This is a genomic window from Streptomyces phaeoluteigriseus, assembly GCF_001896135.2.
Taxonomy (GTDB): Bacteria; Actinomycetota; Actinomycetes; order Streptomycetales; family Streptomycetaceae; genus Streptomyces; species Streptomyces phaeoluteigriseus.
In genome coordinates this window covers 382,446-491,859 of sequence record NZ_MPOH02000011.1, presented here as the reverse complement: position 1 = coordinate 491,859, position 109,414 = coordinate 382,446, and the positions used below count along the sequence as shown (strand labels likewise).

The 109,414-nt window shown below is 71.5% G+C and carries 86 protein-coding genes, 4 tRNA genes and 11 pseudogenes; 43 read left to right on the top strand and 58 right to left on the bottom strand.

Going from position 1 to position 109,414, the window contains the following annotated elements; translation table 11 throughout:
- Window positions 1-249 precede the first annotated feature (249 nt).
- A pseudogene (locus BM536_RS13325) lies at window positions 250-551 on the bottom strand (hypothetical protein).
- A 148-nt stretch (window positions 552-699) separates the two neighbouring features.
- Here BM536_RS13325 and BM536_RS13320 point away from each other — a divergent pair.
- The 3 genes from BM536_RS13320 to BM536_RS13310 all read left to right on the top strand — a co-directional run bounded on the left by BM536_RS13320 (window position 700) and on the right by BM536_RS13310 (window position 2,578).
- On the top strand, window positions 700-1,137 hold the full coding sequence (locus BM536_RS13320; protein WP_073496725.1) for an Hsp20/alpha crystallin family protein: 438 nt from the start codon (window positions 700-702) through the stop codon (window positions 1,135-1,137).
- 69 nt (window positions 1,138-1,206) lie between these two features.
- Complete coding sequence (locus BM536_RS13315; RefSeq protein ID WP_425444629.1) at window positions 1,207-1,785, top strand: DUF2267 domain-containing protein; 579 nt, start codon at window positions 1,207-1,209, stop codon at window positions 1,783-1,785.
- A 124-nt stretch (window positions 1,786-1,909) separates the two neighbouring features.
- Window positions 1,910-2,578, top strand: a complete 669-nt coding sequence (locus BM536_RS13310) for a hypothetical protein (RefSeq protein WP_079275132.1) — start codon at window positions 1,910-1,912, stop codon at window positions 2,576-2,578.
- Here BM536_RS13310 and BM536_RS13305 read toward each other — a convergent pair.
- The 4 genes from BM536_RS13305 to BM536_RS13290 all read right to left on the bottom strand — a co-directional run bounded on the left by BM536_RS13305 (window position 2,563) and on the right by BM536_RS13290 (window position 5,370).
- Window positions 2,563-3,174 (bottom strand): DUF5753 domain-containing protein, encoded by a 612-nt coding sequence (locus BM536_RS13305; RefSeq protein WP_073496717.1) that lies wholly within the window; start codon window positions 3,172-3,174, stop codon window positions 2,563-2,565. The two genes, BM536_RS13310 and BM536_RS13305, sit on opposite strands and share 16 nt — an antisense overlap.
- A gap of 203 nt (window positions 3,175-3,377) precedes the next feature.
- Window positions 3,378-4,166, bottom strand: a complete 789-nt coding sequence (locus BM536_RS13300; RefSeq protein WP_425444640.1) for a protein kinase domain-containing protein — start codon at window positions 4,164-4,166, stop codon at window positions 3,378-3,380.
- A gap of 119 nt (window positions 4,167-4,285) precedes the next feature.
- Entirely contained in the window at window positions 4,286-4,729 is a 444-nt protein-coding gene (locus BM536_RS13295; protein WP_073496713.1) for a glycine-rich domain-containing protein, read from the bottom strand.
- Between the two features lie 146 nt (window positions 4,730-4,875).
- Window positions 4,876-5,370: a hypothetical protein gene (locus BM536_RS13290; protein ID WP_143650911.1), complete on the bottom strand. Its 495-nt coding sequence runs from the start codon at window positions 5,368-5,370 to the stop codon at window positions 4,876-4,878.
- 198 nt (window positions 5,371-5,568) lie between these two features.
- Here BM536_RS13290 and BM536_RS13285 point away from each other — a divergent pair, with 198 nt between their 5' ends.
- Complete coding sequence (locus BM536_RS13285) at window positions 5,569-6,843, top strand: NsdA family TPR-like regulatory protein (protein WP_073496721.1); 1,275 nt, start codon at window positions 5,569-5,571, stop codon at window positions 6,841-6,843.
- Here the strand turns inward: BM536_RS13285 and BM536_RS13280 are convergent.
- Genes BM536_RS13280 through BM536_RS13270 form a run of 3 tightly spaced genes read right to left on the bottom strand, consistent with a single transcriptional unit; the run spans window position 6,824 to window position 10,925 of the window.
- A complete protein-coding gene (locus tag BM536_RS13280) occupies window positions 6,824-7,486 on the bottom strand; it encodes an HAD family hydrolase (RefSeq protein WP_073496710.1) in 663 nt (220 codons plus the stop codon). The genes BM536_RS13285 and BM536_RS13280 overlap by 20 nt on opposite strands.
- Window positions 7,483-7,746, bottom strand: a complete 264-nt coding sequence (locus BM536_RS13275; protein WP_245873545.1) for a DUF397 domain-containing protein — start codon at window positions 7,744-7,746, stop codon at window positions 7,483-7,485. The genes BM536_RS13280 and BM536_RS13275 overlap by 4 nt, the downstream gene beginning before the upstream one ends.
- Window positions 7,747-7,769: 23 nt before the next feature.
- Entirely contained in the window at window positions 7,770-10,925 is a 3,156-nt protein-coding gene (locus BM536_RS13270; protein WP_073496706.1) for a DEAD/DEAH box helicase, read from the bottom strand.
- A gap of 160 nt (window positions 10,926-11,085) precedes the next feature.
- Between BM536_RS13270 and BM536_RS13265 the strand changes: the two genes are divergently transcribed.
- Complete coding sequence (locus BM536_RS13265; protein WP_079275131.1) at window positions 11,086-12,132, top strand: YDG/SRA domain-containing protein; 1,047 nt, start codon at window positions 11,086-11,088, stop codon at window positions 12,130-12,132.
- Between the two features lie 104 nt (window positions 12,133-12,236).
- Here the strand turns inward: BM536_RS13265 and BM536_RS13260 are convergent, their stop codons facing one another.
- Together BM536_RS13260 and BM536_RS13255 are read right to left on the bottom strand one after the other, a co-directional pair.
- Complete coding sequence (locus BM536_RS13260) at window positions 12,237-13,253, bottom strand: hypothetical protein (RefSeq protein WP_094102961.1); 1,017 nt, start codon at window positions 13,251-13,253, stop codon at window positions 12,237-12,239.
- Window positions 13,254-13,362: 109 nt separating this feature from the next.
- Window positions 13,363-14,836, bottom strand: a pseudogene (locus BM536_RS13255) (glycoside hydrolase).
- Between the two features lie 331 nt (window positions 14,837-15,167).
- Between BM536_RS13255 and BM536_RS13250 the strand changes: the two are divergent.
- From BM536_RS13250 to BM536_RS13235, 4 genes and pseudogenes are all read left to right on the top strand, one after another.
- Window positions 15,168-15,962, top strand: a complete 795-nt coding sequence (locus BM536_RS13250; protein ID WP_073496701.1) for a class E sortase — start codon at window positions 15,168-15,170, stop codon at window positions 15,960-15,962.
- A 174-nt stretch (window positions 15,963-16,136) separates the two neighbouring features.
- A pseudogene (locus tag BM536_RS42780) lies at window positions 16,137-16,450 on the top strand (DUF6412 domain-containing protein).
- 99 nt (window positions 16,451-16,549) lie between these two features.
- Entirely contained in the window at window positions 16,550-17,263 is a 714-nt protein-coding gene (locus BM536_RS13240) for a YidC/Oxa1 family membrane protein insertase (RefSeq protein ID WP_073496698.1), read from the top strand.
- A gap of 138 nt (window positions 17,264-17,401) precedes the next feature.
- Window positions 17,402-18,259, top strand: a complete 858-nt coding sequence (locus BM536_RS13235; protein WP_073496719.1) for a fumarylacetoacetate hydrolase family protein — start codon at window positions 17,402-17,404, stop codon at window positions 18,257-18,259.
- Window positions 18,260-18,316: 57 nt separating this feature from the next.
- Here BM536_RS13235 and BM536_RS13230 read toward each other — a convergent pair whose 3' ends face one another.
- Together BM536_RS13230 and BM536_RS13225 are read right to left on the bottom strand one after the other, a co-directional pair.
- Window positions 18,317-18,829, bottom strand: a complete 513-nt coding sequence (locus tag BM536_RS13230; RefSeq protein ID WP_073496696.1) for a heme-degrading domain-containing protein — start codon at window positions 18,827-18,829, stop codon at window positions 18,317-18,319.
- The gene (locus BM536_RS13225) at window positions 18,826-19,893 is read right to left on the bottom strand and encodes a Gfo/Idh/MocA family protein (RefSeq protein WP_094102960.1); all 1,068 of its coding nucleotides are present in this window, start codon (window positions 19,891-19,893) and stop codon (window positions 18,826-18,828) included. The genes BM536_RS13230 and BM536_RS13225 overlap by 4 nt, the downstream gene beginning before the upstream one ends.
- Window positions 19,894-19,941: 48 nt before the next feature.
- Here BM536_RS13225 and BM536_RS13220 point away from each other — a divergent pair, with 48 nt between their 5' ends.
- From BM536_RS13220 to BM536_RS13195, 5 genes are all read left to right on the top strand, one after another.
- Window positions 19,942-21,162, top strand: coding sequence for an ROK family transcriptional regulator (locus BM536_RS13220; protein ID WP_094102959.1), 1,221 nt, complete (start codon window positions 19,942-19,944; stop codon window positions 21,160-21,162).
- A gap of 556 nt (window positions 21,163-21,718) precedes the next feature.
- The gene (locus BM536_RS13215) at window positions 21,719-22,567 is read left to right on the top strand and encodes a hypothetical protein (protein WP_425444628.1); all 849 of its coding nucleotides are present in this window, start codon (window positions 21,719-21,721) and stop codon (window positions 22,565-22,567) included.
- A 214-nt stretch (window positions 22,568-22,781) separates the two neighbouring features.
- Entirely contained in the window at window positions 22,782-23,561 is a 780-nt protein-coding gene (locus BM536_RS13205; RefSeq protein ID WP_073493181.1) for an HAD-IIA family hydrolase, read from the top strand.
- A 103-nt stretch (window positions 23,562-23,664) separates the two neighbouring features.
- The gene (locus tag BM536_RS13200; protein ID WP_094102958.1) at window positions 23,665-24,201 is read left to right on the top strand and encodes a hypothetical protein; all 537 of its coding nucleotides are present in this window, start codon (window positions 23,665-23,667) and stop codon (window positions 24,199-24,201) included.
- 2 nt (window positions 24,202-24,203) lie between these two features.
- Window positions 24,204-24,854, top strand: a complete 651-nt coding sequence (locus tag BM536_RS13195) for a class F sortase (RefSeq protein WP_094102957.1) — start codon at window positions 24,204-24,206, stop codon at window positions 24,852-24,854.
- 68 nt (window positions 24,855-24,922) lie between these two features.
- Here BM536_RS13195 and BM536_RS13190 read toward each other — a convergent pair.
- Window positions 24,923-24,996, bottom strand: a tRNA-Lys gene (locus BM536_RS13190).
- 213 nt (window positions 24,997-25,209) lie between these two features.
- Between BM536_RS13190 and BM536_RS13185 the strand changes: the two genes are divergently transcribed.
- From BM536_RS13185 to BM536_RS13175, 3 genes are all read left to right on the top strand, one after another.
- A complete protein-coding gene (locus BM536_RS13185; RefSeq protein ID WP_073493179.1) occupies window positions 25,210-26,586 on the top strand; it encodes a peptidoglycan-binding protein in 1,377 nt (458 codons plus the stop codon).
- 98 nt (window positions 26,587-26,684) lie between these two features.
- Complete coding sequence (locus BM536_RS13180) at window positions 26,685-27,794, top strand: SPFH domain-containing protein (RefSeq protein WP_094102956.1); 1,110 nt, start codon at window positions 26,685-26,687, stop codon at window positions 27,792-27,794.
- A 193-nt stretch (window positions 27,795-27,987) separates the two neighbouring features.
- Window positions 27,988-28,593 (top strand): lytic polysaccharide monooxygenase auxiliary activity family 9 protein, encoded by a 606-nt coding sequence (locus BM536_RS13175; protein WP_073493177.1) that lies wholly within the window; start codon window positions 27,988-27,990, stop codon window positions 28,591-28,593.
- 66 nt (window positions 28,594-28,659) lie between these two features.
- Here the strand turns inward: BM536_RS13175 and BM536_RS13170 are convergent.
- From BM536_RS13170 to BM536_RS13135, 8 genes are all read right to left on the bottom strand, one after another.
- Window positions 28,660-28,736: transfer RNA gene (locus tag BM536_RS13170), tRNA-Lys, on the bottom strand.
- Window positions 28,737-28,828: 92 nt separating this feature from the next.
- Window positions 28,829-29,587: an IclR family transcriptional regulator gene (locus tag BM536_RS13165; protein ID WP_073493175.1), complete on the bottom strand. Its 759-nt coding sequence runs from the start codon at window positions 29,585-29,587 to the stop codon at window positions 28,829-28,831.
- Window positions 29,588-29,841: 254 nt separating this feature from the next.
- A complete protein-coding gene (gene ehuA / locus BM536_RS13160; RefSeq protein ID WP_425444627.1) occupies window positions 29,842-30,666 on the bottom strand; it encodes an ectoine/hydroxyectoine ABC transporter ATP-binding protein EhuA in 825 nt (274 codons plus the stop codon).
- Window positions 30,656-31,303, bottom strand: coding sequence for an ectoine/hydroxyectoine ABC transporter permease subunit EhuD (gene ehuD, locus BM536_RS13155; RefSeq protein WP_073493172.1), 648 nt, complete (start codon window positions 31,301-31,303; stop codon window positions 30,656-30,658). The genes ehuA and ehuD overlap by 11 nt, the downstream gene beginning before the upstream one ends.
- A complete protein-coding gene (gene ehuC, locus BM536_RS13150) occupies window positions 31,300-32,040 on the bottom strand; it encodes an ectoine/hydroxyectoine ABC transporter permease subunit EhuC (protein ID WP_073493187.1) in 741 nt (246 codons plus the stop codon). The genes ehuD and ehuC overlap by 4 nt, the downstream gene beginning before the upstream one ends.
- On the bottom strand, window positions 32,040-32,966 hold the full coding sequence (gene ehuB, locus BM536_RS13145; protein ID WP_073493170.1) for an ectoine/hydroxyectoine ABC transporter substrate-binding protein EhuB: 927 nt from the start codon (window positions 32,964-32,966) through the stop codon (window positions 32,040-32,042). The genes ehuC and ehuB overlap by 1 nt, the downstream gene beginning before the upstream one ends.
- A 131-nt stretch (window positions 32,967-33,097) precedes the next feature.
- Window positions 33,098-34,489, bottom strand: coding sequence for an amidase (locus BM536_RS13140; RefSeq protein WP_073493168.1), 1,392 nt, complete (start codon window positions 34,487-34,489; stop codon window positions 33,098-33,100).
- A gap of 18 nt (window positions 34,490-34,507) precedes the next feature.
- Entirely contained in the window at window positions 34,508-35,458 is a 951-nt protein-coding gene (locus BM536_RS13135) for a D-2-hydroxyacid dehydrogenase (protein WP_073493166.1), read from the bottom strand.
- Between the two features lie 144 nt (window positions 35,459-35,602).
- On the opposite strand from BM536_RS13135, the pseudogene BM536_RS42775 reads away from it, so the two are divergent.
- From BM536_RS42775 to BM536_RS13120, 3 genes and pseudogenes are all read left to right on the top strand, one after another.
- Window positions 35,603-36,319 (top strand): annotated as a pseudogene (locus tag BM536_RS42775) (aspartate racemase/maleate isomerase family protein).
- Window positions 36,316-37,047 carry a maleate cis-trans isomerase family protein gene (locus BM536_RS13125; protein WP_094102955.1) on the top strand — a complete coding sequence of 244 codons (732 nt, stop codon included), beginning with the start codon at window positions 36,316-36,318 and terminating at the stop codon, window positions 37,045-37,047. The pseudogene BM536_RS42775 and the gene BM536_RS13125 overlap by 4 nt, the downstream one beginning before the upstream one ends.
- A gap of 163 nt (window positions 37,048-37,210) precedes the next feature.
- Window positions 37,211-38,305, top strand: a complete 1,095-nt coding sequence (locus BM536_RS13120) for an LLM class flavin-dependent oxidoreductase (RefSeq protein WP_073493185.1) — start codon at window positions 37,211-37,213, stop codon at window positions 38,303-38,305.
- Here BM536_RS13120 and BM536_RS13115 read toward each other — a convergent pair.
- Window positions 38,284-40,131, bottom strand: a complete 1,848-nt coding sequence (locus BM536_RS13115; protein WP_073493164.1) for a putative bifunctional diguanylate cyclase/phosphodiesterase — start codon at window positions 40,129-40,131, stop codon at window positions 38,284-38,286. The genes BM536_RS13120 and BM536_RS13115 overlap by 22 nt on opposite strands.
- 362 nt (window positions 40,132-40,493) lie before the next feature.
- Between BM536_RS13115 and BM536_RS13110 the strand changes: the two genes are divergently transcribed.
- Complete coding sequence (locus BM536_RS13110; RefSeq protein WP_245873482.1) at window positions 40,494-41,705, top strand: M6 family metalloprotease domain-containing protein; 1,212 nt, start codon at window positions 40,494-40,496, stop codon at window positions 41,703-41,705.
- 50 nt (window positions 41,706-41,755) lie between these two features.
- Here BM536_RS13110 and BM536_RS13105 read toward each other — a convergent pair.
- The 7 genes and pseudogenes from BM536_RS13105 to BM536_RS13075 form a co-directional block, all read right to left on the bottom strand.
- Window positions 41,756-41,829 (bottom strand) — tRNA-Lys (locus BM536_RS13105).
- Window positions 41,820-42,430 (bottom strand): annotated as a pseudogene (locus tag BM536_RS13100) (bifunctional DNA primase/polymerase). The gene BM536_RS13105 and the pseudogene BM536_RS13100 overlap by 10 nt, the downstream one beginning before the upstream one ends.
- A 144-nt stretch (window positions 42,431-42,574) precedes the next feature.
- Complete coding sequence (locus tag BM536_RS13095; RefSeq protein ID WP_073493156.1) at window positions 42,575-42,943, bottom strand: hypothetical protein; 369 nt, start codon at window positions 42,941-42,943, stop codon at window positions 42,575-42,577.
- A 395-nt stretch (window positions 42,944-43,338) separates the two neighbouring features.
- Entirely contained in the window at window positions 43,339-44,673 is a 1,335-nt protein-coding gene (locus tag BM536_RS13090) for an AAA domain-containing protein (protein ID WP_094103118.1), read from the bottom strand.
- 2 nt (window positions 44,674-44,675) lie between these two features.
- Window positions 44,676-46,301, bottom strand: a complete 1,626-nt coding sequence (locus BM536_RS13085) for a hypothetical protein (RefSeq protein WP_073493183.1) — start codon at window positions 46,299-46,301, stop codon at window positions 44,676-44,678.
- A pseudogene (locus tag BM536_RS13080) lies at window positions 46,292-47,412 on the bottom strand (hypothetical protein). Before BM536_RS13080 ends, BM536_RS13085 begins: the two are co-directional and overlap by 10 nt.
- Window positions 47,363-48,313 carry a phosphatase PAP2 family protein gene (locus tag BM536_RS13075; RefSeq protein WP_073493151.1) on the bottom strand — a complete coding sequence of 317 codons (951 nt, stop codon included), beginning with the start codon at window positions 48,311-48,313 and terminating at the stop codon, window positions 47,363-47,365. Before BM536_RS13075 ends, BM536_RS13080 begins: the two are co-directional and overlap by 50 nt.
- Before the next feature lie 188 nt (window positions 48,314-48,501).
- Here BM536_RS13075 and BM536_RS13070 point away from each other — a divergent pair.
- A pseudogene (locus BM536_RS13070) lies at window positions 48,502-49,097 on the top strand (histidine phosphatase family protein).
- A 65-nt stretch (window positions 49,098-49,162) separates the two neighbouring features.
- Here the strand turns inward: BM536_RS13070 and BM536_RS13065 are convergent.
- On the bottom strand, window positions 49,163-50,623 hold the full coding sequence (locus BM536_RS13065) for an NsdA family TPR-like regulatory protein (RefSeq protein WP_094102954.1): 1,461 nt from the start codon (window positions 50,621-50,623) through the stop codon (window positions 49,163-49,165).
- 266 nt (window positions 50,624-50,889) lie between these two features.
- On the opposite strand from BM536_RS13065, the gene BM536_RS13060 reads away from it, so the two are divergent.
- Window positions 50,890-51,276: a hypothetical protein gene (locus BM536_RS13060; protein WP_073493146.1), complete on the top strand. Its 387-nt coding sequence runs from the start codon at window positions 50,890-50,892 to the stop codon at window positions 51,274-51,276.
- A gap of 211 nt (window positions 51,277-51,487) precedes the next feature.
- On the top strand, window positions 51,488-52,357 hold the full coding sequence (locus BM536_RS13055; RefSeq protein WP_094102953.1) for a spermidine synthase: 870 nt from the start codon (window positions 51,488-51,490) through the stop codon (window positions 52,355-52,357).
- Window positions 52,358-52,549: 192 nt separating this feature from the next.
- Here BM536_RS13055 and BM536_RS13050 read toward each other — a convergent pair.
- Window positions 52,550-53,106 (bottom strand): annotated as a pseudogene (locus BM536_RS13050) (hypothetical protein).
- Window positions 53,107-53,228: 122 nt separating this feature from the next.
- Between BM536_RS13050 and BM536_RS13045 the strand changes: the two are divergent.
- The 3 genes from BM536_RS13045 (at window position 53,229) to BM536_RS13035 (ending at window position 56,904) form a co-directional block, all read left to right on the top strand.
- A complete protein-coding gene (locus BM536_RS13045) occupies window positions 53,229-53,945 on the top strand; it encodes a response regulator transcription factor (protein WP_094102952.1) in 717 nt (238 codons plus the stop codon).
- On the top strand, window positions 53,942-55,342 hold the full coding sequence (locus BM536_RS13040) for a sensor histidine kinase (protein WP_094102951.1): 1,401 nt from the start codon (window positions 53,942-53,944) through the stop codon (window positions 55,340-55,342). The genes BM536_RS13045 and BM536_RS13040 overlap by 4 nt, the downstream gene beginning before the upstream one ends.
- Before the next feature lie 110 nt (window positions 55,343-55,452).
- Window positions 55,453-56,904, top strand: a complete 1,452-nt coding sequence (locus BM536_RS13035; RefSeq protein ID WP_094102950.1) for a glycoside hydrolase family 18 protein — start codon at window positions 55,453-55,455, stop codon at window positions 56,902-56,904.
- 107 nt (window positions 56,905-57,011) lie between these two features.
- Here BM536_RS13035 and BM536_RS13030 read toward each other — a convergent pair whose 3' ends face one another.
- The 4 genes from BM536_RS13030 to BM536_RS13015 form a co-directional block, all read right to left on the bottom strand.
- Window positions 57,012-58,448, bottom strand: a complete 1,437-nt coding sequence (locus BM536_RS13030) for a GH1 family beta-glucosidase (RefSeq protein ID WP_073493134.1) — start codon at window positions 58,446-58,448, stop codon at window positions 57,012-57,014.
- A gap of 728 nt (window positions 58,449-59,176) precedes the next feature.
- The gene (locus BM536_RS13025) at window positions 59,177-60,079 is read right to left on the bottom strand and encodes a carbohydrate ABC transporter permease (protein WP_073493131.1); all 903 of its coding nucleotides are present in this window, start codon (window positions 60,077-60,079) and stop codon (window positions 59,177-59,179) included.
- 28 nt (window positions 60,080-60,107) lie between these two features.
- Window positions 60,108-61,112: a carbohydrate ABC transporter permease gene (locus tag BM536_RS13020; RefSeq protein ID WP_094102949.1), complete on the bottom strand. Its 1,005-nt coding sequence runs from the start codon at window positions 61,110-61,112 to the stop codon at window positions 60,108-60,110.
- 5 nt (window positions 61,113-61,117) lie between these two features.
- A complete protein-coding gene (locus tag BM536_RS13015; protein ID WP_073493129.1) occupies window positions 61,118-62,446 on the bottom strand; it encodes an ABC transporter substrate-binding protein in 1,329 nt (442 codons plus the stop codon).
- Between the two features lie 336 nt (window positions 62,447-62,782).
- Between BM536_RS13015 and BM536_RS13010 the strand changes: the two genes are divergently transcribed.
- Window positions 62,783-63,838 carry a LacI family DNA-binding transcriptional regulator gene (locus BM536_RS13010; RefSeq protein WP_073493127.1) on the top strand — a complete coding sequence of 352 codons (1,056 nt, stop codon included), beginning with the start codon at window positions 62,783-62,785 and terminating at the stop codon, window positions 63,836-63,838.
- Between the two features lie 235 nt (window positions 63,839-64,073).
- On the opposite strand, the gene BM536_RS13005 is transcribed toward BM536_RS13010, so the two are convergent.
- The 5 genes and pseudogenes from BM536_RS13005 to BM536_RS12985 form a co-directional block, all read right to left on the bottom strand.
- Window positions 64,074-64,583, bottom strand: a complete 510-nt coding sequence (locus BM536_RS13005) for a GNAT family N-acetyltransferase (protein ID WP_073491971.1) — start codon at window positions 64,581-64,583, stop codon at window positions 64,074-64,076.
- A gap of 71 nt (window positions 64,584-64,654) precedes the next feature.
- Window positions 64,655-64,727 (bottom strand) — tRNA-His (locus BM536_RS13000).
- Window positions 64,728-64,809: 82 nt separating this feature from the next.
- Window positions 64,810-65,412: an oligoribonuclease gene (gene orn, locus BM536_RS12995; protein ID WP_073491970.1), complete on the bottom strand. Its 603-nt coding sequence runs from the start codon at window positions 65,410-65,412 to the stop codon at window positions 64,810-64,812.
- Window positions 65,413-65,520: 108 nt separating this feature from the next.
- Window positions 65,521-66,764, bottom strand: a pseudogene (locus BM536_RS12990) (helix-turn-helix domain-containing protein).
- Between the two features lie 377 nt (window positions 66,765-67,141).
- Window positions 67,142-67,471 (bottom strand): hypothetical protein, encoded by a 330-nt coding sequence (locus tag BM536_RS12985; protein ID WP_073491969.1) that lies wholly within the window; start codon window positions 67,469-67,471, stop codon window positions 67,142-67,144.
- A 305-nt stretch (window positions 67,472-67,776) separates the two neighbouring features.
- On the opposite strand from BM536_RS12985, the gene BM536_RS12980 reads away from it, so the two are divergent.
- Together BM536_RS12980 and BM536_RS12975 are read left to right on the top strand one after the other, a co-directional pair.
- Complete coding sequence (locus BM536_RS12980) at window positions 67,777-68,304, top strand: universal stress protein (RefSeq protein ID WP_073491968.1); 528 nt, start codon at window positions 67,777-67,779, stop codon at window positions 68,302-68,304.
- A 151-nt stretch (window positions 68,305-68,455) separates the two neighbouring features.
- Window positions 68,456-69,019: a GPR1/FUN34/YaaH family transporter gene (locus BM536_RS12975; RefSeq protein WP_073491967.1), complete on the top strand. Its 564-nt coding sequence runs from the start codon at window positions 68,456-68,458 to the stop codon at window positions 69,017-69,019.
- 100 nt (window positions 69,020-69,119) lie between these two features.
- Here BM536_RS12975 and glmS read toward each other — a convergent pair whose 3' ends face one another.
- Both glmS and BM536_RS12965 read right to left on the bottom strand, forming a co-directional pair.
- Window positions 69,120-70,937, bottom strand: coding sequence for a glutamine--fructose-6-phosphate transaminase (isomerizing) (glmS, locus tag BM536_RS12970; protein WP_073491966.1), 1,818 nt, complete (start codon window positions 70,935-70,937; stop codon window positions 69,120-69,122).
- A gap of 47 nt (window positions 70,938-70,984) precedes the next feature.
- A complete protein-coding gene (locus BM536_RS12965; protein WP_073491965.1) occupies window positions 70,985-71,242 on the bottom strand; it encodes a hypothetical protein in 258 nt (85 codons plus the stop codon).
- Between the two features lie 410 nt (window positions 71,243-71,652).
- Between BM536_RS12965 and BM536_RS12960 the strand changes: the two are divergent.
- Window positions 71,653-71,838, top strand: a pseudogene (locus BM536_RS12960) (zinc ribbon domain-containing protein); the annotation flags it as partial.
- A 14-nt stretch (window positions 71,839-71,852) separates the two neighbouring features.
- On the opposite strand, the gene BM536_RS12955 reads toward BM536_RS12960, so the two are convergent.
- The 11 genes from BM536_RS12955 to BM536_RS12905 all read right to left on the bottom strand — a co-directional run bounded on the left by BM536_RS12955 (window position 71,853) and on the right by BM536_RS12905 (window position 86,444).
- Window positions 71,853-72,764, bottom strand: a complete 912-nt coding sequence (locus BM536_RS12955; protein ID WP_073491964.1) for a DUF4429 domain-containing protein — start codon at window positions 72,762-72,764, stop codon at window positions 71,853-71,855.
- Window positions 72,765-72,859: 95 nt separating this feature from the next.
- A complete protein-coding gene (locus BM536_RS12950) occupies window positions 72,860-74,629 on the bottom strand; it encodes an IucA/IucC family protein (RefSeq protein ID WP_073491963.1) in 1,770 nt (589 codons plus the stop codon).
- Window positions 74,626-75,228: a GNAT family N-acetyltransferase gene (locus tag BM536_RS12945; protein WP_079274926.1), complete on the bottom strand. Its 603-nt coding sequence runs from the start codon at window positions 75,226-75,228 to the stop codon at window positions 74,626-74,628. Before BM536_RS12945 ends, BM536_RS12950 begins: the two co-directional genes overlap by 4 nt.
- The gene (locus BM536_RS12940) at window positions 75,225-76,508 is read right to left on the bottom strand and encodes a lysine N(6)-hydroxylase/L-ornithine N(5)-oxygenase family protein (protein WP_073491962.1); all 1,284 of its coding nucleotides are present in this window, start codon (window positions 76,506-76,508) and stop codon (window positions 75,225-75,227) included. Before BM536_RS12940 ends, BM536_RS12945 begins: the two co-directional genes overlap by 4 nt.
- Window positions 76,492-77,934 carry a lysine decarboxylase DesA gene (gene desA, locus BM536_RS12935; RefSeq protein ID WP_073491961.1) on the bottom strand — a complete coding sequence of 481 codons (1,443 nt, stop codon included), beginning with the start codon at window positions 77,932-77,934 and terminating at the stop codon, window positions 76,492-76,494. Before desA ends, BM536_RS12940 begins: the two co-directional genes overlap by 17 nt.
- A 175-nt stretch (window positions 77,935-78,109) precedes the next feature.
- A complete protein-coding gene (locus BM536_RS12930) occupies window positions 78,110-78,919 on the bottom strand; it encodes a siderophore-interacting protein (protein WP_094102948.1) in 810 nt (269 codons plus the stop codon).
- Window positions 78,920-79,014: 95 nt separating this feature from the next.
- Window positions 79,015-80,064, bottom strand: coding sequence for an ABC transporter substrate-binding protein (locus tag BM536_RS12925; RefSeq protein WP_073491960.1), 1,050 nt, complete (start codon window positions 80,062-80,064; stop codon window positions 79,015-79,017).
- A 698-nt stretch (window positions 80,065-80,762) separates the two neighbouring features.
- Entirely contained in the window at window positions 80,763-81,923 is a 1,161-nt protein-coding gene (locus BM536_RS12920; protein ID WP_073491959.1) for an acyl-CoA dehydrogenase family protein, read from the bottom strand.
- A 5-nt stretch (window positions 81,924-81,928) separates the two neighbouring features.
- On the bottom strand, window positions 81,929-82,867 hold the full coding sequence (locus BM536_RS12915) for a hydroxymethylglutaryl-CoA lyase (RefSeq protein WP_073491958.1): 939 nt from the start codon (window positions 82,865-82,867) through the stop codon (window positions 81,929-81,931).
- Window positions 82,864-84,813, bottom strand: a complete 1,950-nt coding sequence (locus tag BM536_RS12910; protein ID WP_073491983.1) for an acetyl/propionyl/methylcrotonyl-CoA carboxylase subunit alpha — start codon at window positions 84,811-84,813, stop codon at window positions 82,864-82,866. Before BM536_RS12910 ends, BM536_RS12915 begins: the two co-directional genes overlap by 4 nt.
- Window positions 84,814-84,827: 14 nt before the next feature.
- Window positions 84,828-86,444 (bottom strand): carboxyl transferase domain-containing protein, encoded by a 1,617-nt coding sequence (locus tag BM536_RS12905; RefSeq protein WP_094102947.1) that lies wholly within the window; start codon window positions 86,442-86,444, stop codon window positions 84,828-84,830.
- Between the two features lie 99 nt (window positions 86,445-86,543).
- Between BM536_RS12905 and BM536_RS12900 the strand changes: the two genes are divergently transcribed.
- On the top strand, window positions 86,544-87,146 hold the full coding sequence (locus BM536_RS12900) for an SACE_7040 family transcriptional regulator (RefSeq protein ID WP_073491957.1): 603 nt from the start codon (window positions 86,544-86,546) through the stop codon (window positions 87,144-87,146).
- A 4-nt stretch (window positions 87,147-87,150) separates the two neighbouring features.
- On the opposite strand, the gene BM536_RS12895 is transcribed toward BM536_RS12900, so the two are convergent.
- Entirely contained in the window at window positions 87,151-87,789 is a 639-nt protein-coding gene (locus tag BM536_RS12895; protein ID WP_073491956.1) for a TetR/AcrR family transcriptional regulator, read from the bottom strand.
- A gap of 386 nt (window positions 87,790-88,175) precedes the next feature.
- Between BM536_RS12895 and BM536_RS12890 the strand changes: the two genes are divergently transcribed.
- The 3 genes and pseudogenes from BM536_RS12890 to BM536_RS12880 all read left to right on the top strand — a co-directional run bounded on the left by BM536_RS12890 (window position 88,176) and on the right by BM536_RS12880 (window position 91,251).
- A complete protein-coding gene (locus BM536_RS12890) occupies window positions 88,176-89,333 on the top strand; it encodes an acyl-CoA dehydrogenase family protein (RefSeq protein ID WP_073498514.1) in 1,158 nt (385 codons plus the stop codon).
- 35 nt (window positions 89,334-89,368) lie between these two features.
- Window positions 89,369-90,241 (top strand): acyl-CoA thioesterase II, encoded by an 873-nt coding sequence (gene tesB, locus BM536_RS12885; RefSeq protein ID WP_073498516.1) that lies wholly within the window; start codon window positions 89,369-89,371, stop codon window positions 90,239-90,241.
- A 4-nt stretch (window positions 90,242-90,245) separates the two neighbouring features.
- A pseudogene (locus tag BM536_RS12880) lies at window positions 90,246-91,251 on the top strand (cation diffusion facilitator family transporter).
- On the opposite strand, the gene BM536_RS12875 reads toward BM536_RS12880, so the two are convergent.
- Window positions 91,190-91,978: a phosphatase gene (locus BM536_RS12875; protein ID WP_073498520.1), complete on the bottom strand. Its 789-nt coding sequence runs from the start codon at window positions 91,976-91,978 to the stop codon at window positions 91,190-91,192. The pseudogene BM536_RS12880 and the gene BM536_RS12875 sit on opposite strands and share 62 nt — an antisense overlap.
- Window positions 91,979-92,081: 103 nt before the next feature.
- Window positions 92,082-93,635 carry a helix-turn-helix domain-containing protein gene (locus tag BM536_RS12870; protein WP_094102946.1) on the bottom strand — a complete coding sequence of 518 codons (1,554 nt, stop codon included), beginning with the start codon at window positions 93,633-93,635 and terminating at the stop codon, window positions 92,082-92,084.
- A gap of 168 nt (window positions 93,636-93,803) precedes the next feature.
- Here BM536_RS12870 and BM536_RS12865 point away from each other — a divergent pair, with 168 nt between their 5' ends.
- The 3 genes from BM536_RS12865 to BM536_RS12855 all read left to right on the top strand — a co-directional run bounded on the left by BM536_RS12865 (window position 93,804) and on the right by BM536_RS12855 (window position 97,976).
- Window positions 93,804-95,264 carry a sodium:solute symporter family protein gene (locus BM536_RS12865; RefSeq protein WP_073498522.1) on the top strand — a complete coding sequence of 487 codons (1,461 nt, stop codon included), beginning with the start codon at window positions 93,804-93,806 and terminating at the stop codon, window positions 95,262-95,264.
- 61 nt (window positions 95,265-95,325) lie between these two features.
- Window positions 95,326-96,294 carry an agmatinase gene (gene speB / locus BM536_RS12860; protein WP_073498523.1) on the top strand — a complete coding sequence of 323 codons (969 nt, stop codon included), beginning with the start codon at window positions 95,326-95,328 and terminating at the stop codon, window positions 96,292-96,294.
- On the top strand, window positions 96,291-97,976 hold the full coding sequence (locus tag BM536_RS12855; RefSeq protein WP_094102945.1) for a thiamine pyrophosphate-binding protein: 1,686 nt from the start codon (window positions 96,291-96,293) through the stop codon (window positions 97,974-97,976). Before speB ends, BM536_RS12855 begins: the two co-directional genes overlap by 4 nt.
- Window positions 97,977-98,041: 65 nt before the next feature.
- Here the strand turns inward: BM536_RS12855 and BM536_RS12850 are convergent, their stop codons facing one another.
- On the bottom strand, window positions 98,042-98,845 hold the full coding sequence (locus BM536_RS12850) for an endonuclease I family protein (protein ID WP_073498525.1): 804 nt from the start codon (window positions 98,843-98,845) through the stop codon (window positions 98,042-98,044).
- A 253-nt stretch (window positions 98,846-99,098) separates the two neighbouring features.
- The gene (locus BM536_RS12845; RefSeq protein ID WP_245873480.1) at window positions 99,099-101,372 is read right to left on the bottom strand and encodes an ArnT family glycosyltransferase; all 2,274 of its coding nucleotides are present in this window, start codon (window positions 101,370-101,372) and stop codon (window positions 99,099-99,101) included.
- A 131-nt stretch (window positions 101,373-101,503) separates the two neighbouring features.
- Between BM536_RS12845 and BM536_RS12840 the strand changes: the two genes are divergently transcribed.
- From BM536_RS12840 to BM536_RS12820, 5 genes are all read left to right on the top strand, one after another.
- Window positions 101,504-102,367 carry a serine hydrolase gene (locus BM536_RS12840; RefSeq protein ID WP_073497367.1) on the top strand — a complete coding sequence of 288 codons (864 nt, stop codon included), beginning with the start codon at window positions 101,504-101,506 and terminating at the stop codon, window positions 102,365-102,367.
- Window positions 102,368-102,459: 92 nt separating this feature from the next.
- Complete coding sequence (locus BM536_RS12835) at window positions 102,460-103,521, top strand: esterase-like activity of phytase family protein (RefSeq protein ID WP_094103116.1); 1,062 nt, start codon at window positions 102,460-102,462, stop codon at window positions 103,519-103,521.
- 99 nt (window positions 103,522-103,620) lie between these two features.
- Window positions 103,621-107,340 (top strand): ABC transporter ATP-binding protein, encoded by a 3,720-nt coding sequence (locus BM536_RS12830; protein WP_094102943.1) that lies wholly within the window; start codon window positions 103,621-103,623, stop codon window positions 107,338-107,340.
- Window positions 107,341-107,440: 100 nt separating this feature from the next.
- Window positions 107,441-107,830, top strand: coding sequence for a hypothetical protein (locus tag BM536_RS12825; RefSeq protein ID WP_170109907.1), 390 nt, complete (start codon window positions 107,441-107,443; stop codon window positions 107,828-107,830).
- Window positions 107,831-107,964: 134 nt separating this feature from the next.
- Window positions 107,965-109,389, top strand: coding sequence for a S28 family serine protease (locus tag BM536_RS12820; RefSeq protein ID WP_094102941.1), 1,425 nt, complete (start codon window positions 107,965-107,967; stop codon window positions 109,387-109,389).
- Window positions 109,390-109,414: the final 25 nt, after the last annotated feature.

The window sequence follows — 109,414 nt, the reverse complement described above, 5'->3', positions numbered from 1 at the left end:
CTTGTCCTGGGCAGAGGTGTCGGGCTGAGGGACCGTGACCTCGGCGGGTGGTCGGCTGAAGAGGCTGCCTTGACCTGGGCAGCGGTGCCGGGCTGCAGGGGTTTTGCCTGGGCGGGTGTCGGGGCTGGCGGGGGTCGTTTGCCTGGGTGGGGGTGCCGGCTGAGGGGCCCGGGTGAGGCCGCCGCGTACGCCGAGGAGGCCGACCTCCGCGCGGACCGGCGTGAGGCCTCGACCCGGGCAGCCGTCGGCTCAGGCCCGGCGGTCCGCCACGGCCCAGGAGGCCAGCGCGACGGCGCCCGCCACCCCAAGCACCGACGGCCAGGCGCCCACCTTCTTGGCCAGCGGGTGGGACCCGGCGAACGCGGCGACGTACGCGACCGTCAGCGCGCCCGCGGCCTTCCCGCCCGCCCGCTCCCGCCACTGCTGCGCGGCCGCGGCCCCGCCACGGCGAGCACGGCCCCGCCGAGCGGCCGCTTCTTCGTCCACCGGGCCACGCCGTACCCGCCGACGAGGCCGCCCGCGGCGATCACCGAACTGGGAACCTTCGCCATGCCTGCCTCCTCGAAGTGGCTTCGAGGCTAACTCCCGGGCCGGGTGCGACGGCGTACCTGAGTCGATGCTTGTCAAGTTTCCTCCTTCGAGCTATATAAGAAGGCGTAGGGCATCGCACCTGAGGTCTGAGGAGAGGAGTGGACTGTGATGCTCATGCGTACCGACCCGTTCCGCGAATTCGACCGGCTCGCGCAGCAGGTCTTCGGCGCCGGAACCGGAACCGGCAACCGTCCCGCCGCCATGCCGATGGACGCCTACCGGTCCGGGGACGACTTCCTCGTCCACTTCGACCTTCCGGGCATCGACCCCGAGACGATCGAGCTGGACGTCGAACGCAACGTCCTCAACGTCCGCGCCGAGCGCCGTACCCCCGCCCCCGAGGGCGCGGAGCTGATCGTCGCCGAGCGCCCGACGGGCGCCTTCACCCGCCAGCTCTTCCTCGGCGACACCCTGGACGTGGACCGGATCGACGCCTCGTACGAGGCCGGCGTTCTCACCCTGCGCATCCCCGTGGCCGAGCGCGCCAAGCCGCGCCGCATCCAGATCTCGGGCGGTGACGGAGACCGCAGGCAGATCAGCGGCTGACGCCCCGCGTCCCCGCCACACCACCCCGCACGACCGCACCCGACCGGACTCAGAGGAGGAGCCCCGACGATGACGACGACCGCTCGGACGCAGACGCCGAGGACGGTGATCCCGGCCCCGCAGCGGCCTGTACGCGCGACAGTCGCGACAGTGATGAAGGACGACGACGGCCGGAGAGGCGGGCACCGGGACCGGGGCCCAAACGGGGACCTGGGCCGGGACCGGCCCCAAAACGGGGACCCGGACCGCGACTGGGGTGAACTGATCGCGTCCGTACGGGAGTCGGGTCAGTACCCGACCACCGCCGAGGCCGAACGCGTCACCCGCACCGTCCTCTCCGCGCTGGGCGGCCATGTGACGGGCGACGAGCGCGTGGCCCTGGCCCGTGCGCTCCCGAGGGAGGCGGCGAGGGTGATCGCGTCCCGGATCCCGGCGACCCGCCCGCAGTCGGCGCAGGAGTTCGTCGACACGGTGGCGACCCGGATCGAGGGCGCCACCCCCGCCACGGCCCGCTGGGACGTCAGCTCGGTCCTCGGCGTCCTGCCGAACCTGATCGGCGACGACCTGACCGACCGGGTCCTGGCCCAACTCCCCCCGGGCTACGCCCTGCTCTTCGGCCGAGCGGAACTGGCGGCCCGCGCGTCCTGACCCGCCCGCTTTCGGTCTCCCGCGCGCCGCCGCCGCGACGCACGGCAAATCCGCTGGCGGTGGCAGCGGGGCGGGGGAGACGCTGGAGGCATCCGCCGAGCGACCAGGACAGGCAGGCCCAGGGATGCGCACCCACCGCCCGACCGGCACCGCCCTCACGACCGTCCCGGACGCGGGCCACGACCTCCACCCGGACAACCCGACCGCCCTCGACGAGGCGACACGCACCCCCATACGCCGCCCCGAGCCTGACCCCGAGCCTGACCCCGAGCCAGGGCCCGAGCCAGGGCCCGAGCCCCACTCCGGTCCCGATCCGGAACCCGCCGAACACGCGAGGTACGCCGAGTACCTCCGCGCCCTCGCCGACGTCCCGCCCGCCGAGGAGCCGGCCCTGATCCGCCGCATCCTCACCGACCCGGACCCCCAGATGGCCGGCGCGGCGGTGATCCGCCACATGGACCGCCGGGGCGAGGCCCTGCACGCTTCCCCGTCGGCCACCTGGCACGAATGGGCGGACGGCGTGAGGGAGGCCCTGGGCCCGACCCCGCGCCCCTTCCTCCTCACCCGCCTGCACGAGTGGACGTACATCCACACCCTCACCACGTCCGACCACTGGGACCCGGCGCACCTGTCCACCGCCTCGGACTGGCTCCAGCGGAGACTCACGCAGACCCCGGGGATCCCGGCCGCCGCACTGGCGCACTTGGCCGAGCACGGCCGTACGAGGCGGGTGCGTGGGGCGGCGGGGAGGGGGCGGCTGACCGGGACCTTAAGCAGTCACCTGCTCCAGTGATCCAGGGCTTTCGAGATCAGTTCCCTGGCCGCGTCCCCGTAGCAGGCCCCGGCACTGATCGCATCGAACGCTTTGTCGTGCAGGGCGACTTCGGACGGCTCGGTGATGTCCACACCCCGGGAGACGAGTTCGTAGTCGACACGGCGTCCCTCGTCCGTCTCGAAGATGCTGAACGCCGGTTGCGGGATCACGCCCACCTCCGCGGTGCCGGAAAGGATCCCGAGGTTGAGCGAAGGAAGGCCGAAGTCACGAAGGAGCCGCTCCATCTGCTCACGCATGACCGACGCCCCGCCGATGTTCGTGTACAACCCCTGTTCGCCAAGGACGACGTCGTACCGGTGCTCACCGTCGTAGAGCACCTGCTGCCGCTCCATTCGCTTGGCCACTCCGGCCGGCACGTCATCGGGAACACCGAGAAACTCGACGACCTTCCGAAGTACTGCGGTGGCGTACGCCTCCGTCTGCAGCGTGCCCCAGACCATGGTGGGCACGAACGCCTTGCCGTACCGGGTCTCCTGGTACCAGCGGATCACCTCGTCCTGGATGTCTTCCGTACCGGTGGCCAGCCGCTGCTGCCAGGGGGTCATGTGGGTCATGTTTCTCTCCCTCTCGTACGCCAGGCGGGGGCGAGGCTGGGTGACTCGTCGACCAGCGTCAGGCTCTCGGCGTGCCGGTGAACTGGAGCGTCACGTCGTACTCCGCTTGGGCTTGTGAGAAGTAGATGCACGTGGCGCAAACCTTGACGCGCTCAAGGACCGGCGCACGTTGCGCAGATTCAGCCCAGCGGGCTTCGGCGGCATCAGCTCAGTGCTTTGCCCACCTCGTAGATCGTCGGTCGGTCCTCGGGAGCATGGCTGAGCATCGCCTCGATCAGTTGGCCCAGCTCACCGGGCACCTTCACGGGGCGGCGTCGGCCGTTCGCCACGGCTTCTCGCTGTACGAGGCGCGGGGCGTCGTCCGGATACTCGACCGCTCGCCAGCCGGTGGCGGAGATGAGCAGGGTGGCGCCGAGGGCGTAGACGTCAGCTGCCTGCGTCGGCTCGGCTTCGCCGGTGTCGAGCACACTGCGGGCGATCTCCGGTGCCTCGTAGTGGACGAGGCAGCCGCGGAACGGGAAGTCGTACCCCTCGGGCACGTGTCCGCCCCGTGCGAGGGCGAGATCGATAAGGTGCGTCCGCTCCGGCCCGACGATGAAGTGGGCAGGCTGCACGTCACCGTGTGCCCAGCCTTTGGCGTGGAGTTCGGCGAGGGCCTGGACGCATCCCAGCGCGACGCCGGTGGCCGGGGTGATCGACGAGCACGGTCTGCGGCAGGGTTCCCACAGCGCGTACAGGTCGGGCCCTTCGCGCCACGGCTGGAAGTTCCAGCTGCCGTGCTCCCACTCGCCGTAGGCGATTTCGTCGCGGCCGAGGCGATGAAGAACGGCGCCCTCGCGCGCAGGCGCGAGCGCAGTCCAGGGTTGGGCAGGCCAGTCGGCCGTAGGCGCGATCGGATAGCCGAGTTTCACGGCGTACCGGCCCAGATTGCTGCCCACCTCCCAGACCGTAGAGCCCCGCCGGTCGACGACCAGGCGTTGCGCTGTCGGCATGAGTGCGTCGAGCACGACGATCGGCAGGTCAGAGATCGAGGCGGACAAAGTCGTAGCTCCTTCCTGGCGAGCGCGGCCGGCCGAGGAGCGGAGGCCGGCCGCGTCCCTGTAGCTGTGAGCTACGCCTGACCGTAAGGGCGTCCGCAGTCCGAGTCGCACTGTGCGAGGTTCGTGCCGTTCACTGTCCACAGGTCGTCGAAGACCACGAACCCGGCTGCCTTCATGGCACGCGCCGAGGCGACGACCTTCTCCGGGTCACGGCTCCCTCCGCCCGGCTTCGGGTTGTGGTGCAGGTAGCGGCCCGCGTGCTGCTCGCACAGGGCCGCGTATTCCTTCGTGTGCAGGATGAGCGCGTGGAGGCCGAGGTCTACGTCGTCCGACGGGACCATGGGGACCGTGGCGGTAGCCGCTGAGACCGCGAACGCGACCGCCTGGTCCGCGATGAGTTCGGCACGCTCGGGGGGCTGTCCGTTGTGGGTGACCACGAAGTGGACGAGGCTCTCGAACAGTTCCTCACCCGCAAGCGCGCGTCCGGTCCGCTGATCGTTCGTCGTTGCCGTCATGTGCAGTCTCCTGGTGTGAAGTGGTACAGGACTCTTACTCGGGACCCCGATCGCCGAACAGGCCTGGAATGCGATCGGGAGTGGACGCGGAGGCCGCCCCGAACGGGGACGGAGCCGGGGAATCGGCGCCCGCTCGGAGCGGCCGGTCAGCAGACCTGTGCCGGTTCCACGAACCGCGACCGCCCCCTACGGATCAGGGCGACGATGGTTCGCGGCGCGCACAAGTCGCCCTCATACCGGGGTGGCACCACCCAGTACGTGCCAGGGGGCTGCTGATGGTCGAGGCGCGGCACCCCCAGATAGCTGCCGTGTCCGAGGCAGGGGGCTAAATCGCCGTACGCCCAGACCAGGCCGGCATGTCCCTGGACCAGGGCGTAGTACGTCCCGCCCGAGGCCCGACGGTCGTAGATGATCGAACCGCCGAGTAGTTCACCGAGCCCGACAGCCACCTCGTCGGCATTGTCGGACCCGACCGCTGAGTGGACGAGGTCGGCCGCGAGGCGAACGGCGGCGAAGTGCACACCGAGCGGCAACAACGCCACGCCTTGTGCGGCCCAGTCCATACGCGCCCGGTCCGGCGCAGGATGCGCCCGAGCGAGCCACCCGACGATGGCCCTGTCCAAAGCTGCTTGCGTGTCCATGGTGTGCTCCCTGTTGTGGAACTGCGGCCGGGCAGGGCATACAGATTCCAAGAGCGCTGCGTGACAATCGAGGACTTCCAGAGGTCCTAGGTAGGGCTTGCAGAGGGCCTACCTGACTCCCTGGGGATGACGCGGTGTCTCATATGGGACTTGCTGTGGGATGGTTGCACCGAGTTCGCGTCATCGGGAGGTGCCTCCATGCCTCGATCCGCAGGCAACATTCGTCTCAAAGCCGCTCGCGTGGCTGCCGGTTTCAACTCACAACAGGACTTGGCCGACGCCCTGACCGAGAGTGCGAAGCGCCTGGGCATTCGTGGGCTGTCGGTGGGAGTGCGTCAAGTCCGCCGCTGGGAGTCGGACAGTCCGCCATGGCCGCAACCGGACTGCCAGCGAGTCCTGACACACCTGCTGGGGCAGAACATGGAGTCGCTCGGCTTCACAGCCCCCTGGGGCGCGATAGGGCCGCAGCCCGGCCAAGCTCGACGCCCGTTCGTTGCGAACAGCGCCGCGGCGTCCGGGATGGCGGCAACACACGGGCGCGCTGCGGCGGTGCCCCAACCGCACACGGCTGGAACGGATTTCGAGGCGGTGACGCGATCTCACCGCAGGCTCTACTGGTCTGTTGCCCCCAGCACGCTGCACCCGGCGGTCGTCGCGCACACCGCGCTGGGTTGCGCATTGCTTCCTGAGACCGTGGACTCCACGCGGCGAACCGTCGCGGCGGCTCTCGCCGAGAGCTATCTCCTCGCAGGACGCATCGAATTCTTCGACCTCCGTGAACCGAGTACGGCCAACGAGACCCTCCTGATGGCGCTGCAAGCCGCGGCAGAGGCCGATGACCCACTGCTCGGCTCGGCGATCATCGCGCACATGGCGTTCGTCCCGGGATGGGCGGGCGACCGCGACGGATCCTCGGAGCGCATGACGGCGGCGCGTACGTACGCGCGGCGCGCTCCCGCGTCAGCCGAGTTCCTAGCCTGGCTCGACGCGGTGGAAGCCGAGTGCGAGACCCGCTGTGGCAACTCCCGCACCGCCCTCCACCTGATCGGTCACGCCGAAGACACGCTGAAGGCGGGCAACGCGAACCCGTCGCCCGCGTGGATGGACTGGTTCTCTCCTGCCCGTCTGGCGGCCTTCAAGGGAAACACGCAGCTCATCGCGGGCCATCTCCCACAGGCTCGAGAAACTCTGCTGGTAGCTCTAGATGCCATGACACCGACGGAGGACAAGCAGCGCACGGTCATCTTCGGCGACCTGGCCGCTGTCGAGGCGGCAGCCGGAGAGCCGCAGCGGGCGTGCTCGTACGCAGTCCAGGCTCTGGACCAACTCGCCCTCACCTGGTACGCCACCGGTATGGACCGCATACGTGAGGTTCGCCGGATGCTCGCGCCTCACCAGCACGAGCGCTGTGTCCGTGACCTCGATGACCGCCTGTATGACTGGCGGACGACCGTCAGCGCCCTGAACCGTTGAAGTCTCGGATTCTTTGCGGCAGTTCGAGGAGGCTGTCGACGCGGAACGTCGGCAGCTCCTCGGCCTCGGAACTGTTCCACTGGATGGTGGCCCAGGGGCCGCGCCGCACGAGCGCGGTGTGCATTCCCGCCTGCACGGCGGGGCGGATGTCGTTGTCGCACCGGTCACCGACGTAGAGGATTGAGTCGACGTCGAACGGCGCAGTGTCGGCGACCCGCTTGAAGAACTCGGGATCAGGCTTGCTGGCCCCCCAGTCGTCCGACGTACCGATCAGATCGACGTCACGGGAGAACAGCTCCCGCAGAATCCGTCCGGCCCGCACGGTCTGGTTGCCGGCGATCCCGAGCCACAGCCCGTCACCCCGAAGCCGAGCAAGAGCCGGCCGTACGTCCTCGTACAGATCCGTTTCCCCGAACAACTCGGGCTGCCCGGCAGCAGCCCGCTTCTCGCGCTCCTCGTACAGATCGAACCCGGGCCGAAACTTCTGAAAGGTCTCCCGATAGTCACGTCCCTGCGCGATGACGGCCCCGAACATCGCATGGAAGGTATGCCGCGGCACGCCCAGCCAGTCCGCCCATGTCCCGTACTCACGGGTCTCGTCGACCAGGCACTCACCGACATCAAAGACGACTGCACGAATCATGATGCGCAGGGTACTGAGGCGAGGCCTGGTGAGTCTCGGGCGGCCTCATGTGTGGGAACTGCGGAGTCTCGGGTGGGGCCCGATACGACGTGCTGGAACCGGTCCCGCTCACCCTCAGCCCACGGCCCCTGCCGCACAGCATGTACGAATGACCGCCAAGCAGTGCTCCCGACGGTAACGATGTGATCCCCCGCCCTCTTTGAGTCCCGCACCAGGGCTCCGCCGTAGGTCCCAGCACGCTCGACGCACTCGCCCCCCATCCCGACGTCCATTGGCCTGGAGGTCAGCTCGCCGCTACCGCCTTGGCGTAGCTCAGTACGTCTGCCGGGATCGGATGCGTGAGTCGCCAGGTGATGGCCATCGGCTTGCTGCCCTCGTGCTTCTCGTAGTCAGCAGGGCCTAGCAGCATCCATGGCTGAGCGCCGCCAATGTCGGTGGTTTTGTAGCGGCGGACGAACAGCAGCACCTTGCTGCCCTGGGCGACGTGTTGTTGGTACCGCAACCCCGTCGGAGACTTTTCCGAGGTCTGGTTCTGAGACTCCCAGTGGAAGTGGGTCTCGCTCAGCGCGAAGTCACGGTAACGCGTTTGAGGAGAGAAGTCCTTCTCGTCCTTCTCCAGGGTAATGAGGAGCGCGTCGGTCTTGATGGACTCGCACCACTTTACGCCCTCACGGAAGTCGGCCGGCATGAAAGCCTCGATGTCGGCCTGTCCGAGTGCGGGCAGGATCTCTTCGCGGCTGTATGAGGCATGCACTGTCAACGGAATGCCACGCTCACCCGACACCTCGAGGAGTGGGATGGGGACGTGCTCGGTGTGGGCGAGGTTGTGCTCCAGCACCTGGCGCAGCTCGCTGCGAACGGCACGGTGTTTCCGAAGAGAGGCAAACCCCGCGTCGTAGCTTGCATAGCCCTTTCTGGTCACACCGCCCACCGGCCAGAGCTGGAAGAACAGCATGCGCGCGTATGCCTGCAGCTGCTCGTCAAGGTCACTGTAGGCAGGGGCATCGTCTTCCAACATGCGCGTGTACGCCTCCACGCGTAGCGGATCGTCGACGTGGAGAAAGGCAGGCACTCGCTTGAGGAGTGCAATCTCGCCTTCGGGTGCCTCGCGGTCCATCAGGCCGGCGCGGCGCAGTAGTCCCGTCCAGGAATTCCCGCTGCCCCGGTACACCTCCTTGATGTCTCGGCCGCTTTCGTCCAGGTAGCGGCTGAGACGCGCCTCACCGTAGTCAGCGACTTCGCGCGCCAACGTAGCCACGTTGACGCTGAGCTGCTCCTTGATGTTGGTGATGATCCGCTGCTTCACCTTCTCCTCTAGCAGGATCGCGCAGCCGGAGGGGAGTTGCGGGAAGTCATGCTCAAGGTGGTCCAGAAGCCGCTTGCGGGTCAGGTTGGTGAGAGCGCGGAACTGGTTCTCGAAACGGAACTCCCTGCGGTGCTGGCCAATGAAGTCCAACACGGTCAGTACCGCCTTGTTCTCGGAGCGACGAAGCCCCCGGCCAAGTTGCTGGAGGAACACGGTCGCGCTTGAGGTGGGGCGGAGTAGGAGCAAGGTGTCGACATCGGGGACGTCGACCCCTTCGTTGAAGAGGTCGACTGAGAAGATCACCTGCAAGGTCCCTGCCTGTAGGTCCGCCAGCGCCTGCCGTCTCTGATCAGTCGGTGTCTCCCCTGACACGGCGACGGCTTTGAAGCCAGCTGAGCGGAAAGACTCCGCCATGAAGTGTGCGTGAGCGACCGAGACACAAAATCCCAATGCCCGCATATGGTTGGGGTCTGACACCTTCTCCTGAACAGCCTGCACGACGAGGCCCGCGCGAACCTTGTTGGCTGCGAGGACGTTGCTCAGTGCGCTCGCATCATATGCCCCGCGCTTCCACTCCACAGCGCTCAAGTCAGTGTTGTCGCTTATGCCGAAGTAGTGGAAGGGGCAGAGAAGTTCGTTGTCCAGTGCCTCCCACAGCCGCATTTCGGCGGCAATGCGTCCGTCAAAAAACTCGCCCTGAATGTTCTTCCCGTCCATGCGTTCGGGCGTGGCAGTCAGGCCGAGCAACTCCAACGGCTGGAAGTGATCGATGATCTTCCGATACGTCGGTGAGGTACCGTGGTGGAACTCGTCGATCACGATGACGTCGAAGTGGTCTGGATCAAGGCGATCTAGTGCCCGCGCATTGAGTGACTGAACACTGGCGAAGACGTGTGTCCAGCGCTCCGGAATTTCGCCACTGAAGAGGGACTCGCCGAAGTTCGCGTCAAGCAGGATTTCTTGGTAGGTACGCAGAGACTGCTGCAAGATCTCCTTACGGTGAGCGACGAAGAGAAGGCTCAGATCACGGCCATGCCTCTGACGGAGGCGCTTGTAGTCGAGAGCCGCCATGACGGTCTTGCCTGTGCCCGTTGCGGCTACCAGGAGGTTGCGGTGCCGATCGTGTACCTCACGCTCGACGTCAAGGCGCTCGAGCATGTCGCGCTGATACGGATACGGCCGTACCTCGAAGCCCGACAAGGTGATGGGTCGGTCCGCTGAGGGTGCGCCGCCCGCTACAGCCAGCGCCTCCTGGAGACGGCTGCCGTCAGTGTCGGGGTCGTACATCTCGAAGGTGGGGTCACTCCAGTACGACTCGAACGTTGCCTCGAACTTCCGCAGGACATCGGGCGTAGCTACAGAGGACAGGCGCACATTCCATTCCAGCCCGTCGAGGAGTGCCGCTTTCGATAGGTTCGAACTGCCGACGTATGCCGTGTCGTAGCCGCTCCTTCTACGGAACAGCCATGCCTTGGCGTGTAGCCGAGTCGACCGCGTCTCGTAGTTGACCTTGACCTCAGCGTTGAAGTCTCGCACCAAGCGGTCCAGGGCTCGTCGCTCGGTGGCGCCGATGTATGTAGTGGTCAGGACCCGTATCGGTACGTTCCGTGCGTTGGCTGCTTGCAAGGAACGCTCTATGACCCGCAGTCCGTGCCATTTGACGAAGGCGCACAAGAGGTCCACCTGGTCAGCGGTCGCCAACTCCGCCCGTAGTTCGAAACCGAGACTGGGGTCTTCGGGGGCGTTAGTGAGGAGCGCAGTGTCCGAGAGTGGGATGCCGGGCCGTACGGCAAACACTCCTGGTGCTTCCTGCTGCGTCATAGCCAAGAGCTGTCGAGGACCTTCGGCGACAAGGTCCACCCATTCCTGTGCGCCCTCAAGTGTGCTGATGGACTCCAGGATGTGGTTCGCGGCGTGCACGCGATCACCCGCAGGTAGGTTCCGCAACACCTGCTGCACGGTGCGAGAGACGTGCCGAGCGAGCACATGGGGGACCGACTCGGGCCCGACGGGGTCGCTCACCGGGTGCCAACCAAGCTGGGCGAGCTCGTTGAGCTTCTGCTCGAAGCGCAGAGTGATCAGTTGCTCGTACAGGCCCGAGACGGGGTGGGACAGGTCCTCCAGCTCAGACATGCGAGCTCCCTTGATCGCTCGGGCAACTGGCTCATGTCTAACAGAGGGCTGTGACATCGAGGACCGAAGTGGTCCCGTATGGCGAGTCTTCGCAGCCCCAACCCGGCTGTAACTGAAAGGGGTTTGACAACATTGATCAGGCTTGCTCAAGTATGGGCGAATGGAAATCGAACGGGTTGGCGGGCATGTGCGAGGCGTCCCTGTGGGTGCCGTCTTCGCCAGTCGCAAGGTGGTCCAGCAGGCGAAGCTGCACAGAGACAACCAGCGGGGCATCTCTTGGGCCTCGGGTGAGGATGGTCTGCGAGTGGGGGACGCAATCGTCCTCCACGGGGGCTACGAGGACGACGAGGATGAGTGGGACACGATCCGCTACACGGGAGCCTCGCCCGGTGTCGACAAAGATCCGAAGACGAAAAAGCTTCTCCGTAGCCAGTCTTGGTCATACCGGGACAATGCGGCCCTGTTGCGGAGTTATGAGCGGGGTTATCGCATTCGCGTGATCCGCGGGTACGAGGGGGATGAGCGGTACTCCCCAAGCAAGGGTGATGGCTACCGGTACGACGGTCTGTACAAGATCACAGCCGTGCGTGACGCGATCTCGAAATCTCCGGCCCCGGACGGTTCGGAGATTCGCATCTGCCAGTTCGATTTGGAGCGGTTGCCAGACCATCTCCAGGTGCAGACCGACCTTGAGCAACAGGTTCTCCAAGCATTGGAAGACCTGGGGGAGCAGAGGTCCACACCTCAGGGGCAGGAGCAGGACGGTGACCCTTCGGCGGACGAGGGTAGCGAGGAGAAATTTCCGCTCACGCGGAGCATGCGGGTCCGGCGTCTAGTCCGAGATACGGCTGCGGTGAAGCGCATTAAGAAGCTCTACGAGGGGGAGTGTCAGATGTGCGGCCTCCGGCTGGAAGGGCCGGACGGTAAGCCTTACAGCGAAGGTGCGCACATACGGCCCCTGGGTAAGCCTCATCGCGGACCCGACGTTGAGCCGAACATCCTCTGCCTCTGCCCCAACTGTCATGTACGGCTAGATATCGGCGCAGTCCTCATCGAAACGGACTGGTCGATAGTTGTGCGAGCGGCTCTGTTTGGCACAGCCCTTCGGACGAACCTTAAGGTGGAAAAGGGGCATAAGGTCCACCCGGAATACCTGCGCTACCACCGGGACTACTGGCGCAATCGTGAATTGGGTTCACCGCAGTAACGCATCGGCGGCCTGGGAGTAATGCAGGGCTGGAGCCGGCGATCTGGGGCACTTCCCAGACGACGGCTCCGGTCACCGGCTTCCCTCAATCGAAAGCTGGGGTGTCAGGCATCCACCCCGTGACACCCCCCATAAGCCACCCCGGCCCCACACCAACAAGCACCCCCCCGCTCCGGCGGCCAAGCCGCCGCCCTCCCCCTCGCCGCCAGCGTCGTCGCGTACTGGGGGAGCAGGTCGGGGTCGCCCGGAGAGGTGCCCTCCGAGGCGGCGAAGGCCTCGTAGGACGGGACCGTTCCCGTCACGATGCCCAGGTTGCCCGTGCCGGAGGCGGACAGTTCGCGCAGGGATGCCTCTATCACCGCGAGGTGGGTCTCGTGGGAGGGGTACTCGTCCGCGAGGGTGGGGTAGGCCGACACCAGCTCCGCCAGTTCGCCCGCCGGCCAGTGCAGGACGGCGACCGGGAAGGGGCGGGAGAGGGCCTCGCGGAAGGTGCCCAGCTCGGCGCGGAGGCGGGAGATCTCGGCCTCCAGTTCCGCCGGGTTCTCCGAGCCGAGGGACCACACCCGCTTCGGGTCGTGGAGTTCGTCGAGGGAGACCGGGGACGTGTTCACGGCGTCGGCGAGGGCGTCCCAGTCGTCGTGTGGCGCGCCCAGCATGCGGCGGACGCGGTGGCGGCCGAAGAGGACGGGGTGTGTGGCGTACGGCGGTTCCGGTACGTCCGTCAGCAGCAGCCGGGCCGCCTCCGTGAACGTCGCCTCCGCCGCTTCCAGCTCGTCGTGGGACTCCAGGGACTCCGCGACGATCACCCAGGGGGCCGGGTCGCGCGGGGCGGCCGCGCGGATGCCGTCGATGATCGCGCGGGCCTCGGCCTCGTGGCCGTACTCCCACAGGTTCGAGGCCTTCAGGGCGCGGACCAGGTGCGGGGCGTCCAGGACGGCCGGGGACGACAGCAGGCGGTCGTAGAGGGTCGTCGCGGCGGGGCGGTCGCCGGACAGTTCCAGGTGGGCCGCGGCCTGGAGCAGCAGGGCCTCGGCGTCCTCGGGATACAGGCCGGCGGTCCGCTCCAGGCGTGCCGCTTCGGCGGTGTGGTCGACGTTCTCGGCAGGCGTGTCGGGGCGCATGGGTGACACCGTACTGCCGACCGGTGACGAAGAGGAGATAGCCGCAGGCCAGGGGAGGGGGAGAGGCGAGGAGCCCGGCCTGCGGCCCGGGGGCGCGAAGCGGGCGCCCCTAGATCGTCACCCCGTCGATCTGCAGCGTCTGCACCGCGCCCGCCGCGAACGGCACGCTCACCGTCTTGCCGGAGAGGTACGTGTCCGAGCGGGCCGTGTAGAGGTCGCCGCCCGACGTCACCGTGTTCCAGCGCGGGACCAGGCCGCCGGAGCCGCCGGTCACGGTGGAGAAGCGGGAGAGGTCGAAGGTCAGGGTCTGGGCCGTCGTCGCCGTGTTCGCGGCGACCACGACCAGGCGGCGCGCCGCCTGGTCGTAGGGCGGCGACGGCATAGCTGACGCCGGTGTCGAGGATCGTCATGCCGGGGCGGATGTGGCGGCTGAACTGGGCCATCACGTAGTACTTCGTGGTGACCGCGCCGGGCTGGAGGGTGGCCGCGTCGTACGCGATCATCGCCCAGTTCGTCGACGGGTCCATGACCTGCCAGTACACCCAGGCCGTCGGGTGCAGCCAGCGGAAGTCGTAGAGCAGGTTCTTCGCCATGGAGAGGCCGGTGCCGTCGTTGTCGCCGGTCTCGGAGTTCCACAAGGGCTTGCCGGACGTTGTCACCACGTCCGTGTACAGCAGGTCCCGGCGGCCGCCCGAACCCTGGTAGCCGTGCACGTTGACCCGGTCCACCAGGGCCTTCGTGGACGCGCCGAAGGAGTTCCACGTCGTGCGCGACAGGTCGTAACTCGTCTCGTCCGAGGCGGAGATACGGGTGCCGGTCAGGCCGCGCTTGTCCAACTCGCTGCGCATGTACGGCAGTACGGCCGCCTGGACCGTGGAGTCCATGTGGCAGCCCTCCTGGGTGCCGGTCGCCGTCCACCAGGACGAGGACGGCTCGTTGAAGGGGTCGACCGTGGCGAAGTTCACGCCCCAGTTGTTCTTGGCGCGGAGGGCGACGGCGGCCAGGTGGGAGGCGTGCTGGCGGTAGTTCCACGTCTGGAGGTTGTTGCCGCCGCCCGCCGCGCCCGAGGGGTTGTGGTTCTGGCACATCCACCACATGGGGGAGTTGGCGAACAGCTCGGTCGTGGCGCCCCGCGCCGTCGCCTTCGTCAGCATCGCCCGCTGCTTGGCGTCCGCCGACCAGTTCCACGCGGAGGAGGCCGGGTCCTCGTTGTTCCAGTCCTGCCAGAAGCCCTCGATCTGCTTGAACGCGGGGATGTTGGGGGAGACCGCCATCGACTGGCCGCCCACGCTGTTCCAGCTGCACGCGCCCAGGTTGTAGCGGGCGATGTTCATGCCGAGACCGGGAAGCGTCCGGCCGCCGTACGCGACCGACTTGGTCGTGAAGAAGATGTCGGCGAAGTCGTCGCGGGCGCCGAAGACGTTCGCCCACCAGGCGAGGGAGGTGCCCCAGCCTTCCCAACTGCCGTATTTGGTCGCCGGATTGACGCCGATCGTCGCGTCGGCGTGGGCCGTGCCCGCGGCCAGGCCCGTGCCGAGGAGGGCGCCGCCCGTGGCCGCCAGCAGGGTTCTGCGTCGGATCATGACTTCTCCGCTTCACTCGACTGAGGACGCCGTCGGCCGTCCCGACCGGCGGTGTCCGTGACCGAGTGCGGGCCGGCCGTCCCGGCCGGGGTCCGCCACTCGTAGCTCGTGCGGGAACGTGAATTCTTGAGCGCGTCACGAAGCATCGAGGGCGGCGCGTGGTCTTGTCGAGAGTTCTGACACCCCTTTCTCCAACCTGTGGAGGAAGGTTCGAGGGGACGAACAGAAGGAGCCCTGGGCAGTCGGTCGGCGCGGTCGGCTCGGGCACGGGTCTGGAGACCTCGCGGCCGCGCGCTTATGGTGCGGGCGGCCCCGGCGAAGGAGGTGCCCCGTGCGGCGACCCGTCGTGCACCACGGCGTACGGCGGCGGCGCGAGAGGCGTCGCCTGCGGCAGCGGCGCACACTGTGGACCGGAGCCGAACTGCTCGTCACGGCGGGGCTGTTGGGGCTGCTCCTCGTCGTCCATCAGCTGTGGTGGACCAACCGCGAGGCCCGCGAGGGCGCCGAGCGCGAAGTGGAGGCCCTGGAGCGGCAGTGGGGCGCCGATGCCGGCGGCGACTGGGGGGCCATGCCGGACACCGACCCTCCCGGGCAGGTCACCAGGTGGCCGGAGACGCCGTCGACCCCCGTCACCTCCGGCCCGCGACCCCCCGTGGCCCGGCCCGCGCCCTCCCAGGCGTACGCCGTCCTCGAAATCCCCCGCCTCGGCGTCCGCGCCCCCGTCGCCGAGGGCACCAGCAAGCGGAAGGTTCTCGACAACGGTTACGTCGGTCACTACGCCCACACCCAACAGCCCGGCCAGGAAGGCAACTTCGCCCTCGCCGGGCACCGCAACACCCACGGCGAGCCGTTCCGCCACCTCGACCGGCTCCAGCGCCGGGACACGATCGTCGTCGAGACGGCGGACGCGACCTACACGTACGCCGTCGACGTCGTCCTCGCCCAGACCTCACCCGGCGACACCGGCGTGATCCGGCCGGTCCCCCGCTCCCTCACCGTCCCCGGCCGCGGCTACGACGACCCCGGCCACTACCTCACCCTCACCACCTGCACCCCCGCGTACACCTCCCGCTACCGCCTGGTGGTGTGGGGGAAGCTGGTGGAGGTGCGTGGCCGGGCGGCGTAGAGAGGGCCCCTCGCCCACGCCCCCCGGCCCGTTCGGGTATAACCGAACAAGGACAGCGACAACCGCACGCGGCCGCGACGCCAGAACCGGCACGCGACGCCAGAACCGGCATGCGACACCATGAACCGGCACGCAACACCGTGAACAGGGGAGGAGGAGGCGGTGATCCGCACCATGCTCCGCACCCCCCTGCTCCGCCGATGGCCCGGCGTCGCCCTGCTCCTCGCCGTCCTCGGGCTCGCCCTGCTCGACGCGGGCAGCCTCTCCGCGACCGTCGCCCTCGCCGCGACCGCCGCCGCCGGTGCCGCCCTCGCCGTCTGCTCGCTCGCCGCCGCGCGCAGCGCCCCCGCCGTCCCCCGCACCCGGTGCGTACGGCCATCCGCGACCGTGACCGCCGTACGGCCTTCCTGCCGCAGCGCGATCCCGACGCCTCAGGACGGCCGCGGCCCAGGGCACCGGGACACGCCCTCCCGACGGCCGTCGCGTAGGGCACGCCAGCAACAGACCCCAACTCCGTGCTCCGCGCGGGCCGTCATGCCGCCGTACCCATGTCCCGGCACGACGAGACCCCCGGAGGCTCCGCACCCATGTCCGTCTTCTCACTCTTCGTCCACCTCGTCGAGCGGTTCGCCGACCTGCTCGAACCCCTCTTCCACGCCTCCGCGGCCGCCGCCGCGATCATCGGGTTCACCGCGCTCGTACGGCTGCTCGTCCACCCCCTGTCGCGGGCCGCCGCACGCGGCCAGAAGGCGCGGGCCGCGCTCCAGCCGCGGATCGCCGAACTGCGCGGCAAGCACGCCCGCGACCCGGAGAAGCTCCAGCGGGCCGTGCTGGAACTGCACGCCGAGGAGAAGGTCTCCCCGCTGTCCGGCTGCCTGCCCAGCCTGCTCCAGGCGCCCGCCTTCCTCCTCCTCTACTACGTCTTCTCGCACTCCACGATCGGCGGCGAGACCAACGGCCTGCTCACCCACCAGCTCCTCGACGCGCCCCTCGGCGACCGCTGGACCGACGCCCTCGCCGCGGGCGGGATGTTCGGCGGGGCCGGGCTCGTCTACCTCGCGCTGTTCGCCGTCGTCGCGGCCGTCGCCACCTTCGGCTACCGCCTCTCCCGGCGCACGATGGCCGCGAACGCGGCGACGGTGGGGGAGGGGACGCCCGGCCTGGGCGCGGTCACCAAGGTGATGCCGTTCCTGTCCTTCTTCACCCTCGTCACCGTCGCCGTCGTACCGCTGGCCGCCGCCCTGTACGTCGTCACCAGCACGGCCTGGAGCGTGGTCGAGCGCGCGGCGCTCTACAGGTGACGCGGCCGTGCGAGGCCTGGTGACGGTCCAGTACGTGAACCGGGTCTTGCGGAGTGGACGCCCAGATCGGAGGATCGACCGGTCCTCCGACGGCTGCACCCGTCGGCGGGCGCGCCGCGATCGAGGGAGATTGTGATCATGAAGCTGCTGCGAGTCGGTACGGCGGGTGCGGAGCGTCCCGCGCTGCTCGACGCCCAGGGGACCCTGCGGGACCTCTCGGGCCTCGTCGACGACATCGACGGCGCGCTGCTCGCCGACGACGAGGCGCTCGGCCGGATCCGTACCGCCGGTGCGTCCGGCGAGCTGCCCGTGCTGGACGCGACCGGGCTGCGCGTCGGACCGCCGGTCGGCCGGATCGGCAAGGTCGTGTGCATCGGGCTGAACTACCACGACCACGCCCGCGAGACGGGGTCCGCGGCGCCCGCCGAGCCCGTCGTCTTCTTCAAGGCGGCGGACACGGTCGTCGGGCCGTACGACACCGTGCTCGTGCCGCGCGGGTCCACGAAGACCGACTGGGAGGTGGAGCTGGCGGTCGTCGTCGGCCGTACCGCCCGCTACCTGGAGTCGGCGGAGGAGGGGCTCGCGCATGTCGCCGGGTACGCCGTCGCGCACGACGTCTCCGAGCGGGAGTTCCAGATGGACCGGGGCGGCACGTGGGACAAGGGCAAGAACTGCGAGACGTTCAACCCGCTCGGCCCCTGGCTCGTGACGGCCGACGAGGTGCCCGACCCGCAGGCGCTGGGGCTGCGGCTCTGGGTCAACGGCGAGCCGAAGCAGGACGGGACGACCGCCGACCAGATCTTCCCCGTGGGCGAGGTCGTCCGCTACGTCAGCCAGTTCATGGTCCTCCACCCCGGTGACGTCATCAACACGGGGACACCGGCGGGCGTCGCCTTCGGGCAGCCCGAGCCGAAGCCGTACCTGCGGGCGGGGGACGTCGTCGAGCTGGAGATCGATGGGCTGGGACGGCAGCGGCAGGAGCTGAAGCCCGCGTGATCGCGCCGCTGGGGAGGCGCCCCGGTGGGGCACCTCCCCAGCGCCCTCGGCGGAGTCTCAGCGCAGGCCCTGGTACTTCTCCAGGAACTGTTCCAGGGCCTCCACCACGAACCTGTGGTCCTCCAGCTGGGGCAGGCCCGAGACCGTCACGGCGCCGATCACACCGACGCCCTCGACGTTGATCGGGAAGGAGCCGCCGTGGGCCGCGTACTCGTCCGGGTCCAGGCGCGAGGACTCCTCGAACGTCGTGCCCTTGGCGCGTTGGCGGGAGCCCACCAGGTAGGACGAGGCGCCGTAGCGCTCCACGACCCGACGCTTGCGGGCGATCCAGGCGTCGTTGTCGGGGGCCGAGCCCGGCAGGGCCGCGTGGAAGAGCTGCTGGCCGGCCCGGTGGATGTCGATCGCCACCGGAGCCTGCCGCTCCCGGGCCAGCTCCACCAGCAGCGAGCCGAGCGCCCAGGCGTCGTCGAACGTGAACTGGCGGAACACCAGGCGCCGTTCCTGGGCCTGCAGCTCCTCCAGGGGCGGGGTGATCTCCGGGGTGATCCTGGGGGTGAACTCGTGCGTCACAGCGACACCGCCATTCCGTCTCGTGCCGAACGGCGGGCCGCCTCCAGGACATCGAGCGCGGCGGCCGCCTCCGCGGCGGTCACCGGGTTGGGGCCGCCGTCGGTCAGTGCCTTCGCCACCGCAGCGTAATAGGCCGGGTAGTCGCCGGGCAGGGTCCGTACGGGCCGTCCGCCGCCGGTCAGCGGCGACTCGCCGGAGCCGACGTGCCCCCACAGCTCCTCGGGCTCCGTGCCCCAGCCGGGGCCGGGCCGCTCGCCGTCCCGCAGCGCCGCCTCCTGCGGGTCCAGGCCGTACTTCACGTAGCCGGCCTGCGAGCCCAGCACCCGGAAGCGCGGGCCGAGCTGGGCGGTCGTCGCGGAGGCGTAGAGGTGGGAGCGGACGCCGTTCGCGTGGGTGAGCGCCAGGAACGTGTCGTCGTCGGTCTCCGCGCCGGCGCGGCGGACGACCGTCTCGGCGTAGACCTGCGTGACCGGGCCGAAGAGCACCAGCGCCTGGTCGACGACATGGCTGCCGAGGTCGTACAGCAGACCTCCGATCTCCGCCGGATCGCCGGACTCCCGCCAGCCGCCCTTCGGCTGCGGCCGCCACCGCTCGAACCGGGACTCGAAGCGCCATACGTCGCCCAGCGCGCCCTCGGCCAGGAGGTCGCGCAGAGTCAGGAAGTCGTTGTCCCAGCGGCGGTTCTGGAAGACGGAGAGGAACAGTCCGCGCTGCTCGGCCAGGCCGGCCAGCTCCCGTGCCTCGGCGGCCGTACCGGCCACCGGCTTGTCGACGACGACCGCGAGGCCCGCTTCGAGGGCGGTCCTGGCGAGCGGCACGTGCGTCTTGTTCGGGGAGGCGATGACGATCAGGTCCAGGTCCCCGGAGCGGGCGAACAGCTCCTCGGGGGTGCCGGCGACGCGTACGTCCGGGAACCCGGCGCGGGCCTGCTCCTGCCGCTCGGGGTTCGAGGTGACGACCGTGTCGAGGACGAGGCCCTCGGTGGCGGCGATCAGCGGGGCGTGGAAGACGGAGCCCGCGAGGCCGTAGCCGATCAGGCCCACGCGGAGGGGAGTACCAGTCATGCGACCTACTTTCGCAACGCTGTTGCCAAAGTGCAAGCGCGGGGGAGAATGGGGCCCGTGAACAGGACGAACGGCGGCAGGGACGGCGGCGCGGACGGCGGCGCGGTGAGCGGTACGGGCGGCGGCGTGAGGGGCGGTACGGGTGGCGGCGTGAAGGGCGCGGCGGGCGGCGCCGTCGGCGCGAATCTCCTCGCCGTGCGCAGTCACAACGCCGCGCTCGTGCTCGACCTCCTGCGCACGGCCGGACCGGACGGCATCAGCCGGCTCGAACTCGCCGAGCGCACCGGCCTCACCCCGCAGGCCGTCAGCAAGATCACCGCCCGGCTGCGCGAGGAGGGCCTCGCGGCGGAGGCGGGCCGCCGCGCCTCCACGGGCGGCAAACCGCGCACGGTGCTGCGGCTGGTGCCCGGAGCCGCCCACGCCGTCGGCGTCCACCTCGACCGCGACGCGCTGCGGATCGTCCTGACCGACCTCGACGGGAGCGTGGTGGAGGAGCGGCGGGGGCCCCTCGACCTGGGGGCCGGGGCGGAGGCGGTACTGGGGGCGGTGGACGGCGGGGTCGGCGAGGTGGTGGGACGGGCGCGGGCCGGGCGTCCCGTCGCCTCGCGGCTGTTGGGGGTCGGGGTCGCCCTGCCCGGCCCGCTCGACCACACCCACGGCGTGCTGCACCGCGTCACCGGCTTCCCCGAGTGGGACGGCTTCCCCCTGCGGGACGCCCTCGCGCGGCGGCTCGGCTTGCCGGTCGTCGTCGACAAGGACACCAACGCCGCCGCCCTCGGCCTCGCCGTCGGCGGCGAACGCGGCTCCTTCGCCTACCTGCACCTCGGTACGGGACTCGGCGCCGGCCTGGTCATCGGCGGGAGGGTGCACCGCGGGGCCCGCACCGGCGCGGGGGAGTTCGGCCATCAGGTCGTCCAACTGGACGGACCGCCCTGCCCCTGCGGCAACCGCGGCTGCGTCGAGGCGCTGTGCCTCGCGGCCATCGACCGGGGTGACGTGGCCGAGGCGGCACGGGTCCTGGGCACGGCCGCCGCGAACCTCGCCGGCCTGCTCGACATCGACCAGATCCTCCTCGGCGGGCGCACGATCACGGCCACGCCGGACCCCTTCGTCCGAGGAGTCGCCGCGGTCCTCGCCGCCCGAGCCGCCCGGGAGGGCTCCCCGGAACCCGCCGTACCGGTACGACTCGCCCCCGGGGGGACCGCGAGCGTGGCGGAGGGCGCGGCCCACCTGCTGCTGGGACCGGTGTTCGGGCGGACGGACGTATGAGGGAAGCCCGGGCCAGGGCGAGCCGACACCGGGGCGGGCCCGCGCAAGGGTAAGCCCGCGCCAAGGCAAGGCCCGGGCCAGGGCGGGCACGCACCGGGGCGGGCCCGCGCAAGGGTAAGCCCGCGCCAAGGCAAGGCCCGCACCAGGCCAGGCCCGCACCGGGGCGAGCCGGCGCCACGGGCACTCACCAGGGCAGGCCCGCGCCAAGGCCGGCCCGCGCCAAGGTAAGGCCCGCACCAGGGCGGGCCCGCGTCACGGGCACTCACCAGGGCGAGCCGCACCGGGGCGAGCCCGCACCAGGGCAAGGCCCGCGCCAGGGCAAGCCCGCACCAGGCCAGGCCCGCGCCAGGGCCAGGCCCGCGCCAGGGCAAGCCCGCACCAGGGCCAGGCCCGCACCGACGGCAGGCCCGCGCCACTGGCATTCACCAGAGCGAGCCCGCACCAGTGGCGAGCCCGCACCAGAGCCCGCTCCCCCTCCGCCGAACGAATGGATTCGCACGGCCGTGCGGTGCGGCAGCCTCCGCTCGGTCGTCCCCTCCGGCAGGCTCACGTGTTCATGCGACTGTGCACACCCGTATCCCTCTGCCTCGCCGCGGCCGCCGTTCTGCTGCCCGTGCCCGCCTTCGCGGAAGCCGGGCCGAGTTGTGCCGGGGCGGACGCCGGGGACTTCCCTCTCACCACCCGTCTGTACGGCGGGCCCGACTCCTACCGTGCCGGGGGCGGCTACGGCACCTGGTTCCTCGACCTCACCAACTCCACCCGCGGCACCTGCGCGGGCGTGCACCCGGTCGTCGTCCTCGTCGACTCCGCGCACGCCCTGAAGCCGTCCCAGTCCCAGCTGGAGTTCTACGCCGACGGCCGCCCGCACGCCGTCCGCCTGGAGACGACCGACGAGGAGGAACTCGTCGGAGCACTCGCGGACACCCCCGGGGAGTCGGCGGAACCCGCCGAGCCCGCGGAACGTGCGACCCCCTTCCCCGGCTTCACGGTCCCCGCGGGCCGGACCGTCACCGTCAAGCTGCGCCTCTCGATCACCTCGGACGCCGTGCCCAACCAGGTCACCGCCAACGCGGCGGTCGTCCAGCGGCAGGGCGACGACGGCGAATGGATCGGACAGTCGAACGACTACCGCTTCTCCATCGAGACAGCGGACGGCGACGGCGACGGCGACGAGGGCGAGGGCGAGGGCGACGAAGTCGAAGTCGAAGCCGGAGGCGAAGTCGAAGGCGAAGGCGCGGGCGCGGGCGAATCCGAGCCCACCCCCCGTTCGACTCCGCCTCCCTCCCCTCCCCGTCCCCATCGCCCGACAGCTCCCCCTCCCTCGCCGACGAGGCCCAGGAGCTGGCCCTCACCGGTCTCTCCTCACCGGTCGGCGTCCTCGCGGTCACGGCCGCTCTCCTGGTGACGGGCGCCGCCCTCGTGCTGTCCCGCAGGCGCCGCTGAGACGTACGGAGCGTGGCTGCGACCGCCCCGCGAGGAAGCGCCCGGCCCACCGCCGTATCGGCTGCTGACCGACGGGTTCCGGATCACGCGGTGCTGATTAGGCTGGGGACGTCGGTACGCCGTGGTTCCGGCGCCCCCGCCCCTGCCCGTACGACGCACGCCAGGAGACGCACCACATGGCAGACCGCAAGCCCATCGAGTCGTGGCTCACCGACATGGACGGGGTGCTCATCCACGAGGGCGTCCCGATCCCCGGCGCAGACTCCTTCCTGAAGAAGCTGCGCGAGTCGGGCCGGCCGTTCCTCGTGCTGACGAACAACTCGATCTACACCCCGCGTGACCTGCACGCCCGGCTGCGCCGCATGGGCCTGGACGTACCGATCGAGAACATCTGGACCTCGGCCCTGGCCACCGCCCAGTTCCTGGACGACCAGCGGCCCGACGGTTCGGCGTACGTCATCGGCGAGGCCGGTCTGACCACGGCACTGCACGACATCGGCTACGTCCTCACCGACCACGAGCCGGACTACGTCGTCCTGGGCGAGACCCGCACCTACTCCTTCGAGGCCATGACGAAGGCGGTCCGGCTGATCAACAACGGCGCCCGGTTCATCGCCACGAACCCCGACGAGACCGGGCCCTCCACCGAGGGTGCGCTGCCCGCCACCGGCGCCGTCGCGGCACTGATCACCAAGGCGACCGGCAAGCAGCCCTACTTCGCGGGCAAGCCCAACCCGCTGATGATGCGCACCGGGCTGAACACGATCGGCGCCCACTCCGAGACGAGCGCGATGATCGGCGACCGCATGGACACCGACGTGCTGGCCGGCATCGAAGCCGGGATGCAGACGTTCCTGGTGCTCACCGGCCTGACCCGGCCCTCGGACGTGGATGCCTTCCCCTACCGCCCGTCGAAGGTGGTCGACTCGATCGCGGATCTCGTCGACCGGATCTGAAACCTGCCGACGGGCGAACGTGCCCCGGACGGAGCAGCGGTGCCCCGCTGGAGATGCGGGGCACCGGTGTCCGGGGGAGCCTCCAGGTACTGGAGGTTTCACGATGGGTTCACTGAAAGTCGCACTGTGTGCGGGTGTCGCGGCCGTCGCCGCGACGCTCACCCCGGCGGCGTACGCCGCGGAACCGGCGGGCGGAGTCTCGGTGACCCCGTCGACCCCGGCCCCCGGGGACGAGGTCGCGCTCCAGGTCACCGGCTGCGCGGGCAGGACGGCCACCGCGGCGTCGAGGGCGTTCGTCTCCGACGCGCACCTGGTCGGCTCGGGCGGCTCCCTGTCCGGTGAGACCCGGGTCCGCACCTCGGTCGACCCCGGCTCCTACGACGTGACGATCACCTGCGCCGACTTCCGGGTCGACGGTGTGATCAAGGTCGTCGCGGCCTCGGCCCGGCCGGCCACGCTCGCCTCCCCGGTCGCGCCGGTGCGGGCGGGCGGCGGAGGCGCGGCGCCGCCGGTCACCGCCGACGGGTCCGGCGTGGGGGGCCCCGGCGTCGCCCACGCGGTCACCGGTCTGCTCCTGGCGGGCACCGCCGCCGTCGCCGTGGCGCTGCGAAGGACTCGGCGGCGCAGTGGGACGGACTGACCATGTCCGAACGCGAACGTTCCTCCGGATGCCTGCTCACCGGCCTGACCTGGGCGCTGCTGCTCCTCGGCCTGTGGCTGTGGGGGAGCGAGGTGACCGGCGTACGGCCCGGCACCGCCACGGGTGACGTGGCGGCGGTCGGCCGGCCCGCCGACGCAGGGCTGCCGCCCGCCGCCCGACCGCTGGGGGCCGCGCTGCCGCAGCGCGTGGACATCCCGCAGCTGGGCGTGCAGGCCCCGGTCGTGGCCCGCGGTCTGGACGCGCAGGGCGCGATCTCGGCGCCGCCCTACGACCAGGCGGGCGTCGTCGGCTGGTACGGGGCCGGGGTGCGGCCCGGCGCCGCCGGTACCGCGCTGATGGTCGGCCATGTCGACACCGAGACCCGCCCCGCCGTCTTCTACGCACTGAGCACGCTCGAGGTGGGCGGGACGATCCACGTGGTCCGCGACGACGGCCGGGTCGCCCGGTTCACCGTCGAAGAGGTCGAGCTGGTCCAGCGCGACCGCTTCGACGCCCGCCAGGCCTACGGCCCCCGCGAGCCGGGCCGCGCCGAGCTGCGGCTGATCACCTGCGGCGGCACCTTCGACCGGGCGAGCCGCAGCTACACGGCCAACGTGATCGTGTCGGCGTATCTGACCGGTGCCACCCGGTGACGGTGCCCCGGGGAAACCGTCCGGAACAGCAGAAAGCCCCTCGCTCGCGCGAGGGGCTTTCTCGTCTGTGCGCCGCCAGGGACTCGAACCCCGGACCCGCTGATTAAGAGTCAGCTGCTCTAACCAACTGAGCTAGCGGCGCCTGCTTGACGACGTTAACTCTACATGACCACCGGAGGTGGTTCTGCCCCCCCGGATCGGCCCCGGACGGCCGTCCGGACCTGCCCCGCACCCCCCGGGAGTGGGGCACGTACATCATTCGGACCGTCAGCAGGCGCGTCCGCAAGAGAGTTGGGAAAGACTGGCGAACGTGCACAGTCGCGGACATTTCCATCTGCAGTGTGAGGGGAATCGCATGGTGGCTCCGGCATTCGAGGAATTCGAACCCGGGAGCGACTGCGAATGCCCCGGATGCGTCGACCGGAGGCGAGCCGCGCAGGCTTCCCCGGTCGCCGCGATCGTCGGCCACCCGGCCGCCCAGCGCACCGTCGTCATCGCCGCCGCGGCTTCCGCGGTCCTCGGAGCCGGTCACGCGGCCCCCGCCCTCGCCTCCCCCCAGCAGGCCCCCGACCGGCCGGGCGTCCCCGCGGGCGACGGGCCCGAGACCCCGCAGGGCGCCAAGGCACCCCTGCACGGGCCCGGCGGCAAGCCCGCCGACTCCGCCACTCCGCCGGCGACCACCCGAACGGAGATCATCGACCGCGCCAAGAAATGGGTCGCGGCCAAGGTGCCGTACAGCATGACCTCGTTCTGGTCGGACGGCTACCGGCAGGACTGCTCCGGCTATGTCTCCATGGCCTGGAAGCTGCCCGGGAACGAGTGGACGGGCAGCCTCCACCAGTACGCGACCCGGATCACCAAGGAGCAGCTCCAGCCGGGCGACATGCTGCTCTTCCACAATCCGGCCGACCCGACGAACGGCTCCCACGTCGTCCTGTTCGGCGGCTGGACGGACCACACGCACGGCTATTACGTCGCCTACGAGCAGACCCGACCGAACACCCGCCGGCTCGCCACCCCCTACGCCTACTGGACCAATGCGGCCAAGTACGTGCCCTACCGCTACAAGGGGCTGGTCGCCGAGCCGGCGGACCCGGGCGTTCCGGCGGTTCCCTCGGTACCGGGCAAGGACGGTGGCGGGGACAGCGCCAACCCGGGCCCCAGTGCCCAGGCGCCTCCCTATCCGGGGCGGGCGGCCTTCGGGCCGGGCGCGGACAACAAGCACGTCACCCTGCTCGGCCGGCTCCTCGTCGAGCGCGGCGCGAAGGGGTTCTACACCTCGGGACCCGGCCCGCGCTGGTCGGACGCCGACCGGCGGGCCACCCAGGCGTTCCAGCGGGCCCAGGGCTGGCGCGGGGCGTACGCCGACGGGCTGCCCGGCCCGCTGACCTGGTCTCTCCTGATCACCGGCAAGGGCCGGAACATCGCGGCGGGAGCGTCCGGTGGCTCCGGTGGCTCGGGATCGGAGGGTGCCCCCGCCCAGGCGCCGGGCGTCCCCGTATATCCCGGCCGGGGCATGTTCCGGCCCGGCGCCGACAACGCGCACGTCACCCGGCTGGGGAGGCAGCTGGTGCGGAAGGGGTTCGGCAAGTACTACACGAAGGGGCCCGGACCGCGCTGGGGCGAGGCGGACCGGCGGGGCGTGGAGGCTTTCCAGCGGACCCAGGGCTGGCGCGGCGGGGCGGCCGACGGCTACCCGGGGCCGGAGACCTGGCGGCGGCTGTTCTCGTAGGCCACCCGCCCGCGACGCCCCTGCCGTCCGGATCCCGATGACCAGGGTCGTCCCCATCCACTGTCATGGCGTATCTGGCGCGGAGGCTGGAGGCACGCATGAGCACGACCACTTCTCAGACGCCCGAGTCGGAGGGGCCAGCACGGCCCGCCCGGCTCATCCAGAACGAGGCGACCACCGAGATCCCCGTCCATCTGCTGTTCCGTGACGAACCCGAGCCGAGGCCGGTGCCGCTCGGGCCCACCGTCGTGGGCAGCCGGGCGGGCACCGGGGAGCAGCCGAGGTTCCGTCGGCCGACTCCGGCGAAGGCCCTGCCGGTCGCGCAGGTCGACCCCGCGCTCGTCGAGCGGCCCGCCCGGGTGCTGCCCGGCGCGGTCGGGGTGGCCGCCGGGGTGTGCGGGTCGGCGGGCTGCGCGGCCACCTCCTGGTGGGCGGGCGTCCTGCCGCCGCTGGTGGTGGAGGCGCTCGCGCTGCCCGCGTCCGCCGGTGCCGGGCTCGGTCCGGTGCAGTGGGCGGCGTACGCGGGGGCGGGCGCCCTCGGCCTGTTCGGCTTCGGCGGGCTGGCGCGCGGCGGGACCGGACGGGCCTGGGTGCTCGGCCTGTTCGGTCGCTACCGGGGGACGGTCCGGCGCACCGGCCTGCTCTGGGTGAACCCGCTGCTGCTGCGCCGCCGGGTCGACGTACGGCTGCGGCACTGGCGCAGCGAGGCGATGCCCGCGGCCGACGGCAACGGGGTCGCGCTGCGGGTGGTGGCGCTCGTGGTGTGGCGGGTGCGGGACACCGCGCGGGCCACGCTGGGCGTCGAGGACCACGAGACGTATCTGCGTGAGTGCGTCGAGGCGGCGCTCGCCAGGGTCCCGGTGGAGACGCCGGGTGCCGGGCGGGGTGCGGTCGAGGCGGCCGGGGAGGCGCTGACCCGGCGGGTGGCGCGGGACGCCGGCGCGATCGGCCTGGAGGTGTTCTCGGTGCAGCCGCTGCGTGTCGAGTACGCCCCGGAGGTGGCCGCGGCGATGCACCGGCGGCGGATCGCCGCGCTGGACGCCCAGCAGCGGGCGTCGGTGCTGACCTCGGTGGTGGACTCGGTGGAGGACACGGTGACCCGGCTGACCATGCGCGGGCTGGTGGAGCTGGACGACTACGAGCGCAAGGCGCTGGTGAAGGACCTGACGGTGGCGTTCTGCTCGGGACGGGGGGAGCAGCCGCCCTGACGACCCGTCGAACACGTCCCAGAACCTGTTCCGGATCCTGTCGCAGAACCTGTCCCCGAACCGATCCCCCATCCTGCTCTCCATCCTGTTCCCCGATTGGTATGGACATGTTCAACGATCAGCAATAATCTCGAACTTGGTCTAGACCTGCACGGCTCACAGAACTTCCCCCACGTTCTCCAGGAGCGGCAGCATGCGCAAAAAGACCAAGTGGTACGCCGCCGCCCTCGGCCTCACCACGGCGGGAGCCTTCGTGCTCACCGCCGGAGGCGCGAGCGGCCACGGCTACACCGACCTCCCCATCAGCAGGCAGAAGCTCTGCCAGAACGGCACCGTCGCCAACTGCGGCAACATCCAGTGGGAGCCGCAGAGCGTCGAGGGCCCCAAGGGCTTCCCGGCCGCCGGACCGGCCGACGGGCGGATCTGCTCGGCGGGCAACGCCCCGTTCGCCCAGCTCGACAGCCCGAAGACCCCCTCGGGCGCGGCCTGGCCGGCCACCCGGGTGTCCGGCGGCCAGTCGTACTCGTTCCGCTGGCAGTTCACCGCCATGCACGCCACGTCCGACTTCAAGTACTACGTCACCAAGCCGGGCTGGAACCAGAACCACAACCTGGCCCGCTCCGACCTCAACCTCACGCCGTTCCTGACGGTGCCCTACGGCGGTCAGCGCCCGCCGCAGACCCTCTCCCACAGCGGCACCCTGCCGTCCGGGCTGAGCGGGCGCCACGTGATCGTCGCGGTCTGGACGGTCGCCGACACGGCCAACGCGTTCTACGCCTGCTCCGACGTCACCTTCTGAGTGCGCGAGGACATGACGAAGGCGACCCCTGTTCGCGTCTTCCGCGAACAGGGGCCGCCTTCGTGCTGGTGCGCCGCCAGGGACTCGAACCCCGGACCCGCTGATTAAGAGTCAGCTGCTCTAACCAACTGAGCTAGCGGCGCATGACTCTCGCCCTCCGCCTTCGGCGGCTGACGACGAAGAAAATACTACCTGGTCCGCAGGGGTGCTCCGGACCAGGTGGTGGGGCCGCTTCCTATATGGCCAGCGAGAGCAGGACCCGGGTCGCGTTCCTGTTCAGGGTGTCGGCGGCCTGGCGCAGCCGGTGGGCGTGTTCGACGGGCAGGGACAGGGCCAGGCAGCCCGCCGTGGAGCCGGCCGTGATCGGGACGGCCGCGCAGACCGTGCCGACGGCGTACTCCTGGAGGTCGAGCACCGGGGCTGTCGGCGGCTGGGACTCCAGGCGGGAGAGCAGCAGCTTGTCGCTGGTGATGGTGCGCGAGGTGAGGCGGGCCATCTTGTGCCGGGAGAGGTGGTCGCGCCGGCCGTTGTGGTCGAGCTGGCCGAGGAGGCTCTTGCCGACCGCGGTGGCGTGGGCGCAGGAGCGGAAGTCGACCCACTCGTTGACGGCGGGCGTGGTGGGGCCGTCGGCGTACTGGGTGACGGTGATCTCGCCGTCGACGTAGCGGCTGATGTAGACGGCGGCGCCGACGGTGTCGCGGAGCCGGTCCAGGGTCTGCTGGAGCTGGTCCCGGAGGGCCTCCTCGTGATGGTGCGCGGACGCCAGACGGGTCAGGGCGTCGCCGGTGACGTACGCCCCGTCGGCGATCTGCTCGACGTAACCCTCGCGGCGCAGCATCCGCAGGAGCGTGGTCAGTCGCTCCGAGCCGAGGCCGGTCTCGCGGGTGATGTCGGCGTCGGTGACGCCTGTGGTGTGCCGGGCCACCGTCTCCAGGACGCGCAGGGCGTCCTGGGCCGGGTGGTGCGGAGTTTTCGGCTCGTTCTTCAGCGCCACGGTTTCCCCCCGGTCGCTTGTTCCTGGCCGTGATCCGGACGGTGAATCCCGTCCACGATAACCGGCCAGTAGCCACCGGGGAGAGGGTGTTGACCAGATTGCGGGCCCCTCATCAGGGCAATTGTTCCACCGTCATATGCCTGATGGCATGCGGCCCCGGTACGGCCCGGACGCGGAGGCGCGGGACGGACGCGGGACGGGGACGGGGAGGCGGACGGGACCCGGGGCGCCCACTCGGCGTGGCGCCCCGGGGCTCACAGCACCGCGCTCAGGAACTCGCGTGTCCGTGCCTGCTCCGGCTCGCTGAAGATCTTCTCCGGGGGGCCCGACTCGATGACGCGGCCCGAGTCGAACATCAGCACCTGGTCCGAGATGTCCCGGGCGAAGTTCATCTCGTGCGTCACACAGAGCATCGTGATGTCCGTGGTGCGGGCGATGTCCCGCAGCACGTCCAGGACGCCGGCCACCAGCTCCGGGTCCAGCGCGGAGGTCACCTCGTCCAGGAGCAGGACCTGCGGGCGCATCGCCAGCGCGCGGGCGATCGCCACCCGCTGCTGCTGGCCGCCGGACAGTTGGGTCGGGTACTTGTCGAGGTGCTCGGTCAGGCCCACCAGTTCGAGGAGGTCGCGGGCCCGCTGTTCGGCCTCGTCCCTGGACAGGCCGAGGACGGTGACCGGGGCCTCGGTGATGTTGCGCAGCACCTTCATGTTCGGGAAGAGGTTGAACTGCTGGAACACCATCCCGATGTTCTTGCGGACCTCGCGGACGTGCTTCTCGCCGGCCCGGACCAGCTTGCCGTCGCGCTCCTCGTGGGTCAGATATTCGCCGCCCACCCTGATCGTCCCCTCGTCGGGCTCGGCCAGAGTCATCAGCAGTCGCAGGATCGTCGTCTTGCCGGAACCCGAGGGGCCGATCAGCGTGACGTGCTTGCCGGAGTCGACGGAGAAGTCGAGCCGGTCGAGGACGGTGTTGTCGCCGAACCGCTTGGTGACCTTGTCGAAGCGGATCAGTTCGCTGCCGTCCACCGGCGGATTGACCGGGGTGGGGCTGTGCTCTGCGGGATGGGTGTCAGCGGACAAGACGTCGCTCCAGGGCTCGGATCAGGAGGGAGGCGGGGTAGGCGATGACGATGAAGGCCACCCCCACGACGGTGAGCGCCTCCGTGGTGAAGGTTTCGTTGCTGAAGGACTGGGCCTCGCCGAGCATGTCGAAGGCGCCGATGGTCGCGATCATCGGGGAGTCCTTGAGCATGGCGACGACGTAGTTGCCCAGCGGCGGGACGACCCGGCGGATCGCCTGGGGCAGGATCACCGCCCGCCAGGTGCGGCCCCTGGGCAGGCTCAGTGCCGTCGCCGCCTCCCACTGGCCGGCCGGGACGCCGTCGATGCCCGCTCGGTAGACCTCGGCGGTGTAGGTGGAGTAGTGCAGCCCGAGGCCGACGATGCCGGTGGCGAGCGGCGACATCGACGGACCGAAGTTCGGCACCACGTAGAAGAGGAAGAAGAGCTGCACCAGCAGCGGTGTGTTGCGGATGAACTCCGTGACGGCGACGACCGGCCAGCGCACCCAGACCCGCGTGGAGCGCTGTGCCAGCGCCCACACCAGGCCCAGCGCGAAGGCGATCAGCGTGCCGGCGGCCAGGGCCTGGAGGGTGACGAGCACGCCGTCCCAGAACCGTGGCATGAAGTCGTCCACGACGTTCCAGTCCCAGCTCATCCGACACCTCCCGCGGACTGCGAACCGGCCTGGAGGCTCCCGCCGCGGGGACCGGGCCTCCTGGTGTTCCCGGGGGTCTTCGCCGGCCGCTGTCCGATCCCCGCCTTCGCCCTGCGCTCCAGCAGCCGCATACCGCGGGTGATGAGGAAGGCGAGTACGAAGTAGAGGACCAGCAGCAGGGTGTAGACCGGGGTGGTCTCGTTGGTGCCCAGCCGGAGCAGATTGCCGGCGAACGTCATGTCGGCCACCGTGATGACCGAGACCAGGGCGGTGCCCTTCAGCAGTTCGATCAGCAGGTTGTTGAACGGTGGCACCATGTCGGGCCAGGCCTGGGGCAGCTCGATCAGGCGCAGCCGCTGCCAACGGGTGAAGTTGAGGGCGATGCCCGCTTCCTTCTGCGCCGGGGTGACGGCGGCCAGGGAACCGCGGACGATCTCGGAGCCGTAGGCGCCGTAGGTCAGGCCGAGTGCGCTGACGCCGGCCCACATGGGCACCGTCTGCCAGCCGAAGAGGGGCAGCGCGAAGAACATCCAGAACATCAGCACCAGCGCCGACATGCCCCGGAAGACCTCGAAGTAGAGGCCGGCGAGGAAGCGGACGATCCAGTACCGCGAGCCGCGGGCGAGACCGATCCCGAACGAGATGGCGGCGCCGAGGGCCGCGGCGTACACCGTCACCTGGACGGTGACCCAGACACCCGGCAGGAACCAGGTGGTGAGGAACTCCGAAGTCATCATCAGCCGCACAGCTCCTTCGCCGTGAGGTCCGTCATGTCGTCCATGCCGAAACCGAAGGGGCCGACGATCTCCAGCAGTTCCCGGTAGTCGTTCTGCTTGAGCTTCAGCACTTCCTCGTTGAGGGCGTCACGGAGGTTCTTCTCGGACAGCCGGAAGGCGAATCCGCCCGCGCCGTAGGCCGGCTTGCCGTCCACCACCGGCTGGAACGGCTCGGTCGCCGACACGCGTCCGGAGGCCTCCACCGCGGACTTGACCGTGATGCGGGTGCCCGCGAAGGCGTCCACCCGGCCCTGGGCCACCGCGTCGATGCCGGCCACCTGGTCCGGCAGGACCAGGACGTCGTCGATGCCCGCGGCCCTGGCGTAGTCGATCTGGGCGTAGGCCTTGCCGGAGGCGAGCCTGAGCCCCTTCCGCCTGACGTCCTCGTAGGTCCTGATGCCGTGCGGATTGCCCTTCCTGACGACGAAGGAGTCCAGCATCAGGTAGTCCGGGTCGGCGAACAGCACCTGTTCGCACCGGAGCGGATTGATGTACATCCCGGCGGACACCACATCGAACTGCCGGGCCTTCAGCCCGGGTATCAGGGCACCGAAATCCACCGGCACCGGCCTGACCTCGTCGATGCCGAGCCTCTTGAAGACCACCTCAGCGATGGCGGGGGCCTGTCCGGTGGCCCGTCCGTCGTCTCCGACATATCCGAAGGGGGGCTCACTGGCGATGCCGATCTTCACGGACCCCTGATCCCGCAAGGTCTCCAGGAGACTGCCTCCCAGTACCTTCCCGTCATCCGGGACGCGGCTGCAGCCGGCTGCCCCGAGGGCTCCCGCCATGCCCAGCGACACCGCTCCGGCGAGCAGTGAGCGGCGGCTGAGTCCCGCATGGGGTCTGTCGTGGGTTCCGGATCGATGTGCTTGTGGTCGAGCCATGGGCGCGCGGCTACCCGACTTCAAGCCAGTCATGCGGATCGCTTCCGGCCCCGCCGTCGACGCCCCCCTGATCGCGGATGGGCCCGCGGCCTGCAACGACCTGTGGCGGACCGGAGGGGCGGGGGAGACGCTCAGCCTCCGCCGGACGTGACCCCCGCCTCGTACAGCGCGTGCGCCGCCCGCAGCACCAGGTCGTCGCGGTGCCGCGCGGCCACGATCTGGAGGCCCACCGGCAGCCCGTCGCCGTCCGTGCCCACCGGTACCGTCGCGGCCGGCTGCTGGGTGAGGTTGAACGGGTAGGTGAACGGCGTCCAGCCCGTCCAGCGCCGGTGCCCCGACCCCTTCGGCACCTCCGCGCCCGCCTCGAACGCCGTGATCGGCAGGGTCGGGGTGAGCAGCAGGTCGTAGGACTCGTGGAAGCGGCCCATACGTCGGCCCAGATCCATCCGGACGTCCACGGCCGCCAGGTAGTCCAGGGCGCTGAACCGGGCCCCCCGCGCGCTGATCTCGCGCAGCCCCGGATCCAGCGACTCCCGCTGGTACGGCCCGAGACGCCGGGTCACCCGGGCCGCGCCCGCGAACCACAGGGTGTGGAAGGCGTCCACCGGGTCACTGAAGTCCGGGTCGGCCTCCTCGACGTACGCGCCGAGTCCCGCCAGCAGCTCCACGGCCCGCCGGACCGCCGCCGCGACCGCCGGACGTACGGCGACCTGACCGCCCAGCGACGGCGAGTACGCCACCCGCAGCCCGCGCACACCCCCGCCCAGCGCCTCCGTGAACGACCCGTCGGCCGGGCCCAGCCCCGACCAGTCGCGGGAGTCGGGGACCCCGATCACGTCCAGCAGCAGCGCCGCGTCCGCCGCGTCCCGCGTCATCGGACCGACGTGCGCGAGCGTCCCGAAGGCACTGGCCGGATACAGCGGCACCCGGCCGTACGTCGGTTTCAGCGCGAAGATCCCGCAGAACGCGGCCGGGATGCGCACACTGCCCCCGCCGTCCGTGCCCAGGGACAGCGGGCCCGCGCCGAGCGCCACGGCGACCGCGCTGCCCCCGCTGGAGCCGCCCGCGGTACGGGACGCGTCGTGCGGGTTGCGGGTGACCCCGGTGAGCGGCGAGTCGGTGACGGCCTTCCAGCCGTACTCGGGTGTCGTCGTCTTCCCGAGGAACACCGCGCCCGCCTCCCGCAGCCGGGCCACCGCGGGCGCGTCCTCCTCCCACCGCCCGCCCGGATCGACCGACCGGGAGCCGCGCAGGGTGGGATGGCCCTTCAGCAGCAGGATGTCCTTCACAGTGACCGGTACGCCGTCCAGGGCGCCCCGCGGCTCCCCGCGCCGCCACCGCTCCTGCGCGTCACGCGCCTGCGCGAGAGCCTCCTCGGCCAGGATCCGCACGAACGCGTTCACCTCCGGCTGGATCCGCTCGGCCCGCTCCAGCGCCGCCCGGGTCGCCTCCACGGGGCCGAACTCGCCCTTGCGGTAGCCGTCGAGGAGCCGGCCCGCGGTCACGGTGGTCAGGTCCGTCATGCGGTCCTCCAGAGGACGTCAGTGTCCGGGCACGTAGCCGCGCTGCTTGTCGACCACGTTCCGCAGCGGCAGGCCCGCCGCCCACCGCTCGAACAACTCCACGAACTGCGCGCCGAGTTCGTCCCGCCAGCCGACCGTGTCCCCGCTCATGTGCGGGGACAGCAGCAGCCCCGGCACCCGCCACAACGGGCTGTCGGCGGCGAGGGGTTCGGTGGTGAGGACGTCCAGGGCGGCCCCCGCGATCCACCGCCTCTCCAGCGCCTGCACGAGCGCGTCCTCGACGACGAGGTGCCCCCGGCCGACGTTCACGAAGCACGCCGAGGGCTGCATCACGCCGAACCGGCGCAGGTCGAACATGCCGTGCGTCTGCTCGGTGAGCGGGGCCGCGGCGATCACCCAGTCGGCGCGGGCGAGCAGCCGGTCCAGGTCGCCGGGGCCGTGGATGCCGGTGCGCGGGACCCGGCCGACCACCGCCGTGGTGACGCCGAGCGCCTTCAGCGTGTGCGCGATCTCCCGGCCGATCGGCCCCGAACCGACGACGACCGCACGCGTCCCGGCCACCCGCCGGCTCTCCCGGTGCCGCCACTCCCGCTCCCGCTGGAGCTGCCAGGTGCGCGGCAGGTCCTTCGCCATCGCCAGCACCAGGGCGGCGACGTACTCGGCGATCGGCGCGTCGAAGATCCCGCGGGCGTTCGTCACCACGGTGTCCGACGCGACCAGCTCCGGACACATCAGATGGTCCACGCCCGCGCTCGCCGTGTGCACCCAGCCGGGCCGCGGACCCCCGCCGGGCCAGGCGGACCGCACCGCGTGCGAGGTGAAGTCCCACACCAGCAGGACGTCCGCCGAGGGCAGCCGGCCGGCCAGTCCCGCCTCGTCGGTGTGCACCACCCGGGCCCGCCCGGTGAGCCGGCCGAGGCGGGGCGGCGGCTCGGCGTCGAGGACGAGGAGCGTGGGAAGCGCGGTCATCCGGTGCCCCCTCCCCCCGGCCGGTCGTGACCAAGGGTCTGACGTGCGCGGATTGACCACGTTCGCACCCGAACCCACCGTCGTCAACACGGCCGTCGGCACGGCCGGTTGCGCCATCCCGTCTCCCGGTGAGGCGGTGCCTCCGTGGACGTCACCCTTCTCGGTGGCCCCGGTGGCTCCGGTGGCCCCGGTGGCCGGCGCGGCCTCGGTGCGGTCGCGCCGTTCGGCTTCGCCCTGGACCGCGAGCCGTGGCGCCGGGTCCCCGACGACGTGTCCCGCGTGTCCCGCCACCTCACCCGCACGCCGTACGTGCCCGTCGAGGTGAGCCTGACCCTCGCCCGCCGGGTCAGCGGTCAGGGGACGCCGGGCGACGCCCTCCGCCCCCTGATCGCCGTCGCCCCCCCGAGGTCGTCGCCCACGCCCGCACCTCCGGCAGCTTCGTCGTGGGACCGCCGGGGAGCGCGCCCTGTGCGAGGCCGTGACCCGGGCAGGCGCGATGTCCTCCGTGACCTCCTCCGGGGCGCTCCTGGAGGTCCTGGCGGAGCTGGGCGCCCACCGCGTGGCCCTGGTCACCTCTGGAAGGTGCCTGCCGGGACGTCGCCGACATGGCCCGGCAGGCGGTGAGCACCGCGGCGGCCGAGGCCCTCTCCCTTTCCTGCACCGACCTCCCGACGTACGACGTCACCCCCAACTGGAGGCGGAACCGCGCATACCGGTCATCTCGACCAACCAGGTGACGATGTGGGCGGCGCTGCGCCGATTGGGTACCCGAGCCGTGGGGCCCCACCCGGCCCTGCTGGGCGAGGGGGCGCGGAACCGCCTCCCGCACCGCCGGAAGAACAGCAGGAAGGCTGGACATGACCGCACTCGGATTCCTCTACCCGGGCCACTCCGCCGAGGACGACTACCCCCGCATCGAGCAGCTCCTGGGCAGTGACATCCGGGTGGACCTGGTGCACACGGACATCGGCGAGGACGCGCACCGCGTCGACGCCCTGCGGCAGATGGGCGCGCCCGAACGCCTCGCGGCGGGCGTCGAGCAACTGCGGCTGGCCGGCGCGGAGGCGCTCGTGTGGGCCTGCGCCGGCGGCGGCTTCGTGCACGGCTGGCAGGGCGCCCAGGAACAGGTGCGCGCGCTGGCCCACGCCGCCGGGATGCCCGCGTCCTCCACGTCCTTCGGCTTCGTCCACGCGGCGAAGGAGATCGGCGCGGCCAGGGTCGCGGTCGGCGCGACCTACCCCGACGACGTCGCCGGACTCTTCGCCGCGTTCCTGCGGGCGGGCGGCGTCGAGGTGACGGCGCTGCGCGGCTCCGGCGTCGTCACGGCCGCCGAGGTCGGCACCTGGGGCGAGGCGGAGGTGTTCGCCCTGGCCCGCGAGGCCGACACCCCGGACGCGGACGCGGTCCTCCTCCCGGACACCGCCCTGCACACCGCCGCCTACCTCCCCGCCCTGGAGAAGGACCTCGGCAAGCCGGTCCTCACCGCCAGCCAGGTCACCGTCTGGGAGGCCCTCCGGCTCACGGACCGGCGGGTCAACGCGCCGGGCCTGGGCGCGCTGTTCACCCGGGAGCCGATCGTGCAGGTGTGAGCGGCCGGGTTCCGGGCCCGGCGGCCCGGTGACCGGCCGGGAATAACCGGGGACACCCTCCTGTTAGCGCCCGAAGGACAGCGGTACGCCCAGACGCAGGAGGAACCCCGTGGCGGCAGACGAGACGGCGGCAGGCGAGAACAGGACAGGCGAAGCGGCGGCCGTGGACGGGTCGGCCGACGGGATCCACGGCACGGTGCACGGCGCCGCCCCTGTCCCGCTCTCCGTACTGGACCTGGTCACCGTCGGTTCCGGGCACACCGCCACCGACGCCCTGCGCACCAGCGTCGACCTCGCCCGGCTCGCCGAGGCCCGCGGCTTCCACCGCTACTGGGTCGCCGAGCACCACTCCATGCCGGGCGTCGCCTCCTCCTCGCCCGCGGTGATCCTCGCCCACCTCGCCGCCCACACCGACCGCATCCGGCTGGGCTCGGGCGGCGTCATGCTGCCCAACCACGCCCCCCTGGTCATCGCCGAGCAGTTCGGCACCCTGGAGGCCCTCGCACCCGGGCGCGTCGACCTCGGCCTCGGCCGTGCCCCCGGCACCGACGGCGCCACCGCGGCGGCCCTGCGCCGCACCGACAGGCTCAACGAGGGCGCCGACGACTTCCCCGAGCAGCTCGCCGAACTGACCCGGTTCCTCGACGACGACTTCCCCGACGGTCACCCCTACCGCCGTATCCACGCGGTCCCGGGCCCGATCCAGGCCACCTCCCCGGGCGGCGTGCAGTCCCGGCACCGGCCGCCGGTCTGGCTGCTCGGCTCCTCCGGGTTCAGCGCCCGGCTGGCCGGCCTGCTGGGCCTGCCGTTCGCCTTCGCGCACCACTTCTCCGCGCAGAACACCGTCCCGGCCCTCGACCTCTACCGGGAGACCTTCCGGCCGTCGGCGGTGCTCGACGAGCCGTACGCCCTCATCGGTGTCTCGATGCTCGCCGCCGACGACGAGCGTGAGGCACGCCGCCAGATCCTGGCCACCGGCCTGAACATGGTCAGGCTGCGCGGCGGCCGGCCCGGCCTCTTCCCCTCCCCCCAGGAGGCGGAGGCCCATGAGTTCACGCCGCTGGAGCGGGAGTTCGTCGACTCCTGGACCGCGAACATCATTCACGGCACGGCCGACGAGGTCCGCTCCGGCCTCGACGACCTGCACAAGCGCACCGGCGCCGACGAGCTGATGCTCACCAGCCACGCCCACCGCGGCGACCTGCGCCTGCGCTCCTACGAACTCGTCGCGGACGCCTACGGGTTGCCGACCGCGTAAGACGCGCCGGCCATCAGCTCGGAGATACGATCCGGCGGCACCGGGCGGGAGTAGAGCCACCCCTGTCCGGTGTCGCAGCCGATCCGGCGCAACCGGGTGGCCTGCGCCGACGTCTCCACGCACTCCGCGGTCACGGTCAGCCCCAGCCGGTGCGCGAGGTCGATCATCGCCTCGACGACGACCTCGTCGGCCGGATTCGGCGTCGCCCCCGTGCCCTCGTACTGGAAGCCGCGCACGAACGACCCGTCCAGCTTCAGCACCGACACCGGGAGCCGGCTCAGATACGCCAGGTTGGAGTAGCCGGTGCCGAAGTCGTCGATGGCGATGTTCACGCCCATGTCGCTGAGCGCCTGGAGTGCCTGCAACGGCCGTCCTGCCGAGCCCATCACCGCGGACTCGGTCAGCTCCAACTGGAGCAGCGAGGGGTCGAGTTGGGTCTCGGTGAGGATCTCCGCCACATCGGTCACCAGGTCGGAGTCCCATACCTGACGGACCGCCACGTTGACGCTCACGAAGAGCGGTTGGTCGTCCGGATGAGCCAACTGCCATTCCCGCGCCTGCCGACAGGCGGTGGCCAGCACCCAGCGGCCCAGCGGCACGATCGAGCCGTCCTCCTCGGCCAGCGCGACGAACCGATTCGGCGGCAGCAGACCGAACCGGGGGTGGTCCCAGCGCACCAGCGCCTCCACCCCCCGCAGCCGCCCGTCCGACATCCCCACCAGCGGCTGGTAGTCGAGCCGGAACTCGCCCCGCTCGATGGCCGGCCGGAGCGTGGACGCCAGCGCCTGGCGGGTCATCAGATGTGCGTTGCGCTCCGGGTCGAACAGTGTCCAGCGGTCCTTGCCGTCCACCTTCGCCCAGTACAGCGTGGTGTCGGCGGCCTGCATCAGCCCGGTGGCCGTGGTGCCGGCCGCGTGCCGCTCGACGACGCCGATCGACGCGGAGACGTTCAACCGCTGCCCCGACAGGTCGAACGGCGCCTGGAGCACCTTGAGTACGGACTCGGCGAGATCCGCGAGCTGTTCGGTGCCCGTGGAGTCCTCCACCAGCAGCGCGAACTCGTCCCCGCCGAGCCGCGCCACCAGCGGCACGCTCGGCCGGGTCCGCCCGGCCTCCTCCGCGCACGCGGTCAGCCGCTCGGCGACGGCGGCCAGCAGCCGGTCGCCGACCCGGTGGCCGAGTGTGTCGTTGACGGCCTTGAACCCGTCGAGATCCAGATAGCACAGCCCGATCCGGCCGGTCCCGCTCTGCTCGTACGACTCAGCCTCCAGGGCACCCGTCACCCGTTCGAAGAACAGGGTCCGGTTGGGCAGCCGGGTCACCGGATCGTGCATCTGGAGGTGCCGCAGCCGGGCCTGCAACTCCCGGTGACCGCTGACGTCGGTGACCGACAGCAGCACGCCGCCCGGACCGCCGTCCAGCGGAGCCACCGTGACCTGCGCCCACAGGGAGCGCCCGTCGGGCCGTTTCAGCCGCCGTGTGCAGCGCAGTTTCGCCTGGCGGCCGCGGAGCACCTCCCGGTAGGCGTGCCAGGTGCGCGCGTCGGAGGCGAGGTCCAGCAGGTCGGCGGCGGACCGCCCGACCAGCCCCGCGGTCCCGCCGCCGAGCAGCCCGCCGAGCGCCTCGTTGGCATCGGTGACCAGGCCCTCCCGGTCCACGACCGCCATGGCCAGGGGTGCCGCCGCGAAGACGGAACGGTAGGCCGGTGGCCCTCCGTCGGTGTCCTCGGCGGCAGTCCTACGAGTAGGTGCCTTGGTGTCACTCACTGTGACGGCCGACCGGTCGAGGTCTGCCGCGGGCGTCGGCCCTTCGGACGTTCCGCTCACCGCTCGCTCCCGCAGTGCACTCGATCGCTGTCCGCGCAGGAAAGTCTGCCGATCATAGAGGCTGCCCCCGGACGTGCGCAGCCACTGCCCAGTGTCCCGGAACAACGAGGGTTTCTGACAGATCGTTTCTGCCCCCAGGTGGACCGGTTCTGCGAGCAGGTGACCGCTTGTGACGTTCCGTGAGTATTCCGGGGGTGTCGGCAATGATGCCCCGTTTCCGCGTCCTCACTCGTCCGGGCCAGACAAACAGGGCGTAGTACGACAAATTCCCACAGGCTGGGTGGCGGTGTCCCGTGAACCGCTCCCGGAGGTCTCCTGTGCCGCGACAGCTCCCGCGCCCCCGACTGCGCAGCACCGCGGCCATGTTCACCACCCTCACGGCACTCGCCGCGACCTGCCTCATCAGCGCCCCCGCGGCGGAACCCTTCTCGGCCACCCCCTGCGCCCTGAAACGCACGGACGCCCACCACTCCGAGGGCCTGGACACCTGGAACACCGCCTACCCGCGCCCCGCCCGCGCCCTCGACGCGGTGATGATCTTCCTGTCGTTCCCGGACTGGGTGCCGATGGTCCCCCCGGCCGAACTCGCCGCCGACCACTTCCCGGCCACCACCCGGTATTTCCAGCAGGCCTCGTACGGCAGGTTCACCCTGCGCGCGCACCCCCTGAAACGCTGGATCCGGATGCCGAAGCCGTCCACCGACTACGCCATACGGCGGGACTGGAACGCCGAGCACCGCGGCACCTACCTGCGCGACGCCCTCGCCGCGGCCGACGGTCAGGTCGACTTCTCCCGCTACGACGTCGTCTACCTCGTCGCCGACCCGGACGCCCCCGGCGTGGACTCCGACGCCACCAAGGTCGTCAACATGGACACCCCGCTGCGCGCCGACGGCACCGACATCCGGCGGATCGTCACCGTCTTCGAACAGCATCCGCCGGACCGGCTCGTCCTCGCCCACGAGACCGGGCACGTGTTCGACCTGCCCGATCTCTACCACCGCCCCACGGACGGCAAGGGCGACTGGGACACCCACGTCGGCGACTGGGACCTGATGGGCAGCCAATTCGGCCTCGCCCCCGACCTGTTCGCCTGGCACAAGTGGAAGCTGGGCTGGCTGGAACCGCGCCAGGTGGTGTGCGTGCCCCGCGGGACACCCACACGGCTGACGCTGGAGCCGCTGGGCGCGGGACCGGACGTCCCGGTGAGCCTGGCCTCCGGGTCACCGGCTTTCGGACTCGGCAACGGCACCAAGCTCGCGGTCGTCCGCACCGGCGCCGCCAGTGCCCTCGCCTTCGAGGCCCGCGGCCGGATCGGCAACGACCGCTCGTCCTGCCGCTCCGGCGTGCTCGTCTACCGCGTCCGCAGCGGCGCGGAGTCCGGCCGCGGCCCGGTCGAGGTGGTCGACGCCCACCCCGCCACCGACGCCTGCTGGGGCGACTCGGTCTACCCGCCCCTCGCCGACGCCCCGGTCGGCCCCGGCGAGAGCTTCACGGTGCCGGGGGAGGACGTGCGCGTGGACGTCGAGGGGCGCACGGCGGCGGGGGCGTGGACGGTACGGATCACGGCCTAGTGCCGCGCACGCGAAAGGCCCCCCGCTTCCGCGAGGGGCCTTGCTGTCTGTGCGCCGCCAGGGACTCGAACCCCGGACCCGCTGATTAAGAGTCAGCTGCTCTAACCAACTGAGCTAGCGGCGCCTGCTGACGTCGTAGACCTTAGCATCCGGATCCGAGGCGTGAGAAATCGATATCCGCACGGCCGCACGGGCCGCCCGGACGGCGCCCAGAGCAGGATTTCCGGTCCCGGCAGCCAGGGGTGCCGGGTGTCCGGGGCGGTGACCCAGCGGGTGGCGCCGCCGGTCCCCTCCGAGGTGAGCGGGGCCGGCACGGTGACCGCGTCCCCGTTCCCGTGACACAGCAGCGGCGGCACCGTCCCCGTACGGCCGTCCCGGCGGCCGTCGGCGCTCCACTCCTCCCACTCCAGCAGTGAGGGCAGCCGCTGGGCGGTGCCGGGAGCGGCGAACAGCAGCGTCCGCCCGCGGAACGCGGCCACCGGCCCCGAGCCCGGCCCCTCCTCCCACAGCCGGTCCAGCATCAGCCGCCCGAACATCGCGGGTGCGCTCACCACGTCGAACACGGAACCGCAGGGCAGCACGACCGGAGCGTGCGGACGCTCCTCCCACAGCGCGAGCGTGCTGCGCGGATACGGGCCGGCGGACGCCAGCCAGGCGGCGCCGTCCGCGGTGACTCCGGCGGCGTCGCGGTGGTCGGTGTCAGGGGCGTCCCATGCGCTGCTCATGCCGCCAAGATCTACACGGTGTGAGTGGTCGATTCCGCAGGGTTGCGGAAAGTGGGGACGGGAGGCGGGGAGTGGGGGTATCTTGCCCACCTGGCATATGCCGAAGCCTGACGCGGAGTGATCGGCGCCGGCTCTCCGGCCGGGTCACACGGGGTCGGCGTGTCCGAGTCCCTCGATGTCGCCCCGCATCAGGTCCCGCCCGAACTCGACCATCTTCTTCGCGTAGTCCTCGGTCCACTCGGCCCGGTCCGCGATGTCCGCGGCCGTCAGCCGGTCGAACCGGCGCGGGTCGGCGAGCTGGGCCGCCGCCATGGCCTGGAACTCCATCGCCCGGTCCGCCGCCGCCCGGAAGGCCTGCGTCAGCTCCGTGGCACGCGTCAGCAGTGCCCCGGGATCGTCTATCGACTCCAGGTCGAAGAAGTGCTCCGGATCGCCGGCCGCCTCGGCGGGCTCGAAGAGCAGGGGCGCGGGGCGTAGCCGCGGTTCGTTCCGACCCGGCGTGTGCTCCGCCATGTCTTCTCCTCCTCGTACGGTCGTGATGGCACCACCGGCAAGCGGACCACCCTCCATTGTCCCCCGACGACGCAAGGGGGCCGGGGCCCGGCCTTCTCAAGCCATCCGCCCCCGGCGATGTTCCCCAGCCACCGGCCCATCCAAGCCACCTCGAGCCGTCCGGAGTTCGAGAACGAGCCTCCGCGCCCCCGAACCCGTCTCCGTCGCCCGGGGCCACTCGACCTGTCGGGCGTTCGAGGCCCCGTCTCCGCCCGGGGCGAAACGGGCCGGCGCGGGAGTTCGAGGGCGAGGCGCGGAGCGCCGAAAGGGGGGCTGGGGGCGCAGCCCCCAGGGTCGGGACGGGAAGGGGCGGCGGGGGCGGGAGAAGCACCGCGGGGTGGCGGCGCGCCGGTCCCTCACGGTCTCCAGCCCACCCGGTGTTCCGCCAGGTGGGCCAGGACCGCGTGGTTCGCCTCCCAGCCGTCCGGGAACTTCACGGCCGTGCCCAGCTGGACCGGCTCGGTCGACGGGTAGGCGTCCAGCAGGTCGGTGACCCCCGCTCGGCAGACGACGATGCAGGCGTGGCGATGCCGGGAGGCGAGGACGCACAGACGCCCCGTCTCCAGGTGGAAGGCGGTGGCGTCGGGCCGGCCGGACAGGGGATGCAGGATCACCGTGACGTCGTACTCCCGGCCCTGGAGGCGGTTGGCGGTGTCGACGGTGACCTCCGTGACGCCCAGCTCGGCCAGCGCCGCACGCACCGCCGCCGCCTGGTCACGGTGCGCGGTGCCGACGGCGACCCGGTCGGCGGTCAGCGGCGTCGGCGCGGGGGAGCGCTCGGAGGTGGCCGCACCGCCCCGGTCCAGGAGGCGGCGGACGACCGAGGCGACCGCCCGTACCGCCTCCGGGTCGGTGCGGGGCGTGTGCCGGGCGGGCAGTTCCAGCAGGCCCCAGCCCGATTCGGCCGCCTCGTCGATCACCCGGTCGGGCCCGGAGCCGTCGGAGGGCACGCCGAAGGACAGCGCGCGGTCGCCGGGACCCGTGCCGCTGCGGAACGGCGTGTACGGGTAGAAGGCGTCCGAGACCAGCGGGGCCGCCGACGCCGGCAGCCGCCAGGACACCGGCAGCCGGTGCTGCGGCAGGTCCGGGTTGTGCGCCAGCAGCGTCGACACCGCCGAGGCCGACGGGTCGTACGACAGGCCGGCCCACTGCTCGCTGCCCACGATCGCGAACGGGTCCAGCTGCCCCGGGTCGCCCACGAACAGCGCCCGTTCGAACAGCCCGGCCACGGCCAGCAGCCCGTCCGAGCGCATCTGGTAGGCCTCGTCCACGATCGCGTGCCGCCACGGCTCGTCGGTCTTCACATGGGCCCACTTCGCCGCCGTGGAGATGACGACCGGCAGCCCGGCCAGGTCACCGGCCTTCGCCGACTTCCGTACGTTCGGCAGGCCGTCCAGCGTCTTGTCGTACGCGTCGGTGTCGCTGCTGTGCAGGCGGCCCACCGGCAGTTCGGGGTTCTTCTCGGCGAGCCGCAGCACCAGGTCGTCGACCTGCGCGTTGGTCTGCGCGACCACCATCAGCGGGCGCCCCGCGTCCGCCAGTTCGAGCGCGGCACGGACGACGAGCGTGGACTTTCCGGCGCCGGGCGGGGAGTCGACGACGACCCCGCGCGCGGTGCCGTGCAGCGTGTCGCGGAGGATCGCGTCGGTGGCGCGGGTGGCGGCCGTACCGGCGTCGAAGACGGCCTCGATGGTCACAGGGTGTCCTCCTCGGTGACGGAATCGGCGGTCTCGGGCACCGGCTCCCCGGGCGGCCCGCCGTGCGTCCACGGCGTGTCCTCCGGGTCGGGCAGTTTCGCGCCGCCGCGCTGCTCGTGCTCGAACAGGGTGAAGCACACCCGGTCGCCCTTCTCGGGCACGGACCCTTCCTCCGGCTCCTTGCCCCGGCCCATCTTGTCGACGATCCGCAGCACCAGCAGGCTCTCGTCCTCCGGGCCGTCCTCCCCGCCCGCCCCGTCAGGGTCGGCCCGCCGCACGAACTCCGCCGCCTGCGGCTTCCCGCCCAGCGACCGGAACACCCTGGCCCGCTCCCCGAGATGCGTCCGGTCGTCCGTGCGGACCGTGACCAGCGGGCGCGGGCTGGGCCGCTTGCCCTCGCTGTACGTCATGACCACGTCGACGACCTCGCCCGCGAACGCCTCCCCGGCCAGCCGCCGCCCCGCCATCACCAGCGGGTCGTCGAGCGCTTCCTGCGCGTCCAGCCGGCCCTGTTCCCGCTCGCGCGTGGCCAGTTTGTTGGCGGCGGTCACCGCGTCGTCGCGGCGCGGCTGCGGGGGCTCGCCCGCCACGACCCGGTCGCGGTGGCCGGTGAACGACCAGCGGTCGCGCGTCCACCGCTCCTCGACGTGCGCCCCCTCGGGCAGCTCCCGCAGCAGGTCGAGGCCCTGCCACACCTTCTCCCAGGTGGGCAGGGTCCGGCTCAGCACGAGTTCGTGGATCGCCCGCTCGGCGGCGGTCAGCTCGCCCAGCCGGTCGTCGGCCTGGAGACCGTCCTCGGCGGCGGCCAGGGCGGTACGCGCGCGGTCGTAGCGCTCGATGGCCGGGGCGAGCAGTTTGTTGTCGAACGCCGGGTCGGTCGCCGGACCGGCCGGCGGGCACAGCAACTGGCCCTTGTCGTCGCGTGCCAGCTCGGCGCGGAGCGCGGCCTCGGCTCCGCCGTCACCCCCGGGCGGGGCGATCCAGGCCAGCAGCGCCCCCAGATGCTGGTCCTCCAGACTGGACTGGCCGGTCGCCCAGTGCCGGCCCAGCACCTCCGTCAGCGCCAGCAGCAGCGAGGAGCCGGGCACCCGGGACCGCTCCCCGAAGTGCGTCAGCCACCGCCCGAGCAACGGCACGCGCGGCGGCGCGGGATACGGCGTCTGCGGGTCCTGCTCCGCCGTACGGCGGAAGCGCATGGAGCGGCCCAGGAGGCGGACGTACTCGACGCCGGCGCGGCTCGGGACGATCAGCTGGGGCGCGTCGGAGCACAGCTCGACCTCGACCTTGACGCGCTTGCCGGTCTCCGGGTCGGTCTCACTGCGCTCGGCGGCCTCGACGGCGTCGGCGTAGGAGTCGATGTACGGCAGGACGATGTCGGCCAGCTCGGCGAGGAACGCGAACCGCAGGTCGCGGTCGCGCGGCTGCGCCACGACGAGCAGCCGGGGCGCGTCCCGGTCGGAGCCGACGAGGGCGCCGAGCGGGGCACCGGCCTCACCGGCGGTGGTCAACGGCACGAACACCAGCGGCCGCTCGGACAGATGCCGGTGGCGGACGGTGGCGGTGGGCCGGGCGCGGCCGGTGGAGACGGCCTCGAGGCGGGCGAGGGTGGCGATCAGCGACACATCGCCCCCAGGGCCTCGTCGCGCAGCCGGGCCGCCCGGCGCAGGGCCGCCACCGCCGGGTCGTCGGGGTCGCCGGCCTCGCCGCGCGCGGCGGCCAGCACGTCCCCGACCGTCGTGAGGCCGCCCAGCTCGGCGCGGACGGGGCGGCCCAGGGCGGTGACCGCGCCGGCCGCGCGGGAGCGGTTCCGGCAGTGGAACGCCAGCTCGCAGGCGGCCAGGCACTCGGGCGCGTACGCCGCGGGGACCGCCTCGACGGCCGCCGTGAGCTGCTCGGGGGGCAGCTCGGGCGAGAAGCAGGTGCCGTCCGGGAGGGCGTCGGCGATCTCCTCGATACGGGTGAGCCGGGCCAGCTGGCGGTGGGTGACGGCGCGCTGCTTGCGGATGTCCACGGCGGACGCGGCGGGTAGGTTGGAGAAGTCCTTGGGGCAGACCAGCAGGACGCGATGGCGCACCCGCGGCACGGGGTCGAGGCGGGCGGCGACCGCCTCCAGCGCCAGCACGTACACCGCGGCCTGCCGGGCGGCCGCGCCGACCTTCGCCGGGTCCGCCGAGCCGTCCAGCAGGGGGAACGACTTGATCTCCACGACCGACCAGCTGCCGTCCGGGTGCACCACGACCGCGTCCGGCTCCAGGAACGCCGGGGAGCCCGCGACGTCCAGCGCGAGCATCGGATGGTCGAGGAGGGTCCAGGTGCCGGACGCCTGTCCGGCCTCGCGCAGGGCCAGCGCGGTCCGCGCCGTACGGCCCTCGGGGCCGATCGCCGACAGGTCCGGGACGCTCGCCCCGGTGGGCGGCTCCGCGCGCGGGTCGAGTTTCTCGTGCACCAGGCGCAGCAGGTCGGCGCCGCCGTCGGCCTTCACCTTCGCCTCGAACGCGTTGCCGCGCGTGAGGGCGAACTGGGACTGGCCGAACGCCGAGGGTGAGCCCAGGGCGCCGGCCAGTGCCGCCTTGTCCACCCCGGCGCCGTCCAGGATCGCGCGCCGGCTGCATCCCGGGTTCGCCGCGAGCGCGCGAGGGCGCGGGCGTCCAGGGCCTTGGCCGGTACGTCGGGTCCGCGCAGGTCAGCGAGCCGCTGCCGGAGCGCCGTCCTCCGCGTCCGAGGGGGTGGCACCCGGCTCGGCTCCGGGCCCGAACCGTGACTCGCGCTGCCGTGGAATTCGCTCACCCGGGGAAGTCTGGCATCCGGCACTGACAATCGAGGTCTCCGTGCCCCGAGCGGCCACCGGGACGAACGGGAACCGCCCCGCCATCCAGCCCGCGACCCGGTCGGCGCGGCGCGTCACCAGCGGCGCCAGCAGCAGTCCCGCGCCCATCACGGCGGCGCCCGCCACCGCGTCGAGGAAGTAGTGGTTCGCGGTGCCCATCACGACGATCGTCGTCACCAGCGGGTAGACCACGCCGGCCGTCTTCGCCGCCCGGGTGCCGCCGTGCCGCCACAGCATCACCCCGCACCACAGCGCCCAGCCGACGTGCAGGCTCGGCATCGCCGCGTACTGGTTGGTCATGCCGCCGAGCCCGCGCGGGGCGCTCGCCTCGCCGCCCCACCAGCCGTAGGAGCTGTACTGGGCCATCGTGTCGACGAAGCCGTGACTCGCGGACAGCAGCCGGGGCGGGCAGGTGGGCAGCAGGGTGAAGCCGATCAGACCGATGAACGTCGACGTCATCAGCCAGGTGCGGGCCGCCCGGTACTGCACGGCGCGGGTGCGGAACAGCCAGACCAGGATCACCGGGGTGACCATGTAGTGCAGCGACGCGTACCAGAAGTCGGCCGGCACCCCGATCCACGCCTCGGTCCGGAACAGCCGGTTCAGCGGGTGCTCGGCGTTTATGTGCAGGACCTTCTCGATCCGCAGGATCGCCAGCCCGTGGTCGACGGCACTGGTGACGTCGCCCCGCGCGAGCAGCCGGCCCGCGGAGTAGCAGGCGTACACCAGCACTATCAGGGGCAGTTCCGTCCACCAGCGCAGCCTGGGCGGAGCCGCCTCGATGCCTGGTGTCTCGGTCTGCGGCATCCGATCGCCTCCCCCTTCGTGTAGCTGCGGCGCCGATGGCACGGAGGTGCCACTTTACGGCCTGGGCCGGCGCCCGATTCCGTACGCCCCCGGCAGTCAAAGACGCTGAGATCGCCCCCCGGGTTGCCCCTGCGCGGGGTGCGCGATGATGGAGGTGTTCAGCCCCGAAACTCCCCGGAAGGGTTCTCATGGCACCGCGCATCCTGCTGGCCCGGCACGGACAGACGGAGTGGTCGCTGTCCGGCAAGCACACCGGCAGGACCGACGTGCCCCTGCTCGAAGAGGGCCGGCGCGGCGCCAAGCTGCTCGGCGAGCGGCTGCACCGGGCGCCGTTCGACGGCCTCCCCGACGTCGAGATCCGTACCAGCCCGCTGGCACGCGCGCGTGAGACCTGCGAACTCGCCGGCTTCGGTGAGCGGGCCACGCCGTGGGACACGCTCATGGAGTTCCACTACGGCGCCTACGAGGGCCTGACCCCCGCCGAGATCCAGGCCACCGGCCGGGGTGGCTCATCTGGCGCGACGGCGTGCCGGAGGGGGAGAGCCTCGCGGAGGTCACCGCGCGCGCGGACGAGGTCGTCGCATGGGCGCGGTCGGCGGACCGGGACGTGCTGGTGTTCGCCCACGGGCACATCCTGCGCTCGATCGGGGCACGGTGGCTGGGCCTGCCGCTGGACTTCGCGGCCCGCATACGCCTCAACCCGACGTCGCTGTCCATATTGGGCTGGGCGTACGGGGACCCGGCGATCGAGAGCTGGAACGACCTGGGGCACCTGGCGGGCTAGGGCCGGACGGCACTGTCGGGGTAACGCGGACGGCACGGTCGGGCTAGCACCGGGCCGCCCGGTGGTCACGCCTTGCGCGGGGCCGAGGCGTGTCGCTCCAGGAACTCCGACACGCCGGAAGCCCGGCGGTGCGGGAGCAGCACCCGGGCCGTGCCCGCGAGCATCGTCCGGATCCGCGACGACTGCACCTGGTCCAGCAGATCCAGCACGCGCATCCCGGCCGTGGCCGCCTCGTCGGGCCGCCCCCCGCGCGCGAGGTCGTCCGCCAGCTCGGCGGTGTACAGGGCGATGTTCCGCGTGAAGTGGGGATCCTGGAGCCGCGCCGCCCGCCGCGCGTGCCGGGCCGCCCGCGGCCAGTCCCCGAGCGTGGACCAGCACTGCGCCTCCAGGCCCTCCAGCTCGGCCTCGCCGTAGAAACTCATCCACTCGGGGTCGGCGTCCGAGGGGCCCCGCTCGTACAGGGCGTGGGCACGCGCGAGGGCCTGTGCGCAGCCGGTGCGGTCGGCGAGCCCCGCCCAGCCGCCCGCCTCGCGCAGGGCGAGCAGCGACATCAGCCGGGCGGAGCCCAGCTGGCCGGCGACCCGCTGGGCTGCCTGGGCCGCCCGGACGGCCTCGCGCGGGCGGCCCGCGTCGCGCGCGAGGAACGCCGTGTTGCAGAAGGCGTGCGCCTCCAGCGCCTGGTCACCGGTCATCCGGGCGGTCGCGAGCGCCTCCGCGTAGTGCGAGCGGGCGTCGTCGAACCGGCCCGAGTCGTGTGCCAGCCAGCCCACGGAGATGGCCAGTTCACCCGCGCCCGAGTGGAGCCGGTCGGCGGTCGCCTGCCGTACCGCTCCGGCGTCCAGCAGCGCGTACGCGGCGCGCAGTGGTGTCGCCGCGCGCCGGTAGAGCCCGTCGGCGCCGTGCCGGTCGTCCAGCAGCCGGATCCTGCGGACCGCTTCCTCCAGGGCGCTCGCCTCGCCCGTCCCGGCGCGCCGCACCGGGCGGTCCGCCGCGGACGCGTCCAGGGCGAGCCCCAGGGGGCCCAGGGAGGCGGCGGCCACGGTGGCACCCCCGCCGGTCATGAATGCGCGACGCAGCACGTCGCTCTCCTCGTCGTTGTGGTGCGTGTCGTACGGGTCCTGCGTGTCATACGGCTCGTACGCCCCGCGTGTCTCACCGGTGTCCGGCACGTCACCCGTGGTGCGTTCCCGGAACGCGGGATGGGAATCCGGCGCGTCCTCGGGTGCGCGCGCCCCCCGCCCGCGGACGGACGAGCGGGGCGCGAACCCGAGATCGGTGAGTGTGCGGCCGGGGAACATGTGCAGGAACACCCGCTCGTACGCGTAGTTGGGGCAGCGGATCTCCCCCGCCTCGACGCGGCCGACATAGCGCGCGTCGCAGCTCACCCGCTCCCCGATCTCGCGCGCGGCCCGTCGCACCAGCGCGGCGAACTCGGCCGGCGAGCGCTGTCCGCGCAGCCGCCGGAAGGCGAGATTGGGCCGTGCCGGCCGGTCGGGCCGAGGTGGGGTCACCAGTGACGACGCCATGGCCGGGTCCTCTCGTGCGAACCGTCGAACCATGCCGGAAGCAGTGTGAGTTGACCGACTCATCGGTGTGATCGCCCTGTTTCCGGCGGGCATGAACGTACCTTCTGTGGTTGGTCCGCCACGCGGTGTTTGGCTACAAACCGGATATGTCATCCACGATCTGCCATGAACTGCCATCCTTCGCGGCGGACTTTCGCGTAGCCGTTGACGGTCCGCCGCGTTGAACCCGGTGGACTTGCACAGTGACCGCGTGAGGGAGGCCGGGAGTGGAGACCAGCCGGAGCGTCGATCCCCTCGTGTCGTCGGGGACGGCATGCGATCTGGTGACCGTGCCGACCCGGCAGGGGCTGGAGGCGGTCGACATCCTGCGCCGCGGAGCCGGCGACGCGGTGGGGCCCGTACTCCACGACTACGGGCACGGCACCCTCGCCTTCCTGGTCCCGCCGGGCACGGCCGCCGCCTGGGACGTCCCGGGCAGCACCTGCACGGAGACCGACGGACGGGGACTGAGACTCGCCCCCGAGCCGCCCGTCGAGGGCTCGGACTGGCTGCTCCCGCCCGGCGAGGCCGACCTCGCGACGGACCCGGCCGTGCTCCAGCGGGCGTTGGGCGAAGCGGCACGGCTCATCAAGGCGGCGGACAGCTGCCGGTAGGCGGTGCGTCCACCGGGCGGCTGCGGTGGTCGGCGCCTCCGACCGAGTGGCCGCGGTGGTCGACGCGTGCCACCGAGCGGCTGCGGTGGTCGGCGCGTGCCACCGTGCGGCTGCGGTGGTCGGCGCGTGCCACCGTGCGGCTCCTGGTCCGCGGGGTGCCGCTGACGGATGCCGGTCGGCGGCACTGCTCGCCCCCTGCGAAAATGCCTCCATGGCAAGGTCCAGGAACTCCCGGCGCGAACGCGACAGCGACGCGACCGTCAGCGAGGCCGTCGGCGGCGGGCTCGCCCAGCTCGTCCCGGACCGCGACCGGGCGAGGGCCTGGACGCTGCTCATCGACGGAGCGCCCCAGTCGCACGTGGACCTCGACGACCCCGGCCACCTCTCCTTCGAGTACCAGCGGCGGCTCGGCCACGTCATCGACCTCGCCGCCCCGGCGGGCAGGCCGCTGCACGTCCTCCACCTCGGCGGCGGTGCCTTCACCCTCGCCCGGTACGTCGCCGCCACCCGCCCCCGCTCCACCCAGCAGATCGTCGAACGCGACGCGAGCCTCGTCCAGCTCGTCCGCCGCGAGCTGCCCCTGGACCCCGGCGCCCGCATCCGGGTGCGGTCCACCGACGCGCGCGAAGGGCTGGGCAAGGTGCCGGACGGGTGGGCCGACCTCGTCATCGCCGATGTGTTCAGCGGGGCCCGCACCCCCGCGCACCTGACCTCCACCGAGTTCCTCGACGAGGTCCGCAGGGCCCTCGGACCCGGCGGCCTCTACGCCGCCAACCTCGCCGACGGCCCGCCGCTCGCGCATCTGCGCGGCCAGATCGCCACCGCCGCCGCCCGCTTCCCCGAACTCGCCCTGGTCGCCGACCCCGCCGTGCTGCGTGGCAAGCGGTTCGGCAACGCCGTCCTGGTCGCCTCCGACCTGCCGCTGCCGACCGCCGAACTGACCCGCAGGGCCGCCTCCGACCCGCACCCCGGCCGCGTCGAGCACGGCAAGGACCTCACCGACTTCACGGGCGGGGCCGCAGCGGTCGTCGACGCCTCGGCGGTGGCATCACCGGCCCCGCCGCCGTCGGTCTTCCGCTAGGGCCTGTCGTTCGGATCACGCCGCGGACGCGGGGCCCGGCACGCGCATCTGCCGCGTTGTCGTCGGTTGCCGACGCTCCGCGTCGACGCGCTCCTCCGCCTCGCAGCTGCACGCACCAGACCCCGCTCACCGCGCTGAACAGCACCGTTGATGTCCTGCGGTCGGATCCGAACGACAGGCCCCAGGGCGCGCTCAGTAGGTGCCGACCTCCACCCGCGGCGGTCCGTCGTGCCAGGTGCAGAACACCGACACGCGGTCCGCGCCCGAGGCGAACTCCACCCGGATCCAGGACTCCGTCTTCCACACCTGCATCGACCAGCCCGCGCCCGGCGTGGCCGAGACGAGCGACGCCGAGGTCTTCCCCAGGTCGAACACCACCCGCCCGCCGTCGGTGTCGTAGCTCTTGACCTGGCCGGACGGTCCGGACGGCCGGAGGGGTCGGCGGGAGCCGTCGCCGCGGAGGGGGACGAGGCCGCCGGGCCGCCGGACTCGCGGCCGTCGGTGGTGCGGGAGGGCGAGGGCGAGGGTGAGGAGGACGGCCGGGGAGGCGTCGACGCGGAGCGGCTGGTGGCCGAGGCCGTCGGTGGCTCCGACCGCTGCGCCTTCGCGTCGCCCGCCGTCAGCGGCAGGGCGCGCGGCGGGTCGTACGCCGTGCCCGCCATGACCGTGTGGACACCCCACCACGACAGCGTGACCGCCGCGCCCGTGGCGAGGGTCCAGGCCAGTACGTGTACGAGTCCTCTGCGCATCGCGGGCCATCCTGCCTCACCCGCCCCACCGGTGTCGCACGGGTGTGCCACCGGTTGTCCACAGAAGCGGAGTTGTCCACAGGCCGGAATCGGCCTGCGCCGCATGGCGTAGGTTGCGGCGCATGGCAAGTGTTCTCGTGGTCGAGGACGACCAGTTCGTCCGCTCGGCGCTCATCCGGCACCTCACCGACGCCTCGCACACCGTGCGCAGCGTCGGTACGGCACTGGAGGCGCTGCGCGAGGTCGCCCATTTCCGCTTCGACGTGGTCATCCTGGACCTCGGACTGCCGGACCTGGACGGCTCCGAGGCCCTCAAGATGCTGCGCGGCATCACCGACGTCCCCGTCATCATCGCCACCGCCCGCGACGACGAGACGGAGATCGTCCGGCTGCTCAACGCGGGCGCGGACGACTATCTGACCAAGCCGTTCTCGGTGGACCACCTCTCCGCGCGCATGGCGGCCGTCCTGCGCCGCTCCCGCTCCGGTGCCGGTGAGGCACCGCCGTCCAGCGTGCTGCGCGTCGGCGGTCTGACCGTCGACCCGCTGCGCCGCCAGGCGGACCTGGACGGCACCCGCCTCGACCTCACTCGCCGCGAGTTCGACCTGCTCGCCTTCCTCGCCGGACGCCCCGGCGTCGTCGTCCCGCGCCGCGAACTGCTCGCCGAGGTCTGGCAGCAGTCCTACGGCGACGACCAGACCATCGACGTCCATCTGTCCTGGCTGCGCCGCAAACTGGGCGAGACGGCGGCCCGCCCGCGCTACCTGCACACCCTGCGCGGCGTCGGCGTGAAGCTGGAGCCGCCCGCCGCGCCGCCCGCCGGGGAGCCGCCGCGATGAGGTGGGCCCTGGTCAAGGTGTGTCTGGCGGTCACCACGATGGTCGTGGTCGCCTTCGCCGTGCCGCTCGGTCTGGTCATCAAGGAGATGGCCCGCGACCGCGCCTTCTCCAACGCCGAGCGGGAGGCCGCCGTCGTGGTCCCCGCGCTGTCCATCACCACCGACCGCGACCAGTTGGAGCGGGTCGTCGCCTCCGCCGGCTCCGACGACGGCATGGCCGTACACATCCCGGCAGGCGGCGACCGGCAGGCCCTCGACCTCGGCCGCCCGCGCGCCACCGCCGCCGACATCGCGGCCGTCCGCGAGCTGGGCCGCGCCTCCACCGCCGAGGTGCCCGGCGGCTCCGCCCTGCTCCAGCCCGTCGCGCTGAGCCTCGGCACCGTCGTCGTCGAGGTGTACGTCCCCGAGTCCGAGGTTAGCAACGGCGTGGGGACGGCCTGGGCAGTGCTCGCCGCGGTCGGTGCCGCACTGGTCGTCGGCTCGGTGGCTGTCGCCGACCGGCTGGGCGTGCGCATGGTGCAGCCCGCCCGGCGGCTGGTCGAGGGGGCGCACGAACTGGGGGAGGGGAAGCTGGGCGCACGCGTACCCGAGGAGGGGCCGAACGAACTGCGGCTGGCGGCGGTCGCGTTCAACTCCATGGCCGACCAGGTCGTCCAACTCCTGGCGAACGAGCGGGAGCTGGCCGCCGATCTCTCCCACCGGCTGCGCACACCACTGACCGTGCTGCGGCTCAACGCGGCCTCGCTCGGGGACTCCCCGGCCGCCGAACAGACCCGCGCCGCGGTCGCCCAGCTGGAGCACGAGGTCGACACCATCATCCGCACCGCCCGCGAGGCCAAGCCGCAGACCGCGGCCGCCGGACCCGGCGCGGGATGCGACGCCGCCGAGGTCGTCCGGGAACGGATGACGTTCTGGTCGGCGCTCGCCGAGGACGAGGGCCGCAAGGTGCGGGTGGCCGGTGCCGACCGGCCGGTGCGCATACCCGTGGTCCGCGCCGACCTGGTCGCCGCCCTGGACGCGCTGCTCGGCAACGTCTTCCGGCACACCCCCGAGGGCACCGCCTTCGCCGTCGACCTGCACAACGGCGAGGACGCCGTGATCGTCCTCGTCTCGGACGCGGGCCCCGGCATACCCGACCCCCAGGCGGCGATGGCCCGCGGCCGGGGTTCCGGGAGCGCCGGGTCGACCGGGCTCGGGCTGGACATCGTGCGCCGGCTCGCGGAGTCGACGGGCGGGGACGTCCGCATCGGCTCGTCCGTGCTGGGCGGCACCGAGGTGCGGATCTGGATCCAGCTCGACGGGCGGGAGCCGGAGCGCAGGGGACACCGGGGCGCGGTGCGAAGGCGTCGGCAGGGCAGACGGGCCGTCACCTTTAACCGGTCCCGATCCCTTCCTTAAGCGCGCCCTAAGATCCGCAACACCCGTCCCTGTCAGGCGGTTTGCCCGATTCGTGACCGCTAGCGTGCTGCCGCACCCCACCCCCGTGAGCAGTGAAGGCAGGGCACGTGATGAGCACCCACCGGCGCACCGTCAGAACCAGGACCAAGCTGATCGGGAGCGTGGTCGCCGCGGCGGCCGTGGGTGGTGGCGCCGTGTTCCTCACCGGCACCGCGCAGGCTGCCGGGATCGGAGCCGCGTACACCAGGACCAGCGACTGGTCGACCGGGTACACCGCGCAGTACGTCGTCACGAACAACAGCGGCGGGGCGAAGACCGACTGGACGCTGGAGTTCGACCTGCCGGCCGGGTCGAAGCTCAGCTCGCTGTGGAACGCCGAGTCCAGCGTCAGCGGACAGCACATCACGGTGAAGCCGCCCGCGTGGGACCGGGACGGCCTGGCCGCCGGTGAGTCCGTCACCGTCGGTTTCGTCGTCGACGGCACCGCGGACCCGGCCGGTTGTCTCATCGACGAGGCCACCTGTGCGGGGGACGGCGGCGCGACTCCCGAACCGAGTGGACGCCCGACCGGGACCGCGCCCCCCTCCCCGACCCCGACGGCCACCGCGACCCCGAGCCGGACGGCCACCGCCTCCCCCTCACCCTCGGGGACCCCCGGCTCCGGCACCCCCACCTCCGCCGCCTTCGCCCCCTACGTCGACACCTCCCTCTTCCCCGCCTTCGACCTCCTCGCCGCCGCGACGGCGACCGGTGTGAAGGACTACAACCTCGCCTTCGTCACCGACGGCGGCGGCTGCACGCCCAAGTGGGGCGGCGTCACCGACCTCGCGAGCGACGCCGTGGCCGCCCAGATAGGCGCCCTGCGCGCCCGGGGCGGCGACGTCCGTGTCTCCTTCGGCGGCGCGGCCGGCTCCGAACTCGGCACCACCTGCGCCTCGGCCGACGCGCTGGCCGCCGCCTACGGAAAGGTCGTGGACGCCTACCGGCTCACCAAGGTCGACTTCGACGTCGAGGGCGGCGCACTGCCGAACACGGCCGCCAACACCCGCCGCGCCCAGGCCATCGCCACGCTCCAGCGGCAGCACCCCGGCCTGGACGTCTCCTTCACCCTCCCCGTCATGCCCGAGGGCCTCACCCAGGACGGCGTGAACCTGCTGGCCGATGCCAAGGCCAACGGCGTCAGGATCACCACCGTCAACATCATGGCCATGGACTACGGCCCCGCCTACAGCGGCGACATGGGCACCTACGCCGAGCAGGCGGCCACCGCCACCCAGGCCCAGATCAAGAGCGTGCTGGCCCTCTCCGACACCGCCGCCTGGAAGACCGTCGCCGTCACCCCGATGATCGGTGTGAACGACGTCGCCTCCGAGATCTTCACGGTCGAGGACGCCACCCAGCTGGCCGCCTTCGCCAAGGCCAGGGGGCTCGGCTGGCTCTCCATGTGGTCCGCGACCCGCGACAAGCAGTGCCCGTCCCCGAAGAACACCGCGGACGCGACGTGCAGCTCCATCACCCAGGCCCCGAACGCGTTCACGAAGGCGTTCGCCGCCGGCCGCTGACCACCGCCTCCCCCCACAGGGCGGGGCGCGGCACGCCCCCACGGCGTGCCGCGCCCCTTCCCCTGTTCCCCCGTTCTCCCGGGATCCCCACCCCGGGGGTCTATCGGTCAGGCGGTTTCCAGCGCCGGGAGGGTTCCCGTGCGGGCCGCCTGGCTGTACCAGAGGGCGCTCGACTTCGGAGTGCGGGCGAGGGTCGCGTAGTCCACGTACACCGCGCCGAACCGCTTCTCGTAGCCGTACGCCCACTCGAAGTTGTCCATCAGCGACCACAGGTAGTAGCCGCGGATGTCCGCGCCCTCCGCGATGGCACGGCGCACGGCCCGGAGGTGGCCGTGCAGGTAGGCGATCCGCTCCGGGTCGTGCACGCGGCCGTCGGAGTCGGGCTTGTCGTCGTAGGCCGCGCCGTTCTCGGTGATGTACAGCGGCAGGCCCGGGGCCTCCTTCGTGTACCGCATGATCAGGTCGTGCAGGCCCGTCGGGTCGATCGTCCAGCCCATCTCGGTGCGCTCGCCCGGCGTCTGGTGGAAGGCGACGTCCTCCGCGCCCGGCCACGGGGAGTGGTCGCTGGCGCCGTGGCCGTCCGCCCGCGGTGCCGTCGGGTCGGCGTCCGCCGCCGAGACCAGGGTGGGCGTGTAGTAGTTGAGGCCCAGCGCGTCCAACGGCTGGTGGATGGCGCGCAGATCGCCGTCGAGGACGTACGACCAGTCGGTGACCTTGGAGGTCGCGGTGAGGAGCGTCTCGGGGTACGCGCCGCGCAGGATCGGACCGTGGAAGACGCCGTTGGCCAGGTCGTCGATCTTGCGGACGGCCGCCAGGTCTCCCGGGGTCTGCGAAAGGGGCCTGACGACCGAGGAGTTGAGGCTGATCGCCACCGAGTTGCGGGTCGGCATCACCGAACGCAGGGCGGTGGTGCCCAGGCCGTGCGCCAGGTTGAGGTGGTGCGCGGCCTTCAGCGACGCCGCCGGGTCGGTGCGGCCGGGGGCGTGCACTCCGGAGCCGTACCCCAGGAAGGCGCTGCACCACGGCTCGTTGAGCGTGATCCACTGCTCCACGCGGTCGCCGAGGGCCTCGCCGACGATCTGCGCGTACTCGGCGAAGCGGTACGCGGTGTCCCGCTCCGGCCAGCCGCCCGCGTCCTCCAGCTCCTGCGGGAGGTCCCAGTGGTAGAGGGTGATGGCAGGCTTGATGCCCTTCGCCAGCAGCTCGTCGACCAGGCGGCGGTAGAAGTCCAGCCCCACCTGGACCGCCGGGCCGCGGCCGGTCGGCTGGACCCGCGACCAGGAGATGGAGAAGCGGTACGCGGTCAGGCCCAGCTCGGCCATCAGCGCGACGTCGTCGCGGTAGCGGTGGTAGTGGTCGACAGCGATGTCACCCGTTTCGCCACCGGCGGTCTTGCCGGGCGTATGGCTGAAGGTGTCCCAGATGGAGGGCGTGCGGCCGTCCTCCCGCACCGCCCCCTCGATCTGGTACGCGGATGTCGCCGCACCCCAGAGGAAGGCGGGAGGAAAGGTCACAGGGTTGGCCGTCTGTGCGGACTCAGGCATGGAAGCGCTCCCATGAGTGGTCGTCGAGGTCGTCGAGACCGACGAAGGATGGGGAAGAGGTACGGAGGGGGCCGGGGCGGCGGTGACCCGGCCCCCGTCGGACGCGGCATCGGCGGGGGTGTCACCCCCGCACGGACACTGGGCCGGACGGGGTTGTCAGCCCTGCGCGGACGCTGGGCCGGCGGGGTATCGGTCCCACGGATCCTGGACCTGCGGATTCTCAGCCCTGCACGGAGGTGGTGACCGGCGGGGTGTGGGTCCCGCACGGAGGTGGGAACTGGCGGGGGTGTGGGTCCCGCGGCGGACGTCGGAATGGCGGAAGTGTCAGTCCCGCCCGGACCTGCGACCGGCGAGGGTCGCAACCCCGCCCGGGCGTCGGCCCCGCGAGGGTCTCAGCCCGCTGCGGACCCTGGACCCGGCGGAGGCGTAACCCCACCCGGAGGCGGCCACCGACGGAGCTGTCGCCCCCGCGCGATCACAGTCACCGGCGAGGGCGTCCACCCCGCCCGGGGCGCGACCCTCACACGGCCCACCGGCCCCTCCGGACCGTCGGAGGTCACTGGCGTTGCCTGGCCCACCGGTCTCGAGGAGGCCGGCAACGCCGTCAGGCCCACCAGCCCCACCGGACCGTCGGAGGTCACCCGCACTGCCTGGCCCACCGGAATCAGCGAGCGCACCGGACCGTGCAAGGCCGACACTCCCGCCCACCACCCCCGCCGAGCGCCCCATCAGCCCTTCACCGCGCCCTGCATGATGCCGCCCACGATCTGCTTGCCGAAGATCGCGAAGACCAGGAGCAGCGGCAGTGTGCCCAGCAGGGCGCCCGCCATGATCAGGGACTGGTCGGGGGTGTACCCGCGGCCGAGGCCCGCGACCGCGACCTGCACGGTCGGGTTTCCGGTCTGGCTCAGCACCAGGAAGGGCCACAGGAAGTCGTTCCAGGTCTGCACGAACATCAGCATGCCGAGCACCGCCATCGCGGGGCGCGCCGCGGGGAACACCACGTGCCACACCACGCGCCAACTGCTGGCGCCGTCCACCCGGGCCGCCTCGATGATCTCGTCCGGCAGCGCCTGGATCAGGTACTGCCGCATGAAGAACACACCGAACGCGCTGACCAGCGACGGCAGGATCACCGCCTGGAGCTGGTCGGTCCACTCCAGCTTGGCGACCATCATGTACAGCGGGATCACGCTGAGCTGCGGCGGCACCATCATCGTGCCGATCACGATCAGCATCATCGCGCCCCGGCCCCGGAACTTCAGCTTGGCGAAGGCGAACCCGGCGATCGTGGACAGGAACACGACGGTCGCCGCCGAGGTGCCCGCCACGATCGTGGTGTTGAAGAACGCCTCGCCGAGGTTGGCGTCGTTCCAGGCGATGTCCAGGTTGTCCAGAAGGTTCCCGCCGAACCAGAACGGCGGCGGTGTCTGCGCCAGCCGGTTGTTGTCGCGGGAGGCGGCGATCGCCGTCCACACCAGCGGGAACAGCGAGCCGATGGTGAACAGGGCCAGGATCACGTACGCGATCGGCCCCGCGTGCATCTGCCCGCCGGCCCGCGCCGATTTGGGCCGCCGCATACGGCCGGGCTTCTTCACAGTCGTATCCGGCGGAGATGAGGGCGGTGTCATGGAAGTCGTCGTCGTCACGGCCGTACTCCTAACTACTGGCGCGCAGCCGGCGCGAGATGACGTAGTTGACGATGCCGACCACGATCAGGATCAGGAACATGGTCCAGGCGATCGCGGAGGCACGGCCCAGGTGCTGGTTGACCCAGCCCTGCTCGTACAGGTACAGACCCAGGGTCTGGAACTGGTGCTCGGAACCGCCCGACGCCCCCTTGTTGGCGTCGAACAGCAGCGGCTCGCCGAACACCTGGGTCGCGCCGATCGTCGAGACGACGACGGTGAACAGGATGGTCGGGCGCAGCGACGGCAGCGTCACGTGGATGAACTGCTTCCAGCGGCTCGCGCCGTCCAGCGCCGCCGACTCGTACAGGTCCTGCGGGATCGCCTGCATCGCCGCCAGGTAGATCAGCGCGTTGTAGCCGGTCCAGCGCCAGATGACGATCGTGGACACCGCGATCTGCGAGGGCCACTTGTCGCTCTGCCAGTCGATCGGACCGATCCCGACGAAGTCCAGCGCCCAGTTGATCATGCCGTAGTCGCGCCCGAACAGCAGCACGAAGACGAGCGAGGCGGCCGCGATGGACGTCGCGTACGGGGCGAGCATCGCGACCCGGTAGAAGGTCGAGGCGCGCAGCTTGTAGTTGAGGATGTGGGCGAGGCCCATCGCCATCAGCAGCTGCGGCACCGTCGAGATGATGCCGATCGTCAGCGTGTTCTTCGCCGCGTTCCAGAAGAAGTCGTCGTCGAAGATCCGCGTGTAGTTGCGCAGTCCGACCCAGTGCATGTCGGTGGGTGCGGTCATCTCCACCTGGTGCAGCGAGGCCCAGCCGGTGTAGATCAGCGGGAAGAGGCCGAACGCCAGGAACAGCAGGAAGAACGGTGAGACGAAGGCGTACGGGCTCCAGCGCATGTCCCGCTGCCAGCGGCGGGAGAGCCGGGCCCGACGCCGTTCCGCCCCCGTGGGGCCGGCGGGCGGTCGGCCCGGGGCCGCGCCCCCCTCCTTGGCGGGGGGCGCGGCGGTGTCGTGGGTGGCCATACGGGTCACTTGTCCAGGTTGTTGTCGATGGTCTTGGTCGCCGTCTTCCAGGCCTCCTCAGGCGACTTGCCCTTCGTCACCAGGATCACGCCGTTGTCGGTCAGACCCTGCTGGATGATCTGGTCCTTCGGGCCGATCACCTGGACCGGCGCGGCCTTCGCGGCCTCGGCGAAGATGGTGCCGATGTTGAGGTCACCGGTCATCTCGTTCTTGGCGCCGGTCACCTCGGGCATGGTGTACGCGCTCGGCGTGCTCGGGAAGGAGCCCTGCACCTTGAACAGCTTGGCCTGCTGCTCGGGCGCGGTCAGCCAGGCGACCAGCTTCTCGGCTTCCTTCACGTTCTTGCCGCTGGAGGGCACGGCCAGGAAGGAGCCGCCCCAGTTGCCGGACTTCGGGGCGACCGCGACGGCCCACTTGCCGAGGGACTCCGGCTTCGACTTGCCCTTGAGGGTGCCGAGCATCCACGGCGGGCAGGCCACCGTCGCGAACTTGCTGTTCGCGATCGTGGTGTCCCAGGCCGGCTGGAACTGCGTCTGCGCCTGCACGAGGCCCTGCTCGGCGGCCTTCGCGGTCAGGTCGAAAGCCGCCTTGACGGCCGGGTTCGACTTGTAGATGACCTCGCCGGAGGAGTCGTAGAACTTCTCCTTCTCACTGCTGAGAACGGCGTTCAGCAGGCCGCCGGGGGAGTCCATGAAGAAGGTGCCCTTGGGAGCCTTCTTCTTGTACTGCTCGCCGACCGAGATGAACTTGTTCCAGTCGCCCGCCCACAGCTTGCCGACCTCCGCCGGGTCGGTCGGCAGACCGGCCTGCTGGAAGAGGTCCGTGCGGTAGCAGAGAGCCATCGGGCCGACGTCGGTGCCGAGACCGACGGTCTTGCTGTCCTTGGTCGTGGCCTGTGACCACTTCCAGTCCAGCCAGTTGCCCTTCTCCACGCCCGAGACCTTGGACAGGTCCTGGAGCTTCGCGCCCTGGGTGGCGACGACCTCGGCGATGTTGGCGACCTCGACGGCCTGGACGTCCTGGAGACCGCTGTTGGTGGTCAGGTGGTTGACGAGCGCGGGGTAGTAGTTCTCGTTGCGCTCGATCACGTTCTCAGCGATCTTGATGTTCGGGTTCAGCTTCTCGTACTCGGCGTAGAGACCGGCCTCCTTGAAGCCCATCGTGCCGAAGAGCCCCATGGTGATCGTGGTCTTGCCCTTGCCACCGCCGGACGACGAACCGTCGGAGGCCTTGTCGCCGCCGTCGTCGGCACAGCCGGCCAGCAGTCCTGTGCCCATCGTGGCGACAGTCGCCAGGACTACCACCCGACGGGAGGTTCGGGTACGTGCTCGCATTACGTCCTCCTGTTGCCCTGACGTGCCGACCCCCCGGCCAACTGCGTTGTTGGGCCCGTTAGTTTCCAGCTGCGGCTCGGGCGGGGAACGTGCGGGTTGTGTATGTGTCAGGTACCGTGGAGCGCTCCCACAGGTGATGTGTTGAAGAGTCGTCGGTTCCGGCGAGGGTGTCAAGGGTGGGGGCGCGGAGAGATGCGTTCAGTTATCCGGCTGTTAGCTAACTCGCCGCGACGGTGCTTTTCGGCCGGGGGCGGCCACCCCTGGAGCAGTGGGGCGAGCGGTCAGGACTGTTAGATTCCAGGCCAGTGCGACGATGACGGCGGGAAGGCGGGGCCCATGGCAAGCCACGGTACGCGGGGACGGAGCGGTGGCCGGCCGACCCTCGAAGAGGTGGCGGCACGCGCCGGCGTCGGCCGGGGCACGGTCTCCCGCGTGATCAACGGTTCGCCCCGGGTCAGCGACGCCACCCGCGCCGCCGTCGAGGCCGCGGTCGCCGAGCTGGGCTACGTCCCCAACACCGCCGCCCGCGCCCTCGCCGCCAACCGCACGAACGCGATCGCCCTCGTGGTGCCCGAGCCGGAGACCCGCTTCTTCGCCGAACCGTACTTCTCCGACATCCTGCGCGGAGTGGGCGCGGAACTCGCCGACACCGAGATGCAGCTGCTGCTGATCTTCGCGGGCAGCGACCGGGAGCGTCAGCGCCTCGCCCAGTACCTGGCCGCCCACCGCGTGGACGGCGTCCTCCTGGTCTCCGTGCACGCCGACGACCCGCTGCCCGACCTCATCGCCCAGCTGGAGATCCCGGCCGTGATCAGCGGCCCCCGCTCCGCCGCGGAGACGCTCCCGTCCGTCGACTCCGACAACTACGGCGGCGCCCGCTCGGCCGTCGAGCACCTGCTGGCCCGCGGCTGCCGGCACATCGCCCACATCACCGGCCGCCTCGACGTGTACGGCGCCCAGCGGCGCGTCGACGGCTACCGCGACGCCCTGCTCGCCGCGGGCCACGAGGTGGACGAACTCCTCATCGTGCAGGGTGACTTCACCGAGGAGGGCGGCCAGCGGGCGATGCGCGAGCTGCTGGCCCGCAGCCCCGCCCTCGACGCGGTGTTCGCCGGCTCCGACGTCATGGCGGCCGGCGCCCGCCAGACCCTGCGCGACGCGGGCCGCCGTATCCCGGACGACGTGGCGCTGGTCGGCTACGACGACTCGGCGATAGCCCGCCACATGGACCCGCCGCTGACCAGCGTGCGCCAGCCCATCGAGGAGATGGGGCGCCGCATGCTCGACCTGCTTCTCACGGAGATCGCGGACAGCCGCCCGGCGGTGTCACGGGGCCTGGAGCGACGCCAGGTGGTCCTGGCCACGGAACTGATGACGCGGGCGTCCGCCTGAGGCCTGTCGTTCGGATCAGGTCGCAGGGGAGGTCGACAGCGCTGTTCAGTGCCGGTGAGCGGGGTCTGCTGCGTGCGGCCGCGAGGCGGAGGAGGGCGTCGACGCGGAGCGTCGGCAACCGACGACGACACGGCGGATGCGCGTGCCGGACCCCGCGTCTGCGGCGTGATCCGAACGACAGGCCATAGGGCGTGCCAGGCACCGCCCGGCGGACGGGAATTGCGCGACGCGCCCTTCAGGTCGCTGGCGCCAGCCGCCACCGCATCTCGCCGTCCTGTTCCTCCCCGGTCGGCGCGAGCCCGACCGCGGCGGCCACCGCGGCCGAGGCGTGGTGCTCGGGGTGGATGTGCGCGACGACCGTACGGACGCCCTGCTCGCGCAGCCCGTCGACGAGTGTCCGGGCGGCCTCCGTGGCGAGGCCCCGCCCCTGCCACGGCGTCCCCACCACCCAGGCGATCTCCGCGAGACGGCCCTCCCCGGTGACGGTGGCCTGGACGGTACCCACGAGACGGCCGCTCTCCCGCAGCCTCAGCACCCAGTTCCACCAGGTCGCGGCCGGGTCGGGAGAGCCGGCGACGAGCCGCTCGTAGCGGGCGCGCAAAGCCTCCGGCGTGCTGGGGGAGCCGCCGACGAAGGTGTGCAGGGCCGGGTCGGAGAGGACGCCGGCCATCTCCCGCGCCTGGTCCGCGCGGAGGGGGACGAGGTCGAGCCGGTCCGAGACGAGGAGCTGGGGCTGGGGCTGCATGGTCGGCGCACTCCCGGGAGGAAACGAATCAGCCGGTGACCTTTCGAGAAGGTCACCGGCTGATTACTCAGGGTGAGTGACGGGACTTGAACCCGCGGCATCCTGGACCACAACCAGGTGCTCTACCAGCTGAGCTACACCCACCATGCCCGGCAGTCGACTTTGTGGTCTCCCTACCGGCCGAGAAAAAGTGTACAGGGTCCGAAGGGGTGCTCGCGCACGCCTTTTATCCGGCGGGCAGGACGTGCTTCGCGGCGATCGTCCTGGCGGTGTCGGAGTCCGGTCCGGGCTGCGGTACGAAGACGGCCTCGCGGTAGTAGCGCAGCTCCGCGATGGACTCGCGGATGTCGGCGAGGGCGCGGTGGTTGCCGTTCTTCTCCGGGCTGTTGAAGTACGCCCGCGGGTACCAGCGCCGGGCCAGCTCCTTGATGGAGGACACGTCGACGATCCGGTAGTGGAGGTAGCTCTCCAGCGTCGGCATGTCCCGGACCAGGAAGCCGCGGTCGGTGCCGACGGAGTTCCCGCACAGCGGGGCCTTGCCGGGTTCCTTCACGTGCTCGCGGATGTAGGCGAGGACCCGCTCCTCGGCGTCGGCGAGGGTCGTGCCGCCCGCCAGCTCGTCGAGCAGCCCGGACGCGGTGTGCATCTGACGCACCACCTCCGGCATCGTCTCCAGGGCCGCGTCCGGCGGCCGTACGACGATGTCCACACCCTCGCCGAGGATGTTCAGCTCGGAGTCGGTGACGAGGGCGGCAACCTCGATGAGCGCGTCGTCGGACAGCGAGAGGCCGGTCATCTCGCAGTCGATCCACACCATGCGATCGTTCATGCGACCACCCTAAGGGTGACGTGCCCCGATCCGTTCCCCCGCGTAGTGGGGGACGGGAACGGGAAGGGGCGGCGGTGGTCTGAGGAACCGCCCACCGCCGCCCACTCCTCACATCCCGCTGCGCTGCCCCGGCAGCCCGCCCCGGGACCCGGCGTACGCGTCCACCGGGCTCGTGGGCGCCGAGGCGGAGCCGACCGCCCCCGCTCCCGCGGTCCGCCTGATCTGCGGTGGCACCCCCGCGGCTTCGGAGTGCAGGGCGGGGGACACCCCGCCCGCACCCCCCGCGGCGACGGCGGGAGCCGCCTCACTCTCCGCCGGAGGCACCCGTTCGCTCTGCGGCCGCCGTGCCCGGTAGGCCGCCCGGTAGGCGGCCGGTGAAGACCCGAGCTGTCGCCGGAAGTGCCCGCGCAGCGCGACGGGCGAGCGGAACCCGCACCGTCCCGCGACCTCGTCGACGGAGTAGTCCGACGTCTCCAGCAGCCGCTGCGCCTGAAGCACCCGCTGGGTGATCAGCCATTGCAGCGGCGCGCTGCCGGTCAGTGACCGGAAGCGACGGTCGAACGTCCGCCGGCTCATGTACGCGCGGGCGGCCAGCGTCTCCACGTCGAACTGTTCGTGGAGGTGTTCCAGCGCCCAGGCGACGACCTCCGCGAGGGGGTCGGCGCCGATCTCCTCCGGTAAAGACCGGTCGAGGTAGCGCTCCTGGCCGCCTGTCCGGCGCGGCGGGACCACGAGCCGGCGGGCCAGTGCGCCGGCCGCCTCGTTTCCGTGGTCCGTCCGCACGATGTGGAGACAGAGATCGATTCCGGCCGCTGTCCCCGCCGACGTCAGCACATCGCCGTCGTCGACGAACAGCTCGCGCGGATCGACGTGCACCGACGGATAGCGCTTGGCCAGCGTCGGTGCGTACATCCAGTGTGTCGTCGCGGGCCGCCGTCCAGCAGACCTGCGGCGGCCAGCACGAACGCGCCGGTGCACAGGCCCACGATGCGGGCGCCCTCTTCGTGCGCCCGACGCAGTGCGTCGAGCGCGTCCGCCGGTGGCGGGGAGGTGATCGAGCGCCAGGCCGGCACGACGACCGTGCCTGCCCTCGATATCGCCTCCAGGCCGTGTGGCGCGGTGAGTTCCAGGCCCCCTGTGGTCCGCAGCGGGCCGTCCTCGCCCGCGCTCACCAGCAGTCGGTAGCGCGGCACGCCGGCGTCCTGGCGGTCAATCCCGAACACCGACAGTGGAATGGAACTCTCGAAGATGGGGCCGCCGCTGAACAGCAGCACCGCGACGATCTCCTTGCGGCGTCGCCCGGAAAGTTTCCGGGCCGCGGCTTCCGGCGCGGCAGTGGAGTCGTGGCTCATCCTGCTAAGCCCCCCTCGGTGGTCGCGGCTCCTCGGTTGTGTCGCTCCTGCACGTTTCCCCTCGGTCCTGCACGAGTCCCCCGCCGTAGACAGTCAAGATCGAATCTACTGTGTCGCGAGATGCCGGAGTGGCCAGTTCGTCACCCGGCACATTGTCGACATGGCAACTTGGCGTGAAGCATTCGATCACGAAGCGTTGCACTCGTGGGCCGTGCGGGGAAGTGCGCCTCGGCGCAGTGGCCAATCCACGTAGGGTGCGCAGCCCCCCTGAGGGCCTTTCCGTGCAGGTCGAACGGGGGGAGGGGGGTGGTTGCGGCAAGGGATGTGCGGTATCCGGAAGTTGGCTGAAAAGATGCGGGCATGTGCGTGAAAACCGGTCAACCGACCGGTGACCTTCGGTCATTGTGACGACCACCACGGTGCGAGCCCGTCCCGGTGCGGTGGCGGCCTCCCCGGTGCGGCGCGTGCGACGGGTGCTCCTCGTCGAGGAGCCGGGGCGCGCACCGCTCGGAGCGGCGCAGCAGTAGCCGGCAGACGGCGGTGACGGCGGCCAGGCCGACGGCGGTGCCGGCGGTTCCGGCCAGCGAGGTGCCGTACCAGAGGAGAACCACCGGGACGAGGACACAGCTGAAGGCCGCCCAGCGGATCAGGTCCGTCGTCCTGTCGTCGCCTGCGTGAGCCTCGGGGGTCGGGCGGGATGAGGGCATGGGGCGGGCTCCTCCCTGGGGGGTGGTTCGGGGGGTTCAACGCCTGTTCGACCGGTCGGTCACTCATCGGATGCCCGGCGGGTAGGTGAATCCTGTGCGAACCGCCTGTACGGGGCAGCAACCATTGCGTTACGGGCGGCCCCTCGTGCATGCTCCCTGAAACCCCCACGGACCGTGGGCGGGACTGGGCCCTGGAGGCGTGGCGCCGTACCCTTGAGGGTATGGGGTTGGGAAGATGATTCCCGGACACGCTCCGCCGCTCACGCTCGTCCCACCCGTATAAGGATCGACACGCCGAGACAGCCATGGCCGGTCACGAATTCTTCGAACCAGCGGACCGCAAGCGGCCGGTCGCCGATCACACGGCGGCCGACCCCCTGGCGGCGGAAGAGGCACGCCCCTCCTGTGATCCCGCTTTCCAGCACGGCGTCGTCGTCGGCTTCGACGGATCGACGTCCAGCGAGCGGGCCCTGGCGTACGCCGTCGGCATGGCGCACCGCTCCCGCGCGGGCCTGATCATCGTCCATGTCGCCAACCGGCTGCCCACCACGGTGTGGGCGGGCTGCGAGCCGCCGGTCTTCGTGGACGTGCCGGACCACCGCACCGAGGTGCTCGGTCTGGAGCTGGCCTGCGCCGAGTACCTGGCCGAGGTGCCCTGGATCCTGGTCGAGCGCGGCGGCGACATCTGCCATGAACTCGAAGAGGTGGGGCGGGAGTACGCGGCGGACGCGATCGTGGTCGGTTCGACGCACGGCCTCGTCGGGCGGATCTTCGGGTCGGTCGCGGGGCGGCTCGCCAAGCGGGCGAAGCGGCCCGTCGTCGTCATTCCCTAACTCGCCCCCGGCCCAGGTGGGATGAGCCCTGGGCGACTCCAACTCCCTTGTGCGGCGCGGGAAACTACTCGCGCGTAGAGGTGGTTCGTGCCCTTGTGAAGGGCATAACCCGTGCATCGCACCAGCGCGCACGCATGAAGGGAGCCCCGCCGTGGACAACGACGTCTCTGCGGGAAGCGGCACCACTGTCGTCGGTCGACTCGCCCTCGGTGTCACCCTGTTGGCCGTCGGCCTCGGGTTCACCGGCCTCATCGACGGCGTCACGGCGGCCGACGCCGTGCCGATCGCCCGGTACGTGGGCGGAGTCGCCCTCTTCCTCGTCGGCCTGGTGGCCTTCCGCGACCGCGACACCGTCTCGGGTACGGCCTTCTCGGCGGTCGGCGCCCTCTGGTTCACCTGGGCCGTCTCGGCCGGCGCCCAGGTCTCCGCGAACGCCGCCGGCCTGTTCCTGCTGCTCTTCGCCCTGGTCGCGCTGACCCTCACGGTGACCGCCGCCGACCAGCTCGCCAGGGGCACCTACGGGCTGTTCCTCGTCTCCCTGGTCCTGCTCGCCGTGGCGGACTTCGCCGGGAACGACGGTCTCGCCGAGGCCGGCGGCTGGTTCGCCGTCGCGGCGGGAGCGGTCGCCTGGTACGCCGCGACGGCCGCCCTCGCGCACTGGCCCACGGCGATTCCACGACGGGCTGCCCGCCCCGGGGTGACGGCCACGGGCTGATTCGGCAGCCGGCGCCGGGGGATTGGGCATCCCCGGCGCACAGAGCGGACCCCCCGGTGGATGGTGGCATCGCCGGGGGGTCCGTTGTGTCGGGGGGCGGCTACTCGACCGTCACCGACTTCGCCAGGTTCCTCGGCTTGTCGATGTCGCGGCCGAGGGACTTGGCCGTGTAGTAGGCGAGCAGCTGCAGGGGGATGCCCATGAGGATGGGGTCGAGTTCGTCCTCGTTCTTGGGGACGATGATCGTCTGGTCGGCCTTCTCCTGGTCCTGGTGGGCCACCGCGAGGATCCGGCCGCTGCGGGCCTTGATCTCCTCCAGGGCGGCGCGGTTCTTCTCCAGCAGGTCGTCGTCGGGGACGATCGCGACCGTCGGCAGGGCGGGCTCGATCAGGGCGAGCGGGCCGTGCTTCAGCTCGGAGGCCGGGTAGGCCTCGGCGTGGATGTAGGAGACCTCCTTGAGCTTCAGGGAGGCCTCACGCGCGACGGGGTAGCCCCGGACGCGGCCGATGAAGAGCATGGAGCGGGCCTCGGCGAACTGCTCGGCCAGCTTCTTGATCTCCTCCTCGCCCTTCATGATCTCGGCGATCTGGGCGGGCAGCCGGCGCAGACCCTCGATGATCCGCTTGCCGTCGCGCACCGACAGGTCACGGGTGCGGCCCAGGTGCAGCGCGAGCAGCGCGAAGGCGACCGTGGTGTTGGTGAAGCACTTGGTGGAGACGACGCACACCTCGGGGCCGGCGTGCACGTAGATGCCGCCGTCGGCCTCGCGGGCGATGGCCGAGCCGACCACGTTGACGACGCCGAGGACCCGCGCGCCCTTGCGCTTCAGCTCCTGGACGGCGGCCAGCACGTCGTACGTCTCACCGGACTGGGAGACGGCGATGTACAGGGTGTCGGGGTCGACGACCGCGTTGCGGTAGCGGAACTCGGAGGCGGGCTCGGCGTCCGCGGGGATGCGGGCCAGCTCCTCGATCATCTGGGCGCCGATCATGCCCGCGTGGTACGAGGTGCCACAGCCGAGGATCTTCACACGGCGGATCTGGCGCGCCTCGCGGGCGTCCAGGTTGAGGCCGCCGAGGTGCACGGTGGAGAAGCGGTCGTCGATGCGGCCGCGCAGCACGCGGTCCACGGCGTCGGCCTGCTCGTGGATCTCCTTGTGCATGTAGGTGTCGTGGCCGCCCATGTCGTAGGAGGCGGCCTCCCACTCCACGGTGGTGGGCTCGGCCGTGGTGCGGGTGCCCTCGGTGGTGTAGGTGCGGAAGTCGTCGGCCTTGAGGGTGGCCATCTCGCCGTCGTCGAGGGTGACGATCTGGCGGGTGTGGGTGACCAGGGCGGCGATGTCCGAGGCGACGAACATCTCCTTCTCGCCGATGCCGAGGACGACCGGGGAGCCGTTGCGGGCGACGACGATCCGGTCGTTGAAGTCGGCGTGCATGACGGCGATGCCGTAGGTGCCCTCGATGACGCGGAGCGCCTCGCGGACCTTGTCCTCGAGCTTCTCGGCCTGGGAGCGGGCGACGAGGTGGACGAGGACCTCGGTGTCGGTCTCGGAGAGGAACTCGACGCCGTCCGCCTCCAGCTTGCGGCGCAGGTCGGAGGCGTTGTCGATGATGCCGTTGTGCACGACGGCGACCTTGAGGTCGGCCGACATGTGCGGGTGGGCGTTCACGTCGGAGGGGGCACCGTGGGTGGCCCAGCGGGTGTGGGCGATCCCGGTGGTGCCCTTGAAGCGGGCCGGGACCTTGGCCTCCAGGTCGCGGACGCGACCCTTGGCCTTGACCATCCGCAGGCCGGCCGCCTTCGGGGAGGTGACGACGATGCCCGCGGAGTCGTAGCCGCGGTACTCCAGGCGCTGGAGGCCCTCCAGGAGCAGGGGCGCGACGTCACGCTTCCCGATGTATCCGACGATTCCGCACATGTGTAGGCAATCCCTCTGTAGTTCTCGGCTGGTCCGGGGCCGGTCGCTCAGCCGTAGACCATGCGGCGCAGCTGACGGAGTGTCGGCTCCGGCGGTGCCACCGCCCGGTATTTCAGGTCCGCCGCGATCCGTTCGAAGATCTCCGCGTTGACCAGGCCCTGGGCCTGTAGCTCGCGGTGGCGGCGACGGACGTACTCCTCGGTCGTCTCGTCGAAGTAGGCGAGAACGTCCTGGATCACCCGTAGGGCTTCACCCCGGTTGAGGGAGGTGGAGCGCGTCAGATGATCAACGAGTTCGTCGTGCACCCGGTAGATCCTGGGGTACCGGCGAGAGTTTCGCAAGAATCCTGCCCGATTTCGGGCAGAGGCCTTCAGGGGGTCTTCCGCCTGTCTCCTGCCGACCAGGTGGCTCGGACGTGCGTGCGGGTGAACGCCGGTCGGGGGGGCGATGTCCGTGGGATCAGGGCATGTGTGTGCGGCCGTCGTGCATATGGTCCTGGGGAGGGCCGGGAACGGCGTGGCGTCCCAGGTGCGGACCGTGACGGGGGGCGAAATGGCGCAGGTGGGGGCGGTCGTCGAGGCGGGGCAGGCCCGGGACGGCTACCGGCTGCGCGTGTCGTCCACAGCCCGGACCGCCCTGGGGGCGGAGTGGGACCGGTGCCGGTGGGACGCCTCGTTCGTCGTGCCCGCCCAGGTCGAACCCCTGCCGCAGACCGGGCCGCGAGCACGGGCGGGACATCCGCCTCGTACCCCCCGCGTACACCACGATGGACTGCGCGCACTGCGATGCGAGAGCCCGGCATCGCCTGCCGCTGGGTGAGCGCTCCTACACCTGCACCGCGTGCGAAACCGTGTCCCCGCGGGACAAGAACTCCGCCCGCGTCATGCTCGTCCCGGCTGGTCCCCCCGGCTGGATTCACATGCGCTTGAGGACCGCCTGCTTGGCCAGCGTGAACTCCTCCTCCGTGAGCACCCCGTCGCGGCGCAGCTCGCCCAGCTCACGCAGCCGCCGCAACAACGCGTCATGGCCGTCCTCGGCGGGCGCGGCGGGCGCGGCGGACGGGGCGGGCCCGGCGGCGACCGCCTGTGGCGCGTCCGTGGGGGGCCGTACGGCTTCCCCGGGGGCCGAGGCCGGGTGCGGGAGCCTGGCCCGTACGGCGGCCGCGACCAGGGCCATCAGCGGGTCCTTCTTGAAGCCCCACAGCTCCACGGCGTTCGGGTCGTACTTCGCCGGGGTCTTCACCGGCACGCCCCGGACGGTGAAGCGCAGATGGCCGTTCTCCAGACCGGCCGACGGATACCACTCCACGTCCGTGATCTCGGTGACGGGCAGCGTGCGGGCACCGCCGGCGGCCTTGGCGTCCTCCGTCTTCCAGTTCCACTCCAGGCGCACCCGCTCGCCGTCGAAGCTCGCGGTGCCGTCCCCGGCGGACACCGACAGGGGGACGGACGGGCCCGGCAGCAGATAGGCGTCCACCGGACCGGCGGGGACCTGGTCCAGCAGCAGCGCGTTGCGCACCTCGTCGGCGACGTACTCGGCGACGCCGTACCGGTCCGACTCCACCACGAGCCGGTAGGGGTCGTGGGGTTCGGTGAGCCGGCCGCCGGTCGCCTGCAGCAGCGGACAGGCGCCGTCGCGCAGCCGCAGTCTGAGCCGTCCGGACTTCTTGCCCTGCTCGAACGATATGCCCGCCAACGCCCGCAGTGGCACGACGAGTTCACCCAGGGCCTTGCGGAGCAGACCGACGTTCTTGTCCCGCCCCGGCGTCAGCCGCAGGGCATCCCCGTCGAAGACCCAGGTGCCGTCCTTCTGGATGATTTCCGCCATGGGGGGATTGTTCCATCACCGGTTCGCCCCGGGCGGGGGAGGACGACGGACGCCCCCCGAGGACCGTACTCGGGGGGCGTCCGCCTGTCGGGGGATCAGAACCCGGCGAGGGGGTTCTTCAGGGTGCCGATCAGCTGGAGGGCGCCGGACGGGTCCGACAGGTCCACCATCTGCTTGTTGTCGCGTAGTTGGAGCCGGTTGAGGCAGGACAGCGGGAACTCGGGGGCGAACATGTCGTACTGCCGGAACTTGTCGGCGAGTTCGGGGTTCGCGTCCTGGTACTCGCGGGTGACCTCGGCGACCGTGCGCCAGAAGCCGTCCTCCTCCAGGATTCCCTCGGCGGCCAGGTCGGCGGCGAGGAAGCGGAAGAAGCAGTCGAAGACGTCCGTGAAGATCGACAGGAGCTTCGTGTTCTCCGGGACCTCGACCCGGATGCGCCGCACCTCGGGCGGCAGCACCGCGTCCGGGTCCATGACGGCGATCTCCTCGGCGATGTCCTTGTAGACCGCCCGCTGCACGACGCCGTCCTTCAGCACCAGGATGGTGTTCTCGCCGTGCGGCATGAAGACCAGGTCGTAGGCGTAGAAGCTGTGCAGCAGCGGGGTGTAGTACGCCCGCAGGTAGTGCCGCAGCCACTCGGCGGGGGCCAGGCCCGACCGCTCGATCAGGGCGCCGGCCACCGACCTGCCCTCGTGGTCCACGTGGACGAGGGCGGCCATCGTGGCGAGGGACTCGCCGTCCCGCAGGGAGGGGACGGGGCTCTCCCGCCACAGCGCGGCCAGCATCTTGCGGTACGGCGAGTAGCGGTCGGTCGCCGCCTCGTACTCCAGGTGCCGGTAGCCCACGGCCGCCCGCTCCCGGATGATCGACAGCCCCGTCGACTTCAGCACCGGGTCGTTGTCGATCAGCTGGGCCAGCCAGTCGTTGATCGCCGGGGTGGCCTCCATGTAGGCCGCCGACAGGCCGCGCATGAAGCCCATGTTGAGGACGGACAGCGCCGTCTTGACGTAGTGCTTCTCGGGGGCGGACCTGTTGAAGAACGTCCGGATGGACTGCTGCGCCAGGTACTCGTCGTCGCCCTCGCCCAGGCACACCAGGTTCCCGCGGGCGACCTCGGCGGCGAAGGTGACGGTGAGCTTGTTCCACCACTGCCAGGGGTGGACGGGGATGAGGAGGTAGTCGGCCGGGTCGAGGCCCCGCTCGCGCAGTACGCCGTCGAAGCGCTCGACGGTCTCCTCGCCCAGCTCCTGCCGGACGAACGACTCGTAGTCGATGCCGACGCCCGCCGTGAACGCGGCCCGCGACCGGTGGGCGGCCAGCCACACCAGGCGGACCGGGCTCGCGGTCTCCGGCGCGTACGACAGGTATTCGTGGACGCCGAAGCCGAGCCGCCCGTTGTTGGCGACGAAGCAGGGGTGGCCCTCGGTCATCCCGGTCTCGATGGCCTGGAAGCCGCCGTCCACCAGTTCCGCGGCGGTGATCTGCGGCTTGGTGAGCTTGTAGCAGGTGCCGGAGAGGGTGGAGGAGATCTCCTCCAGGTAGACCGGCAGGATCTCGTCGCTCAGCTCGAGCGTGCTCTTCAGCTCGATGAGGAAGTCCAGTGCGGCGAGCGGGAGTTCGGCGCCGTCACGGGTGCGGGTGATCGAGTCGGCGTCGATCTGCCAGTGGTCGAGGGCACGGCGCACGGCGGTGAAGCGGTAGTACGTCAGGCCGTCGTCGCTGCGGACGACGTACCCCCCGTCGGTGCGTTCGGGGGTGATCAGCCGCTCGTGCGCGAACTCCGCGAGGGCCTTGCGGACCAGCAGGCGGTTGGCCTTCTCCCAGCGCTCGGGGGAGAGGTGGGACACGGCGTCGGTGAGGCTCACGCGCCCACCCCCGTGGCCGCGACGAAGCTTTCCCGTGTGCAGAAGCTGAGCAGCGCCGACTTCTCCGGCTTCTGGATCTCGCGCTCCGCCACGAACCCGACGGCCTCGTTCAGAGCGTGCACGGCCTTGTTGGAGACGTCGGGCTCGACCACGACCCGCTCGGTGGCCGGGTCCGCGAAGAGGTGGGCCATGACGGCGGTGATGACCGCGCGGGTGAAGCCGTGCACCGGCCGGTCGGTGGGGGCGACCAGGAAGTGCATGCCGACATCGCCGGGCCGCGGCTCGTACAGGCCGACCAGCTCGCGGTGGCGCGGATCGTAGTACTCCATCAGGAAGGCCGGTACGCCGTCGTGCAGCCCGAGCAGGGCGTGGTGGTGCTCGTCGGCGGCGATCTCCATGTAGGCGCGCTCGACGTCCACGAGTTCGGCGTCCTGCATCATCCAGAAGGCCGCCTTGGGGTGCGTCACCCAGGAGTGCAGCAGCTCGGCGTCCTTGAGGGGGTCGAGGGGGCGGAGGGAGAGACGGCCCACGGCCGCGTCGGAAGGGGCGGCTTGAAGCGCCTCGTTGAGGGCGGTGGTGGGCGACGGGTGGGCGCTCATACGCTGAACTCCTGGAACGCGATGGTCTTCTCGACCGGGTAGTACTCGGCGCCGAGCAGCTCGCGGATGATGTAGCTGTTGCGGTAGGCGCCCATGCCGAGGTCCGGGCTGGTGATGCTGTGCGTGTGCACGCCCGCGTTCTGCAGGAACACACCGCGGCCGGTGGTGTCGATGGTGTAGTTGCGGGCGACGTCGAAGTTGCCCTGGGAGTCGTAGCGCAGTCTGTCGCGGACCGGCTTCAGGAACTCGGGCTCGGCGTACCTGTAGCCGGTGGCCAGGACCAGGCCCTGCGAGGACAGCTCGAAGTCCTTGCCCTGCTCCTCCTGGCGGAAGGACAGGGTGTACGTGCCGTCCTCGTACCGCGCGCCGCGCAGTGCCGAGTTGGTGAGCAGACGGGTGGGCACCGGGCCGCCGAGGTTCTTCTGGTAGAGCAGGTCGAAGATCTCGTTGATGAGATCACCGTCGATGCCCTTGAAGAGGCCCTTCTGCTCGGCCGTGAGCCGGTAGCGGGTGGCCTCCGGCAGCTCGCGGAAGTAGTCGACGTACTCGGGGGACGTCATCTCCAGCGTCAGCTTGGTGTATTCGAGGGGGAAGAAGCGCGGCGAGCGCGTCACCCAGTTCAGCTGGTAGCCGTGGACGTCGATCTCGCTGAGCAGGTCGTGGAAGATCTCGGCGGCCGACTGGCCGGAGCCGACCAGCGTGATCGACTCCTTCTTCTGCAGCTCCGCCTTGTGCTCCAGGTAGCGGGAGTTGTGCAGGAAGTCGCCGCCCAGGTCCGCGCAGGCCTCGGGGACGTACGGCGGGGTGCCGGTGCCGAGGACCAGGTGACGGGCGCGGAACTCCTCGCCGGCCGTGGTGCCCACGACGTACAGCCCGGCGCTCTCGTCGTACGTGACCTCGGTGACCGTCGTCGAGAAGCGCACGCTGCTCAGTTTGTTCGCGGCCCAGCGGCAGTAGTCGTCGTACTCGACGCGCAGCGGGTAGAAGTTCTCGCGGATGTAGAACGAGTACAGCCGGCCCTTCTCCTTCAGGTAGTTGAGGAAGGAGTACGGCGAGGTCGGGTCGGCGAGGGTCACCAGGTCCGACATGAACGGTGTCTGGAGGTGCGCGCCGTCGAGGAACATGCCCGCGTGCCACTCGAAGTCGGGCTTCGACTCCAGGAAGACGCCGTCGAGTTCGTCGATGGGCTCGGTCAGACAGGCGAGCCCGAGATTGAAGGGGCCGAGCCCGATCCCCACGAAGTCGTGGGTCGCGGCGGGGTTTTCAGGACGCGCGGTCAAGGGACTCTCCCAGGTACTGCTCGGCGTGGCCGGCGATCAGATCCAGTACGGCGGCCATGTCGTCGACCGTCGTCTCGGGGTTGAGCAGGGTGAACTTCAGGTAGTGGCGGCCGCTCACCTTGGTGCCCGCGACGACCGCGTCACCGGAGGCGAACAGGGCCTTGCGGGCGTACAGGTTGGCGCGGTCGATCTCGGCCGGATCGGTCACGGCCCGCGGGATGTAGCGGAAGACCAGGGTGGACAGCGAGGGCTCGACGACGACGTCGAAGCGCGGGTCGGCGGCCAGCAGTTTCCAGCCCTCCACCGCGAGGTCGCAGACCTCGTCGAAGAGCCGGCCGATGCCGTCGGCGCCCATCGTGCGCAGCGTCATCCACAGCTTGAGCGCGTCGAAGCGGCGGGTCGTCTGGAGGGACTTGTCGACCTGGTTGGGGATACGTTCCTGCACCATGCGGCGCGGGTTCAGGTACTCGGCGTGGTAGGTGGCGTGGCGCAGCGTGGCCGCGTCCTTGACCAGCACCGCCGAGGAACTCACCGGCTGGAAGAAGGACTTGTGGTAGTCCACGGTGACGGAGTCGGCGTGCTCGATGCCGTCGATCCGGTCGCGGTACTTCACCGAGGCGAGCAGGCCGCAGCCGTAGGCGGCGTCGACGTGCATCCAGGCGCCGAACCGCTCGCACAGCGCGGCTATCTCGGACAGCGGGTCGATGGAGCCGAAGTCGGTGGTGCCGGCGGTGGCGACGACGGCCATGGGGACGAGGCCGTCCTGCGCGCAGCGCTCCAGCTCGCGGGCGAGGGCGACGGTCTGCATGCGCTTGTCGTGGTCGACGGGCACGCAGACCACGGCGTCCTGGCCCAGGCCCAGCAGTTGGGCCGACTTCTTCACGCTGAAGTGGCTGACCTCGGAGGCGAAGACGCGCAGCTTCTCCAGGGAGTCGGTCTTGGCCTCCTCGCGGGCGAGGAGCAGCGCCTGGAGGTTGGACTGGCTGCCGCCGGAGGTGAACACGCCGTCGGCGGCGGGGCCGAGGCCGATGCGGGCGGCCGTCCAGTCGACCAGTTTCCGCTCGATGAGGGTGCCGCCGGCCGACTGGTCCCAGGTGTCCAGGGAGGAGTTGACGGCGGACAGGACCGCCTCGCCGAGCACGGCCGGGATGACGACCGGGCAGTTGAGGTGGGCGAGGTAGCGGGGGTGGTGGAAGTAGACCGCGTCCCGGAGGTAGACCTCCTCCAGCTCGTCCAGCACCGCCGTGGTGTCACCCAGCGGCCGGTCGAGGTCGATGCTCTCGATGCGGGGGGCGAGGGCGTCGGCCGTGATGCCGGTGAACGGACGGTCGGTGGCGGCGAGTTTGGCTGCCACCCGCTCGACTCCTTCGGTCACGGTGCGGCGGTACCGCTCCGCGTTCGTGTCATTGAGCAGGTGCGAGCGCATCGTGGGGGTCCTCCGGGATGGGGACGGGTCCGCCGCGGGGACGGACGCGGGATCGGAGCCTCGGATTCAACTTAGGTTAGCCTAACCTAAGTAAGGCGGTCGGATCTCACACTTCGCCGTGATGGTGATCACGTCACTGCCCGCCGGTCAACCAACCCGGCGGGCACGGTCGTTGCTACTCGGCAGCGCGCAGTTGTTCCTCGGTCATGCCCTGGCGCCAGTACCCGACGAAGGTGATCCGCTGCCGGTCGATGCCGCGCTCCCGCACGAAGTGCCGGCGCAGCGCCTTCACGGAACCCGACTCGCCGGCCAGCCAGACGTACGGCCGCGCGGCCGACGGGAGTTCGGCCCCGCGCAGGGCGTCGAGGGAGGTGCCTACGGTGAGCCAGGTGATCTCGGCGTCCGCCGCGGTCACCAGGTCCTGCGCGTCGCGGGGGTCGTGCACTTCCAGCCACGCCCGGACGCGTCGTCCGGCGGGCAGCGACTGCAGGATCGACGCGATGGCCGGGAGGGCCGTCTCGTCGCCCCACAGCAGCACCAGGTCGGTGTCCTGCGGCGGCCGGAACCGGATCGCCCGGTTGTCGGCGACGGCGGGCCCGAGCAGGAGCACCCGGTCACCGGCGCGCGCCCGGCCGGCCCACGCGGAGGCGGGCCCGGCCGGGGTGTGCAGCACGAAGTCGACGTCGACCTCGTCCGGATCCCGGCGCAGCTCCCGGAGCGTGTACGAACGCATCACCGCCCGTACGTCGTCCGGCAGTTCGCGCCAGCCCTGCCACCAGCCGTCGCCCAGCTCGACGGGAACGGCCGGCGCGTCCTGTCCCGGATGCGGCAGGAACAGCGACAGCGACTGGTCGTAGCCGTCGGAGAAGAAGTACCGGAGGTCCTCCCCGGCGAGAGTCACCCGGACCAGGGACGGGCCGAGCCGCCTCGTCCGCACGACGTGGAGCGAGAAGAAACGGAACGGGGCGGCAACGGCCGTGGTCATGCGGGCTCCTGACGTGTGGGGAGGGACAGGCGGCCTTCTCGGGGGCGTGCGGCTGGGCCGGCGTACGGCTCACCCACGCCCCCCGGTCACCCTTGTCAGGCGACCTTCTTCGCCTTCTCGAGCGCCTCGGCGAGGGTCTCGAGGAGCGGCACGCACTTGTCGTAGGACAGGATCGGCTCGGGCGAGCGGGAGATGACCTGGCCGGCCTTCACCGCGGGGAGCTGCTTCCAGGTCGGCTTGGCGATGTCGGCCGGCTGGATCGTCGAGGAGCGGTCGTCCATCATGATGATGTCGGCCTGGTACTTGTCGACGTTCTCCCAGCTCAGCGACTCGTACCAGCCGCCGCCCTCGGACTTGGCGCTCTCCGGCGGCTCGATGAAGTTCACGCCGAGGGCCTTGAAGTACTCCAGGTCGATGGAGAGGTTGGTGCCGGAGACGTAGAACAGCTGGTCGCTCGCGGAGCCGGCCATGACCTTGATGTCGGGCTTGGCCTTGGCGGCGGCGCGCAGTCGGGTGGCGGCCGTCTCGAAGCGCTTCTTGGCGTCGGTGACCTCGGCGGCGGCCATGTCCGCGCCCAGGGACTCGGCCAGCTCCCACATGCGCTCCAGCGGAGCGGTGATCTGCCGGTCGTAGACGGAGACCGCGACGCTCGGGGCGAGCTTGGCGATCTTTTCCTTGGAGGCCTCGGGGACGTACCAGAGGGTGCCGGCGCTGTCGAACGTCGTGGAGATGAGCACGTCCGGCGCGAGGGCCGCGTACTTCTCGACGTTGAACTCGTCCCAGACGTTGCCGATGACCTCGACCTTGGTGACGTCCATGTCGCCGGCCTGGACATCGGCCTTGCCATCGGTGGTCCTGGTCGGCCCGAAGACGCCCTTGACCTGGATGCCGTAGTCGTACAGGGCGGCCGCGACGCCGGTGAACGCGACGATGTTCGCCGGGATCTTGTCGAGCTTCACGGTGGTGCCGCGGTCGTCCTTGAACGTCCAGGGACCGGACTTGGCGGCGGCACTCTCCGTCGACTTCGAGCCACCGCTCCCCGAGTCGTCGTCCCCGCAGGCCGTGAGCACGGCACCGAGGCCGAGGGCGCCACCAGCGGCGAGGATGCCGCGACGGGTGAGGTGATTGGCTCTGGCGTTGGGCATGAGTGTGGCTGCTTTCGAACGGGGCGGATCACCGCCGGACAATTCGAAGGTAGGTTAGCCTAACCTCAGATCTTGTCCAGGGGGTGGGGGCGCCCGACCCTGTTCATGCAAGGCCATCACGTCCGCCGGATCCGGTCAACCATGCGCTACGACAGGCCAGTTGACCGTAAATCGCTGCTTGCTGAGACTTCGTCGATTGTTTGATGCTCCGCACGGGTGAACGGGTGAACGGGTGAACGGGGCACGGGCGCACGGGCGCACGGGCGCACGGGCCGGTTCCTCTGCCCGACCCGACCCGACCCGACCCGAGCCGACCTGACCCGCCCCGACCCGACTGCGGCAGCTCGTGAGCGGCGACACCCCGACTACGGCGCTCGCGTGCACACCTGCGGCAACTGCGCCCCGGACGCCGTCCGGGCCGTCGGCGACCACCTGCCGGGCGTCGCCGAGACGCGCGCCCCGACGGCGAGCGGCGAGCGCCCCGTCGGCGAGCGGCCAGCGGCCAGCGGCGCGCGGCCCTCACCGCCCTCACCGCCGCCCTCGCGGCACTCGGGACCGTGGCGGACCCGGTGCGGGACCCGATCGAGGGACTGTAGGACCCGATCGAGGGCCTGCGGGGCCTGATCGAGGGACTGCGGGGCCTCCTGGGCGGCTGACGCCCCGCCGGGCGTCCCGAAGAGGGGCGGCCGACGGGCGGGTCAGCCCACCAGCCCCAACTCCCTGGCGATCAGCATCCGCTGGACCTCGCTCGTCCCCTCGCCGATCTCCAGGATCTTGGAGTCCCGCCACATGCGGGCGACCGGGTACTCGTTCATGAAGCCGTAGCCGCCGTGGACCTGGGTGGCGTCGCGGGCGTTGTCGACGGCGACCGTCGAGGAGTACAGCTTCGCCAGGGCCGCCTCCTTCTTGAAGGGTTCACCGCGGACCAGACGGGACGCCGCGTCGCGCCAGGCGAGGCGGGCCGTGTGGGCCTTCATCTCCATGTCGGCGATCTTGAACTGGATCGCCTGGTTGGCGCCGATCGGGCGGCCGAAGGCGTGCCGCTCCTTCGCGTACTTCACCGACTCGTCCACACAGCCCTGCGCGAGACCCGTCGCCAGCGCCGCGATGGCGACGCGGCCCTCGTCCAGGATGCGCAGGAACTGGGCGTAGCCACGGCCCTTCTCGCCCAGCAGGTTGGCGGCGGGCACCCGGACGTCCGTGAAGGACAGCTCGCGGGTGTCCGAGGCGTTCCAGCCGACCTTGGAGTAGGGCGCGGCGACCGTGAAGCCGGGGGTGCCGGACGGGACGACGATCGCGGAGATCAGCGGCCTGCCGTCCGGCTTGCGGCCCGTCACCGCGGTGACCGTGACCAGTCCCGTGATGTCCGTGCCCGAGTTGGTGATGAAGCACTTCGTGCCGTTGATCACCCACTCGTCGGTGTCCGGGTCCAGCCGTGCCGTCGTACGCGTCGCGCCCGCGTCGCTGCCGCCGTCGGGCTCGGTCAGGCCGAACGCGCCCAGGATCTCGCCGGAACACAGCCGCGGCAGCCACTCGCGCTTCTGCTCCTCGGTGCCGAAGAGGTGGATCGGCATCGCGCCCAGCGACACCCCGGCCTCCAGGGTGATCGCCACCGAGGAGTCGACGCGGGCCAGTTCCTCCAGCGCGATGCCCAGCGCCAGGTAGTCGCCGCCCATGCCGCCGTACTCCTCGGGGAACGGCAGCCCGAACAGGCCCATGCGGCCCATCTCGCGGACGATCTCGTACGGGAACTCGTGCCGCTCGTAGAAGTCGCCGATCTTCGGCGCGACGACGTCGTGCGCGAACTGCTCGACGGTGCGCCGGAGTTCTTCCAGCTCGGGACTGAGTCGGTGGTCCATGGGGGTCACTCCTGGTGGGAGAGGGCTCGTACGGTGCGGGACGGGCTGGGTCGGCCCAGTCGGTCGGCCATCCACACGCTGGTGGCGGTGAGACGGCCGAGGTCGACTCCGGTGTCGATGCCGAGGCCCCGCAGCATCCACACGAGGTCTTCGGTGGCGAGGTTGCCGGTGGCGGATCTGGCGAAGGGGCAGCCGCCGAGGCCCCCGGCCGAGGCGTCGACCGTCGTGACCCCGTGCTCCAGCGCCGCGAGGGTGTTGGCGAGCGCCTGGCCGTAGGTGTCGTGGAAGTGGACGCCGAGCGACGAGGTGGGTACGCCCTGCTCGCCGAGGGCCGTCAGCAGTGCCTTGACGTGTCCCGGCGTCGCCACCCCGATGGTGTCGCCGAGGCTCAGCTCGTCGCAGCCCATGTCGATCAGGGCCCGGCACACCCGCACGACCTGCGGGACCGGGACCGCACCCTCCCACGGGTCCCCGAAGCACATGGAGAGGTAGCCGCGCACATGTACCCCGTCGGCCTTGGCCCGCTCCACCACCGGGTGGAACATGGCCAGCGACTCGTCCACCGTGCGGTTGAGGTTGGCCTTGGCGAAGGACTCGGTGGCGCTGGCGAACACCGCGACGCGGGTCGCTCCCAGCGCCAGCGCCCGGTCCAGCCCGCGTTCGTTCGGCACCAGCACCGGCAGCTCCACCGGCAGGCCGGACAGCAGGGGGAACAGCTGTTCGGCGTCGGCGAGCTGCGGCACCCACTTGGGGTGCACGAAGCTCGTCGCCTCGATCGTGGTCAGCCCCGCCTCGGCGAGCCGGTGCACGAACTCGGCCTTGACCTCCGTCCCCACGGCGACCTGCTCGTTCTGCAGGCCGTCGCGCGCGCCGACCTCGTGGATCCTGATCCGTGTGGGCAGGCCGGGCGCGGGCACGGTCATCGGCAGTCCTCGCACGGTCATCCCTCCTCCTCGTGCGGCGCGATCACGGCGAGCACCTGGTCCATGGCGACGGCCGTGCCCGCGGTGACGTCCAGTTCGGCGACCGTGCCGGCGTGCGGGGCGGAGATGACGTGCTCCATCTTCATCGCCTCCACCACCAGCAGGCTCTGGCCCGCCGTCACCTCGTCGCCGACGGCGACCTTCACCACCGTCACCGTGCCCGGCATGGGCGCCGTCAGCGAGTCGGCGCCCGCGTGCGCGGCCCCGGTCAGGGACGCGGCCACCGGGTCGTGGTCGCGCACCTGCCAGGCGTCCCCCTCCCGGCCCAGCCAGTCACCGGCCCGGTGGAAGGTGTGCCGGACGCCGTCGAGAGTGACGGCGACCCGGTCGTCGGTGACGGCGTGCGTGCCGCGGACCGAACGGGTGACGGGTTCGAGTCCCGGCACCCTCAGGGGGAACGCCACCGGCCGGTGCTCCCCGCCCAGCCGCCACCCGCTCGGCACCGAGAAGGGATCCGTCCACCCCGGCCCGGACGGCCTCGACGCCTCCAGCCGGACGGCCACGGCGGCCTCGTAGACCTCCTCCGGTACGTCGGTGGGGACCAGGTCGTCCATGACTCGCTCGACCAGGCCGGTGTCCAGCTCACCCGACACGACCGCCGGATGGGCGAGCAGCCGGCGCAGGAACCCGGCGTTCGTCGGCACACCCAGCGTCACCGTGTCCGCGAGGGCGGCCCGGAGCCTGCGCAGCGCGGTGGCCCGGTCGGGGCCGTACGCGATCACCTTGGACAGCATCGGGTCGTACAGGCTGCCGACCTCGGTGCCCTCGGTCAGCCCCGAGTCGGTGCGCACGCCCTCGCCCTGCGGCTCGCGCAGCCTCAGCACGGTGCCGCCGGACGGCAGGAACCCGCGCGCGCCCTCTCGCACGGACACGGTCTCGGCGCACACGCGTGCCTCGACGGCGTGCCCGGTGAGCTTGATGTCGTCCTGCGTGTACGGCAGCCGCTCGCCGGCCGCCACCCGCAGCTGCCACTCCACCAGGTCGATCCCGGTGACCAGCTCGGTGACGGGGTGCTCCACCTGGAGACGGGTGTTCATCTCCATGAAGTAGTACGCCTTCGGGTCCCCGCCGGGGACGATGAACTCCACGGTGCCCGCGCCCCGGTAGCCGCAGGACAGGGCCGCCTGGACCGCCGCCTCGCCCATGCCCGCGCGGGTGGCCTCGTCGAGGAGCACGCTGGGCGCCTCCTCGATGACCTTCTGGTGCCGGCGCTGGAGGGAACACTCGCGCTCGCCCAGGTGGATCACCCGGCCGTGGCCGTCCGCCAGGACCTGGATCTCGATGTGCCGCGGCCGGTCGATCCACCGCTCGACGAGGAGCGTGTCGTCCCCGAAGGAGGCGCGGGCCTCACGGCGGGCGCCGGCGATCTCCTCCAGGAGGCGGTCCGCCTCCCGCACCAGCCGCATGCCCTTGCCGCCACCGCCCGCGGAGGGCTTCAGCAGCACGGGCAGGCCGATCTCCCGCGCCGCGGCGGCCAGTTCGGCGTCGCCGAGCCCGCTGCCGGTCGATCCCGGAACCACCGGGACGCCCGCCGCCCGCACCGTCTCCTTGGCGCGGATCTTGTCGCCCATGAGGGAGATCGCCTCGGCCGGCGGCCCGATGAAGACGAGCCCGGCGTCGGCGCACGCGCGCGCGAAGTCGGCGTTCTCCGCGAGGAAGCCGTAGCCCGGGTGGACGGCCTGGGCGCCGGTGCGGGCGGCGGCCTCCAGCAGCCGCTCCACCGACAGATAGCTCTCGGCGGCCGGCGCCGGACCGATCCGTACGGCGGTGTCGGCCTCGCGGACGTGCCGGGCGTCGGCGTCCGCGTCGGAGAAGACGGCCACCGAGCGCACGCCCAGCGCTCGCAGGGTGCGGATGACCCGGACGGCGATCTCGCCCCGGTTGGCCACGAGGACTGTGTCGAACATGGTCGTGAAGCCCCTCACATCCGGAAGACGCCGAACTGGGGTTCACCCAGTGGCGCGTTGGCACAGGCGGTCAGGGCCAGACCCAGCACCTGGCGGGTGTCCAGCGGGTCGATGACCCCGTCGTCCCAGAGCCGGGCGGTCGCGTAGTAGGCGTTGCCCTGACGCTCGTACTGCTCCCGGATCGGGTCCTTGAACGCCTCCTCCTCCGGCGCGGGCCACTCCTGGCCGCGCGCCTCCAACTGGTCGCGCTTGACGGTGGCGAGGACGGAGGCGGCCTGCTCACCGCCCATCACGGAGATCTTGGCGTTCGGCCACATCCACAGGAAGCGGGGGGAGTACGCCCGTCCGCACATCGAGTAGTTCCCGGCGCCGTACGACCCGCCGACCACGACCGTCAGTTTGGGCACGCGCGTGCACGCGACCGCGGTGACCATCTTGGCGCCGTGCTTGGCGATGCCCCCGGCCTCGTAGTCCCGGCCGACCATGAAGCCGGAGATGTTCTGCAGGAACAGCAGCGGGATGCCGCGCTGGTCGCACAGCTCGATGAAGTGGGCGCCCTTCTGGGCGGATTCGGAGAACAGGATGCCGTTGTTGGCGACGATGCCGACCGGGTGGCCGTGGATGCGGGCGAAACCGGTGATCAGGGTCTGCCCGAACTCGGACTTGAACTCCGCGAACCGGGAGCCGTCGGTGATCCGGGCGATGATCTCCCGCACGTCGTAGGGGGTGCGGGAGTCGACCGGGACCGCGCCGTACAGCCCGTAGGGGTCGGCCTTCGGCTCGACGGTGGGCCGCACCTCCCAGGGGAGCGGACGGCGGGCGGGGAGGGTGGAGACGATGGTGCGCACGATGCGCAGGGCGTGCGCGTCGTCCTCCGCGAGGTGGTCGGTGACGCCCGACACGCGCGCGTGGACCTCGCCGCCGCCCAGTTCCTCCGCGGTGACGACCTCGCCGGTGGCGGCCTTCACCAGCGGGGGACCGCCGAGGAAGATCGTGCCCTGGCCGCGCACGATGACGGCCTCGTCGCTCATCGCCGGGACGTACGCCCCGCCCGCCGTGCACGAGCCGAGCACCGCCGCGATCTGGGGGATGCCGGCGCCGGACATCCGGGCCTGGTTGTAGAAGATCCGCCCGAAGTGCTCGCGGTCCGGGAACACCTCGTCCTGCATGGGCAGGAAGGCGCCGCCCGAATCCACCAGGTACAGGCACGGCAGGTGGTTCTCGAGGGCGACCTCCTGGGCCCGCAGATGCTTCTTCACCGTCATCGGGTAGTAGGTGCCGCCCTTGACGGTGGCGTCGTTGGCCACGATCACGCACTCGCGGCCGCTGACCCTGCCGATCCCGGCGATCACGCCCGCGGCCGGCGCCTGCCCGTCGTACAGCCCGTCGGCGGCGAGGGGGGCCAGCTCCAGGAAGGGCGAGCCGGGGTCGAGGAGGGTGTCCACCCGCTCCCTCGGCAGCAGCTTCCCGCGCGCGGTGTGCCGGGCCCTCGCCTTCTCACCCCCGCCGAGGCGGGCGGCGGCGAGCTTGCCGCGCAGCTCCTCGACGAGCGCGAGGTGGGCCCTCTCGTTGGCCCGCCAGGCCTCCGACGCGGGGTCCGCCGCGCTGGTCAGCTCCGGTGCCTGCTCCATACCTTGCGGTCCCCTCACGGCCAGTGGTCGACTGTTAATGAGCGTTAACCATTTCCATCAGGTTAACGAGCGCTAACCTCGATGTCTAGAATTGTTTTCATGGCCACCAGAACCGACGCCCCCACCCGCCGCGAGCAGATCCTCAAGGAGGCCGCGCGGCTGTTCGCCGAACGCGGGTTCCACGGCGTCGGCGTGGACGAGATAGGAGCCGCGGTCGGCATCAGCGGACCCGGCCTCTACCGGCACTTCCCCGGCAAGGACGCGATGCTCGCGGAGCTGCTGGTCGGGATCAGCGGCCGGCTGCTGACCGGGGCGCGGCGGCGGTTGCAGGAGGCCGACGAGGTCGGGGGCGAGGCGGTCCTCGACTCGCTCATCGAGGGGCACATCGACTTCGCACTCGACGACCGTCCCCTCATCACCCTGCACGACCGCGAGCTGGACCGCCTCCGCGACAGCGACCGCAAGCTGGTGCGGCAGTTGCAGCGGCAGTACGTCGAGCTGTGGGTGGAGGTGGTCCGCGGGGTGTACCCGGCGCTGACCGAACCGGCGGCCCGGTCCGCCGTGCACTCGGTGTTCGGGCTGCTGAACTCCACCCCGCACCTGGGGAGGGCGGGCTCCCTCCCCGGCCGGGGAGCCACGGCGGACCTGCTCCACCGCATGGCGAGGGGTGCCTTCGGCTCGGCGGCGGAGGCGGAGGCGTAGGGGGTCAGTCGCCGAGACTCTCCAGCTCGGCGGCGAAGAGCAGCGCGGGATCGAAGCCCATCCCGGCGAAGTGGCCCGCCAGCTCCAGGGACAGCGCGCCGTGCAGCCGGGTCCAGAAGGCGAGGGCCCGCCGCAGGGCCGGGGGCGGGGCGGGGTGGCCGTCCGCCCACTCCCGGTGCTCGGCCAGATGCGCGTCGAACGGCGTCTCCGCATCGCCGCCGGGCAGCGCGGCGAAGGCGTCGAGCAGGCGGGCCATGATCTCCGACGCGATGGCGGTGATGTCGTCGGGCGCGTGATAGCCCGGCACGGGCGTGCCGTAGAGCAGGAAGTACCGGTGCGGATCGGCCAGCGCCCACGCGCGCAGGGCGTGCGCCAGCGAGGCGACGTCGCCGTCGGCGGCCCGGACGGCATCGGCCAGGCTGCGGTACGCGTCCCTGATCAGCTCGGTGATCAACTCGTCCCGACTGCCGAAGTACCGGTACAGCGCCGGCCCGCTCATCCCCATCTGCCTGGCGATCGCGTTGAGCGACAAGGCGGAGGCCCCGGCCGCCGCGATCTGCCCCCAGGCCCGCTCCTTGACCTCGGCCCGCACCTGGGCCCGGTACCGCTCACGGGGCGTCTCGGTGCCTGCGGTTCTGGCCATGGGGTCCCTTCCGGGGCGGGGCGGCTATAGCTGCAAGGGTTTGTTAGAGGCTATCAGGGGCAGCTCGGAGGGCTTGGTTCCCGGGGTCTTGGGTGCGGGCGTGCGGGAGGGGGGTGAGGCGGCCGGAAGGTCCGGGGTGTGTGGGAGGGGTGAGCGGCCGGGAGCCCTGGGGTGACGCTCACGTCTCACCCACCGAGTCCGGTAGGTCGGATGGGCAACGTTCCGGGGGTGCGGGGGCGGAGCCCTCGCCGCGGTCCGGGGTGGCGTCCCGGGGTAGGGGGGCGTGACGAGCGTTACCCCGTACCCACCCTGGACGCACCCCGTACTCGCCGGTACGGTGAATGAGCAAGCGCTTAGACAGGGCCGATGTACGTGGAGGTGGCGGCGTGCGCCGTACGGTGTTCAACGAGGATCACGAGGCATTCCGGGAGACTCTTCGCGCCTTCATCGAGGCCGAGGTCGTCCCCGTCTACGACGAGTGGTTCGCCGCCGGCCAGGCCCCGCGGGAGTTCTACTACAAGCTCGGCGAGCTGGGCATCTTCGGGATCAACGTCCCCGAGGAGTTCGGCGGCGCGGGCCTGGACAGCCACAAGTTCGAGGCCGTCCTCTACGAGGAGACCGCCCGCGCCGGCGTCCAGTTCGGCGGCTCCGGCGTGCACGTCCTGCTCGCCCTGCCGTACCTCAAGATGCTCGCCACCGACGAGCAGAAGAAGCGCTTCCTGCCGAAGTTCGTCTCCGGCGAGGAGATGTGGGCCATCGCGATGACGGAGCCGGGCACCGGTTCCGACCTCGCGGGCATGAAGACCACGGCCAAGCTGAGCGAGGACGGCACGCACTACGTCCTCAACGGCTCGAAGACCTTCATCACGGGCGGCGTCCACGCCGACAAGGTGATCGTCTGCGCCCGCACCTCCGCCCCGACCGCCGAGGACCGCCGCTTCGGCATCTCCCTCTTCGCGGTGGACACCAAGTCCGAGGGCTACTCCATCGGCCGCAAGCTGGACAAGCTGGGCCTGCGCACCTCCGACACGGCCGAGCTGGCCTTCGTCGACGTGAAGGTGCCCGTCGAGGACCTGCTCGGCGAGGAGAACAAGGGCTTCTCCTACCTCGGCCACAACCTCGCCTCGGAGCGCTGGGGCATCGCCTTCGGCGCCTACGCCCAGGCGAAGGCGGCCGTCCGGTTCGCCAAGGAGTACGTGCGGGAGCGCACCGTCTTCGGCAAGCCGGTCGCCCACTTCCAGAACACCAAGTTCGAGCTGGCCGCCTGCCAGGCCGAGGTGGACGCGGCCGAGGCGGTCGCCGACCGCGCCACGGAGGCCCTCGACGCCGGTGAGCTGACCCCCGCCGAGGCCGCCAGCGCCAAGCTGTTCTGCACCGAGGTCGCCCACCGCGTCATCGACCGCTGCCTCCAGCTGCACGGTGGCTACGGCTACATGAACGAGTACCCGATCGCCCGCCTGTACGCGGACAACCGCGTCAACCGCATCTACGGCGGTACCAGCGAGATCATGAAGACGATCATCGCCAAGGACATGGGTCTGTAAGCCGGCCGCAATTACTGCCCGGTACAACAGTTCCCATGAGCCAGGCACTACAGGATCTCCTCGATCTGCTCGACCTCGAGCAGATCGAGGAGAACATCTTCCGCGGCCGGTCCCGGTCCGCCGTCGTCCCCCGCGTCTTCGGCGGTCAGGTCGCGGCCCAGGCGCTGGTCGCCGCCGGGCGTACGGTCCCCGAGGACCGGCACGCCCACTCCCTGCACGCGTACTTCCTCCGCATGGGCGACCCGGGAGCGCCCATCGTCTACACCGTCGAGCGCATCCGCGACGGCCGCTCCTTCACCACCCGGCGCGCGGTCGCGGTCCAGCACGGCCGGCCGATCTTCACCCTGTCGGCGTCCTTCCAGACGTACGAGGAGGGCCTCGACCACCAGACCCCGATGCCCGCCTCCCCGGATCCGGCGACCCTGCCGACCTCCGAGGAGCGCCTGCGGGGCTACGACCACCTCCCGCGGGACGTGGTCGAGCGGTTCCTGGAGGCCCGGCAGGCCATCGACCTGCGGTACGTCGAGGAGCCGCCGTACGGGAGTTTCGGTGAGCCGCGCGAGCCGCACAGCCAGGTCTGGTTCCGCACCAACGGCAAGCTCGCGGACGACCCGCTGCTGCACGTCGTCCTCGCCACCTACGTCTCCGACATGACCCTCCTGGACTCGGTGCTCCTCGCGCACGGCCGCGGCGGCTGGGCGGTCGGGGACGTGGTCGGGGCGTCGCTGGACCACGCGATGTGGTTCCACCGGCCGTTCCGGGCCGACGAGTGGCTGCTGTACGACCAGGAGTCGCCGTCGGCGCACGGCGGCCGCGGCCTCGGCCAGGCCCGCATCTACACGCAGGACGGACAGCTCGCCGTCTCGGTGATCCAGGAAGGTGTGGTGCGCGTCCCCCGGGAAGACTGACGGCATGGCCACAGCGGAGGAACAGGGCGGCGGCGAGAGCACCTTCACGGTGATCGTCGCCGCCGTCGCCAATCTCGGGATCGCGCTCGCCAAGGCGGTCGCCGGCGTGATCAGCGGATCCAGCGCGATGCTGTCGGAGGCGGCGCACTCCGTCGCCGACACCGTCACCGAGATCCTGCTGCTGACCGCTCTCAGACGCAGCGGGAAACCGGCCGACGAGGACCACCCCCTCGGCCACGGCCCCGAGCGCTACATCTGGGCCCTGCTCGCCGCCGTCGCCACCTTCGTCGGCGGCGCGGTGTTCTCCCTCTACGACGGCGTCCACACCCTCGTCGAGGGCGAGGAACTCGGCGATCCGCTCGTCTCGTACATCGTCCTCGGGGTCGCCTTCCTGCTGGAGGGCTACTCGCTGCGGACGGGACTGCGGCAGGCCCGCGGCGAGGCGGCCCGCCTGAAGGCGCCCTTCCGCCGCTACCTCCGGTACACGCCCGACACCGCCGTGAAGGCCGTCGTCCTGGAGGACTCCGCCGCCCTCGCCGGCCTCGTCCTCGCCGCGGGCGGCCTGCTCGGCGGGCAGCTCACCGGCTCCGGCGCCTGGGACGGCGCCGCCTCCCTGTGCATCGGCGCCCTGCTGCTGTACGTCGCCTGGGTGCTCGGCCGCTCCAACGCCGAACTCCTCATCGGCCGCCCGCTGCCGAAGCCGGTGCGGGAGCGCATCCGAGCCGAGCTGCTGGAGTCCGCGCACATCGTGGCCGTACTCGAACTGACCACCCTCGTGCAGGGCCCCCGCGAGGCCCTGGTCGCGGCGAAGGTGGACTTCCGGGACGTGTCCACCGCCGCCGAGATCGAGGGGGCCTGCGAGCGGGCCGAGGCCCGGCTGCGGGAGGTCTTCCCCGAGGTCACCCGCGTGTACCTCGACCCGACGCCGGGGCGGGACGGCCCGCCGTCCTAGAGGAGTCCCGCCTCCGCCAGCAGGTAGGCCGTCATCGGGTCGTAGTGGCGGGGGCTGAGGACGTGGTCGTCGAGGGGGACCGCCACCTGGACGGTGCCCTCCGACTCGGCGAGGAACAGCGCGGGGTCGTTGCAGTCGGCGTATCCGACGGAGTCCACGCCGTGCTGTCCGGCGTAGCCCGCCCAGCCGTGGTCGGCGACGACCAGGTCCGGCAGCGGGCGGCCCTCGCGCTCCAGGGCGGTCAGGATCGCCTTCATCGGTTCGCCCGAATGGGTGTGCCACAGGGTGGCGCCGTGCTCCAGGACCGCCACCTGCGCGAACTGCATGACGTATCCCTCGTCCGTCCGGAGCCCGTCCGGGATGACGACGATCTCGCAGCCGGCTCCGCGCAGCGCGTCCGCGGTGGCCCGGTGCACGTCCAGCAGACCGCCCGGGTGACCGGTGGCGAACAGCACCCGCTGCCGGTCCTCGGCGGCCTTGCGCAGCCGCCCGGCGAGCCGCTCCAGGCCGTCGACCGTCAACTGGGGGTCGATGGTGTCCTGGCCGTAGCGGTACTCGGGGTCGTCGTTGACGCCGACCCGCTCCGCCATCACCGCGAGCACGTCCTGCTCGTCGGTCCAGCGGTCGCCGAGCTCCAGTCCGAGCCAGAAGTTGCGGACGCCGTTGGCCAACTGGCGGTAGTGGGAGAGGTTGTTCTCGCGCGGGGTGGCGACATCACCCGCGATACGGGTCTTCACAAGGTGCTCGACGAGTTCGGCGCGGCTGGGTGTCCCGGGTATCGGCATGGTTTCCATTGTGGGGCAGCGGCCGGTGGGAGTCTGCGGTGTCCCGGACGCTGGGACGCGGGTCACGGGCCCTGGCCACGCACGGTGCCGGCCTTCGCCGGACTCACCGTTGGCGCAGGGCGAACCACAGCTCCATCCGTACGTCCGGGTCGTCCAGGTCGGTCCCCAGCAGGGCGGCGCAGCGCGCGATCCGCTGCCGCACGGTGTTGCGGTGCACGCCCAGCGCCACCGCCGTACGGTCCCAACTGCCGTGCAGCGACAGCCAGGTCCGCAGGGTGTCGGCGAGGGTCTCGCCGAGGGGGGCGAGCAGCGTACGGGCGTGCGCCGCGGCCTCGTCCGGCGGCACCAGGTCGGCGAGCGCCGGGCGAGCGCCGTGCCGGACGAGAGGCGCGCGGGTGGCGCGGGCGCGGGCCAGGGCGCGCCCCGCACGGGTGTCGGCGGCCGGCCAGTCGGTGGGGGCCACGGCCTCGCTGACCCCCAGCGTCCAGCCGGGCTGTGCGAGCGGCTCCCGCTCGCCCGGCACCAGCACCCGTACGATCCCGTCCCCGAGGTCGACCAGGGGCGACCCGAGCGCGGCGCCCAGCGCGGACGCGGCCACCGCGTCCGGGCCCTGCTCCTCGGGCCGCCCGTGCACCACCTGCCACCGCTCCCCGCCCAGCAGTGGGGCCACGGATTCCGGCGGGGCCCCGAGCAGCAGCCGTACGAGGGCCGAGGAGCGGGCCGCCTCCGTGCCGCCGCGATGCTCGCCGGTGAGCAGCGAGAGCAGGACGGCGGCGACGGAGGCGATGGTGTGATCACCGGGTTCGCGGCGGGCGGCGGCGACCCCCAGGACGAAGCCCCGGCCGGCCCCGAGGGCGTACGCGGCGAGATGGGTGCCGCCGGTGGTGTCGGTGGCGGAGGCGGGGGCGGGGCGGCTGCCCGGCCGCACGACCCGCGCCAGCTCCGCCAGCGCCGGCCCCACCTCGCTCCCCGGTTGCGTCCCCGCCGCCGCGATCTCCGTGCCCTCCGGCCCGTACAGCACCGCCCGTCCGCCCACCCGCCGGGCCAGTTGCCGCAGCACCGACGGCACCGGGTCCGGGCGGGAGGCGGCGGCGGCGAGGCTCTGCTGGGCCTCGGTGACCCGGCGCAGCTCGGCGTGCCGGGCCTGGGCCATGAGCTGCCAGACCGCGCGGGCCACGCCGGAGAAGGTGGTCCGCGGCGGGACCTCCAGAAGCGGCAGCGCGTGGGCATCGCAGGCGGCGACCAGGGCGCGCGGCACGGTGTCGTGCACCGGCGCCAGGCCGAACCCGAGCGCCGCGCCGCCCGCCGCCACGATCCGTGAGACGTAGTCGTCGAAATAGTCCCCCGCTCCCGACCGCGCTCGACCGGGGGCACCCCCGTCCGATCCCGCCGCCTCCGATCCCGCCGCCTCCGGAATGTGCACGCCGGCCGTCAGCAGCAGCTCACCGCCCAGCAGATACGGGTACGGGTCGGCCATCTCCGAGGTGTGCGCCCAGTGGACGGCCAGACCCGGATCGCGGGGCCCGGCGATCTGGCGCAGGGCCAGGTCCTCGCGGGCCAGCAGGGAGGCGAGGGGCACGGGCGGAGTGGGCGGTACCGGCGGTGGCGGTGGCGTGGACGGAACCGTGGGCTCCGGCATGGTGTGCGTTCCTTCCATCCCATACGGCTCCAGTGGATGAAACGTACACTTCGCAGTCGCTTTCCGGCCACCTAGGGTCGTCCCGACCGGAGGCCGCGGGTACGGGCGGATGTCCCCGCGCACAGCCACCGGTGACGTACCGACCGCTTGCACGACACGCCACCGAGAGTGCGAAGGAGGCCCCACATGGCCGTCGACTACATCGTGATCGTCGTCTATCTGGCCGGGATGCTGGTCATGGGCTGGTGGGGCATGCGCCGCGCCAGGTCCAAGAGCGAGTTCCTGGTCGCGGGCCGCCGGCTCGGCCCCGTCATGTACTCGGGCACCATGGCCGCGATCGTCCTGGGCGGCGCGTCCACCATCGGCGGCGTCGGCCTCGGCTACCAGTACGGCCTCTCCGGCGCCTGGATGGTCTTCACCATCGGCCTCGGACTGCTCGCCCTGTCGGTGTTCTTCTCGGCCCGCATCGCCCGCCTGAAGGTCTACACCGTCTCCGAGATGCTCGACCTGCGCTACGGCGGCCGGGCGGGCGTCATCTCCGGGGTCGTCATGTGGGCGTACACCCTGATGCTCGCGGTGACCTCGACCATCGCCTACGCCACGATCTTCGACGTGCTCTTCGACATGGACCGCACCCTCGCGATCGTCCTCGGCGGCTCGATCGTCGTCGCCTACTCGACGCTCGGCGGCATGTGGTCGATCACGCTCACGGACATGGTGCAGTTCGTCGTCAAGACGGTCGGCGTTCTGCTCCTGCTGCTGCCGATCGCCGTGGTCAAGGCGGGCGGCTTCGCCGAGATGAAGGCCGAGCTGCCCACCGAGTACTTCGACCCGCTCGGCATCGGCGGCGAGACGATCTTCACGTACGTCCTGATCTACACGTTCGGCATGCTCATCGGGCAGGACATCTGGCAGCGGGTGTTCACCGCGCGCGGCGACCGGACGGCCAGGTGGGGTGGCACGGTCGCGGGCACCTACTGTCTCGCCTACGCCCTCGCCGGCGCCGTCATCGGCACCGCGGCCAGGGTGCTCTACCCGGACCTGGCCTCCCCCGACGACGCCTTCGCGACCATCGTCAAGGACGAACTGCCGATGGGCGTGCGCGGACTGGTCCTCGCGGCGGCCCTCGCGGCCGTCATGTCGACCTCGTCCGGCGCGCTGATCGCCTGCGCGACCGTCGCCAACAACGACATCTGGGCACGGCTGCGCGGAGCGGTCCGGCCCTCCGACGGGGAGCACGACGAGGTCAGGGGCAACCGCGCCTTCATCCTGATCATGGGTGTCGGGGTGATCTGCACCGCCATCGCCCTCAACAACGTCGTCGAGGCGCTGACCGTCGCCTACAACCTCCTCGTCGGCGGCCTCCTCGTGCCGATCCTCGGCGGACTGCTGTGGCGGCGCGGCACCGCCCAGGGCGCCCTCGCCTCCGTCGTGGTCGGCGGCGTCACCGTCATCACCCTCATGGCCACCCACGGCATCCTCGCCAACGAGCCCGTCTACTACGGCCTGCTGTCCTCCCTCGCGGCCTACCTCGCCGTCTCCCTGGCGACCCCGGCCACCGACGCCGCCGTCCTCGCCGCCTGGCGCGACCGGCTCGCCGGCCGGGATCCCGAACTCGTGTCCGAACCCGTCCCGGCTCCCCAGTAGAGTCGTAGCCAGTGGTACAGAGCAGTACATACGCGACGACGCGTAGGAAAGAAGGCAGCAGATGAGCAGCAACGAGACACCCCGCGGCCCGGTCGACTCCTCCCGCGTCCCGCGGTACGCCGGACCCGCGACCTTCGCCCGGCTGCCCCGCCTGGACGAGGTCGGCCGCGCCGACGTGGCCGTCGTGGGCGTGCCGTTCGACTCCGGTGTCTCGTACCGGCCGGGCGCCCGCTTCGGCGGCAACGCGATCCGCGAGGCGTCCCGGCTGCTGCGGCCCTACAACCCCGCTCAGGACGCCTCCCCCTTCGCCCTCGCCCAGGTCGCGGACGGCGGCGACATCGCCGTGAACCCGTTCAACATCAACGAGGCCGTCGAGACCGTCGAGGCGGCGGCCGACGACCTGCTGGGCACCGGCGCCCGCCTGATGACCCTCGGCGGCGACCACACCATCGCCCTCCCGCTCCTCAGGTCGGTCGCCAAGAAGCACGGCCCGGTCGCCCTGCTCCACTTCGACGCCCACCTCGACACCTGGGACACCTACTTCGGCGCCGAGTACACCCACGGCACGCCGTTCCGCCGGGCCGTCGAGGAAGGCATCCTCGACACCTCCGCCCTCTCCCACGTCGGCACCCGTGGCCCCCTCTACGGCAAGCAGGACCTCACCGACGACGAGAAGATGGGCTTCGGCATCGTCACCTCCGCGGACGTGATGCGGCGCGGCGTGGACGAGATCGCCGACCAGCTGCGCCAGCGCATCGGCGACCGCCCCCTCTACATCTCCATCGACATCGACTGCCTCGACCCGGCCCACGCGCCCGGCACCGGCACCCCCGAGGCCGGCGGCATGACCTCCCGCGAGCTGCTGGAGATCCTGCGTGGCCTGGCCTCCTGCCACCTCGTCTCGGCGGACGTCGTCGAGGTCGCGCCCGCGTACGATCACGCGGAGATCACGTCGGTCGCGGCATCGCACACGGCGTACGAACTGACCACGATCATGTCCCGCCAGATTGCAGAGGCCCGCGCGAAGTGACTCACGACCACGACCTGGTGCTCCGTCCGACGCCGGCCCAGACGGAGGCCGCGCTGAACCCGCCCCCCGGCCGCAACGGCGGAGACCTGGTCGTGGAGACGCTGGCCGGGCTCGGCGCGACCACCGTCTTCGGACTGCCCGGCCAGCACGCGCTCGGCGTGTTCGACGCGCTGCGCCGCTCCGACCTGCGCTACGTCGGCCTGCGGGTGGAGAACAACGCGGGCTTCGCGGCGGACGCGTACGGCCGCGTCACCGGGGAGGCGGCGCCGCTGCTGCTGTCCACGGGGCCGGGCGCGCTGACCTCGCTCGCCGCTCTCCAGGAGGCGGCGGCGGCCTCCGCCCCCGTCCTGGCGATCAGCAGCCAGGTCCCCACCCGCGGCCTCGGCGGCGGGCGCCACGGCTACCTCCACGAACTCCCCGACCAGGCGGCCTCGTTCCGGGGCGTGGTGAAGTCGGTCCACACGGTCCGCGCCCAGTCCCAGATCCCCTCCGCGCTGGAGGCGGCCTGGAAGTCGGCGCTGACGGCCCCGCACGGACCGGTGTGGGTGGAGATCCCGCAGGACGTACTGCTGGCCGAGACGACGATCCCCGTGGTCACGGTCGGCGACGCCTTCCCCGAGGAACTCCCCCCGCGCCCCGAACTGACCGCGGTCGCCGCCGACCTGCTGTCGAAGGCGGCCCGCCCGGCGATCATCGCCGGCGGCGGAGTGGTCCGCGCGGACGCCTCCGGCAAGCTCCGCCAACTCGCCGAACGGCTCGACGCCCCCGTCGTCACCACCTTCGGCGGCAAGGGCGCCTTCCCCTGGACCCACCCCCTGTCCCTCCAGTCCTGGCTGGAGGACCGGCACACCACGGACTTCCTGGAGGACGCGGACGTCCTGCTGGTGATCGGCTCGGGCCTCGGCGAACTCTCCTCGAACTACCACACGTTCAAGCCGCGAGGCCGCGTCGTCCAGATCGAGGCCGACCTCGGCAAACTGGAGGCCAACCACCCGGCGCTGGGCATCCACGCGGACGCCCGCCTCGCGATCCAGGCCCTCCTGGAAACGGCCCCCGAACGCCGCGACCCGACGGCACCGGAACGCGTACGCACGGTCCTCTCCCGCGTCCGCGAACGCATCGCGTCCCAGGAACTGACCCTGGAGCAGCAGCTGCTGGCGTCCGTCCGCAAGGCGCTCCCCGCCGACTCCCCGTCCTTCTGGGACATGACGATCCTGGCGTACTGGGCGTGGTCGGCCTTCGACCCCGAGGGCTCGAACCACATGCACTCCGCCCAGGGCGCGGGCGGCCTCGGCTACGGCTTCCCGGCGGCCCTCGGCGCGGCGGTCGCCGACCCGACCCGCCCGGTCCTCGCCGTCTCCGGCGACGGCGGCGCCCTCTACTCGGTCGCGGAACTGGCCACGGCGAAGCAGTACGACCTGAACGTCACCTGGCTCATCGTCGACGACGGTGGCTACGGCATCCTGCGTGAGTACATGACCGACACCTTCGGCCAGGCCACGGCCACGGAACTGACCCGCCCGGACTACGTCGCCCTCGCCGAGTCCTTCGGTGTCCCGGCCCTGCGCACCACCCCGGAATCCCTGGAGACGGACCTCGCGAAGGCCCTGGCGTCGCCGGGCCCGTCGGTGGTGGTCCTGCCGGCGGTACTGCGCATGTTCGCGCCGACCCACCTGGGCTGACGACAGCGCCGCCGCGAGGGGCGACTCCCTCGTGGCCGGCCGGGTCGTGGTGCGGGACCGTTCGCCTACCAGATCGCCTCGACCCACTCCGGGTGGTCGATGAACGGGTTGCGGTTGTGCTGGTAGGTGTCGTAGATGGCCTGGTTGCGACGCTCCTCGAAGGCGTCCGGCGGGTCCTCGTCGTTCCACGCCTTCAGGACGGAGAGGCGGCCGTGGTAGGGCACGCTGCCGTTGGTGACGAGGTCGTTGGGCTCCAGGTTGGGCCAGCCGTCGTCGCCCTCGTAGCGGACGGCCATGTAGAGGATCATGCGGGCCACGTCGCCCTTGACGGCGTCACGCGGCTCGAAGGAGTTCGAGTCGGTGAGGCTGCCGCCGGAGTTGGTGAAGCTGCTGCCGCCGTTGTCGAAGTCCTTGTTGCCGCGGATGGAGTTGACCGTCACGTCCTCGGGGCGGATGTGGTGCAGGTCGGTGCCGGGACCCGCCGAGGTGCCGAAGTCGCCGTGCGACTGGGCCCACACGTGCTCGCGGTTCCAGTTGCCGCTGTTGCCGCCGTTGAGCGACTTGCTGCGGGAGATGCCGGAGTACAGCAGCTTCACGTTGCCGCTGTTGTTCGGGTCCTGGTCGGTGACCTTCAGCGCTTCCCACAGAGCCGAGTAGGACAGCTTCGTCTGGGGCGTGATGATCGTGTGCAGTGAGGACTTCAGGCTCGTACCCGTCTTGCCGACCGCGTTCTTGTAGTACGTCGAGTCGTACGCGGTCGTGGTCGCCGCGGCGGGGGTCGCGGTGAGCGCGGGCGCGGTGAGGCCGACCAGCACGGCAGTGGTGGCAAGGGCCACCGACTGCCATCGGCGTATGCGTGTCGCCAGCATGTGGGGTGTCCGATCTACGCGTGTGGATTGGAGGCGGCAATCGGGAGAGTGACATGCACATGCGGTCAGGGCAATGAATCTGACATGTCGATCGGATGACGGGAACCGGCAAACCGCCCCTTGTCCACGCGAGTTGATGGCGCGAAACGCCCCTGACGGGAGAGTCAGGGGCCGTTGTCGCCGAGCGGGCCGGTAGGGCGACCGACGCGCGGTCAGTCGGTGCTGTCGGGCGTCAGCCGGTGCCGTGCGGTGGTCAGGTCACGTCCGAGGCGTCCAACCGGTAGACCGTCGACTCGGAGGCCGAGGTCGAGTCGGAGGCCGCGGACGAGTCGGACGTCGTGCCCGAGGTCGCGCTGTAGTCGCTCTCCTTCACCACCGTCCCGTTCTTCTGCACCCACTCCGTCACCTCGGAGCTTGCCGTGGAGCCGCCGCCCATGCCGCCGCCACCCGTGCCGCCGCCGAGCTGGATGTAGTGCAGCTCGCCCTTCTTCACCAGCTCCTTCAACCGGGCCGGCGTCATCGCGTTGTCGGAGCCGGACCAGCCCCACATGGAGATCACCGGCTCACCGCTGCTGAGGATCAGCTGCGCGGCGGTCTGCGAACTCGACACCGCCAGCAGCCACTTGGCGCCGTCCTGGTTCTTCTTCAGGTACGAGAGCAGCTCGGTGCTCGCGCCGCCCCCGCCCATGCCGCCCCCGCCCATGTCGGCACCACCGGGTCCGCCGCCCGCACCGGCGCCGCCTTCGGCCGCGGTGCCACCCGGGGCCGTATCGCCGTCGGGAGCGGCGCCGCCGGGAGGCGTACCGCCGCCTGGCCGCCGGGCTGTACCGCCCGCCTGGCCGCCGGGCTGCTCACCGCCCCCGGGGAAGCCACCGGCCTGGCCGCCGGTCTGCCCCTCGGCCTGCCCGGCCTGCCCGGCCTGTTCGCCGCCCGTGCCCGGCAGCCCGCCCCGGCCGCCGCCGGGACCGCCGCCGCCGAAGCCACCGCTCCCGGTCGTGGGCCCGGCCGTCGGATTCGTCCCGCCCATCGCCCCGCCGCCCGAACCGGACGGCACCGACCAGGCGTACGCCGCCGGACCGGCCACCGAGGCGACGACCGCCGCGGCCACCGAAGCGGCCAGCAGGCGGGCGCGGTCGCCCGAGCGGAAGACGAACAGCCCCATGATCGCCAGCGCCATGACGACGCCGACGGCCGGCCACAGCCAGGTGTTCCAGCCGGAGGCCCGGCGCAGCAGCACGATCGCCCAGCCGGCCGTGACCGCGAGGGCGAGCGGCAGCACCCACGCCCAGCGCCGGTCGGCGCGGAAGGCGCGCAGCAGCATGAGGCCGCCGCCCCCGCACAGCGCCGCGATGCCCGGGGCGAGGGCGGTCGTGTAGTACGGGTGCATGGTGCCCTCGGCCATGGCGAAGGTCACGTAGTGCAGGGCGGTCCAGCCGCCCCACATCACCAGGGCGGCGCGGGCGGGGTCCGTGCGCGGGGCGCGCCCGCACAGGACGATGCCACCGACGAGCGCGATGGCGGCGAAGGGGATCAGCCAGGAGATCTGGCCGCCGAGGATGTCGTTGAACATCCGGCCGAGGCCGGCGGACCCGGCGAAGCCGCCCCCGCCCCCTCCGCCCCCGCCGCCGTTGCCCTCGCCTCCGAGGACCCGGCCGAGGCCGTTGTATCCCATGATCAGGTTCCAGGCGGTGCCGTCGGTCGAGCCGCCGATGTAGGGCCGCTCGTCGGCCGGGACCAGGGAGACGGCCGCCGCCCACCAGAAGCTGGAGACCGCGAGGACCACGGCCGCGGCGGCCAGGTTGACGAGCCGCTTCACCAGTTTCGGCTTCGCCGCGTACAGGTAGACCGCGAAGACGGCGGGCAGCGCGATGTAGCCCTGGAGCATCTTGGTGTTGAAGGCGAGGCCGAAGCAGGCGGCCGACCCGAGCAGCGGCAGCAGCCTGCCGTTGTGCACGGCCCGCAGGGCCAGCGCCGCGCCGCCCACCATCAGGAACACCAGCAGGGTGTCGGGGTTGTTGTCCCGGTTGATCGCCACGGTGATCGGGGTCAGCGCGAGGGCCAGCGCGGCGACCGTCGCCGCGCCGTGGCCCCACACCCGCTTCACGCAGGAGTGCAGGATCCAGATCGTGCCGAGCGCGGTCAGGATCAGCGGCAGCATCATCTGCCAGGTCCCGAAGCCGAACACGCGGCAGGACAGGCCCATCACCATCAGGGCGAACGGAGGCTTGTCGACGGTCAGGAAGTTCCCCGCGTCCAACGAGCCGAAGAACCAGGCCTTCCAGCTCTGGGTGCCGCTCAGTACGGCGGCGCTGTAGAAGCTGTTGAGGCCGGAGCCGGAGAGGTTCCAGCCGTAGAGCACCGCCGCCAGGACCAGGATCGCGAGCAGCGCGGGGAGCGACCAGCGCGGCGCCTCGTCCGGCGGGGGCGCCGTCGGGGCCGACGTCGGGGGCGACCCCGGGGTCGCCGTGGACGGCGGCCGGTCGGTGGACGCGGTCGGGTGGGGGAGGGGATCGGTGGCTGATGTCACCTTCCGCATGCTGTACGGCCGTTGTGGGTGGCCGCTGTGCCCAGGCTGGCCGCTGCCTGTGAACGGGCGGAGCAGGCAGGAACCCGCCGGGTTCGTACAACCATTCACCCGAACCCGTGTGTCAACCCTGCATGACTCTCCGTACACCCATACGAGCCAGACGCGCGAGAGGGCTCCTCGCCACCACCCTCGGCGCCGGCATCCTCATCACCGGCGTGGCCGCCGCGACGCCCGCCGCGGCCGCCACCCCGACGGTCAGCTGCACGTCCGCCAAGGCCGGTCTCGCCGCCAAGCTGAAGAAGGACATCACCGCGGCGCTCGCCACCCGCAAGGGCACGGTGGCCGTCGGTCTGTACGACCGCAGCACCGACACCACCTGCACCCTGCGCGCCTCCACCGCCTACGACTCGGCCAGCGTCGTCAAGGTCACCGTGCTCTCCGCGCTGCTGTGGGACGCGCAGAAGGCCCACAGGGCGCTGACCACGCGTGAGAAGTCCCTCGCCACGGCGATGATCACCAAGTCGGACAACGCCTCCACCTCCACCCTGTGGAAACAGCTCGGCCTGACGAAGATCAGGGCCTTCCTCACGGCGGCCGGGATGACGCAGACCAAGCCGGGCGCGAACGGCTACTGGGGACTGACCCAGATCACCGTCACCGACCAGCAGAAGCTGCTCAAACTCCTGACGGCCAGGAACGCCGTCCTCACCGACACCTCGCGCTCCTACGTCAACAAGCTGATGGCGGGGGTCGTCTCCGGGCAGCGCTGGGGCACCCCCTACGGGCGGCCCGCGGGGGTCAGCTGGCACGTGAAGAACGGCTGGCTCTCGCGTGCCACCCACGGCTGGCGGGTGCACAGCGTCGGCACCTTCAAGGGCGGCGGCCACGACTACGCCATCACCGTCCTCACCCACGGCAACAGCACGATGAGCTACGGCATCACGACCATCCAGGGCGTCGCCAAGGTCATCCACCGCGACCTCGCGGCCTCCTGAGGGACGACGTGCCGGGGATCCTTAACGGCGTGTCCCACCGGACGTCACCAGCCCGCCCCGAGGCGACACCCGCCCGCCCTACCGTGACCGCCATGCGCCTGCGAACCGTACTCGCCGCCTTCACCGCCTGCCTGGCGGCGGCCACCTGCCTGGCCGCCGCCGGACCCGCGAACGCCCAGCGGAACAGGGCGGACGGCGCCTGTTCACCGTCGGTCTCCCTCGACCGCTTCTCCGACGCCCTCGACAAGACGTCCTACGACGGCACCTTCGTCGGCAACCTCTCCGCGCTCGCCGTCGACCTCCCCCACTCCCGGCTCCGCTCGAGCGGGGGGACCCCCAGCGGCTCCCTCGCGGCCCTCTCCGACCGCTCCTCCCTGTTCCGCCTCGACCCGCGGACCCTGCGGCCGACCGGGGTCGTCCCCCTCGCCGACGAGAACGGCGCCGCGCTGGACTCCGAAGGCCTGGTCGTGGACCGGGACGGCACCCTCCTGATCACCTCCGAGACCGAGCCGTCCGTACGCCGCCACAGCCCGTCCGGCGCGATCCTGGACCGTCTCCCCGTCCCGGCCCCCCTGCGGGTCGCCCCGGTCGGCCGCGCGGTCACCAACGGCACCTTCGAGGGCCTGACCCTGCTGCCGGGCGGCCGTACCCTGCTCGCGTCGATGGAGTACGCCCTCTCCGGCGACTCGGCCGGCACGGTCCGCTTCCAGACCTGGACGCGGCGGCACGGCGACTTCGTGCTCGGCGCCCAGTACGCCTACCGGGCCGACGCCGGCCTCGGCGTCCCCGAGGTCCAGGCGACCCCGGACGGCCGCCTCCTGGTCCTGGAGCGCGGCTTCACCGCGGGCGTCGGCAACACGGTCCGCCTCTACCTCGCCGACCCGCGCCGGGCCACGGAAACCAGCGGCGTCGAGAACCTGACGGGCCAGGACGGCGTACGCCCGATCGCCAAGACCCTCCTCGCCGACCTCGTGACCTGCCCCGCACGGGGAGCGACGGCGAAGCAGCCCCAGCCGAACCCGCTCCTCGACAACATCGAGGGAATGGTGATCACGGGGCGGAGCAAGGGCGCGCTGAAGGTCCTCCTGGTCAGCGACGACAACCAGAACGCGGCGCAGACGACCCGGTTCTACTCCCTGCGCGTACGCCTCTGATCCACCTGGCCCGCCGCCCCGAATCATTGCGGAGGGATGAAATCCGGTTCGTGTCACGTTGGTGCCTTCTGGAAGATCGGGTCGAACGGAAGGCACGGCGTGGCTGCGCAACGGGGATGGGCACGGCGACTGGCGAGCTACGCGTGGCGCCATCCGACGGACGTCGTCCTCGCCCTCGGCTCCTCCCTCGGCGGCATGGCCGTCATGGCGCTGGTCCCGCTGATCACCAAGGTGATCATCGACGACGTGGTCGTCGGCCACACCCGCGACATGGCCCCCTGGGCGGGCGCCCTGATCGGCGCGGCCCTGATCGTCTACGCCCTCACCTTCGTCCGCCGCTACTACGGCGGCCGTCTGGCCCTCGACGTCCAGCACGACCTGCGGACCGAGATGTACGGCACGATCACCCGGCTCGACGGCCGCCGGCAGGACGAGCTGTCCACCGGTCAGGTCGTCGGCCGGGCCACCAGCGACCTCCAGCTCATCCAGGGCCTGCTGTTCATGCTCCCGATGACCATCGGGAACATCCTGCTCTTCCTGATCTCCCTGGGGATCATGGCCTGGCTGTCGCCGCCGCTCACCCTGGTCGCGCTCGCCGTGGCCCCCGCCCTGTGGGTGATCGCGAGGCGCAGCCGCAGCAAGCTGCATCCCGCGACCTGGTACGCGCAGGCGCAGGCCGCCGCCGTCGCGGGTGTCGTCGACGGCGCCGTCAGCGGCGTACGCGTGGTGAAGGGCTTCGGGCAGGAGGAGCAGGAGACCGGAAAGCTGCGCGAGGTCGGCCGCCGTCTCTTCGCGGGCCGGCTGCGCACGATCCGCTTCAACGCGCGGTACACCCCGGCCCTCCAGTCGGTCCCCGCGCTCGGCCAGGTCGCGATGCTCGCGCTGGGCGGCTGGCTCGCCGTGCACGGGCACATCACCCTCGGCACCTTCGTCGCCTTCTCCACCTACCTGGCGCAGCTCGTCGGCCCGGTCCGGATGCTCGCCATGGTCCTCACGGTCGCCCAGCAGGCCCGCGCCGGCACCGAACGCGTCCTGGAGCTGATCGACACCGAGCCGTCGATCAAGGACGGCGCCAAGGAACTGCCGGCCGACGCGCCCGCGTCCGTCGAGTTCGACGACGTCTCCTTCGGCTACGAGGAGGGCCGCCCGGTCCTGGACGGGCTGAGCTTCGAGATCCGCCCCGGCGAGACCCTCGCCGTCGTCGGCTCCTCCGGTTCCGGCAAGTCCACGGTCTCCCTCCTGCTGCCCCGCTTCTACGACGTCACCCGGGGCGCCGTCCTCATCGGCGGCCACGACGTGCGCGAGCTGACCCAGGACTCGCTGCGGGCCGCGATCGGCCTGGTGCCGGAGGACTCCTTCCTGTTCTCGGACACGGTCCGCAGCAACATCGCGTACGGCCGTCCGGACGCCACCGACGAGCAGATCGAGACCGCTGCCCGCGCCGCCCAGGCCGACCGGTTCATCGCCGAGCTGCCCGAGGGCTACGACACCAAGGTCGGCGAGCACGGCCTCACCCTCTCCGGCGGCCAGCGCCAGCGCGTGGCCCTCGCCCGCGCGATCCTGACCGACCCGCGGCTGCTCGTCCTCGACGACGCCACCTCGGCCGTGGACGCGCGCGTCGAGCACGAGATCCACGAGGCCCTCAAGCAGGTCATGGAGGGCCGTACGACCCTCCTCATCGCACACCGCCGTTCCACCCTCAACCTCGCCGACCGGATCGCCGTCCTCGACGGCGGCCGGCTCGCCGACCTCGGCACCCACGAGGAACTCCAGCAGCGCTCGGCCCTCTACCGCCGCCTGCTCACCGACCCGGACGAGCTGGGCGGCGTCTCGCCCGGCCACACCCGCCCCGAGGAGCCCGGCGAGGACACCTCGGTACGCGACGAGCTGGACGCCGAGTTCGACGCCGAGCGCGGGGTCACGCCCCGGCTGTGGGCCGGCGACCGGGAGCGCAAGGACACCGGCCTCGCCGGTACGCCCGCCACGCCCGAGCTGCTCGCGCAGGTGGAGGCGCTGCCCCCGGCGACCGACGTCCCGGACGTCGACGAGGCGCGGGCGGTCGCCGCAGAGGACTCCTACGGCCTGCGCCGGCTGCTGCGCGGCTTCCGGGCGCCGCTGCTGATCAGCCTCGGCCTCGTCGCCGTGGACGCCGGCATGGGACTGCTCCTGCCGGTGATGATCCGGCACGGCATCGACGACGGCGTCACCCGGATGGCCGTCGGCGCGGTCTGGACCGCCTCCCTGCTCGCGCTGCTCGCCGTCGCCGTCCAGTGGGTCGCGCAGACCGGCGAGATCCGGATGACCGGCCGCACCGGCGAGCGGGTCCTGTACGCGCTGCGCCTGAAGATCTTCGCCCAGCTCCAGCGGCTCGGCCTCGACTACTACGAGCGGGAGCTGACCGGCCGGATCATGACGCGGATGACGACGGACGTCGACGCGCTGTCGACGTTCCTGCAGACCGGCCTGGTCACCGCGTTCGTCTCGGTCGTCACCTTCTTCGGCATCATGGCCGCCCTGCTGGTGCTCGACGTGCAGCTGGCCCTGGTCGTCTTCGCCACCCTGCCGCCGCTGATCATCGCGACCTTCTTCTTCCGCCGGGCCAGCGTGAAGGCGTACGAACTCGCCCGTGAGCGGGTGTCGGCGGTCAACGCCGACCTCCAGGAGTCGGTGGCCGGACTGCGCATCGTGCAGGCCTTCGGGCGCGAGCGGGACGGCGGGGAGCGGTTCGCGGAGCGCAGCGACAGCTACCGGCGGGCCCGCGTCCGCGGCCAGTGGCTGATCTCGATCTACTTCCCCTTCGTCCAGCTGCTGTCCTCCGTCGCCGCCGCGGCCGTCCTGATCGCGGGCGCCGGCCGGGTGGACGAGGCGACGCTGACAACCGGCGCGCTGGTGGCGTACCTGCTCTACATCGACCTGTTCTTCGCGCCCGTCCAGCAGCTCTCCCAGGTCTTCGACGGCTACCAGCAGGCCACGGTCTCGCTGGGCCGCATCCAGGAACTGCTCCAGGAACCCACCTCCACGAAGACCGCCGCCGACCCCCTCGACGTCCCCTCGCTGCGCGGCGAGATCGCCTTCGAGGACGTGCACTTCAGCTACGGCGAGGAGGAGGAGGCCCTCACCGGAATCGAGTTGAGCATTCCCGCCGGCCAGACCGTCGCGTTCGTCGGCGAGACCGGCGCGGGCAAGTCGACCCTGGTGAAGCTGGTGGCCCGGTTCTACGACCCCACCGGCGGCCGGGTGCTGGTCGACGGCACGGATCTGCGCACCCTCGACCTCACGTCGTACCGCCACCGGCTGGGCGTCGTCCCGCAGGAGGCGTACCTCTTCCCCGGCACCGTCCGCGACGCCATCGCCTACGGCCGTCCCGACGCCACCGACGCCGAGGTGGAGGCGGCGGCGCGGGCGGTCGGCGCGCACGAGATGATCGCCACGCTGGACGGCGGCTATCTCCACGAGGTCGCCGAGCGCGGCCGCAACCTCTCCGCCGGGCAGCGCCAGCTGATCGCGCTGGCCCGCGCCGAGCTGGTCGACCCCGACGTCCTGCTTCTCGACGAGGCGACGGCCGCCCTGGACCTGGCCACGGAGGCCCTGGTCAACCAGGCCACCGACCGGGTCGCGGGCCGCCGTACGACGCTGGTGGTGGCCCACCGGCTGACCACGGCGGCCCGCGCGGACCGGGTCGTCGTCATGGACCGGGGCCGGGTCGCCGAGGACGGCACGCACGACGAACTGCTCGCCCGCGGCGGACGCTACGCGGAACTGTGGCGGGCGTTCGTCGGGGCGTCCGGGCCGGAGGAGCCGGTCGGCGCGTCCCGCTGACGGTCGTCGCGCAACCATCCGACACACGCCGTGCGTCCGTACACCTGTACGTCCATCCGTACGGCCATGCGTACGGCACATGGGGGAGGGGTCGAGGATCGTGGACAGTGGTGCGATACGCCGACGGCTGGGGGCGGGGCTGGCCGTGCTGACCGCGTCCGTACTGCTCGCGGTGGCGGCACCGGGCAGCGCCCAGGCCGCGCCCTCGTCCTGCACGGGCCGGCAGGTGCGGATGCTGCCCTTCTCCACCGGCTCCGTCTTCGTCTACAAGAACGGCGGCCGGGTGTGCGCCGTGACCGTCCAGAAGCACCCCGGCACGAAGCGGGTGGTCTCGGTCGGCGTGCAGGCGCGCGGCCATGTGGCCGTCCGCAAGTCACGCAGACACGCCCGCAGTTCCCTGCCGGTGGAGGTGTACGCCGGTCACCGCTGCGTGCGGGTGTCGGGCTCGGTGGGGAGCGGGAAGTACACCTCCGGCTGGATCCTGTGCTGACCCGCCCCGGCTGACGTGCTCCAGCCGCACTGATCAGCCCGACATTCGGCCCAATTGCCAACCTCCTCTGGTGTCACGGGTGTTGCTCCGATAGCTTCCGGCGCACATCTGTCTCACAGGGAGGGTGCACGCGCATGCGCAAGGCGCTCAGATGGCTGCTGGCGTTCACCGTGCTCATCGGCACGCTGACCACGGCCGGGGCGGCCACCGCCGCCCAGCCGGAAGCCGCGGACATCAAAGACCGGCTCCTCTCCGTTCCCGGCATGAGCCTGGTCCAGGAGAAGCCGTACCCCGGCTACCGCTACTTCGTCCTGAACTACACCCAGCCGGTGGACCACCGGCACCCCTCCAAGGGCACGTTCGAGCAGCGGATCACCGTGCTGCACAAGGACGTCAGCCGCCCGACGGTCTTCTACACCGGCGGCTACAACGTCTCCACCAACCCCAGCCGCCGCGAGCCCACCCAGATCGTGGACGGCAACCAGGTCTCCATGGAGTACCGCTTCTTCACGCCGTCCCGCCCCGACCCCGCCGACTGGTCCAAGCTGGACATCTGGCAGGCCGCGAGCGACCAGCACCGCATCTTCACGGCACTGAAGGCGCTCTACCCCGAGAACTGGATCTCCACGGGCGGCTCCAAGGGTGGCATGACGGCCACCTACTACGAGCGTTTCTACCCGCGTGACATGGACGGCGTCGTCGCCTACGTCGCCCCCAACGACGTGGTGAACAAGGAGGATTCGGCCTACGACCGCTTCTTCGCGAACGTCGGCACCAAGGAGTGCCGCGACCGCCTGAACGCCGTGCAGCGCGAGGCACTGGTGCGCCGTGAGCCGCTGGTGAAGAAGTACGAGGCGTACGCCGCCGAGAACGGTTACACCTTCACCACCGTCGGCAGCCTGGACCGCGCCTACGAGGCCGTCGTCCTCGACTACGTCTGGGGCTTCTGGCAGTACAGCCTGGTGTCCGACTGCGACTCGATCCCCGCCGACGCGAAGAACGCGACCGACGACGAGATATGGACCTCGATCGACACGATCTCCGGGTTCTCCTTCTACACCGACCAGGGCCTGTCCCCGTACACCCCGTACTACTACCAGGCGGGCACCCAGCTCGGCGCGCCCACCATCCACTTCCCCCACATCGAGAAGAAGTACGTCCGCTACGGCTACCAGCCCCCGCGCAACTTCGTCCCCCGGGACATCTCCATGAAGTTCCAGCCGTGGGCGATGCGTGACGTCGACACGTGGGTGAAGAACAACGCCCGCCAGATGCTGTTCGTCTACGGCCAGAACGACCCGTGGGGCGCCGAGCCGTTCCGCCTCGGCAAGGGTGCCAAGGACTCCTACGTCTTCACCGCGCCCGGCCTGAACCACGGCGCCAACGTGGCCGGCCTCGTCGCCGACGAGAAGGCCCTCGCCACGGCCCGCATCCTGGACTGGGCGGGAGTCGCCCCGGCCGCCGTCCAGGAGAACGCCGCCGCGGCCAGGCCGCTGGCGAAGTTCGACGCGAAGCTGGACGTACGGGACGTGGAGCGCGAGCCCGCGCTGCGCCCGTAATCCCGCACATCCCGCCCACGACGGT

What these genes read in the sequence shown, in the direction of transcription:
- BM536_RS13300 (WP_425444640.1), bottom strand. Translation starts at nt 4,166, where the DNA reads ATGCCGACAGCGCAACGCCTGGTCGTCGACCGGCGGGGCTCTACGGTC.
- BM536_RS12850 (WP_073498525.1), bottom strand. Translation starts at nt 98,845, where the DNA reads ATGCTGGCGACACGCATACGCCGATGGCAGTCGGTGGCCCTTGCCACC.
- BM536_RS13195 (WP_094102957.1), top strand. Translation starts at nt 24,204, where the DNA reads ATGTCCGAACGCGAACGTTCCTCCGGATGCCTGCTCACCGGCCTGACC.
- BM536_RS13020 (WP_094102949.1), bottom strand. Translation starts at nt 61,112, where the DNA reads ATGGCCACCCACGACACCGCCGCGCCCCCCGCCAAGGAGGGGGGCGCG.
- BM536_RS13045 (WP_094102952.1), top strand. Translation starts at nt 53,229, where the DNA reads ATGGCAAGTGTTCTCGTGGTCGAGGACGACCAGTTCGTCCGCTCGGCG.
- BM536_RS12925 (WP_073491960.1), bottom strand. Translation starts at nt 80,064, where the DNA reads ATGCCCAACGCCAGAGCCAATCACCTCACCCGTCGCGGCATCCTCGCC.
- BM536_RS12820 (WP_094102941.1), top strand. Translation starts at nt 107,965, where the DNA reads ATGCGCAAGGCGCTCAGATGGCTGCTGGCGTTCACCGTGCTCATCGGC.
- BM536_RS12920 (WP_073491959.1), bottom strand. Translation starts at nt 81,923, where the DNA reads ATGGACCACCGACTCAGTCCCGAGCTGGAAGAACTCCGGCGCACCGTC.
- BM536_RS13260 (WP_094102961.1), bottom strand. Translation starts at nt 13,253, where the DNA reads ATGCGCCCCGACACGCCTGCCGAGAACGTCGACCACACCGCCGAAGCG.
- BM536_RS13140 (WP_073493168.1), bottom strand. Translation starts at nt 34,489, where the DNA reads ATGACGGACCTGACCACCGTGACCGCGGGCCGGCTCCTCGACGGCTAC.
- BM536_RS13200 (WP_094102958.1), top strand. Translation starts at nt 23,665, where the DNA reads ATGGGTTCACTGAAAGTCGCACTGTGTGCGGGTGTCGCGGCCGTCGCC.
- BM536_RS13285 (WP_073496721.1), top strand. Translation starts at nt 5,569, where the DNA reads ATGCCTCGATCCGCAGGCAACATTCGTCTCAAAGCCGCTCGCGTGGCT.
- BM536_RS13280 (WP_073496710.1), bottom strand. Translation starts at nt 7,486, where the DNA reads ATGATTCGTGCAGTCGTCTTTGATGTCGGTGAGTGCCTGGTCGACGAG.
- BM536_RS13025 (WP_073493131.1), bottom strand. Translation starts at nt 60,079, where the DNA reads ATGACACCGCCCTCATCTCCGCCGGATACGACTGTGAAGAAGCCCGGC.
- BM536_RS12915 (WP_073491958.1), bottom strand. Translation starts at nt 82,867, where the DNA reads ATGACCGTGCGAGGACTGCCGATGACCGTGCCCGCGCCCGGCCTGCCC.
- BM536_RS12865 (WP_073498522.1), top strand. Translation starts at nt 93,804, where the DNA reads ATGGCCGTCGACTACATCGTGATCGTCGTCTATCTGGCCGGGATGCTG.
- BM536_RS13065 (WP_094102954.1), bottom strand. Translation starts at nt 50,623, where the DNA reads ATGGCGTCGTCACTGGTGACCCCACCTCGGCCCGACCGGCCGGCACGG.
- BM536_RS13225 (WP_094102960.1), bottom strand. Translation starts at nt 19,893, where the DNA reads ATGACTGGTACTCCCCTCCGCGTGGGCCTGATCGGCTACGGCCTCGCG.
- glmS (WP_073491966.1), bottom strand. Translation starts at nt 70,937, where the DNA reads ATGTGCGGAATCGTCGGATACATCGGGAAGCGTGACGTCGCGCCCCTG.
- speB (WP_073498523.1), top strand. Translation starts at nt 95,326, where the DNA reads ATGAGCAGCAACGAGACACCCCGCGGCCCGGTCGACTCCTCCCGCGTC.
- BM536_RS12870 (WP_094102946.1), bottom strand. Translation starts at nt 93,635, where the DNA reads ATGGAAGGAACGCACACCATGCCGGAGCCCACGGTTCCGTCCACGCCA.
- BM536_RS12955 (WP_073491964.1), bottom strand. Translation starts at nt 72,764, where the DNA reads ATGGCGGAAATCATCCAGAAGGACGGCACCTGGGTCTTCGACGGGGAT.
- ehuC (WP_073493187.1), bottom strand. Translation starts at nt 32,040, where the DNA reads ATGATGACTTCGGAGTTCCTCACCACCTGGTTCCTGCCGGGTGTCTGG.
- BM536_RS12895 (WP_073491956.1), bottom strand. Translation starts at nt 87,789, where the DNA reads ATGGCCAGAACCGCAGGCACCGAGACGCCCCGTGAGCGGTACCGGGCC.
- BM536_RS13055 (WP_094102953.1), top strand. Translation starts at nt 51,488, where the DNA reads ATGGCAAGGTCCAGGAACTCCCGGCGCGAACGCGACAGCGACGCGACC.
- BM536_RS13235 (WP_073496719.1), top strand. Translation starts at nt 17,402, where the DNA reads ATGAAGCTGCTGCGAGTCGGTACGGCGGGTGCGGAGCGTCCCGCGCTG.
- BM536_RS12835 (WP_094103116.1), top strand. Translation starts at nt 102,460, where the DNA reads ATGCGCCTGCGAACCGTACTCGCCGCCTTCACCGCCTGCCTGGCGGCG.
- BM536_RS13310 (WP_079275132.1), top strand. Translation starts at nt 1,910, where the DNA reads ATGCGCACCCACCGCCCGACCGGCACCGCCCTCACGACCGTCCCGGAC.
- BM536_RS13095 (WP_073493156.1), bottom strand. Translation starts at nt 42,943, where the DNA reads ATGGCGGAGCACACGCCGGGTCGGAACGAACCGCGGCTACGCCCCGCG.
- BM536_RS13125 (WP_094102955.1), top strand. Translation starts at nt 36,316, where the DNA reads ATGACCGCACTCGGATTCCTCTACCCGGGCCACTCCGCCGAGGACGAC.
- BM536_RS13240 (WP_073496698.1), top strand. Translation starts at nt 16,550, where the DNA reads ATGTCCGTCTTCTCACTCTTCGTCCACCTCGTCGAGCGGTTCGCCGAC.
- desA (WP_073491961.1), bottom strand. Translation starts at nt 77,934, where the DNA reads ATGCGCTCGCACCTGCTCAATGACACGAACGCGGAGCGGTACCGCCGC.
- BM536_RS13275 (WP_245873545.1), bottom strand. Translation starts at nt 7,746, where the DNA reads ATGGGGGGCGAGTGCGTCGAGCGTGCTGGGACCTACGGCGGAGCCCTG.
- ehuB (WP_073493170.1), bottom strand. Translation starts at nt 32,966, where the DNA reads ATGGCTCGACCACAAGCACATCGATCCGGAACCCACGACAGACCCCAT.
- BM536_RS13305 (WP_073496717.1), bottom strand. Translation starts at nt 3,174, where the DNA reads ATGACCCACATGACCCCCTGGCAGCAGCGGCTGGCCACCGGTACGGAA.
- BM536_RS13015 (WP_073493129.1), bottom strand. Translation starts at nt 62,446, where the DNA reads ATGCGAGCACGTACCCGAACCTCCCGTCGGGTGGTAGTCCTGGCGACT.
- BM536_RS12875 (WP_073498520.1), bottom strand. Translation starts at nt 91,978, where the DNA reads ATGCCGATACCCGGGACACCCAGCCGCGCCGAACTCGTCGAGCACCTT.
- BM536_RS13180 (WP_094102956.1), top strand. Translation starts at nt 26,685, where the DNA reads ATGAGCACGACCACTTCTCAGACGCCCGAGTCGGAGGGGCCAGCACGG.
- BM536_RS12900 (WP_073491957.1), top strand. Translation starts at nt 86,544, where the DNA reads ATGGCCACCAGAACCGACGCCCCCACCCGCCGCGAGCAGATCCTCAAG.
- tesB (WP_073498516.1), top strand. Translation starts at nt 89,369, where the DNA reads ATGAGCCAGGCACTACAGGATCTCCTCGATCTGCTCGACCTCGAGCAG.
- BM536_RS12905 (WP_094102947.1), bottom strand. Translation starts at nt 86,444, where the DNA reads ATGGAGCAGGCACCGGAGCTGACCAGCGCGGCGGACCCCGCGTCGGAG.
- BM536_RS13030 (WP_073493134.1), bottom strand. Translation starts at nt 58,448, where the DNA reads ATGCCTGAGTCCGCACAGACGGCCAACCCTGTGACCTTTCCTCCCGCC.
- BM536_RS13290 (WP_143650911.1), bottom strand. Translation starts at nt 5,370, where the DNA reads ATGGACACGCAAGCAGCTTTGGACAGGGCCATCGTCGGGTGGCTCGCT.
- BM536_RS13315 (WP_425444629.1), top strand. Translation starts at nt 1,207, where the DNA reads ATGACGACGACCGCTCGGACGCAGACGCCGAGGACGGTGATCCCGGCC.
- BM536_RS13040 (WP_094102951.1), top strand. Translation starts at nt 53,942, where the DNA reads ATGAGGTGGGCCCTGGTCAAGGTGTGTCTGGCGGTCACCACGATGGTC.
- BM536_RS12930 (WP_094102948.1), bottom strand. Translation starts at nt 78,919, where the DNA reads ATGACCACGGCCGTTGCCGCCCCGTTCCGTTTCTTCTCGCTCCACGTC.
- BM536_RS13175 (WP_073493177.1), top strand. Translation starts at nt 27,988, where the DNA reads ATGCGCAAAAAGACCAAGTGGTACGCCGCCGCCCTCGGCCTCACCACG.
- BM536_RS13035 (WP_094102950.1), top strand. Translation starts at nt 55,453, where the DNA reads ATGAGCACCCACCGGCGCACCGTCAGAACCAGGACCAAGCTGATCGGG.
- BM536_RS13135 (WP_073493166.1), bottom strand. Translation starts at nt 35,458, where the DNA reads ATGACCGCGCTTCCCACGCTCCTCGTCCTCGACGCCGAGCCGCCGCCC.
- BM536_RS12980 (WP_073491968.1), top strand. Translation starts at nt 67,777, where the DNA reads ATGGCCGGTCACGAATTCTTCGAACCAGCGGACCGCAAGCGGCCGGTC.
- BM536_RS13010 (WP_073493127.1), top strand. Translation starts at nt 62,783, where the DNA reads ATGGCAAGCCACGGTACGCGGGGACGGAGCGGTGGCCGGCCGACCCTC.
- BM536_RS13265 (WP_079275131.1), top strand. Translation starts at nt 11,086, where the DNA reads ATGGAAATCGAACGGGTTGGCGGGCATGTGCGAGGCGTCCCTGTGGGT.
- BM536_RS13215 (WP_425444628.1), top strand. Translation starts at nt 21,719, where the DNA reads ATGCGACTGTGCACACCCGTATCCCTCTGCCTCGCCGCGGCCGCCGTT.
- BM536_RS13220 (WP_094102959.1), top strand. Translation starts at nt 19,942, where the DNA reads ATGGGGCCCGTGAACAGGACGAACGGCGGCAGGGACGGCGGCGCGGAC.
- BM536_RS13110 (WP_245873482.1), top strand. Translation starts at nt 40,494, where the DNA reads ATGTTCACCACCCTCACGGCACTCGCCGCGACCTGCCTCATCAGCGCC.
- BM536_RS12985 (WP_073491969.1), bottom strand. Translation starts at nt 67,471, where the DNA reads ATGCCCTCATCCCGCCCGACCCCCGAGGCTCACGCAGGCGACGACAGG.
- ehuD (WP_073493172.1), bottom strand. Translation starts at nt 31,303, where the DNA reads ATGAGCTGGGACTGGAACGTCGTGGACGACTTCATGCCACGGTTCTGG.
- BM536_RS13185 (WP_073493179.1), top strand. Translation starts at nt 25,210, where the DNA reads ATGGTGGCTCCGGCATTCGAGGAATTCGAACCCGGGAGCGACTGCGAA.
- BM536_RS13270 (WP_073496706.1), bottom strand. Translation starts at nt 10,925, where the DNA reads ATGTCTGAGCTGGAGGACCTGTCCCACCCCGTCTCGGGCCTGTACGAG.
- orn (WP_073491970.1), bottom strand. Translation starts at nt 65,412, where the DNA reads ATGAACGATCGCATGGTGTGGATCGACTGCGAGATGACCGGCCTCTCG.
- BM536_RS12840 (WP_073497367.1), top strand. Translation starts at nt 101,504, where the DNA reads ATGACTCTCCGTACACCCATACGAGCCAGACGCGCGAGAGGGCTCCTC.
- BM536_RS13205 (WP_073493181.1), top strand. Translation starts at nt 22,782, where the DNA reads ATGGCAGACCGCAAGCCCATCGAGTCGTGGCTCACCGACATGGACGGG.
- BM536_RS12945 (WP_079274926.1), bottom strand. Translation starts at nt 75,228, where the DNA reads ATGAGCGCCCACCCGTCGCCCACCACCGCCCTCAACGAGGCGCTTCAA.
- BM536_RS13075 (WP_073493151.1), bottom strand. Translation starts at nt 48,313, where the DNA reads ATGCCGCAGACCGAGACACCAGGCATCGAGGCGGCTCCGCCCAGGCTG.
- BM536_RS13320 (WP_073496725.1), top strand. Translation starts at nt 700, where the DNA reads ATGCTCATGCGTACCGACCCGTTCCGCGAATTCGACCGGCTCGCGCAG.
- BM536_RS13005 (WP_073491971.1), bottom strand. Translation starts at nt 64,583, where the DNA reads ATGCAGCCCCAGCCCCAGCTCCTCGTCTCGGACCGGCTCGACCTCGTC.
- BM536_RS13295 (WP_073496713.1), bottom strand. Translation starts at nt 4,729, where the DNA reads ATGACGGCAACGACGAACGATCAGCGGACCGGACGCGCGCTTGCGGGT.
- BM536_RS12910 (WP_073491983.1), bottom strand. Translation starts at nt 84,813, where the DNA reads ATGTTCGACACAGTCCTCGTGGCCAACCGGGGCGAGATCGCCGTCCGG.